The organism is Sphingobium salicis subsp. salicis, assembly GCF_049472635.1.
GTDB lineage: Bacteria > Pseudomonadota > Alphaproteobacteria > Sphingomonadales > Sphingomonadaceae > Sphingobium > Sphingobium yanoikuyae_A.
Map to the genome: position 1 here is coordinate 1,942,411 of NZ_JAYRCS010000001.1, position 111,167 is coordinate 2,053,577.

Here is a 111,167-nt window from a genome sequence, read left to right on the forward strand (position 1 = left end):
CTCGGCCCCTCCAACCACCAGGACGCGGCCGCGACTATTCTTGTCGGCGCCTTGCGCGATCGCCGGCAGCGGATGTCGCTTCAGCCACGCCTCGTCGAGCTGTCGGCAACTCATCCGCGTACACCCGCTATGGCATCGGGCGCGCGGGTCACGGGCGTGTCGTCCTGCTCGACCGGGGCTGTCACATTGTATCGACCAAGCAATAGCCCTCCATCCTTGCCCTTCTCCGCGTTGAATGCATATTCGGTGATGGCGCAGTTGGCGACATCGCCTTCACGGTCGACCTCCAATATCTCGGCCTCGGTCATGCCTTCGATGATGTATCGCAAGCACAGCACCACTACCTGATGGGTGAAGATCATCACATGCCGGTCCGCATGATGAAGCGCGATCGTATCCATGACGGAGCGCAGTCGCAGAATGACATCGCACCAGCTCTCGCCCCCTGGAGGGCGATGATAGAATTTGCCTAGCAGCCTGCGAAATTCTGCTTGCTGCGGCTCGATGCTGCTTACCCCCATAGATGTCAGCCCATCGAGGATGCCGAATTCCTTTTCCCGCAGCCTCTCGTCAAAGCAGATGGGCACATTGCCTGCGCAACCTCCGGCCTGACGAAATAGATCTGCGGTCTCGCAGGCGCGCCGATAGGGAGATGCAAGGAGAACATCCGGACGCTCATGCGGTGCCTCGCCGGCATACCAGCGTCCCAGCGCTCCAGCCTGGTCGCGGCCCAACTCGCTCAGGGGCACGTCAGCATCTCGCTCGGACAAATCTATGCGGTCGACATTGGCCTGCATGGCGGCATCCCGCGCGACATTGCCAGCGCTCTGGCCATGCCGAACGATCGTCAGTTTCCTCGGCCAATGCATCTGCTTCACCGCTTTTCTCCTTTTTGAAAGAAATGGATGGGCTGGCCAAATGATCCCATTTTCGCGTGCGGGAGATGAAGCGCGATCAAGGATATTTCGCTTCTCCGTTGAGTTCACCAATATGAGAGGCCCATATTAGCCGGGAATCACGCATGCGTGATGATGTCGAAGCGCTGACACTCATGGCGGAGGAAATTTCGCTGCTCCGCGACCTTTCCACGCAGGATAAAAGCGATCCAAGCTGGATCCTGGTACGAGCCTGCGCAGACCATATGTGTGAGATTTTGGATCATTTTGCGGGCGACCAGGGGCATTTAAGTGGCGAGATGCCTTGGTGGCGCCTATTTCGGAAAAGGCCCTGACACTGCCCTGACCCAGAGCCGCAGATCAGGGAAGCCTGGTTTGCAAGGTCAGGGATATAATGTCCGAGCCTGGGGTTGTTGCAGGACTGCCGCTTGGCGGCCCCTCCAAGTCCGTGAGGCCCAATGGCTCGCTCGCATCAGACCCATTTTGTGAAGATCCATCCCACCCAATCCATTGCTTTGAACAATGAACATGACAAGGCCTCACGGAGCGAACTTGCCCGCAGGATTGCCCGGCTCGGCGAGACAAGATTTGTCGATCATGACATGCCGGGTGACCAACAGCTATCAAGCGGCAAGCCGGACACACTCTTCATTCCGACCGGCACGGTCGATCTCTCAACGGCAAGAAAACTGGGCATCCAGGCTGAGAGCCAGATCTACGGTGGCGTCGTGCCGTTTCCCTTTGTCGGGAGCAAGGTCATCACGCATCCGGCCTTCGGGGACGACCCTGCAATTCCCGCCGGATGGCGCGCTGAACTGGGCTTAGCTCTTGCTCCTCACGTTCTTTCGGGCTGGTCGGCCTTTACTTTCGATGCGGTTCGCGATGCCGCTCTTGATATGCTCGGGCGTACGGCGACCCGTCTGAAGGAGGTCGAGGCCACTGCCGGACTAGGCCAGTTCGTCGCGACGTCGGTCAAGGATTTGGACGAAGCGATGGCCCAGCTCGACGAGGCTGCCATTTCGAAGCATGGCGTGGTGATCGAGGAGAATCTTGATGACGTTGTCACCTACAGCGTCGGCACGACGCGCCTTTTTGGCGAGGCGATTTCCTATTGGGGCACGCAGCGGCTCACCACCAACAACAGTGGCGCGACTGTCTATGGCGGCTCCACTCTTCATGTCGTGAGGGGCGGTCTGGAACGGCTTGTGAGCCTGGGTCTGGCTGACGAACTGCAGCAGGGGGTCGATAAGGCGATCGCCTATGACGCTATCGTCTCACGATTCTATCCGGATTTGCTGGCGTCTCGCCGCAATTACGATGTCGCCGCAGGCGTCAATTCCTACGGCGAACGCCGCATCGGCGTGCTCGAGCAGAGTTGGCGTGCCGGCGGCGCGAGCGGCGCGGAGATCGCAGCGTTCGAAGCCCTGGCGCGTGATCCCGGCCGATCGGCTGTGACGTGCATGACGATGGAGATTTATGGCGAGGTAGACGCTGCTCCGGACGGCAGCATTATCTATTATAGCGGGGTAGATCCCGTGGCAGGACCGATGACAAAATATGCGATGGAGCTGGAATGACAGGTAGTCAGCTATCCTTTGACGTCGAGGGCGAGAGCCTGGAAGCAACCTTATTGTCGCCCGACAAGCTGGTCCCTGGCATTCTTTTCATCCACGGATGGGGCGGTTCGCGCGAACAAGACATGGTGCGAGCCGAAGAGATCGCGCAATTGGGCTGTATCTGCTTCACCTTCGACCTGCGAGGCCATGCCAAACATGCCGAAGAGCGCAATGTCGTGACCCGGTCGCACGGTCTTGCAGATGTGACGGCGGCTTATGATTATCTCGTCAAGCAGGACCAGGTCGATCCGTCGGCGATTGCGGTCGTTGGCACCAGCTATGGTGGCTATCTTGCGGCATTGCTGACTGCGGCTCGCCCGGTCAACTGGTTGGCGCTTCGTGTTCCTGCGCTCTATCCTGACGAACATTGGAATGTGCCCAAAGCGAAGCTCGACCGCAATCTCATCAATGCCTATCGGGCGCGCTTTCGAACGGGCCGGGAAGACAAGGCTCTGGCCGCTTGCGAGCACTTTGCCGGCGACGTTCTGATCGTTGAATCGGAACATGACGATTATGTGCCGCACGCGACCATCAGCTCCTATATGTCGGCGTTCCACAACAGCAATTCGCTGAGCTATCGTATTCTAAAAGGCGCTGATCATTCGCTGCGGGATGAAGCTGGCCGACGGGCCTACAATCAATTGCTGCTCACCTGGATAGAGGAGATGGTCCGGGGCGGCCGCCGCCCGTCGTCGGACGCCCAGGCAGAGGCTCAACTTCCATCGCAGGCGAGGAAGCTCGCACAAAGCTGATCCTGTCCCAGCGGATGCGTTCTTACAGCGGCGCTTCACTGTGGGGTGGCCGTTATTCCTGTTCGTGCGTTGATGCCGCAACAATAGAAGGAGACGGCCATGTCCATGTCGCTCGAAGATCTGTCGCGCAAGATGAAGGAGATCGATTTCGCGATGCTGGCCATGCATACGGGCGGTGGCGCGATCGGATCGCGTCCGATGAGCAATAATCGTGAGGTCGATTATGACGGTAGCGCCTGGTTTTTCACGGAAGAGACCACGCTCATGGTGTCGGATATCAAGGCCGATCCGGCAGTAAATCTAAGCTATCAGGGCAAATCAGGCTTGTTGGGACAACGCCCCTTCTGTCTGGCGGTGGAAGGGACAGCCATGCTCATCCGCGACAAGGACCAGTTTGAAGCGCATTGGACGAAAGGCCTGGAACGGTGGTGGCCGCAGGGTCCGCAGACGCCTGGCCTCGTCCTGATCCAGGTGATTGGCGAGCGCGCGCATTATTGGGATGGCGAAGAGGAAGGCGAGCTATCGCTGGAGGGCGCTCACTGATGGTATCGGATGAGAAGCCCTCGCCGCGCCGGCTCGCGAAGGCCGGTGCAGTCTTTTGCGGCGTGATCATTGCCCTGTTCATCATCATATTCGTCGCGAGGAATGTCTGGCATGGCGAGGAACTTGAGCGGGATCAGGCCACTGGCAACAACGTCGCGACCGAGCATACCGGCCCATCCTATAACCAGCAGCCTTGAACCGGACAGCTTTCAAAGGAGCCTGGAAGCTGGCCCTGTTCGCTGGAGCCTAGCCTCTGCTAGCCTCCAGCGACATGAGAGCCTGAATAATAGCCAGATGGGTCAGTCCTTGCGGCATGTTGCCCAGATATTGGCCTGACACAGGGTCGATCATTTCAGGATATACGCCAGCTGTGGGCGCCAGTCCCTCAATCGCTTCGGCAAATGCCCTGGACGCCGCTTCAGGCTGGTCGAGTAGAATTTTGGCCTCGACCATCCAGAAGGTGCAGGCGAGGAAGCAGCCTTCTTCTTTCTCTGCTCCCGAATAGCGATAATGATAGGGTCCAAAGCCGAGCTCCCGATCGATCGCCTCGACCGTTCGACGCAGGCGATCCCGTCCATCGAATCCAAAGCGCACAGCAAGGGCGAGGGATGCATCGAGGCGATCCGAGCCTGGATAGAAACTATAGGCGCCCAGGCTCTCGGACCAGCAATGTTCCGTTATCCAGGCCTCGATCCTGTCTCGTTCGCGTGACCAGCGATCGCGGCAAGTCGTCGGCAATTGTCCTGCGTCAGCCAGCTCGACGGCGCGGGCCAGAGCCTGCCAGCAACTGATTTTCGACATGGTATAATGCTGCTCCTGGGCAAGCTCCCAGATGCCGCTATCCTTCTGGCGCCAGATGTCCGCACATTGATCGGCAAGATGGGCCAATATCTCTGCGCTGCGCGCGTCCAGAATATTGCCATGGTCTACGAAGCATGCCGCGGTCTCGAAGATATCGCCATAAATTCCATGCTGCCGCTGATCCGTGGCGCGGTTTCCAGCAACAACCGGCTGTGAACGGCGATAGCCGGGCAGGTCGACTGTCCGGACGTCTGAAGCTGCGCCGCCCCAGATCGAATAGCAGACGCGCGGCCCCACTTCCTCGATTTGCTTGAGCAACCAGGTCAGAGCAGCCTTAGCCTCCGCCTGGGCACCAACGCGCAGGAAGGCGTTGATGGTATAGCCTGCGTCGCGGACCCAGGCGAAGCGATAGTCGTAATTTTTCGGTCCGCCAATCCGTTCAGGAAGAGAGGTGGTCGCCGCTGCTGCGATCGCTCCACTGGGCGAAAAGAGCAGGAGTTTGAGGGCCAGGGCACTTCTGACCAATGCCTCCCGACATGGTCCGTCACATTGGACCGTCTTCGCCCATGTGCGCCATTCGTCATCCGAGCCATCGATCCGGGCATCTATTTCGTCAAGCGAAGGCGCAACCAGCGGCTCGTCTTCGCCCGCCACGATCGCGAGCAGCTCCCTCCGGCCCGCCTCGATCGTCAAACTTGCGGTCGCCCCACTATCGCCCAGATGCTCGATGATCACGCCCGATCCCCGCAGAAAGAGACCCAGCACGCCGCCGACATGGAAAACATCATGGCCACCGACTTTCTGCATATAGGGCGAAGCGGTTCCCGCCCGATGGCCAAGCCTCAACGCGATGTCGAAATGTACCGAGCCTTCCAGCCCCTCGATACGTCGCGCCAATTCGCACCAGGGCAAGCGCCCCGCAGAACCGCTGTTGAGCGTTTCGACCATTCGCGCCTTACCGCCAGCGGTCGTGAATATAGTCTCGAGGACATTACTCTCTGGACGATATGCCCGCTCGACCTCGAACGCTTCACGAGGCGTGATGGCGAAATAACCGCCCTCCTGCGGGTCAACCAACTTGTCGAACAGGGGCGGAGAATCGAGATTGGGGACACACCACCAGTCGAGCGACCCATCGCTACCGCTCAGGGCCACCGTCCGGCCATCGCCCAGGGCCCCATAATGTTCGAGATGGAGGTAGTTTTCCGCGTCGCGCCGGGGGCGAGCGTTGTCGAGCCGGATTATGTTGATAGCGACGATTCCCTTTAACTGATTGCAGGGGAGAACGCACGAGAGGCGGCCTGTTTTCCTGATCCAGATCAGAACTATGAATAAGATTGCCATCCTGCTGAGCCGGTGTGGAACTGGATGGCTCTGCGGCTCGTAGTTTGCCGTGTCGCCTAGAACGGCAAACTGGACTGTCGTCCATCATCCCCATCAGCAAGGAGCGAACATGGCAGAGCGTCTCACCATGCAGGACCCGCGCGCACAATATCCCAAGCCCCCATTTCCCGAGCAGCCGCAACCGGTTCCCGGCATCGCCGCGAACATGGATCCCAAGCCTGATCATGGTGAGGAAAGCTATGCCGGCTCGGGTAAACTCAAGGGCCGCAAGGCACTGGTCACTGGCGGCGACAGCGGCATCGGCAGAGCCGCAGCGATAGCCTATGCGCGCGAGGGCGCCGATGTCGCCATCTCCTATCTTCCAAGCGAAGAGGAAGACGCAAAGACGGTCATCGCCCTGATCGAAGCAGAAGGCCGCAAGGCGGTCGCGCTGCCTGGCGACATTACGGACGAGAATTGGTGCCGCAAGCTCGTCGATGAGGCGGTGAATGGCCTTGGCGGGCTTGACATTCTTGTCATCAACGCTGGCCGCCAGCAATTTCGCGATGACGTGGAGGCCGTGAGCTCGGAAGATTTCGACCGCACGCTCAAGACCAATCTCTACGCCATGCACTGGATCACACAGGCCGCTGTGCCGCATCTTCCCGCAGGTGCGTCGGTGATCACCACCGCCTCCGTCCAGGCCTATGAGCCCTCTGCCATATTGCTCGATTATGCCACGACAAAGGCGGGCATCGTCGCTTACACCAAGGCTCTGGCCAAGCAGCTGATCGAAAAGGGCATCCGGGCAAATGTGGTTGCCCCCGGTCCATTCTGGACGGTCTTGCAATCCAGTGGCGGTCAGCCGCAGGACAAGGTCACCAAGTTCGGTGAGCAGAGCCAGTTCGGCCGCCCTGGTCAGCCGGTCGAGATCGCGCCCGTCTATGTGCTGCTGGCCTCGCAGGAGGGCAGCTATATCACCGGTGAAGTCTATGGCGTGACCGGCGGCGCAGGGATCGCTTGAAGCGAGTATGGCCCCGCGTCACCGCGGGGCCAACGTCCCGACAGATATGGTTCTGAGAGGTTAACGCCGGGCCGCCACCTCAAGAAGGAGCGGCACGGCCAGAGGCCTTAGTCGCGCAGGCTATCGGGAACCACGCCGCCATTTTCAGCGAGTTTCGCCATCACTGCCCTGTGCAGCGCGATATTCTGCTCTGCGCTGCCGTCAGCGCCCTCATGAACAGCCAGCTCGTCGGCCAGTTGCTTGCGCGCTGTAAGGCTGGAATCGAGATCGAGGAGCTTCAGCAGATCGACGATCGAACTTTGGTAATTTCCACCGCCGCCCCTAGCGTCGGCCATGGCCGAAAGGACCACGCCGACATCGACCTGCGGCAGCGAGGCTGCCTCAGGTGAGGCGGTGGCCGTGGCGGGCGACGCAGGGGGCGTAATGGCTGGCGGGGTCGGGCTGGCGGTCTGAACATTCGTGGCCGGTGCAGGAGCGCCATTGCTTGCCTTCTGGTCATCATGACCAAAAATCTTGTCTCTGATCTTACTGAAGATGCCCATGTTCCTGTCCTCCATGTGATGGTTCAATCATCACCAAACGGCGGGTGGCAAAGAAGGCTCCCATGGGAACGAGCTTGGACGCGGAGGGTTGACGTTCCGACAGAGGATGATCCGGGAGACGATCGATGAAAATGCAGTTCGCGACGGTGGCGATATCATTGGCAGCGCTGTTACTTGGCGGATGCGGCAAGAAGGTCGATACGACGCCCAACAACGCCGCGGCAGTGCCGATGAACAGCGTCAACGCCTTCGAACCGGCGCCGGTTGCGGAGAGCACAGGCCAGATGTTCGCCAATGCTGCAGCATCGAACGATACATTCGAAATCGAAAGCTCGAGATTGGCGCAAGCCAACAGCCAGTCGACGTCCGTCAAGAAATTCGCGGAGTCGATGATCAAGGCGCATACCGATTCAACGGCTAAGCTTGGCCAGGCTGCGAGCGCCGCGTCCCCGGCTATCGTGCCCAAACCAATCCTGACTTCCGAGCAGCAACAGTCACTCGATGCGCTCAAGGGCAAGAAAGGTGCCGACTTTGATGCCGCCTATATCGAAGCGCAGACCAGGGGACATCAGGAGACGCTCGACACGCTCAAAGCCTATTCGGCCAATGGTGACGTCCCCTCGTTGAAGGAGTTCGCGACCAAGCTTGTTCCCATCGTCACCGCACATCTCAACATGGCGAAGGGTCTCAAGTCCTGAGCGAAGGTTCCTTTTTCAGAATTTCTGCGTGTACGGACGGGCCATGGCGGTGATCGCCCATGACCCGGCTCCCTGCCCCTTCGATCTTGCATGAGGCAGATCGAAGGGGCTTTTGGCCCTGCCAGCAAATGCCGCGTCGAGGAAATCGCGCGTTCATCCTCATGAAGGCACCCGACACGCAACGCGGCGACGCCTTCATATTCTTACATCAAGAGCGCGGGCCAATCTCAGGCGGCCGCATCGCGGAGGATGCGAGATAATACCGAATACGGTTTATGGAGAAGCGGAAATCCGTGCCCGCTATATTCGGCCAGGGCATGGCCATAGCCGCTGGTGAGCACTATTGTCTTGTCGGGCCAGCGCGCACGGATTTTCTTGCCCAGTTCCACGCCATTCATGCCCGGCATGACGACATCCGAGAATATGATATCGACATCGTCGTGAGCGATTTCCAAAATGGCGATCACCTCGAGCGCATCGGCTGTCCGTTGGGTTACAAACCCCGGATCGCCAAGCAGTTGAGACGCAAATCGGCCGATCTGGTGGTGTCTGGTTATGATTGCCCATGGAGCAGGAATTCACGCGGCGCCTTTACGTCTCCGCGTTTCCCAACCCTTTTTCGCGGCAGCCGACCGGTCGGAAGCGCTCTGGCTGGAACCGCCTTTGCGTCCGCCCTTGCGCGAACTGTCATGATTTTCAGCCTTGCCGCGTCCGGAACCCGATTTGTTTCCGCCGCCCGATTCCTTATTGACCGTTGCCCAGGCGCGGCGCTCGGCCTCCTTGTGGGAAACGCCGCGATCCTCATAGCCCTCTTCGATATGGGCGGCCTTGCGTTTCTGCTTGTCGCTATAGCTCGACTTGTCACCTTTCGGCATCGCATCTCTCCTTATTCGGCATCGGGTAGCTGCGCATTTGACGGCTCATGGAAAGGGCAGCCGTTCAACCGCCCGCGCAGCTCGGACGACGCAGCATAGGCCACTTTGCGCGCTCGCATCACCGCACCGAGCGGACGATGCGCCTTGATCCCATGCCAAGGATTGAACGCTGTCTGATCGTCGAGCACCCGCGCTCTGCCCCAAGTCCAGCTCGGCTGTGGCGCAATGCTGATGACCGCGACCGCAACATAGGGATTGTCCTCGTCAGGCCAGGCAACCGACGCATCCTCGATCGGATTGGCAGCAAGATCACGGGCAAGCTGAACGCGTATTTCCCATTCACCGCCTTGCGCCGCCAGCAGGCTGGCAATCTCTTCGCGCAGCGCATCGTCACGACCGGCGATGTCGATTTCCTGATCTTCGAGCGCCTTGAAATTCTCTGAGAGTCGGTTTCGAAACTCACGCTGACCGAGCCAAACGGCGTAGCATGAGCATGGCGGCGGCGGCGTAGAGGAAGGCTGCGGCGGATTTGAGGGTGGCTTCCACGTCCTTGGCCAGACGGCGGTTTCGATTGACCCAAGCGAAGAACCGCTCGACCACCCAGCGCCGAGGGAGGACGACGAAGCCGGACTGCCCGGCGATCTTGCTGACTATCTCGACGGTGATGCGGGTCGCCTCGGTGACACGGTGATGGTTATAGCCGCCATCGGCCCAGACCTTCTCGATGAACGGGAAGAGGCCGCGCGAGATTTGCAGCAACGCGCCGCCGCCATCACGATCCTGGACATCGGCGGTGTGCGGCTCGACAAGCAGCGGCCTGCCGTCAGTATCGACCAGAGCATGGCGCTTGCGACCTTTGATCTTCTTGCCAGCATCGTAGCCGCGCGGTCCGCCGCTCTCGGTGGTCTTGACGCTCTGACTGTCGATGATGGCTGCGCTTGGCGAGGCGTCCCTTCCGGCTCGCTCGCGATCGAGCGCGACCAGCGCATGGTTGATCCGCTCGAACAGGCATTCGTCACGAAACCGGGCAAACCAGCGGTAGACCGTCTGCCACGGCGGGAAGTCCTTGGGCAGCAACCGCCATGCAATCCCGCCGCGCAGAACGTAGAAGATGGCGTTCACGATTTCGCGCATTGGCCATTGCCGTCGCCGCCCCGTCGTGCGCGCCTCGGGAACAAATGCCGCGATCAGCGCCCACTCGGCATCGCTCAAATCCGTCTGGTAACGCTTCGAAACACGCGTATGCTGCACGCGGGTGGCTGGGGTCCACATCAAGATCTCCGGGTTGTCTGCAAAACCCCCGGAATCACACGAACCTCAGCCGCTCAACCCCTTTCGAAACGGCCTCTGAGAGCGGGACGACGCCAAGTTTGGCGATATAGTCGCCATAACGGATCGGCGCCTGGGTGAAGAAGCTCTCGCCAAGGGGGTGGGTGTGGCGATGGCCGCCAAGCTGTTCGAGCAAGGCACTCTCCCCGCCCAGTGCTTCGACGCCCTTCTCGGCCGTTCGAAAGACGGCAGATACTGCCTTCTTGAGTCCTTCGACCTTGTCGGTGGTCTTGGCGAGCAGCTTCAGGTTCGCGAGGAACTTCTTTGGACCCGGGGTCGGAAAGGCAACACCATTGGCGAACAGGAAGTCCTGTGTACTGTCGCCTTCGCTCCCTGCCAGCCGCTCGCCTTCGACGCCGACGAGCTTGATGGCAAAGCCACGGATCAATGAGACGCTGTCAGGCAATATATCGCCAGCACCAGTGGATATTCTTACCAAAGCATCAAAGCTCTTCGGCTCGGCAAAAACGCCTTGCGCGTAGTGAGGCGGCAATCCTTCAAGCACGCGAACGCGCGCCTGAAGGAGGGCATGGCTCTTGGCATGGACACCGCGAAACCCGTGGCCCAGATCACGATATGTGGTCTCGATGATCTGGCGGAAAGTGTCCGCCAGTTCGGCATTTACGTCCGCCTCATCCTGGTCAATCCGCTCGATGTCGGTCGTATAGGGGATCGGGCTGCTCATCGGGCCTCCGGCGATAGTTTGAAACATCTCAATCCGGGCGCGCGTTGTCGCGATCCTCGGCCGGATAATCCTCGGGTTTTACCGTGCCGACATTGGGCCGGTCCTCCACCTTTTCGGAGGGTTTCCCCTTGGGCCGATCATCCTCAGCCTCATGGTCCGGACGGGCATCGCCGAGCGGTCCTCGCGCTACTCTACTGGTATCCTTGGACATTCTGGCCTCCTATTGCGCACTGCCGGGCTCAGCCATCTTGCGATGCTGCTCAGCCAAAAACGATTGTCGCACTATACCCGCTGCTGCGACCTGCAGCTTGTTCGAAAAGCCCGAAACGATATGGCCCTTTCCCGCCAAGAGCGCGTCCCAGCCATCCTTTGCAACCTTGGCCGGATCGGCCTTGTTGTCGTCGGCACCCACTGAAGTGTCGGTTCCCAGGCCGGCGCGGTCGAAAAATTCCGTATCGGTCACGCCGGGCATCAGCGTCGTCAGCGTGACGCCCTCATGATCCTTGAGTTCATTGCGCAGCGCTTCGGTGAAATTGTCGATGAAAGCCTTGGTGCCGTTGTAGACCGCGTTGAAGCTGCCGGGGATGAATCCAGCGATCGAGCCAGTGACGAGGATCTTTCCCGCATCGCGCGCCACCATCGGACTGAGCACCTTGTGAAGGAGGTAGATGGTCCCGGTGATGTTGGTGTCTATGACATGGCGCCAATCGGATAGCTGCTGGTCGAGAAACGCATGTCCCAGGCCATGCCCGGCATTGGCGCAGAGCAAGTCCACCTGTCGCCCGCCGGCACGATCGAGCAATTGATCGACGCCCTGTACGGTAGAAAGATCGACCTCGAGCGTATCGACCGCGACACCAAAACTTGCGAGTCCAGCCGAGGCATCGGCAAAGGGCGTGTCGGCAACCACGAGGAGATCATAGCCATCTGCGGCCGCCAGTTTTGCCAATTCAGCGCCAATCCCGCTGGACGCGCCGGAGATGATTGCGAATTTACTAGCCATGTCTTTTCTCCTCACGCCGCAACGCGATCAAAGGCGGGCTTCAGCACGATCTTGGTCACTTCATTCTGCTGGTCGTGGAACATCTTGTAGCCCATGGGAGCATCCTCCAGCCCCATCCGATGCGAAATGAGGAAGGTCGTGTCGATCTTCCCTTCGACGATCGCATTCAAAAGTGCGGGCATATAATGCTGGACGCTGGTCTGGCCGGTCTTGAGCGTCAGCCCTTTCTCCATGAAGGCGCCCAGCGGGAATTTATCGACAAAGCCGCCATAGACGGCCGGCATGGAAACGCGGCCGCCCTTGCGGCAGGCATGGATCGCCTGTCGGATCGAATGGGTTCTGTCGGTACCAAGAAACATCGACGCCTTGATCTGATCGACCACATTGTCGAGGAAGAAGCCGTGCGCTTCGAGGCCAACGGCGTCGATGACTGCGTCGGGACCGATGCCGCCAGTCATCTCCATCAGCGCCTCATATGTCTTCGTTTCTTCATAGTTGATGGTTTCCGCGCCGAAGCGCTTCGCTAGCTCAAGGCGATGCGGGAAATGGTCGATCGCGATCACCCGATGCGCGCCCATCAGGAAGGCGGACTGGACCGCGAACAGGCCGACCGGTCCGCAGCCCCAGACCGCGACGGTGTCGCCCGGCTCGATATCGGCATATTCGGCCGCCTGCCAGCCGGTTGGGAGAATATCGGAGAGGAAAAGGACCTGGTCATCATCCAACCCATCGGGAACGACGATCGGCCCGACGTCGGAAAATGGCACACGGACATATTCGGCTTGCCCACCTGCATAGCCGCCGGTCAGATGGCTGTAGCCGAACAGTCCGGACATTGGTTGGCCATACATTTCCCGGCCGATATCCTGATTGTCGGCGGGATTGCCGTTATCGCAGGCGGAATATTGATGCTTGCCGCAATGGTAGCAGTTCCCGCAGGCGATGGTGAAAGGCACCACGACCCGCTGCCCCTTCTTCAACGTCGATTTTGCACCGGTCTCGACCACTTCGCCCATGAACTCATGGCCAAGGATGTCGCCGGCTTTCATGGTCGGGATGTAGCCATCATAAAGATGCAGGTCCGAACCGCATATGGCGGTCGAGGTGATCTTGATGATGGCGTCGCGCGGATTGAGGATTTCAGGGTCGTCGACGGTATCGACGCGGACATCATGCTTGCCGTGCCAGGTTAGCGCGCGCATCAGTTCTTCTCCTCGGCAAATTGCTGTGCTGTGCGGGCGGCAGTGGCGACCTCGCCGGTTTCCATGAGCTGCTTGAACCGCCGCAGATCGCGCCGCGCCTGAATGGCCGGTTCGCGCTGGAACATCTTGGCGACGATCTTGCCGATGAAGCCGGCGGGCGGATCATAGGTGATGGTAGCCGTGACGATCGTGCCGCGCTCGCCCGCGTCGCGAAATTCGATTCGACCGCTATTGGGGACGTCAGCGCCTTCGACAGAAGCCCAGGCGATCAGCTCACCGTCTATCTCTTCGGTGATGACCGCGTCCCATTCTACGGTCTTTCCCGCCGGCGCCTTCACCACCCAGTGGGAGCGTCCAGCGGCGAGGACGTCCACGCGCTCCACATTCTCCATGAAGCTGGGCAGCCGGGTGAAGTCGCGCCAATAGGCAAAAAGTTCGGTGCGAGTGCGATTGATGGTCACGGACTTGCCAATGAGGCTTCCATGATCCGCCCCCTCGATTGCGGTTGAAGCCTCTTTCTTCTGCTCGTTCGACTTTGCAGTGGCCGCAGGGGCATCGTCTGTCGCATGACTCATGGGCATAGCTCCTTGGGCATGGGAAATAGGCTGCGCCAACATGGATGGGCGCAGCAAAAGCGAGCCTTGGTCTCGCCGCTACTCAACGCGACTGCCGCAGCAATAGTCCCATAAACACGGGGATAAATCTTATTGATGGAGATCAGTGTTGGAGCCACAGCGGGCGCCGGGTTGCGCGATAAACGGCCGCACGAGGGTCTTCAGGCGTGAATGCCCTGCTCTCTGGCACTGGAACGGACGGTAGCCTGGACCGTTCGCCTGGGCGTCCCCCACCAGTCGAGGAGTGATCCATGAAAACCGTGATATTCGTCCATGGCATGTTTCAAAATCCTGTCAGCTGGCGCAAATGGACCCACTATTTCAGCGAGAAGGGCTATGAGTGCGTGGCACCGGCCTGGCCGCTTCACGCAGGAAACCCACTCGATCTGCGTGAGAACCCGCCTGAAGGTCTGGGCGACCTTCGCCTTCGCGAGGTGATCGAAGCGGTCGAGGCCCAGGTGCGTCGTTACGACCTGCCGATCATGATCGGTCATTCGGTCGGCGGGCTCATCACCCAGATCCTGCTCAGTCGCGGATTGCTGTCGAGCGGCGTTGCCATCAATTCGGTCGCCCCCAACGCAATTATCGATCTCGATTGGGGCTTCATCAAAAACAGCGCGATCATCGCAAACCCTCTGAAGGGCAATGCGCCTGTGCTCATGGACGAGAAGACCTTCCGTGATGCGTTCGCCAATAGTTTGAGCCCACCGGACGCAGCAGCCGAATTCGAGGCGACGGCGACGCATGACAGCCGCAACATTCTGCGCGATTGCATGGGCGAAGATGGCCGGATCGATCTCGATGCGCCGCACGCGCCCCTGCTGCTGATCGGCGGTGAAGAGGATCAGATCATTCCCGCACATCTTAGCGAGAAAAATTTCAGGGCCTACACGGACGTAGCGAGCCTGACGGAGTTTCTGCCCTTCGCCGGCCGCAGCCACTATATCTGCAATGAACCGGGCTGGCAGGATGTCGCGGAAGCCGCCTACCAGTTTATCGAGCCCAACAGCGCCGCAACCAGCGCCGGCGCGATCATCTGATAGCCCCCGCCGGCCCGAAGGCGAGCGCCGTGCGAACCGGCGCAGACTTGTCCATTCGACCCCGGACCGCTGCACCCGGGGTGTTACGTGGCAATCTTTACCGACGGTCCGCGAGCCAGCAAGCCGTCACCCAAAGGATCATGAGGATTGGAAGATGGTCATGGTGCGGAACAACGGACTGACGCTCGTCCTGCTGTTGTTGTTTGGGGCGAGCATTATCGGACAATGGATCGCGGGCTGGCATGTTCAGGTCGAAGATGCGCACCGTCATGGCGAACAGGCGCTTTCGCTCAGCGCCTACAGCTTCAGCCCCGAATTTCTCTCCAGCGTCTTTGAGAATTGGGAGAGCGAGTTCCTGCAAATGTCAGCCTATGTGGTGCTGACCGCTTTCCTCGTCCAGCGCGGTTCGGCCGAATCCAAGGACCCGGACGGCCCGCCGCGAGACGCAGACCTCGATCTCCAGGCGAGCAAGCCCGGTGCACCGAAAATCCTGCGATGGGGGCCAATCTGGCGCGCTCTCTATGCGCAATCGCTCGGCCTGGCTCTGGCCGCCCTTTTCGTCATCTCTTTTGTCATCCACTGGAGCCAAAGCGCCAGGGTGGCAGCGCAGGATGCAATAGCACATGGAGAACAGCCGCTGACAACGATAGCCTATCTCGGCGATCCTCAGCTTTGGTTTGAATCCTCCCAAAACTGGCAAAGCGAATTTCTCTCGACTGCCGTTCTGGTGCTTCTATCCATTTTTCTGCGCCAACGGGAATCGCCGGAATCCAAGGCTGTAGCAGCCCCTCATAGTCAGACGGGCGAGTAAGCAGATGTGGATGGCTCCATACTCCCGGCCTCCTTCCTTTTTGCGAGTCGTTAGCGAGGAACCATAATTGGTGCCGACTGCTTCATTGGCCATCACCCCATAGGAGAATTAGGATGGCCGAGCCGCAATTCACCGATGCGATCGCCCTGTTAAAGGCCGACCATCGCAAGGTCGAGGATCTGTTCGAGAAGTTCGAGAGTGCCAAATCCGCAGACCGCAAGCAGGCGCTGGCGCACGAGATTTGCGTCGAGCTCAAAATCCACACGCTCATCGAGGAAGAAATCTTCTATCCCGCCTTCCGCGGGTTGATCGAGGACGACACGCTCGACGAAGCCTATGTCGAACATGATGGCGCCAAGGTGCTGATCAACGATTTGGAGGCCGGGTCGCCAGACGACGCTTTCTACGATGCAAAGGTCAAGGTGCTTTCGGAAGAAATCAAGCATCATGTCCATGAGGAGGAAATGCCGTCGGAGGGCATGTTCGCTCAGTGTCGGAAGACGGATGTCGATCTTGTGGCACTCCGCGACGCGATGGCTGCACGCAAGAAGGAATTGCTTGCGCAAGCAAAGGCAGACGGGCTGCCCGCTGCAAAGCCGACAGCTGTGAACCTGCTCGCAGCCTAATCAGCCGGTAAAACGCAATGGGCCGGCGTCTGAAAATGGCGACGGCTCATGTCTTGCAACCGCCATCCGACGCGATCCTTCACAGGAGCGGTCAGCCTCTCCGTGTAGCAAGACTCCGCCTGAAGAGCGCTGGCGACATCTCCCCCGATATACTTGCAGATGGCGCTGGCGAGTTCCAGGCCGTCCCCGGAAATTGGGGGAAGGATATGTTACAGCAGCAATGCCCCTTTCCGCCATGTCGAGGCCGCGATCTGCGCTCACATTCCGGCACAGATATGGGCGGTATCGTAAAGGTCGTGAAGAAACCTCATTTGCTCCGCCTCTCGTCAAACTCCGCCGGTGCCGCGGGCCATTCTCCCTCGGGAAGCGGTGCCAAACGATCGAACCACGCGCGTGAGCGCAGCAGGGTCAGCCGAGCACTGGCAAAGTTCATATCCGTCCAATCCACAGCGCGAAGCTCTTCATCCACGCCCGCCCAACCGCCAGACGCAACCACGACGTAACTTACCCTGCCGCTCTCGCAGGACACGAGGGCTTCGACTGCATGTCCGATTGTCTCGCCTTCAGCATCAACGACCGGCATGCCAGCGACGCTCGTCGCGGTGAAAAGCGTTGGATAGAGGGACCGCTGGCTTGCCAGGGTGGCGGACTTACCGCCATCTTCATAGGCGCGCTGCTTGCCAAGCCAGCGCCAGACGCCAATGAGATTGACCAGAGTTAGAAATCCGTTGGTGGCAAGCAGATTCGTCTGTCCCGAAGAGAAACCGACTATCGACCAGGCGATCGATCCCAAGGTGAAGACCCCGAAACCCCAGCCCGTGACGCGTGCGCCCAGATTGGCTGCGGTCATCATGGCCGCAATCATGGTGGCGGCAGGGGCAATCCAACCGGCGAGATCTTCCAACTCTGGTAGCTCCATGATCAATAGGTGAGAAGCGACCAACGCGAGGCGGTCTAGCTGGTGCCGGATCGAAGGCAGATTTCTGAGATTTCTCTTTGCATATACGGCGGCAGCGGTTTTGCCGAGCAGGGGCCGTACCAGGCCCGCGAGAATAAGCTCCGCTGGTGGAAGGGGCATTTGGCGATGGTCGCGATCAAAAACGCTCCGAACAATTCATAACACGGCGCCCAACGCCTGAGCGCTCCGTGTATGACTCGCGTAATTCCGGTGCCAGTGTCGATCGGCGTTCCTGCGCAAAGGTAACTGAGGGTCATAAAGCAGGAGATGGCGCTAGTCCGCTTCAGTCGATGCTGCGCAATTGGCGATCTGCCTCGTACGCATCAGTCGATAACAGTGGAACCTCACGCGATGTCGCGCGCTCCTCTGATCTCAACAAGGAAGCAGGTTATGATCACGGAAATCATCGGTGCGGTCATAGGGTCCAAGCTGGACCAGCGGGACGGCGACAGCGGCGCGAAGGGAGCCGTTATCGGTTACTTCATGCCGCGCATTGTCGGTACTGTGGTAAAGGTCGGTCTGCTGACCGCCATTGGGTACGGCGTTGTGAAAGCTGTTCAGGGTTTCGAGTCAGAAAATGATGCAAACTGCTGATAGCTTGGCAACAGTGCTGCGCTGAGCCATTCGCCGGAGGCACGCGCTGCCGATGTACGGAGTGTCAAATCTTCGAGGTGGTGGTCATGGAAGAGGATTATGCGCGTGGCCGCCGGGATGGTCTGAGGCTGGCCCTGTCGATCCTGGCGGCAGAAGAGGCGAAATGGGCAGCTCTGCTGGGCGAGAGCCGATCATGGCGAACCAACGTCACGCGTGAGGTTCGGCACAAGACATTGCAGGTTGCACAACAGCGGCTGCGTACTGCGCTAAACCGCCTGACGCCCAAATCCGACCAGGCCCTGGACCCCGAGGTCGCTCGGGCACTCGAGGAGATCGGGCTCTAATCCTGATCCTGTCATGACCCACCACAAGCTGAAGCTTTCCTGGAAAATCTGCACTGGCTGCGGACCCTCGTTCATCTGGCGCACGAGATGGACGCGGTATTGGGCGCGGGTAGATTCTGTTCCGAGCGTTGCTGCCCGCCTGGCACCGCCTCAGGCCGGGCACCATCCTTACCTGACCCGATGACCTCTGACATTGCCCTTGAGCGGATAGAGAATGCGCGAAACAAGGTTTTACATTTGCTCGCCGCCGCACGGGCCAGGCGACAATCTGTCCAAGCGAGGTCGCACGGATGGTTGCCGGTAAAGCGAACGCTGATCCCAAAGGGCCGTCGTGGCGTGAAGAAATGCCGGTCGTCCACGCCGCAATCGATCAGCTAGTAGCCGAAGGGTTGGTCGAACTGAGTTGGAAGGGAAAAGTCATGGCGTCGCGCGATGGTCCCTATCGGATCGGCCGTATGCAACCCATGAGGTGAAATCTGCTCAGCGCATGAGGCCCGCAGCCCGGAGCGCATCGTGGATGACTTTTTCTACGCCTGCCTTCCCTGACATGGTCGGGCATGAAGGTTCGGAGGGCAACGCTTCCAATCGATTTACCTTTGATACCGGCAGACTCGGTGTGCCCTCCCGAGCTTTGCCGACCGATTGCGCGACAGTGCGCTCCGTGCCAGCTATTAACAGGTTCCAGGACGATGCGATCCTGCGAGTGGATGAGATACCCGCTTCGAGCATATGCGGCATTGCCATGCCGCAAGCATCCGGCCCGCTCGTGGAGAGTGGTGTGCCGTGGCCCATCTTGGCAATGCGATAATCCTCGATAAGCGGGCGTCCGACTGCATCGTTCCAGGAGCGCCTGCGGTGGCCCGCTATCTGCTCTGAAACGTCCGGTGCCGGCTCAAGACCGTGGACCGACAACCACTGAGCAAGAATTGCCTCTGCATTGGAACTGCTGACTGTCGCATCGGCGCTGCCGTGCCATATCGAAATGCGTGGCCAGGGGCCGGAATGGGCCGACGCGCGACGGACCCGATCACCCAGATCCTCCGCGTCGAAAGCTCCACATCCGCGCATGGTTTCAAGCGCCTGCGAGATATTCGACGCCAATCCGTACGGCAGGCCGGCGATGATCGCGCCGCCCGCAAACAATTCCGGGTAGCTGGCAAGCATGACAGAGGTCATTGCGCCCCCTGCTGAAAGACCTGTCACGAATATGCGCGACGGGTCGACCCCATGGCTATTCACCATCGCCATGATCATCTGTCGGATGGATAGCGCCTCGCCCAGATCGCGGCCATTGTCTGTGGGAGAGAACCAGTTGAAACAGAGATTGGGGTTGTTTGCGCGTCGCTGCTCTGGAAATAGCAGCAGGAAACCGTGCTCATTTGCTAATTGTGACCAGCCCGCGCCGCGATCATAGCCTTCGGCGGTTTGCGTGCAGCCATGCAATATGACGACCAGCGCCGGTTTCTCAGCAATCTTCTCGGGCACATAGATTTTGGCGTTCAACGCGCCTGGGTTGGTCCCAAAAGCATCGAGGTCCACCAGGCGACTGGGACCAGCGGATAGAGCCTGGAGCGAGTGGCTGGCTCGCATGGCTGCCAATCGGGCGATTGTAGCGGATAATCTAGACATACGAAAATCTCCTATCCTGCAACAGCAGCCGTTCACTCGCGACAATTTGTTTATGCTGCACCGCACAATATGGGGGAGTTCGGCCAGCACGCAAGGCGTGGCGCCCTGATCTTCATAATATCGAGAGCAATATATTTGTCGGCATATTCATGGAGGCGCGTCGTGCGAGCTAAGTTACGAACATGAGATAGGAGCGAGCGGTTGCCCGGCGCGGTCCGCGACTCCGCGCGCCAGGCCATGACGATACGCAATCAGTCTTGCTAGGCAGGAAGATGGCTTCGGCGCCATTCCACCCCAACGTAGGGCAACCGCCAGTCACTTGGGCGAAATGTCAGCCCTCTGTTCGGCATGGTGATAGTTACGGCTTTGTTCTGATGTCCAGTCTGCCGGTTCAACCTTTGAGCCCATCATCTCGGCTCGTGTCGGTGCGCGAAGCTGGACAAGCTTATCTCCTTGGCGCTGCACGATGCCCAGACGCTCAAACGCTTCAAGCCAGCCCTCCATCGGCCAATGCTTCCAGCGCGCATGGAAGCGCCGTGCATTTCGTACAATATCATCGAGATGCTGCAGCGGTGGATCATGACTGTCATGATATTGGTGACAGGCTATGGCCTCACCGACAAATAGCAGCTTCAGGCCAGCTGCCACTGCTCTGAACCCGAAATCCGTGTCTTCAGCGCCGTAGCCGATGAACCCTTCATCGAACCCGCCCAGCGCCTGGAACGTCGAGCGCCGCAGCGCGAAGGCAAGCGACCAGAACAGTCCGGCATTAGCCTCTTCTCTTAAGCCTTTGTCCGGAAATAAGCGCACCGGATGCGCGCGACCGCGCTTTAGCAAGTCTGTCTCGTTCCAGCAGTCGCGGGCATCATCTGGGCCAAGATAACGGATATCCGCACATAGAAGGGCATCATATTCGCTTAGGGTATCAGCCAGGATCCCAATGCACTGTCGCATGGGGATGCAATCGACATCCAGAAACACGAGCCTGTCATGACTGGCCAGCGAAGCTGCTCGATTTCGCGCCGCTGCCAGCGGGAGGCCGTTGGCCTCGAATTGATCAATATGCACGCGAAACTGAGCCGGTGGCAATGTGACCGGTTCATCGCTCATATCGACGACGATCAGTTCATTGGGTTGACGATCACTCCGCTGCAAGCCGGCTACAAGCTGCGCCAGATGCAGGCTACGGTTGCGAACGATGGTGAGGACGGAAACGCCCATTAGCAGCGTTTCCACAGGTCTAGTCGATATGTGTCGTGCCGTTCGGCCAGCTCCACTTCGAAATTCGAACCGAGTTCGGTCCAAAGAGCCTCGACCGCCTCGTCGCCACTATGAGGGTAATCAGTCTCTCCGGTATAATGGACAAGGATTATACGGCCGCCGGCAGCAACCTGATCGCGCAACCATTCACCTGCCCGATCAAGATCTACAAGGTCCCAATAATAAGCGACCTCGGACAAAATGACGAGGTCGTAGCCTTCGCCATCCGGTGTATCGTGCGGAAAGGCCATCTGCGCGAGCGTGACGCCAGGACGGTCGCCCACCCGCTCTCGCGCCTTTGTGAGCGCCTTGGTGCTGATATCGATTGCCAGCAGGCTATCGCACATTGGCGCCAAATGGCTGGTCAGAACACCATGGGCACAGCCGATCTCAAGCGCACGGGCATATCGGCGGTCCGCCAGGACATCATGGGTATGGGCGAATTTGGCGGCTTCATATTTGCTGGATGCAAGATCCCACGGATCATCATTTGAGGCGAATATGTCATCGAAATATTCCGCCTTGAGGCTGGTGACGGTCATTGTCGATCCCTTCTCAATGTCAGTATGTCCCGTGCGGGCATGCGCAGCTTCTCGCGCGGGAGCCTGAAGCCATCGCCCATCATCGGCGACATCTGGCTGCGATGCGCCAAAAGCGCCTGTCGCCTGCGTCCAACAGCCATGGAAGGCGTCGCAATCCGTCGGGCAAAGGGCGGCGGATCGCTCCACACATGATAGGCGAACAATGTGACTGGCCGCTTTGCCCGGCGCGTCGCCGCCTTCGCAAGTCGATAGGCGGCGACATGGTCGCAATGCGTTTCGCTGTAGTCGGACACTGCAATCGCATCGATCCGGCGCCAGCGGATGAACGCTGCCAGTCTATCGGCATCTCGGCTGAAAATCTGGCTATCGACAGGATGGGGTTGGGCATCGCGCCACCCCATCCAGATCGCCGGGGCGGCGGCAGCATTTAATCTCCCAATGGCGTGCCGGGCTTCCTTGCGCCGGGTGATCGCAACGCGCGGCGTACCTTCGGGGTGCGATCCCGCCCCGTCGGTCAGGTAGACGATAGCGCCTAATCGATCTCTGGCGGCGCAATGCGCTATCAGCGCGCCGGCCCCCAGCGTCTCATCGTCAGGATGGGGTGCCAATATGAGCCAGCGCGCCTGCGACCAGCGGCTGCGCGAAAGAAGCTCGGTGTTCACCACAAGCGTTCGCCCTCAACCCAGATATCGTGGTCGAGAAGTGCCTTGGCGGCCTCATCGCGGGCATGATCTGGACCTGCCTGCCGCAGATAGAGAGATAGGTCGCGGACGATCTTGTCAGCACGTTGCCCGTCTAGGGCACTTTGTGTCCCGAGGATCCGCGCGGCGGCCTCCATTACAATGAACCCGGCGTCCTCGACGACACCGCGTGTCATCCGAGCCACGGCGACGGCATCGTCATGACCAGATGCGAAACGCTGTGCAGCTTCCGCCACCCAGAAGCCAGCGGTTCGGACAGCAACGGTGGCATCGGCGAACCGCGCGCGCTGGACAGGATCCTCGCGCGCCGCGTCGCGCATGGAGCGACGAATTTCTGTGACGAGCGCTTCAATTCCACCAAGCTGCGCGGCGCAAAAGCGCCATGCCCCGGCGGTAAAACGGGGATCCTGGTCATAGTCACCTGGCTTGCCCAGCAGCATGTCAGGTTCGACCGTTACGTCGTCCAGCACATAGCGTCCGCTCACGCTCGCGCGCATGCCTCGTACACGCCATCCTGACAGGTCCGCGCGGACTTTCTCATCAGCGCGAACAATGACGAGCCGACGGTGCTCGCCTTCACTCGCGGCCGTTACAAGCGCATAATCAAGCCCCCCAGCCCCGCTGGCAAATATCTTCTCGCCAAGTAGCGAGGGAACAGTCTCTCGCGTCAATCGGACGCCGGGAGATGGCTCGGTCGCCCAAACTCCGAACCATGCTCCGCGATCGAGGGCATTTGCCAGCCAGCGGAACTGATCGGGCACCCCATACCATTCGAACAGGGACAAAGCGTTGACATGGCCTTCGTAGAGCCGAGCAATGCTGAGATCGCCGCGTCCCACTTCGCGCAAGGCCTGCGCCATCGCACGGCAGCGCGCTGCCTCGTCTTCGAAGGGAAGGCCCCCGCATATTTGGGGGGCAAACCAGCGATGGTGCCCGCTTTCGATCAGGGCCGACATGCTCTCGCAGGGGAAGTTGGGTGCCGCATCATAGCGCGCGCCCAATATTGCCAGCCGATCGACAATATCGATCGTTCCGGGGTCCTGACTTTGGATATCGGGGATCACGTAGCACGACTCCTGTCTGCCGGCGATGTGCCGGCAAGGTCATTCAACCAGCGGGCGATGGGTTCGGCTCCACCTGTGTCCATCAGGCAGTCGGGCCAACATCTGGCGCGCTCGATCGCCTGATTGATCATTCCCGGCCAGTCGCCTGCTGGCGGCCATTCAAAGCATGCGATCGCGCCACCTACAGCCGAAAGCTTTTCCGCCTTCGATACCTGTTCGTCAAAGGGACGTGGTTCGGGCACGCAGATGAAGGGACGACGCGCGCTCAATACCGCGCTGACAACGCCGTCTCCCCCACCCCCGATAACGACCGCTGAGGCTGCGATCTGTGCATCGGCATCTTCGACCCATCCCCGTAATTCCAGATTGTCCGGAAAGGATGCAGGCGCCGTGCAGGGGCCAATGATGCGAAACTTACGCTCGGGTGTCGCACGGGCAATTTCGGCCCATCTATTCCCGTCAGAAATGCCGCCCCCTCGCCCAAGGACAATCAATACGTCGCCATCACGTTCAATTGCCTCGCTGCGCGCTGATCGGACAATGCCAGGAGCGTAGATGGTCTTTTTGCGGATCCAGCCGGGGATTTCATCATCGTCCAAAGCTTCATGGAAGGGGGCAAGCAGAGCAGTTGCCCCGCGGAAGGCTTCAAGATGTGCAGCATCAAGTCTTCTGCCGTTCAAACGGACATAAACAGTGGGCACGGATGCGAGACGGGCTAGCATTGCCACCTCGGCCGATACGTCTACCACTATCAGGCGCGGCCGCGCCTGCGCGATCCAGGCTGCTATCAGTGCGGTGCGCTGCCGGATTCCCTCATGGTCCAGCGGAGCATAATGGAGCGACAAAGGCCGCTGGGAGCCGTCGATACCCCAGAACCCATCATCGAGGCGGTCATCAGGCAGTTCAAGACAGGGAAGGCCTTCAGTCCGGGCCATCAGCCCGGTCCCCAGCAGCGTGACGCTCCCCAGCGACCGACAAAGTGCGATCGCGCGTTGACGGTGACCGTCGCCATGATGATGGACGTAATAGCCGATCGGGCGGCTCATGAGATAGCGGCCGGCCTCGGAAGCGGCATGTCACAGGGCAATGCAGGCAGGGTGCGTTCCGCCTCTACAAATGCCGCTGCGCTCATTTCGCGCCTGGCCTGAAACCGCCATCGTGCGCGCGCCTCCCAATGCGATAAAGCGGGGACGAAAGGTGTGTCTCCCCTCTGTGCGCAGCCCAGCCATTGCCGCATATCAGCCGACATGCCGCCATCGGCGCGCCCCACGGTGCGGGATGATGCCCGCGTCCATACGGCATTGGGGTGAACCAGTTTGCCGCCCACTTCGATCGCTGCTTCGACCAAGGCACGGTCCTCTCCTGTGCGAAGGAGTGGCACGCGGCCTGCGCGGATGTAAAGATCTGCCGATAGCGCAAGGCTCGCGCCCGTATGATCGCCATGCCGGGGCGGCATGTCCCAATCAACCGGATCGATCGCATCCTCGATTGCGCGCACCGTCCGCCAATAGGCCTCGAAGCGACGACGCAGCGAAAATATTTCCGGTGCTTGAGCGGCCTCCAACTCATCCAGTTCGATCCGGCCGCCAATGATCCGATCCAGGGCGAAATGCGCAAGGTTGGCATCGACCCAGTCTGCCGGAGGCCGGCAGTCAGCGTCTGTAGAAATCAGCATACCACGCGGGCCCACTAATTCGGCGCCAAGATCCATCGCGGCACGGCGAGCAGACCCGGCGTGCGCAAGGACGGGGTCGAACTCTCGCTGGATCATTTTGAGCGGGAAGCGGGCGTTGAAGCGCTGCGCGGCGTCGAGTGCGACGGCGTATGTCGCATCTTTGCTGTTATTGACGCAGATTGCGACAGCGAAGGGCGCCCCTGTTCCCTGCCGGGCCAAGGCTTTGATCAGGCGGCCGATATGCTCTGCCTCGTTGCGGGCCGGTACACAGATACAGACCTGCGTCATGCGACATCCGCGACAGGTGGGAGCCCAATATCCGGCGCATTCGGGATCGCGATCGGCGCCATCGCAAGATGCCGATACAAAGCCTCATATTCGTCGACCATGCGCCGCGAGCAGCAATAATGCTCGGCATATGCCCTGCAGGCGCTGCGCTCGAGTAGCGAGGCGGCAAGTACGGCCGATGCGAGAGAGGAAATATTGTCCGGTTCAGCGAGAACGCCGCAATCGGGCGTCAGGAGCGCAGGCAAGCCGCCACGCGCGAATGCGGCGACAGGGGTACCGCAGGCAAGCGCTTCAGCCACGACCAGACCGTAAGGTTCTTCCCAGCGCGGCGTGCAAAGGGCGGCGACGGCACCGCCTACAAGCTTGGACAACGCGATGTGAGAAAGATGCCCGACATATTCGACATCCCCTCCCAATCGGGGCGCGATGAGCTTATCGAAATAGCCCTGGTTCGAGATCGGTCCCGCGATCCGCAAGGGCAACCCCGCCAGACGCGAGGCGTCGATCGCATAATCCAGTCCCTTCTCGGGAACAATCCGGCCATACCAAATGAGATAGGGCTTCTGGTTGGCAATGGGCTGGTAGGGAAAATGCCTGAGGTCGATACCATTGGGAATGACGTGGTGGGCATGCGCAACATGGCGCCACATCGCGGCCGTCGCTTCGGAGACCGCCACATAGGTCATTGGTCCGCGATTGAGCCTGATCCCGCTCTCGAGCCAGCAGAAGGGCGGCGTATGGAGGGTGGTGACGACGGGGACCGACAATGTTTCGGACATGCTGACCGGCAGATAATGCAGGGAATTGTTGTGAATGAGGTCAAATGAGCGTGACCGCAACGCAGTCATCAGGTCCAGATAAGCATGGTGTTCACGAAAGAAGGCGACATCGTTCGCCTCGTCAATACCGGTCTCGAGAAGCGACGTTTCCTCGCAGATCGCTTCTAGCCCCAGACTTGGGTCGGATCGCGTCGAAGCGAAAAGGGTGACGTCATGGCCCCGTTCCCGAAGCGACCGGGCAAGGATATGCGTGTGCATTTCCAGACCGCCAGCGAATGGCTCGCCGATAGCATATTTCAGATGGGCTATGATGGCGATACGCACTCCACGCTCTCCCAGCGACGATGCGCGAGGATTGCGATCGGCAAGCGTTCAACACAAATGCCGCGATTAATTTCCTCAGATTCCGAATCTAAATACCAGAAATCTTCATAATCCAGATCAATCTATAACCTAGGTTTATTTTCCAAGGCGAATGCAACCGCGATTTGCCGTGTCCATTTTATGCCTGCGCTGGATCAACTTTTTTAGTGAGCTGTTTTTATATCTGGTGCGTAGCGAAGCACACAGAACAAAGACTTGATATTTCTAGATATGTATCGGAGTTTGTCTTCGGTTCGGCTCAGTCGCCCAAGGCTTGGAGTTTGCATGAAACTTAGCGTCCATGTTCATCTCGATTACGAGCTGGCTGGTCCAACGGACCTGCTCTTGCAGATCGAGGCCGCTGATATTCCTGAGCAGGCGATCGAATGGAAGGACCTCATCCTTCCCCGGGCGGATCATATCGCCCATGTTCCCGCGCAGGACGGTATCGGCGAGCGGATATGGTTGCGGATGTCCGGTAAGATGGTCGTCGACTATCGAGCCAGGATAGTCGTCAACCGTAATTTGGCTGACTGCCGACAGTTGCAAAGGGTGCCGCCGCATCAATTGCCCGGTGAAACCATTCCCTATCTGCTTTCGTCTCGGTACTGCGAATCCGATCGTTTCCAAAGCTTTGTCGAAGAGGAGTTCGGGACGCTTCAGGGGGGCGAGCTTGTCATAGCCATGCGTGACTGGGTTCATCACCATGTGCGCTATGTTCCCGGCTCAAGCGACGTCATGACCACTGCGGCCGACACCTTCATCTCGCGCCGTGGGATTTGTCGCGATTATGCGCATCTTTTGATTACATTGGCCCGGTCTGCCGGTATTCCTGCCAGGATCGCGAGCGTCTATGCCGTTGGCGTTGAGCCTCCCGATTTCCATGCGGTCGCCGAGATTTTCCTTGAGGGAGAATGGCATCTTGTCGATGCTACGGGCATGGCGCGGGAAGCTGGCATGGCAAAGATCGGCGTAGGCCGCGATGCAGCCGACGTCGCGTTTCTCACGACGTTTGGCGGCGCCAGGTTGATCGATCAATATGTCGCGGTGGAGCCCTGCCTGGAGTGACGGCGTCGGGTTCGACCCGGCTGACCGGACTGCCGGCATCGCGGTCGCTAAAGCGTTTTCTAATCAGATGGAATCACCTGATGACTCGGAAAACGCGTCGAATCAGCGGTCTAGAGCAGTCGAGCTGACGAAGTTGGACCGGAATCTGCTATAGTGCATCCGAGCGGAGGTGCGGTCATTCTCCTGAAACGTGGCGAAAAACTCGTTGTTCGACCTTTCGATCGGCGCGGGTCCTTGGAAAAGCCCCCCCTCCTGCAGCACCAGAACAAAGCTTTGTCAGCCGCGCAGCAGAGCATGAAAAGCGCCCGCAGGAAAATCTGCCCAACAGGGTTTGCGCTTGCGCTCAGATCTAGGGAGCGGTTCGGTCGAGGGACATATAATAGGGTTGCTGAGCGAAGAGTTGATGCGCTGGTATTGAGGCGCCCGCTTCCAGATATGTGTTCTGCCACCATTGCGATGACGGCAGGCAACCAGACTCCGTGATAGCGGAGGTCGCGCGGATGAGGACTGCGCAGGTCAGCTGCGTTGTTTCGTTTCGCCGGGTGAAGGCAAGGATGTTTCCGGCTCTCGGCCCCCTGGCCAGTACAGGCTCGTAGCGGGAAGACGCAAAAAGCGAATAATTGTCCCGGCGCAGTGCCAGAAGCCTCTGAACAAGCTTGATCTTGGCATTTTCTGTCATTTCACCGGGGGCAAGCAAAGCCTGACGTCGCGCATAATCGACGGCGCGGCGATTATCGGGGTCAACCAGGCTCAGATCCTCCAATTCGCAGCCCTGGTAAATGTCAGGAATGCCGGGCAGGCAGAATTTCAGAACGGTCTGCACCAGGCTGTGAGCCTGGGCAGCGGGCCCGATACGTCCGATCAGGCGCTCCATATCGTCTCTGAAGTCGGAGGCTCCAACAAGATCACGTACAAGATGGGCAGCCTTTTCTTCATAGTCGATGCATGGTTCCTCCCAGCTGGAGCGAAGCCGGGCCTCCCGGAGCGCCTTTTGTTGCCAGGCAAGGATGCGATCCATATAGGCAAGAGTATCGCTTGAGCCGTCCCAAGTGCCAAACAAGGTCTGGAAAAGCTGATAGCAATCGGCAGGATGAATGTCGCCATGATGCGTCCTGGCGCGTTTAATCCATCCTTGGACATGATGCTCCCAGAGATCTGGCACGCCGCTGAGTACCGCAATGCGGGCGCGGCTATCCTCACCGCGCTTATGATCATGGGTCGCGGTCGCGAGCATGGCCGCCGGGAACTCGCTGGCCCGCTGAAGGACCCGGCGATGAAATTCCGCCGGCGAAATGGAAAATTCCGCCGGCGCCGATCCAACCTCATTGGCTGACAATAGTGGTGCCCGGCGATAAAAGGCGGTGTCTTCCACCCCCTTGGCGGCTATCGGCGCCGAAAGCTGCTGAAATCGGCGTACAGCCTCGGCCGCAAGCTCGGACTGGCCAGGGCCATCACCGGCAAGCCATGCCAGAATCTGCTGTCCTACCGGTCTCTCGCCGGGGGGCAGAGAGGGCTTTGCCGCTTCCCACGCCTCGAGCCTCACTTCCTCGTCGCTTGCAGGAGCCGATTGTCCGTCGCCATAAGTGCGATAGACAGGAAAGGCCTGCAGTAGGCAGCTGATCGATCGGCGCAACATCGGCTCCGTCCACGCCATGATCGCGGCTTGTCCGCTGCTTTGGGCGACGGCGCTGAAAGCGTGAACGCAGGCAGCCAGCTGCGCCTCGAACTGCCATTCGAGCATGTCGCGTTTCGCGCGCCGGACGACATCTTGCGGGTCGGACTGATCAGGATCGAGGGCCTCCCACAGGCTTGCGAGAGGTGTTTCGCCAATGGGGTCGTGCAGCAGGGCCGTGACATCGCGCATGAAATCATAACCGCTGGTCCCCTCGACGCCCCAGTCGGGAGGAAGCATTTCCCCGGGCCCAACTATCTTTTCAACGAGGATGATGGCGCCGGGACGGATCTGGTCCATTCGCGATCGCAGACGGCGGCAATAACGCGCAGGGTCCGACAGGCCATCGACATGGTCGATGCGCAGCCCGTCAATCAATCCCTCCTGATAGAGGTGGAAATAGAGGCCATGCGTCGCCTCGAAGACGGCCGGGTCTTCAACCCTCACGCCAGCCAGATCGTTGATTGAGAAAAATCGGCGCCAGTTCAGCTGATCGCCAGCAGTACGCCAATGAATGAGGGCATAATGCTGTGCTTCCGCGATAGTCGCGATATCGCCCTGCTGGGGTCCGTCTGGACGCAGGGGAAGCTTCTGCTCACCATAGAGCAGTAGATGGGGTGCTCCCGCTGATCCAACGACGAGATCGCCCTGCGCGATGACGGCAGCCAGTGGCCCGCCCAATATGGGAAGCTTCAGGGGACCGTTCCAGTCTATATCGAAATAGCAGGCGAACGGACTGGTCGGGCCCAATCGCAATACATCGTTCCACCAGGGATTTTCGCCGCCAGCTACCCCCATATGATTAGGGACGATGTCGATGATGATGCCCATGCCATGGGCTCGCAGGGCTGCAACCAGTTGGCGGAACCCGTCCTCGCCGCCAAGCTCGGGATTGATCCGGGTTGGGTCGATGACATCATAGCCATGGGTTGAGCCCTGGCGCGCCGTGGTGATGGGAGAAGCATAAAGATGGCTCACGCCCAGATCCGCGAGATAGGGTATGACTGCCCGGGCAGCTGCAAAAGGGAACTGCTTCGTCAGCTGGACCCTGTAGGTCGCGCGCGGTGTCATGGCTGAACCCTTTTTTGCAAAGCGGTCTTCGGACGGATCGTGGAGAGGCAGGCGATACGTTGCTGGACATCGGGGTCGGAAAGCAGCCTTTCGATCGGCGCGGGAAGGCGGCGGCGCCAATTGGGATGTTCGTTCGTGGTGCCCGGGAGGTTGGGCTGCTCGGCAAGGCCAAGGAGATCTTCCATCGGCACCAGCAACAGAGGAGCAGTTGATCCCGCCAGAAAGGCAAGCGCGCGCTCAATGACAGGCGCCGCGTCATCATCAGCGGGCTGCGGCGCGCCCCCACCGATAGCGGTCCATAGCGCTGATCGGGCCTCGGCCCGTTCGGCAGGCGTCTCCCCTCCGCGATCAAGCCTGCGGTTCCAGTCCAGATCGCGACCAGTCCACCAGCCCGTGATTGTAGCGATGTCGTGTGTTCCGCTCATGGCCACGGAACGTTCGGGATAGGCTGATGCTGGCCGAAATCCTTCTTCGCCACGGGTGAAAGGCAGAACGGTCATGCCATAGATATTTGCCTTTTCCAGCGCCTCGCCAAATCCAGGAGGTCGGGTTCCAAGATCCTCGGCAATGACGACGGAGGCTGCGCGCCAGGCCTCAAGCCTGACAAGGCGCAGCATGTCGTTAAAGGGATAGGAGAGATAGGCGCCCTCGGTTGCCGGACGACCTTGGGGAATGATCCAAAGACGCTGCAGTCCAAAGCCATGGTCGATCCGGATGCCTCCGCCGCGGGGCATATTGGTCCGCAGCAAAGCGATGAAGGGGGCAAATCCGCGATCTGCCAGGCCCTGAGGGCTGTAGCTTGTAAGGCCCCAGTCCTGACCCTGAGGTCCCAGCGGGTCGGGCGGCGCGCCTATGTGCAGGCCTTGGAGAAAGGCACCCGGATCTTTGCGTGCTTCCTCTCCCTGCGGATCGACGCCGACAGCAAGGTCTGTGATGACGCCGATCGCCATGCCCGCATTCTTTGCCTCACGCTGGACATCATCAAGCTTGGCACGGGCCTGCGCCTGTGTGAAAGCCTCGAAACTGTCGACTTGAGCGTCAGCGTTGCCCTTTGCCGCAGAACGCCTGAACGCTTCTTCAAGCGCCTTGAGCTTGGCCGGACCAGCGACGTCCCATTCAATCAGCGTGGCTGACGGCGCCACGCCCCGCCTGTGCACTGGTAGCAGCAGCGCGTTGAGTTCAACGCGGCTCGAGGGTGAGTAAGGCGCGAAGCGGCCGGGTGCGAGAAGCGATTGGGCATGGACCGGGCTGAGGGCTACTGCATCCGCGCCGCAGGCGCCCAGCCGTGTGACGGCCTCGATAAGAGTGTCAAAATCACCAAAATCCTTCTCTTCTTCGCGAAGCGAGGGAATCTGAACAGTGACGCCCCACCCTCGAGTCCTGATAGCAGGACAGGTGAGAGGCGCGACCGCCAGCATGACGCTGCCGTCATCCAGATCAGCGCGATAATAGCCAGGAACGGACAAGCCGCATTCGGAATCGATTTTCAGGACGGCATCCGTCTCGTCCCGGAGGGTGAATTTTCCGCCAGGCAGCGGGAGAGGCTCGCCGCAATCAACGGTCACCAATCCGGGGCGGGCAGAGCGTCGCTGGTGGAGCGCGGCGCGTGACACTGTAACAGCAGCGTCATTGTCGGCCGGAAGGCCGAGCGAGGCCAGGATCGCGCGCAGGCTATCATCGCTTACAACCTGCTCCATACCGTCCGCATCGGTCCACAGGCGCGCGATGCCGGCCTCCTGCGCGAGCTGGTGAAGCAGTATCATTGCGGTTGCCCGATCCAGATGGTGCAACTGGCCGGCGCGCCCGGATCCCCTGTCGAGAAGCAGGGCTGCGTGCTTTCAGAAAGGTCGACCGCCACGCCGCCAAGGTTGATGAGGATGGTAAGCAGGCGACCATTGCCAAGCATCCATCTCGCCTTGACAGCGCCGCTGGAGAGCGCAGTTGCGCCAAGCGCCCGTGCGCCAGCAATCCCCGGCATGACCGCCTGGCGGCGGAGGGTTAAAAGCGTGGCATAGAAGGATCGCCAGTCCGCGGCGTCCTGGCCTTGCATAACCCTTGCCATGTTGAAGGTTTCGAGCGCGTTGGGATCGGGAATGCGTTCCCTGGCATCGCTGCTCGAGAAGCTGGCAAAGCCCTTGAACTCAAGACGCCGGCCCTCACGGACGGCATCGGCAAGATCATCGCGAAAATCCGTAAAAAACAGGAAGGGACTTTTGGCGCCCACCTCCTCGCCCATGAACAGCAGGGGGATGTGCGGCATGAGGAGCAGCAGGCTCGTCGCGGCCCTGAGCCGTTCTACAGATACAAGATGGATCAGCCGCTCGCCCAGCGCGCGGTTGCCGGTCTGGTCGTGGTTCTGCAGAAATGCGATGAAGGCGTGAGGGGGCAGGTGCGTACTGGGGCTCCCACGCGGCGCACCTTTGTGATGCAGTGAGGGATCCCCCTGGTAGATGAACCCTTCGCTGAGGCAGCGTGCCAACTTCTGTGCGGGTTGGTCGGCAAAATCCTCGTAATAGGCATCATGTTCCCCCGTCAGAAGAACATGCATGACATTGTGGAAATCGTCATTCCACTGCGCATCATAGGTGTGGGGGGTTAGTCTGGCAGCATCGTTTCGCTCATTTTCGAGCATCAGATATATGCGGCGGCCCGGCGTGGCTGCGCGGATATCGCGCGCCAGACCGTCAAGAAAATCATCGTTGCCGATCGCATGGACCGCGTCGAAGCGAAGTCCGTCAAAGCCATAATCGTTCAACCACATCAACGCATTTTCGCGAAAATAGGCCGCGACCTGCGGTCGGTCGACCGCCACCGCTCCGCCCCATGGTGTATGGCGCTGGGCGTGAAAAAAGGGCGTGGCATAGTTGCCGAGATAGTTTCCATCGGGCCCGAAATGATTGTAGACGACGTCAAGGAAGATCATCATCTCCAGGCGATGAGCAGCGTCGATCAGCGCGCGCAGGTCCGCCGGGCCACCATAGGCTTCGGCCGGCGCGAAGGGGAGCACGCCATCATAGCCCCAGTTGCGAGAGCCGCTGAAAGCATTGATCGGCATGAGCTCGATCGCTGTCACGCCAATTTCTGACAGAGCAGGCAGTCTTGCCGCTACGCCTGCAAATCCTCCACACAGTCCGACATGCAGCTCATAGATGACAGCCTCCTCCCAGGGGCGCCCCTGCCAGCCGCTAGCGGGCGCGGCGATCGGAGTGACGACGCTCCAGCCATGAACGCCGCCACATTGTCGGCGCGATGCAGGGTCCGGGACGGCGAGGTCGGCGGTAAGGCGAAAACGATAGCGGTCTCCCGCTGTCGCTTCAGTCTCGAGATAGAACCAGCCTCCATCAGACGGTGCCATCGGCAGCGCCTGGGCTCCATCAATTTCCAGAGTGACATTGTCCCGGTTCGGCGCCCAAAGCGCAAAGCGCCATCGCCCCTCGCCAAGATCGCTCGGGCCCCATTGCGTCATATGGCTGGCCTTTCGCCAAGCCAGCATATCAACACTGCCGCATGTGCCTCCACCTTGTAGACGTCGCCGATAGCAAAGGGCGCTCGCTCGGGCTGCGCACTGTCGATGAGCACCTGTCGCGGAGCGGAGGGTGAAGGAAGCGTGAAGTCGATTGCATCCTCGCTTGCGTTGAGCAGCAGCGTCAGAGCCTCGACGCGCCCATCCTCCAGCAGGCTTGCCCGTCGCATGACAAGGGCGCGCCCTTCGGGATTGTGCCAGTCGTCGTGCGTCAACTTTTCTCCGCGCTCATCCCACCATTCGATGTCGTTGATGCCGAAGCCTGGCGAGTCCTGACCATAGAGGAAGGTTGGGGCACGCAGCACCGGATGGGCCTTGCGCAACGCGATCAATCTGGCGGTGAAATCGAAAAGCGCCTTCCCTTCCTCGCTTTCCATCATCGACCAGTCGAGCCAGCTGATTGCATTATCCTGGCAATAGGCGTTGTTATTACCGCCCTGCGTACGACCAAATTCATCGCCTGCTACCAGCATCGGAGTGCCAAGAGACGCAAGAAGGGTCGTGAGCATGGCGCGACGAACATTGTGTCGTCGGGCAATGATCCTCGGGTCATCCGTCGATCCCTCCGCGCCCCAGTTGCGCGAGAGATTATTATCGTGGCCGTCGCGATTATCCTCGCCATTGACCTCATTATGTCGCTCCTCATAGGAAACGACGTCGGCAAGCGTGTAGCCGTCATGGCTGGCCAGAAAATTCACGCTGGCCCAGGGGCGCCGCGCGCGGCGATCGAAAATGTCGCCAGAGCCTGACAGCCGCGCCGCCAGATCGGCTCTCTGCAGAGGATCCCCTCGCCAGAACCGACGCGCGGTATCACGATATTTGTCGTTCCATTCGGCAAAGCCGGGCGGAAAATTACCGAGCTGATAGCCGCCCATGCCCACGTCCCATGGTTCGGTGATGAGCTTGAGCCTTCCAAGTACCGGATCCTGTCGCAGGACGTCAAAAAGGCCTGCATTGGGATCGAACCCATATTCTGTACGCCCAAGCGTCAAACCGAGGTCGAACCGAAAGCCATCCACACCAAAACTGTTCGCCCAATAGCGCAGCGAGTCAGCTACCATCTGTATCACCCTGGCATGGGTCAGGTTGAAACTGTTGCCTGTGCCGGTATCGTTGAGACAATAACGCCGATCTTCGGGCAGGAGCCTGTAATAGGTTGCATTGTCGATACCGCGCCAGGAGAGGGTTGGCCCCAGCTCGCTTCCCTCGCAACTATGATTGTAGACGACATCCAGGATGACCTCGATACCGGCCGCGTGAAGCCGCCGCACGGCCACGCGCAACTCGTCATGCGTATCGCTCGCAAAATAGCTTGGCTCGGGCGCGAAGAAGCTCAGGCTGTTATAGCTCCAATAGTTACGCAGGCCCTTTTCCAACAGAAAGCGATCTTGGGTGAAAGCGTGGATGGGCATCAGTTCGAGCGCGGTGACGCCGAGGCGCTTCATATGGTCGATCACTTTGGGATGCGCGAGCGCGGCGAATGTACCACGTTCCTGTGCTGGCGCAGCCTCCAGGAGCTTGGTCAGGCCCTTGCTATGGGCCTCGTAGATGATGGTCTGCGACCAGGGAATATTGGGGCGTATATCGCGGGACCAGTCAAAGCTGTCATGTGTCACTACGGCCTTGGGCATGGCGCGTGCGCTGTCCCGGCGATCAAAACCCAGATCCTCTTGCCTGCCGCGGACCCGATAACCATGCAGCACGTCATTCCATCGAATATTGCCCGACAGGCGGCGGGCATAGGGATCGAGCAGCAACTTGTTGGGATTGAAACGATGGCCCTCCTTTGGCGCGTAGCGACCGTGCACACGATAGCCGTAAAGCAGACCCGGGCGCGCATCTGGCAGGTAGCCATGCCATACTTCATCCGTGCATTCAGGAAGGGTAAGGCGCGCCATTTCCTTTCGCCCGCCAGGATCAAACAGGCATAATTCTATCCGGTCGGCATTGGCGGAGAAAATGGCGAAATTGACGCCAAGGCCATCGAAGCTGGCGCCGAGGGGATAGGGCGACCCGCCCTCGAGACGATCAGCATAAAGGCTCAAGGGCGGTGTTGTCCTGTAGCTAAGTCAGGCAAAGGGTTTCAGCCCCGGGCTTTGGTTGATCTCTTTCCGGTAAGCGCTTGGGCTGCAGCGCCGCTTGCCAGGGGGTTTGGCAGTTGAACTGCCGCTTGTGCCTGGGCAATTTCGGCTTCCGCCTGGCGCCAATGTTCGGTTGCCAGGCCTTCAGGGTGACCCTGCGCTTCCCAGATGGCATGCGCGCGCTGGCGAACTCTCGCTTCATTTTCCTCTGTCATGATGGCTTCCTGGTTCGGGATCTGGAACAAAACCCAAATGCATCAGAGGAAGTTTGGATGCGCCTACTGATGTAGATCAGGCAGTTTGCGAGGCTGTACCGAAATAGGCTCAAGCGGTGGGGAACGCTGGAGCCATGGGGATGCTGGCATGTCGATGAGGTGGGGAGGCGATGACAGGTCAGTGCGGCGGACATGGTCGTGTCGAACAAGGCTCTCGGTTCATGCGGACGATAGGCTTCGCGCGGGCGGCCCGCCCATACGGCCCGGCCGCATCTTCCTCTTGTTTTTCTCACTGCATTTTGCCGCGCTGCCTATTGATTAAGGTAGGCCGCGACAGCCGCGACATCATCGCCTACTGCATCGACAGCCTCTTCCAACTGCACTTGATCAACGCCGAAATGGCTGGTCCAATATTGGATCTGGTCTTCGTTGCCCAAAGCAACATGATCTCGATCCACTGGATAAGCACGGTTGTCGTTCTCAGGCATGCATGACCCTCCATGGAGATGAAGGTCAACGCTGGTCCATGAACAATGTTGCGAGATCAGGGAAGGCTACCGATTTTGGATACAGCATCCAGGAGGGAAGCTTTGGCCTTAGCCCGGATGAAATTCCAAAAGCCGCGTTATCATCCAGGTGAAAAGGTGATGCGTGCATCGCAGTGCCACGAGAAGGTGATTTAATGCGACGCAGAGGCGCATGGTTGCCGCTGCGCGCAAAAAATTAGCCGGACTGGGCAGCCCGCTACATTCAGGCTGCGACTGCACCCGGAAAGGTTTGGAGAAGCATTTCGCGCGCCGCCTTGAGGCAAAGTTCGAATGTGGGGGCACCAATATGTGTTTGCGAGCCATCGAGATGTCGGACGCTTAGTTCCCACAAGCTGTTCGACCGTACCGCGCATCGGCGCATGTCGGCATCAACAAATGAAATCGGTTCCTGGATATGTTCGCGATGCAGCAGGTATCGCTCCACGCTTATGGCGCTTTCCCGGTGCGCATTATGCCAGAGCCGGAAATTTTCGGTGTTCGACGACAGCCATTCCAGTATCCGGCAATCTGACATCCCAGTCTCCACGAAATGCAACTTTTTTACGCCAGTTGCTGCTGGGAGACGCGCTGAAGTCATCAATGTTCCGGAAAAAATCCATAGATTAACCTGGCTCAATAAGAAAGCTCCGGACTTCGTCCGGAATGTGACGGCGGAGGAAAATCGCGGCGAGGTGCTCGACTTTGGACCTGGCTCGATCGAGCCGCAATTGTCAGCCTGAACCAACCATCACGTCTTGAATGTGGGATCGATGCGGTGAAGCCCCGGCCGTCAGGCGCGTGTTGGCGACGGCAACGCGAAAAGCTGGTGCTGTTCGGGCAACCGCGGCCCGTGCTGACCGTTTAGCGGCTGCTTCAATCTCTTGAGGAACCGCCATGTCGCAACGCACCCTGCTTCAATTCTTCCACTGGTATTATCCGGCAGGGGGCGGATTATGGAATGATGTGGCCGAGCAGGCTCGGCATCTTGCCGAGCTCGGCATTACCGATGTCTGGTTGCCTCCTGCATATAAAGGGGCGTCGGGAGGATTGTCTGTAGGCTATGACAGCTATGATCTTTTTGATCTGGGCGAGTTCGATCAAAAAGGAGGCGTCGCGACCAAATATGGAGATCGGGCTGCGCTCGAACGCGCCACCACCATGTTACGAAATGAGGGGCTGCGAATAATCCATGATGTCGTCTTCAATCACAAGATTGGAGCTGACGAGACAGAGTCGGTATCCGTGCGCCGGGCAAATCCAGACGATCGCACCCAATTGGATGACCAGATCATCAAGGCCAGGGCCTGGACGAAATTCACATTCCCCGGACGACGGGGGAAACATTCCCGTTTCATCTGGGATGCCCGCTGCTTCACCGGCATCGACCATATTGAGGATCCAGTGGAAGATGGCGTGTTTCGCATCGCAAATGAATATGGCGAAGGCGAATGGCACGATGAGGTCGATGATGAACTTGGTAACTACGACTATCTCATGGGTGCCGATGTCGAGTTTCGAAATCATGCAGTGTATGAGGAACTGAAATATTGGGGAAGATGGCTGGCAGATCAGGTCGCCTGCGATGGATTCCGCCTCGACGCTGCCAAACATATACCCGCCTGGTTCTTCCGAGACTGGGTTGGTCATATGCGCGATACGGTCAGGCAGGATCTGTTCGTAGTCGCTGAATATTGGCACCCCGATATGGATAACCTGCATCGCTATCTCGACCAGGTCGACAAGCAGCTGATGCTCTTTGATGTTGCACTGTGCCACCGCTTCCATGAGGCTTCCCTAGCCGGTGAGAGTTTCGACTTGCGCACGCTGTTCGACGAGACGCTGGTCGCGCATTCCCCCGATCATGCCGTGACCCTTGTCGGCAACCATGACACTCAGCCTCTACAGGCGCTGGAAGCTCCTGTAGAAGACTGGTTCAAACCGCTGGCCTACGCGCTGATCCTCATCCGCGAGCAGGGCGTTCCATGCATATTCCATCCGGACCTTTACGGGGCTTCATACACCGACACTGGTGGTGATGGTGACGAACATCAGATCGACATTTCCCCGGTAAAATGCCTGCCTCGATTGATCGAAGCGCGTCAGCGCTTTGCTCACGGCGCCCAATCAGATCTGTTTGACGATCCTCATTGCATTGCAGTGGTGCGTCACGGAACGGAAGATCATCCCGGCGCAATCCTTGTGCTTTCAAACGCAACAGCCACAGAAAAGAAGGTGGCTCTGGGAAAGGAACATTCAGGCGCATGTTTTCGCGACTTCCTGGGACATGTCGAAGGTGAAATCTTTGCTGACGAAGAGGGTAATGTTGAGGTTGCTTCACCCGCCGGATCCCTTAGCCTCTGGGTAAGGTCAGACAGTTTGTGAGCCCTGGATCTCGCTGCCGAGAGAGGGCGCAACACGCCGGGCGCGGACATTTGACAAGCGCTTTCCCAGCCAGGACGGGAGATGTTCGAGCATGGTCGTTTTCCCGGTTCCCCCGGCAGAAGCGCTGCATTGCATGAAGCCGTTCGCTCACGGAGAGGGACGTGCGCAAAGAAAAGTCGCGCATAGCTGTTATGGAATGATGCCCTTGTTGCGGGACAAGCGCAGCTGCCTGATCGAGGTCGGACGGGTCTTCAAGGGTAGCCCGGCCGAGGCTTATCTGATCCGCCTGTCCACGCCATGAAGATCGCAACCTACAACGTCAATGGTATCAACGGGCGGCTTGCGGTGCTGTTGCGCTGGCTCGCGCTTGCCGAGCCGGACCTGGTATGTTTGCAGGAGCTCAAGGCACCTGATGAGCGCTTCCCCGAAGCCGCCCTCCGCGACCTTGGCTATGAGGCGATCTGGCTAGGGCAGAAGAGCTGGAATGGGGTGGCGATTTTGAGCCGCGTCGGCGAGATCCACGAGACGCGCCGGGGGCTTCCGGGGGAGCCGGCGGATGTGCAGAGCCGCTACATCGAGGCTGCAGTAAACGGTGTGCTGATCGCCGGCCTCTATCTTCCCAACGGCAACCCGAGACCCGGCCCCAAGTTCGATTACAAGCTGCGATGGTTCGACAGGCTGCATGATCATCTTTCGACGCTTCTGGCTCTCGATGCGCCGGTGGTGATCGCTGGCGACTTCAACGTCATGCCGACCGATCTCGACGTCTATGTCCCTGACCGCTGGCGCGACGATGCGCTGTTCGCGCCGGAAGTTCGCGAGGCTTATGCGCGGCTGCTCGAGCTGGGCTGGACCGATGCCCTGCGGCATCTTCACCCTGACGAGCGCGTCTACACCTTTTGGAAATATTGGCGCAATTCGTTCGAGCGCAACGCGGGCCTGCGGATCGACCATATCCTTTTGAACGACAGGGCCGTAGCGCGGCTGATTTCGGCCGAGGTCGATCGCCGTCCGCGCGGCTGGGACAGGACCAGCGACCATGCCCCGGTTGTCGTGGAATTGGTCGACAAGCTCAAGCGCAAGCGAATGCCCTAGCCCTCCCCTTCAGGAAGGCCGGCATACCATTGTGCATAGGGGCCTGTGCGCGCGAGATGGCGATTAAGGTCGGGTGCGCCATCGCACCACCAGGCCGAGCCACGTTCGCCAAGCGCCACCTTGGCGCGATGGACCGCATCATGCGCGATTGCCTCGGCGGCAGCATCGGCTGCGCGCCGCGCCGCGCCGACGGCACGGCGAGCGTCCATCAGTTCCTTCACCAGGCGTTCACGCTCGTCAGGCTCGAGAGCAGGGTTGCTCATGCGCCAGAGCCGCCCGCGCACCGCGAAATACCGTCCGTCCGGCGTGATGGGATAGGAGCGGCTGCTCACAGCGTTCGGACCTTGTCAGAAATGCTGCGGAAGGTGATCGACCAGCGCGGCACCTCGATAGGGGCAATGCTATGTTCCCAAGCGTGACGTACTTCACCAGACAAATGATAGATGGAGCGCGGTGGCAGCGAGACTTTGGCGCGATCGAACCCGGCGGTCGTTCGACGGCGCAGGCGCAGAACAGCGTCATTGCCAAGCGAAATGCCCACGACATGCTCGAACACCGGCCTGTCCTTGTGCCAGCCGATGCCGGCACCTGGATCGTAGCGGATCAGCAGAGCCTGAGCGAGTTCGTCTGCTGTAAGCCCGGAAAAAGCAGCAGCGCGGCTTCGCACTTCGAGGAGCCAGTCCGGCATTGGTTCGGCTGGCGCGAAGCGGAGATGCTCGAAGTCATAGTTCCAGCCATAGCTATGGGTCAGGCGCTTCCCAGTCCATTGCTGGAACCGAAAGGGGGTGAGATTACTGCCATTGATATTAGCGATGAGCTCAGCTTCCTCCATTTTGGTCAGCAGATCGTCCCGCGCCGCAAGGCCAGGAACCACCGGCATGTCGAATAAATCTGACATCATCGTCATCCAGGCCATCGCGTGGTGGTGCATGAGGCGGTTGGGCTCATTTTGCTGATTGCGATATAGGATCGCTGGTTGCCGATTACAGTGGCGCAGCTATTTGCGACAGGCCACCGGTCCGAACGTGGCGAACACCCCCGCGGTGGGCAGCGTTCATCCCCATGGCGCGCGCCGATTTCCTGATCCAATGCAGTCACTGGCTGTCATTCGTGATCGGTCCCGCTGATTTCGCCTTGATCCTGTCTAATGAACGGAGAGGTTCCGCTCGTTGCTGCGCCCGGCTGGCTGTTCGAATTGCAGATATATGAGGAGAAATGACGATGCACCGTCAAGACGATGCCGCCTATTTTCGCAGGCGTGAGATTCAGGAGCTTGCCACGGCCGAGAAAATCGCAGGCCCTCTCGCCAAGCGGCTCCATTGTGAAATGGCGCAGCAATATGCGATGCGGGCGCGTTTGTCCGAGGACATGCCCCGCGCTCAGGGACCGCTATCGCAAAATGAGTAGGAAAGATCCGCCGATCGCTGCGGGGTTAACTCGACGACAGTTCCTACGGTAATATGGGGCCATGGAGGTCCATGTCGACGTCGCATTCGGGACGTTCGATTATATCATGGCTTTTGACTGTAGGATGGGCCGGTATGCGCGGTGGCGGCATTGTTGCCCGCTGCCTGATCTTCATTCATCTCCTCTGCTTGCCAGAAATTGTGGCACATGAAGATCGATAGTAAGAGAGAAATCACGATTCCCGCTATCAGCAAGACGGCCCTTCCCTTCTTGCGCGGCGACGAGGGGGCGGCCATCCATATCAAATCCTTCGGAAATGGCCTTTCTGCTCAAGCCCGTCCCTTGGTAACAGCCTGAGCTTTGTGCGCAGCACGCTTGCTTGTGTTCGTCTTGACAATGAATTGCGGGTTATCGCGGGAGGCTGCTACCTTGTGACCCTTGATATGGGTTGGGACCGTAACTTTCTTCGCCACAGTGCCATGCGCATCACCGCCAGGGCTTTTCCATGAAACCGCATCTCCAGCCTTCAGGGGCTTTTTCACCACGCCACCCGTGGATGCGATGATGATGAGATGTCCCGCTTGGCCATTGCCTCGATGACGGCCCGCATGAAGGGGGAAGCATTTTCGATCTCCTTCCCGGAGGCCGCCTCCCAAGTGTCGATCAGTTCCTTGTCAGTCATGAGCCCGACATCGTCCTCGTGCGTCTTTCGTACCGTGTCCGTCATGTTCCAATCCTTAGCTTCGCCTGGCTGTCAGCCGTCGTCCATGATGGCCCCGCCATCCTGTTCCTCTTCGAGCAGGATGGCGGAATCGGCATTAGCCGACAGGCGCACCTGATCGTTTTCCACCGCAGCCACCAGGCCGGTCGAGATGAAGTGATGATGGTCACCATGAGAACCGCTATCGGCCTTCACCATTTTGATCCTGTGACCTTCAAGCCGGTGCACGGTCCCGATGTGGACGCCATCAGCGCCGATTATGTTCATACGCTCAACTATGGCGGTCAGATCTGCCATGATCGTCTCCTGCATTTCAGATGTGCAAAGCGGTTTTGCCGGGGGCAACCGCGGCTGCGCGTGCGCTTAAACCTTCGGGTACCAACCTGCTAACGACGCGACTGTTCCGATAAAATCGGTTCAGGTGCCTCCCGCTTAACTTGTGTTGGATGGATTCGCCCTATTTTGCTTTTCGATCATCCTGAATTGGGGGCATCTCAATCGGGGCGCGCACCCATGCAGGCTAACCAGGGGCAATCGATCACCGGCAGAAGCAAGCGCCATTTCTCCGCCCGGGAACGCCTTTGTGCCAGCATGGTTGAGAAGGAAAGATATCAGGAGAGTATGATGGCAACGCACAGCTATTTGTCACCACTCGCCAAAACATCGAAACCCATATGCGGGGCGAGGAGCATGATCTCTTTCCTCGTCTCGAGTTGGCCCTAAAAAAAGGCAGATGGCGATGATCCTATGCGCCAGATGTATCGGGAAAGGCTCAAGCTGGCCTGACCCAGGCGGAGATTCTCTCGCTGGCGCCAGGTCGGTTCTTCAACTGCTATTTCTGCACAGCAAAAGGCGAAACTCGAGGACGTGGCGATGACACAGTGGATTACCGAGCTTGTTGGCCGGCTTGGTTATTTGGCTATCGCTCTATTGATGATGTTGGAAAATATCTTTCCACCGATACCATCCGAGGTGATCATGCCGCTTGCGGGATATTCGGCGGCAGACGGCAAACTCAATATCATTTTCGTCATCCTCTCTGGCACGGTCGGCACAAGCGCCGGCGCTTTCTTTTGGTGGTGGATAGCCAGCAAATTGGGCGAGCGGAGATTGAAAGGCTGGGCCGGCAGTCATGGTCGTTGGCTCACGCTCTCACCGGCAGAAATCGATCATATTGACGGGTGGTTCGAGCGACATCGTATCTGGGCGATCCCGATTGCCCATGTCATTCCGGGTTTTCGCACCCTCATATCCATACCTGCTGGCCTGTTCGGCACAAAATTGCCGCGTTTCCTGATGCTGACGATCATTGGCGCAACCGCGTGGAACAGCGTGCTTGCTGGGATGGGATATTGGCTTGAAGGCAAATCGGGAGCCGTAGATCAGTATCTGGGGACCGCCGGCATGGTAATCATGGGGGGTATCCTCCTCTACTATCTCTACCGCGTCTTCACTTTCCAGGCTCGAACCGACAATGCTTGAAGACGATCTCATGACGACGCTCGCAAGGCTCGGCCTGGCCACTGCACTGGGTCTGGCACTCGGTTTCGAGCATGAGCGCCGCGGCCATGATGCCGGTCTTCGCACGCACGGGCTGGTTTCGCTCAGCTCCAGCATGCTGACCTTGTCGGCGCTCGAACTAGTGGAAAATCACGGTGAAGGTGACCCCGTAAGGGTGATACAGGGGCTTGCTCAGGCGATCGGCTTTATCGCCGGCGGCCTCATATTCGTGCGCGGCGGCGATGTCCGGAACATGACGACAGCCGCGAGTTTGTGGATGGCAGCAGCCATAGGAATCACTGCAGGTGCAGGTCAGTATCTCCTCGTGCTGGCTGGGACGGTTCTGGCCCTTTTGTTGCTCGTAGCAGCAACCCTGGTTGAACGCCTGTTTCCCCATCGCGACCCGGTGCCAGATCACGCTGACGATGACATTCAGATGCCCAACCGTCGTGGCACTGTTTCGCGCGGCAAAGCTCGGGACCCCCGCGACGCACGAGACAAGGCCAACAGCGCGGAGTAATCGGCGCTTCATGCGTCATGCAATTCAGCGGCTGCGTAGCAGGGTCGAGCTTGGCGGCGATGCATCTGGCCGAAAGAAGCTTAAGGCCGATAATGGCGATCGCGTGGATAGGCGCGGCAAACGCGCGATCAGCTATTGTCTCCCCATCCAATTTCTTAGCCCGCCTTATTCACCAAAAGTGTCCTGAAGGGTTGGCGGGAGTGGCGTAAGCCTCTGATCTGAATTAGGAACTGGGTGTCTAAGCCGAACCTGCCGCAGGGCAGAAAATGCCACGGGCCACACCCGCCATGAACGATGATATCGCAAGCTCATTTGGATTCCCAGCAGTCGGCCGCAAGAAAATCACAGCTGCGTTCGACGGTGGCCGGCTTACCTCGGATGGCGGCGTTCTACTGCTTGCACAGGCCGAGCGCGCGATGGGGATTTGCCAGCGCCTGGCGGCTTGTATTGCCGATCCGCGCGATCCAGCGCGGGTGATCCATCGCCTGGATGACATTCTGCGTGCCCGTGTGTTCGCGATTGCGTGCGGCTATGAGGATGCCGATGATCTCGATGCTCTGCGCGACGATCCAGGCTTCCGCCTGGCGCTCGGCAAGCTGCCGGAATCGGGCGCGGGGCTGGCCAGCCAACCGACGATGAGCCGGTGGGAAAATGCACCGACTACGCGCGAACTGGCCAGCATGATGGCCGCGATGATCGACATCTACTGCGCCAGCTATCCCGCCCCTCCGACAGCGGTCACGCTGGATATCGACGACACGTGCGACGTCGTGCATGGCTATCAACAGCTCTCGTTCTGGAACGGGCATCATGGGGAGCGCTGCTTCCTACCGATCCATATCTACGACACCGCGACCGGCAGGCCGGTGGCCATGCTGCTGCGCACAGGCAAGACGCCTTCTGGAAAGGAGGCGGCGGGGCACATCCGACGCCTGGTGCGTCACCTGCGCCGTAATTGGCCCGATACCCACATCACTATCCGCGGCGACGGGCACTATGGTCGACCCGAGGTCATGGCCTACTGCGATGCGGCCCGCGTCGATTACGTGTTCGGCCTGCCCACCAATTCAGCGCTGCGCGCCGATCCCGCCATTGTTGCGGTCGCCGATGCCTGCGCGGTCAAGCGCGCCCAGCGTCAGTGTCCCGTCCTGCGCAACTATGCCGAGACCCGCTATGGGGCAAAGACCTGGAAGTGCCAGCGTCGCGTCGTTGCACGGATCGAGGCCAGCACGCTGGGCATGGACATCCGCTATGTCGTCACCTCGTTGGCAACAGGATCGGCCGAGCACATCTACGACACGCTCTACTGCGCGCGTGGTCAGGCCGAGAACCTGATCAAGCGCCACAAGTCCCAGCTCGCCAGCGACCGAACCTCGTGCCGCTCGGCCAATGCCAATCAGATGCGCCTGATACTGCACACTGCCGCATACTGGCTGCTATGGCGCATCCAGCAGGCGATGCCCAGGACCGCTGCTCTGGCAAGCGCGGAGTTTACCACCTTGCGCCTGCGGCTGCTCAAGGTCGCTGCGCGCGTCGTAGAAAGTGCTAGCCGCATCCGCATTGCCTTCGCTTCCGCCTGTCCGGATGCCGACCTGTTCCGCGCCCTCGTTCTCCGGCTGAAGCCTGCGCCGACGTAGCCCATGCGGCAGCGCCGCAGAACTCCGAGCCCAGCCCTTCAACCCGAAAAGCCCATCAATCCGAATGCGGTGAAACAAACGCCAGCGATGCCGGTCGTCCGCGCAATACAGCCAGCCGCAGCAAATGCCCAGAGCGGGCCCGAAACCGAGCGTCGTGAATAAGAGAGGTTAGTGAAGCAGATCAGTGATGCGCTGCTTCATGGCTTCCATCGAAAAGGGCTTGGTGAGGATGTGCATACCGGGATCAAGATGCCCATGGCTTAATACCGCATTCTCCGCATAACCGGTGATGAAGAGGATTTTAAGGTCCGGCCTTTTCACGCGGGCTGCGTCTGCCACCTGCCTGCCGTTCATTCCACCAGGCAAGCCGACATCCGTGATGAGCAGGTCCACTCGTGCATCGCTCTCCAGAATTTTTAGTCCTGCCGCGCCGTCTACGGCTTCAATCGCACCATAGCCAAGACCTTCCAGAATCTCGACGACCAGCATCCGCACGGTGGGTTCGTCGTCAATCACCAGAACGGTTTCGCCTTCCCGTGCTTGAAGCGCCAGCGCCGGCTCGGCTTCCGGTGTTACAGGGCTGCCCGCTTCCCCCAGATGGCGTGGAAGGTAGAGGCATACCGTCGAGCCGCGACCGAGCTCGGAATAGATCCGGGTTTGCCCACCGGACTGGCGCGTGAATCCATAGATCATCGAGAGGCCGAGCCCCGTTCCCATCCCTATGGGTTTCGTCGTGAAAAATGGATCGAAAGCCTTGGAGATTGTCTCCTTGCTCATCCCTGTGCCGGTTTCCGATACGCAGAGGGATACATTTTGCCCTGGCTCCATGTCCCGCTCGACAGCAGTCCGGCGATCCAGCCATCGGTTTCCTGTTTCGATCGTGATCTTCCCGCCATCGGGCATGGCGTCACGCGCATTGATGCACAGATTGAGAAGAGCATTCTCCAGCTGGCTCGGATCCACAAGGACCGGCCAAAGCCCTACGCCGTTGACCGCCTCCACCTCAATGGAGGGCCCCACGGTGCGCATGACGAGGTCGGCCATGCCATTCACGAGGTCGACAACGCAGGTTGGTTTTGGCGCGAGAGTCTGGCGGCGGGAAAAGGCCAACAGCCTGTGTGTCAGCGCGGCCGCGCGACGCGCGGCACCTTGCGCTGCGTATACATAGCGGTCCACATCCTCATGCCGACCCTGCGCCCGACGCATCTGGATCATCTCGAGCCCGCCCGTGATCCCGGTGAGCAGGTTGTTGAAGTCATGCGCCAGTCCACCCGTCAACTGCCCGACCGCCTCCATTTTTTGCGATGGGCGCAACGCTTCTCCGGCGGCTATCAGGTCTCGCGTTCTCTGCTCGACCTGTTGCTCGAGTGAGGCCGCCAGCTCGCGAAGTTCGATTTCAGCCCGTCGCCGTTCGGTAGCGATTCGGGTTCGTTCCGCGACTTCCCGGACGAAAGCGATCTCGTCGTCGAGCCATTCGCGCGCGGTGGCATGGTTAAGGTAGAGCAACGCGACGAGGCCGCCCTGCTCGGTGAGCGGCATATTGACCACTGCCTGCGCGCTTATGGCCTTGAGTGCATCAGCCCCCTCCACCGACCGCGGATCAAGGTCAGCGTCGGCGATGATGACGTCTTTTCCGCGCTTGAGATCCTCGATGTAGGATCCATAGTCCCGGAACTGCAGCACCCCGGCCAGGGACGATATGCCCTCGGCATTCCAATCGCGCTTGATCGTGATCGTCTCAAGAGCCGGATCAATGACGCCATAGCCTGCCCTGCTGACTTCCAGTGCCTCGCCCAATATCCGGGCTGCCGCAAAGGAGATGTCTGCAGGGTCCTGCACGTCGCGCACGACATCGCTCAGTGCGACCAGCGCGATGCGCATTCGCTCAGCGCGCCTCTGCTCTGTAACATCGGAAGATATGCCTGCAAGCCGCAAGGGTTTGCCGTCGGCGTTGAGAAACGGCTGACCGCGAGACGTCAGCCAGCGAATTTCACCCTCCGGGGTAACGATCCGGTAGGTGACGTCGAAATCCCCTCCCGTACGCCGTGTCAGGTCGATCGCATCGATGTTAGCCGCGCGATCGGCGGAATGAATGGCCGCGAGGCGGTCATCAAATGTAAACGGCTTTTCCGTGTCTACGCCAAACAGCGCCCGGCACGCAGGAGAGGTTGTGAGCTCTCCGGTTTCGAAATTGATACTCCAAGTCCCGAACTTTCCGGCGCGAAGGGCAAAATCGAGCTCGCGTTCCTGCTCGTTCTGGCGTTGGAGCCGGCTGGTGATTTCAGCCATGAGGGCAGCGTTCGAATTTTCGAGCCCCTCAAGGCGTTCGCGCTCCAGCGTCACGTCGACCTGGCTGGCGAAGAAATATGCGAGCGTTCCTGCTTCGTCGAATACGGGGGCAAGAAGGAGCCGGTTCCAAAATGGCTCCCCGGACTTACGATGATTGCGAATGTCGATCTCGATAGGGCGTATCGCCTCCACCGCATCGTGAATGGCCTGGACATCCGCCCGATCCGTCTCTGGTCCCTGTAAAAATCGGCAGTTGCGACCCAGAATTTCTTCGCGCTCGTAACCCGTCAGCCGACAGAAGGAGTCATTGGCGAACACCACCGGATTATCGTGCAGACGCGGATTGGTTATGATCATCGGCATGCGCGTGGCCCGCACCGCAGCTACGAAGGGATCCGTCCCTTTGTCGAGGCCCAGAACTTCAGCTTCAATCCTTTGCGCGTCGGCGGTGCCGTGTCCATTCGTCACTGTCTCGCTCATTCTTATGTCGATCCCGCCTACGCTTTTCGTTTTTGCCAGAAGCGAGGGAAGTAGAGTGCGGTTCCATCTCCATGGCATTGGAAAGCTTGAGGGCGTGACAGATTGAGGCGCTCGTAATCCCTGCAGGCAGCGCCTTTGGCTTTTCCTCTATCGAGATGGGTTGCGGTGGAGTGGCCCTTTTTGGAAGAAACGCTGGCACGCTGATTTCATAGTTAAGCGCATACGGTCGAACATAGGCAAAATTGTCGTTCACCACTGTATAGATCGGCGGTCGCTTATTGCCCGTCAGCTTGGTCAGGAACCCCATGACTGCGTCAATGGGCACACAACTGGAACTTAGCGCGCCGGAGCTCCATTTAGCCCGCCTTATTCACCAAAAGTGTCCTGAAGGGTTGGCGGGAGTGGCGTAAGCCTCTGATCTGAATTAGGAACTGGGTGTCTAAGCCGAACCTGCCGCAGGGCAGAAAATGCCACGGGCCACACCCGCCATGAACGATGATATCGCAAGCTCATTTGGATTCCCAGCAGTCGGCCGCAAGAAAATCACAGCTGCGTTCGACGGTGGCCGGCTTACCTCGGATGGCGGCGTTCTACTGCTTGCACAGGCCGAGCGCGCGATGGGGATTTGCCAGCGCCTGGCGGCTTGTATTGCCGATCCGCGCGATCCAGCGCGGGTGATCCATCGCCTGGATGACATTCTGCGTGCCCGTGTGTTCGCGATTGCGTGCGGCTATGAGGATGCCGATGATCTCGATGCTCTGCGCGACGATCCAGGCTTCCGCCTGGCGCTCGGCAAGCTGCCGGAATCGGGCGCGGGGCTGGCCAGCCAACCGACGATGAGCCGGTGGGAAAATGCACCGACTACGCGCGAACTGGCCAGCATGATGGCCGCGATGATCGACATCTACTGCGCCAGCTATCCCGCCCCTCCGACAGCGGTCACGCTGGATATCGACGACACGTGCGACGTCGTGCATGGCTATCAACAGCTCTCGTTCTGGAACGGGCATCATGGGGAGCGCTGCTTCCTACCGATCCATATCTACGACACCGCGACCGGCAGGCCGGTGGCCATGCTGCTGCGCACAGGCAAGACGCCTTCTGGAAAGGAGGCGGCGGGGCACATCCGACGCCTGGTGCGTCACCTGCGCCGTAATTGGCCCGATACCCACATCACTATCCGCGGCGACGGGCACTATGGTCGACCCGAGGTCATGGCCTACTGCGATGCGGCCCGCGTCGATTACGTGTTCGGCCTGCCCACCAATTCAGCGCTGCGCGCCGATCCCGCCATTGTTGCGGTCGCCGATGCCTGCGCGGTCAAGCGCGCCCAGCGTCAGTGTCCCGTCCTGCGCAACTATGCCGAGACCCGCTATGGGGCAAAGACCTGGAAGTGCCAGCGTCGCGTCGTTGCACGGATCGAGGCCAGCACGCTGGGCATGGACATCCGCTATGTCGTCACCTCGTTGGCAACAGGATCGGCCGAGCACATCTACGACACGCTCTACTGCGCGCGTGGTCAGGCCGAGAACCTGATCAAGCGCCACAAGTCCCAGCTCGCCAGCGACCGAACCTCGTGCCGCTCGGCCAATGCCAATCAGATGCGCCTGATACTGCACACTGCCGCATACTGGCTGCTATGGCGCATCCAGCAGGCGATGCCCAGGACCGCTGCTCTGGCAAGCGCGGAGTTTACCACCTTGCGCCTGCGGCTGCTCAAGGTCGCTGCGCGCGTCGTAGAAAGTGCTAGCCGCATCCGCATTGCCTTCGCTTCCGCCTGTCCGGATGCCGACCTGTTCCGCGCCCTCGTTCTCCGGCTGAAGCCTGCGCCGACGTAGCCCATGCGGCAGCGCCGCAGAACTCCGAGCCCAGCCCTTCAACCCGAAAAGCCCATCAATCCGAATGCGGTGAAACAAACGCCAGCGATGCCGGTCGTCCGCGCAATACAGCCAGCCGCAGCAAATGCCCAGAGCGGGCCCGAAACCGAGCGTCGTGAATAAGAGAGGTTAGGATATGGAGGTCAAGGCGATGGCAAATGGTTGGGCGCCCGATGGCGCAGTGCAAGGCCAGATTGACGATACGATCAAGGACGCGGTGCAGCGTGCGCGGACGATGATGCCTGCCGGCGAGAGCGCGGTATATTGCGATGATTGCGGCGAGGAGATTCCCGAGCGACGCCGGCAGGCCTTACCTGGCACCCGGACCTGTGTTGCGTGCCAGTCCAAACGTGATAGGGCTGCCCGTTCTGTCGGGATCAATCGCCGTGGCAGCAAGGACAGTCAGCTGAAATAATTCACCGCAGACTTTGTCAGCCAGACAGTGGTTCAAGTGCAGATGAGTCGGAACACAGGGGGCACGCCCTGGCACATCATGACTTTGCGGTTCGGCATCGAACCTTCTTGTCGCCAAGCTCGACCCACACCGGCGCATGGTCGCTCGATATCTCCCAACCCCGCATATGAGCATCAACCGGCGCATCAATGCGCTGAGGATCGCGAAGCTCTTCTGGCCATGCCAGATGGAAGGATAGCCAAGATCGCAAAGCGCGCTCTGCAGGAACCTCTCCTCCGGCGCCTTGAGTTCCTGGAGCATGACGATGGCTGGCCCGGCTTCTGCTAGTCAGCGAAGCGGGACCGGCAAACGGCCGTTCACGCCTTTTACATTGCAGGTGGCGATCTTCACAAATCTGGCAGGACCTGGTCGGCACGGCCCCATTGCGCGAGTGCCTTGGACCGTGCTCGCTTCACCATCTCCATGGCATCGCCGATATGCCAGTGGGCCGGACTGTCCAGATCGCGCAACTCCTCCCAGCTGAGCGGCACGGCGATCGGCGCAAAGGGGCGCGAACGCGCGCTGTACGGCATGACGGCCGTGGCGCCGCGCTGGTTGCGAAGATAGTCGATGAAGATGCGTCCGGTACGCTTGGCCTTGGCCAGGGCCGCAGTGAACCGGTCGGGATCGGCCTGCGCAAGGGCCATGGCAAAGCGGTGCGCAAAATCCTTGACCACTGGCCATTGGGCGGTCGGCGTGAGCGGCGCGATGACATGAACTCCCTTGCCGCCGGTCACCATCGGGAAAGTTGCGAGACCCATCTGACCCAGCACGTCCTGAAGATGGGCAGCCGCCGAGACCACATCCTTGAACTCCACCCCCTCGTCGGGGTCGAGATCGAACACCAGTCGGTCGGCCATCTCGACGTCCTCGATCCGAGCGCCCCAGCCATGGAACTCGATCGTGCCCATCTGGACGCAGGTCAGAAGTCCGGCAGGCGTGTCCACGAACAGATAGGGCTCGTCATGCCCATCCTTCTCGCGGATCGCGACATGCCTGACTGCATCGCCGAAGCTGCCTGCATCATGTTTCTGGAAAAAGCATTTCTTGTCTCGGCCTTGCGGGCAGCGCACCAGGCTGAGCGGCCGGCTGCCGCTCCAGGGCAGCATGATCTCCGCAACAGCTTCATAATATTCGGCGAGCTGCCCCTTGGTGAGCTTGCCCTCGGGAAAGATGACGCGGTCGCGATTGCTGATCTTGACGGCACTGGTAGCGCCCGGAGCGGTGAGTTCGCCGACCAGCGCTTCGGTTTCGACCACCACCGCTTCGGGCTTTTTGTCCTCTCGAAGCCCCAAATAACTCGAATGGCGCAGCACGCCTTCGTCGGTGAATTCGATGAAGGCGACCTCGGCGACGAGTTTGGGCTTGATCCAGTGAGCGCCGCGCACGGCTGCTCGCGGTGCCTCCACCGTCGCAGTCTTCTGTTCTAGCGGCGCCATCAACGCCATCAGGCGCTCGATCTCGTCACCGGTGAACCCGGTCCCAACCTTGCCTGCGTATCGCAGCACGCCCTTCTCGTTCACCCCCAGCAGCAAGGCGCGAAAGCCCCGCTGCTTGTCGGAGGGGGTCCATCCGACGACGACAAACTCCTGCCGACGGATGCACTTGGTCTTCACCCAGCCCCCTGAGCGCGAGCCTGAATAGCGTGCGTCGATGCGCTTTGAGATGACCCCCTCCAGCCCCGCGTCGCAGAATCTGTCGAAGAGCTGCTCGCCGCGCCCGACGATATGGTCGGAATAGCGCAAATGCCCCCGACCCTCGCCAATCAACGCGGAGAGAAGCGCCTTGCGCTCCAGCAAGGGCCGTTGCGTCAGATCTTCCCCGTCAAGTTCGAGCAAATCAAATGCGAAATAATCGATCGCGTTTGGGTCGTCCTTGAGCGCTGCCTGCAAAGCCTGGAAACTGGTCCTGCCGTCGGGCAACACCACGACCGCTTCACCGTCGATCAGGGCGCTTTCAGCATCAAGCGTGACGGCGTCGCCGATCAGTCCGGCGAACCGGTCCGACCAGTCCAACCCCGAGCGCGTATAGGCGCGGCCTTCGCCATTTCCGATCGCCAGCAGCGTGCGGTATCCGTCATATTTGAGCTCGTGCAGCCAGCGATCACCCGGCGGCACATGGTCGACAAGAGTCGCCAGCTGCACGGGCTGGAACGGCGGCAGGATACGGGCTGCTTTCCTACGCTTCGTTGCCCTGGCAGGCTTCCTGGCTTGCGCCTCTACTGAGGCTGAGGCCGACGGCGATGCCTTGGACTTCAATCTTGCAATCGGTTTGCCCGCAGCGATCTCCTCCATCGTGCGCCCGCTATCTATGCTGGTCAGGTGGAGCCCGACCAGATCGTCCGAGCCGCCGGCAAAGGCATCCTTTACCTTGCGCAATATCCAATTCTCCCCCTTTCCCCTGCCGCGCGGTTTCATGCGAAAAAGGATCCATTCGCCCTGCATCCGGCGCCCATGAAGGATGAAATGGAGATGGCCTTCGGTCAGGGTCGCGCGCGGATCCTTGCCCGCGATCGGTTCCCACGTTCCGTTGTCCCACAGCATGACGGTTCCGCCACCATATTCACCCTTGGGGATGGTGCCCTCGAACCGGGCATAGTCGAGCGGATGGTCCTCGGTCCGCACAGCCAGCCTCTTGTCATCCGGGTTGGTACTGGGCCCGCGCGTGACGGCCCAGCTGAGAAGAACACCGTCCAGCTCCAGTCTGAAATCATAGTGTAGACGGGACGCGGCATGTTTCTGGACGACAAAGCCATTACCGGCGGCGGGCTGTGTCGCCCCGGAGGGTTCGGCGGTGCGCGCGAAATCACGCTTGGCGCGATAGGTGGCGAGCCTGTCCTCCTTCCTGGTCTGTACGTTCGGCATGTCGATTCCGGATCCCTTCGCTCCCTTAATCCCCGGATGCCATGACTCGTTCCTGCGCGGCTCAGGTCTGACAAGCGCGGCGAAACCGGACAGCGATCATTAGCGGTCGATTGACCGCGCGAACCGGTAGCTGGTCTGCTCGAACTTCAACGTGCGAAAGAAATTGTGGGCATTCCTCACCTCGATGTCGCTCATCGCTTCAAGCCGCGTGCAACCTGCCTTGCGGAGCGACTTCACGGCCTCATCGACCAGAGCGGTGGCAATGCCCTTTCTTCGGTATGCTTGCGCAACGAGGAGCAACGTCAGTCTGCCGACCAGCCCGTGCTGGATCGTGGGTATGACGGCCCAGGCGCAGCAACCGACGACTTCTCCGAATTCAGCGACAGCCATGTCGGCCTCCGCCTTGAGCGCTGCTTTCAGATTCCGGGCGACACCGAGTTCGTCCAGCTTTACTCTGGACAGCTGTCGCACCAACGGGACAAGCGCTTCCGCGTCGGCTGCCTTTGCGGGGCGGATGAGCAGTTTCGGTTGGGGCACCGGCGCAGGGTCGGAGCTGCGGTCGTTTGGACGCGATGCTGACCTGACAGTCGCAGCCGCTTTGGCCTCGTGTTTGCACCGATCTATTGGCGGTCCTTCGGCTTTTTTGCGACCTTGCGAATATCCTCTGTCGGGATTTTTTGGCTGTTTCTTAGACCTGCGTGTCGAGCGCGGCCGAATGGCCGATTCCATATCCTGGCCGTCGTCGTTATTGCTGCCTGCGGGTCGGGCTGTCGATACTGGTCTGGCCGGGGTGCTTTCCGCCGATGCCTTCCAGGTGCTGGCGGCACCGGCCCGCAGATAGGCCTCGATATCTTGCGCCGTCGCTTCCAGCCCTTGTGCGCCAATGCCGAACAACGGATTGCCGGCTGCATCGGTAAGCCCGAACTTGCCATAGTCGCCGACACCCGGTTTGCGCCTGCGTGATTTCACGAGCTTGAGGCCACGATGCTCGGCCATGTCGCGCAGTTTTTGGTCGATCGCCTCTTCTGCCATCTTGAGATAACCCTTGAGCCGGCGCCCGGTTCACGGGGCCCCGCCCCCGTCTGGGCGAGACCATCATCCGGCCTTGTTTCTGATTCGGCTCGTCGGCCGGCAGGGAACGCGACATCGGTAATTTCGCTGATTGCTGATGCGCGCCTGCCGTTTCAAAAACTCTTCGATGATCGAGCGGGTCACGTTCGATGATGAGGAGCACACGCTTTACATCTCGTTCCGTCAGACCGGCAAATATCTCTACTATCACGTGCCTGCCATCATCTTCGACGAGCTGTGCAAGGCCGGCTCGGCGGGAGCCTTTTTCAACGAAAGGATCAAGGGTCACTTCGCGTGCCGTCGCGACCCCGAACGCCGACGTTTCGGGCCGACAGATTAAGGGCGCTCAAGCCTCTCCGAGCACCCGGTAGACCGCCATCAGATGCTGTCCTGCAATGGCGCGCGCGCGAGGCGATCGCACAGTTTCCTCATTGGTTTCGTGGAGCATCGTCAGCATGTCGAGAACCTCCTGGCGCGGCATACCAGTTTCGAGCAAATGCGTGCCGATCAGCGCCAGCAAATTGCTCCAGAGTGTGATGGCACCCTCCGCGAAAGCATCATCACCGTCATCGTCGCTGCCGGATGCGTTTGGGTCTTTACCGGGCATGAGGTCACGCCCGCTTGCGCGTCGTCTTCGCTGGAGCCTTCACTGCTGGCTTCTTATCGGCGCTCTTCGCTGCCGTTTTGGCTGGCGCCTTCTTCCCAGCAGGCTTGGAATCGCCACTGCCCAGCGATTTTTTAAGTGCGGCCATCAAATCGACGACGTTGCTGCCGCGCGGGTCGCCTTCGCTATCGTCCGCATCGATATTGAGGGTCTTTCCTTTCTTCTTGCGTTCGATCAGATCCTTGAGCGCATCGACATAGCGGTCATGAAAATCGCTGGCATCGAACTTGCCGGTTTTCTTGTCGATCAGGGTCGTGGCAAGATCGAGGAGTTCATCATCAGGATCGCCATCGCCGATTTCGCGGAAATAGCTCGCTGCCTTGTTGACCTCATCGGCATAACGCAGGGTTTCCATGACCATTCCGCGACCGCAGGCCTTGATGCTGACGACATATTCCCGCCCGCGCATCGCTAGCTGGCCAAGTCCGATCTTTCGGCTGCGGCGGAGCGCCTCCCGCAGCACGATGAAGGCTTCCTCGGCCAGGTCGTCGGCCGGCACGACATAATAGGGCTTTTCGAAATAGATCGCGTCGATCTCGTGGCTATCGACAAACTGCGTCAGTTCGAGAGTTTTCTTGCTCTCGAGCTTGACGCCCTCGATCTCCTTCTCATCGAGCAGGACATATTCGCCCTTGGCATATTCAAAGCCTTTGACGATCTCATCCAGATCTACCGGGCCGATGCCGGGCACGACTTTCTCATATTTGATGCGCTTTCCCGACGGCTCATGAATTTGATTGAATGCAATGGTCGCGCCGCTCTTGGTCGCCGAATAGATTTCGACAGGGATCGAAACCAAGGCCAGTCTTATCTGGCCTTTCCAATAAGGTCGTGCAGCCATGATCGTCTCCAACTCGTTCTTCCGATAACTTTCTCCGATGGAGAGCGTTCCCACGCTCGAGGGCGACTTCGTTTACCGCCGTCAACGTCGAGTTTTGGTCGATGAAAGTCTTGCGGACTGGGACTGACTGACATTGCAGGAGTTCCTATACCTCGCTCGCCTTCCGCCCTCGTCTAAGCGGCCTGCTCGGCCTTACACTGTCTGGCATCACTCCGGCCCTTTGGCGGGCTTCTCGTCGCTTTTAACATCCCTTGCCGAAATGTCAGTGCAGCATTCGGCGCAAGGTGGGCACTAGCCGCCGAACGAGGTCGGACTTTGAAATCAGGGGCGCGGCAGGATGCGCGTGGACGGCTTGATGATCGAATGCGCCCGCGCAGAAAACATAGGGGATGTCATACAGATCCAGGTCATCCGCCAGTAAACCGGAGTCGCCTTCACCAAGCCGCACATCGAGCACCGCGCCGTCGGGCATCTCATCCGCTACTGCGCTAATGCCATCGGCCAGAGTGGTGTGGGGGCCGTCGACGACATAATGCGCGTCTTCCAGGAGTTCAGCGATCATCGCCGCGACGGCCGGGTCGTCCTCGACCAGTAAGATTTTGCGGTCCTCGGGATATTTCTCGGGCATGTCGCCTTACTCTATTCCAAAATAGGCGCGGTAGCGCTCGAAGCAGCGTGCTCCGCATCGCAATCGGATCAGCGCGCCCTCGGCCATGGCCGTGGCGCGCCGGGGTTCTTCTGCGACCAGAGGCGCGATCGCTTCATCATTCCAATCTCGGCTATGCTTAATGTCGAGTACGGCATGAAGGTCGAAATAGCGCCGCTCACTTCCTGAAAGCCCAATCCTCCGCAGGCCGCGGGCGGTAAGGGCCGAGCGGTCGGGCGCGGTCAGTTCGATAACGCCCAAGGCTCCTACGCTATGCCATGTATAGGCACGTAAAGACGCCATGGCAGTCATGGCGTTCGCCAACGCTAGGCTTTCCCAAACCGTGCTCTCGATGCGCGTATCAAGGTCGAGAATTTCGACCAGTTGGTCAAGCATGGGTCCATGCATGCCCTTGGCATTACCCCGGCCCATCTCATCCCAATAATTACGGGCCAATTCCAGCTTCGCGCGCGCGGGCAATTTCACCTGCGTCATCGCTACGAGGTCGTCGAAACCAGCCTCTCCAGCGGCTTCCTGTGACAGGAACCAACGCAACTGATTCCGATCTGCCTTATCCGCAAGCCAAGGGAAAAGGCGATCCTGCTGCCCGGGCCCGATCGCCTTGAGTTGCTCGAACCACCCGATAAAGCCGTCGGGATCGGTTGGCGCATCCGCGGCTTCATCGATCACCTCAGCCCGCAGTTTTTCCAGAAAGGCTTGCTGCAGCCGTTGCATGGTCATATCGTCGCCAAACGACGCTACAGACACATCCTGTGGAAATGCCGGCGCCAGCCGCCGTCTATTCCAGCGGCTCAGTTCTTCCTGAAAGTCTTGATCGAGAAATTGCGGGACATGATGTTTAAGCTGGGTAGCCACGAGGATGCCTTCCGATAGGATATCCCATAGAAAGCCGAGAACCTGACATCCGTTCCAGAAAATCCCATTGATCAAGATTAAGCCAGGCCCTTGGTATCGGCACTGGCTTCCAGAATTCTTCTGTGGATATCGCCGACCTCAAGTAAGCATCGCCCCTTCTCGGACTCTCAGCTGCAAATTTCCCGTTCCCAGGTGCGGCCCGTCCGCTTTGCCGATCAGGACGCTCGAGACCGGCCGTTAGTGGAATGTCCGCTTCGGTGCCGCGTTGCGGCTATAGCTGAATCTCATCCGGCATGGCGCACCGACCAGATCACGTCGTTCCGAACGTGTATCGGAACGGTCCAGTTAGGCGAGAGCATTTCAATCGCTGCGTTTTTGATTGTCTACACCTTCAACTGCGGTTCGGGATTCTAGCGTCAAAGGCCATCATGGCTATCACGGCCGCAATCGCGGGCTCATCTTCCGTCCCCTAGTAGCCAAGCGGCCTAAGCTCGCGGATCAAATCGACCAGCAGCCGCAGACCCGTCGGCACGTTCCTGCGCGATGAATAATACAGGTGGAACGCTGGCCCGGTCGATGCCCAATCCGGCAGCGCGATCTCAAGTTGCCCCGCCGCGACCAAAGGCCTGACCAGTGGTTCGGAAAGATAGGTAAGGCCCGCGCCGGCCAGGACGGCGGGCAGCGCAGCGTCGGCATTGTTCACGGTGATCATGCCAGGCACGTCGATCGCCACGCTCTCGTCGGCCTTGTCCAGTTCCCACTTGTAGATGCTGTCGTCCCCCAGCCTGATGCGCAGGCAGCGATGTTCGGCGAGGTCGTTGGGATGCTGGGGTCTTCCGAACCGTTCAAAATAGGACGGAGCACCAACGATCACCCAGTCTATTTCGCCTGATAGTCGTTGCGCTATCATGTCCTCAGGAACAGTCCCGCCATACCTGATACCCGCATCAAAGCCGCTGTCGATGACATCGACGATGTGATTGTCGACCGAGATTTCGAGTTCGACGTCCGGGTAGCGCTCCATGAATACCGGCAGGATCGGGCTGACGAGAAGGGCGGCCGCATCCGCCATCATATTGATCCTGATGCGACCTGCCGGGGCGTCACGGAACCGGTTGAGAGTCTCGAAGGCATCGCCGATCACGTTGACCGGATCCGAGATGGCTTGCAGCAGTTGTTCGCCCGCGGCTGTGAGCGTCACCGATCGGTTCGTCCGGTTGAGAAGGCGCAGGCCCAAACGAGTCTCGAAGGCTTTTAGCGCATGGCTCAGCGCCGAGGAACTTACGCCAAGTTCCAAACCCGCCCGCCGGAAACTGCGGTGGCGAGCAATAGCGATGAAATACGCGCAGTCCGCCAGATCGGATCGATTGATTTGCACAGTGGGCTGCCGACCTCCAATTTACCGTCGAAAAGCCCTGCTGTTGTCTCGCCGGACCGACGAGCATCGAAACGTCGGTGTGAGCGGAGCTGCAGGGCACGGCAAACCTTACGCCACGTGCAGCCGCTTTGACGATGAGAATTTCTCACGTTGGCATCGCGAGATCCACCCCTAATCCTTTTTCGGTTCGTGCGTTAAATCCACCATGACGATGCGACGGCCGTGAGAGGCCAAGTCCCATCGCTGGCAACATCGCAGAGACAGGTAGCGCGCCGTGCTTCGTGGGCGCGGGCGGTCGTCTGCGCGCGTCGGGAGACGGTCAATGGACGACACGCAGAACGCAGGTATCGACGGCGCGACAGCGTCGGCGCTCAGCACCCCAAAGCTTACGATTGTGTCGGCAACTTCAGCTTTGCTTTTGACGAGCTTGCTCCTGGCGCTCGCCTCAAGCCTGTCCGCACTAGCGCCCTATCCCTATGCGCTGAACGCGTCCGCCCCGGTCCTGTTTGGCAGCATCTCGCTGGCGCTCCTGATCGGCGCAGGCGTCGCAATCGCACTAAGGAACTCGGTCGGCACCCCGATGATCGCGATTACCAGCGCGGTGTTGAGCGTCATCGCAGTCGTCATCGTCAACGGCAACCCGCAGTGGGGTCTTGCTGGCCTGTTTCTGCTTGTTTTGCTCTCAGGATTGGCATTCCTCTCCGGCGCACTTCGCGCGCTGGAAGCGTCGGCGTTAAACTCACTGATTGGTATGTTCCTCCCGCTGATAATTGCGGCGGCGGCCTTCACGGTCATCGCCCCTATTGCCGCGAAATCGAACGCGCTTGCCCTTTGTAGCGTCGCCACCTCCGCTCTTTCTGTGGTCACGGCTGCATTCACACTGCGTGTCCGTCATCGCGCCGTTCAAGACGGCTGAGGCAAATGTATCAAGAACATCAAGTGCTCGGCGCCGGAGGCGTGTTTGCCGCCAACGCCAGCGAGCAAAACACTAGATGGGGCGCTGTTTACGCGGTCGCTTTGAGTGTCGCCGGCATCATCACGGCTGAGCTTCTGCCAGCCAGCCTGCTCACCCCGATTGCGTCAGACCTCGCAATTAGCGCGGGTATGGCAGGTCAGTCGATCAGTGCAACCGCTGTGGCCGCGTTGTTTGCCAGCCTGTTCACCTCAAGGGTGATAGCGAAGGTCGATCGCCGGGTCGTGTTGTTATCCTTCTCTGTCCTTATGGCCCTGTCGAGCGCGCTGACGGCGATAGCCACCAGCTTTGCTGTGCTGATGATCGCTCGCGTAATATTAGGTGTCGCGCTGGGTGGATTCTGGTCGATGGCCGCAGCCGTCGCAGCACGGCTAGTCCCACCACAGGCGTTGCCGAAAGCGCTGTCGATCATCTTCGGCGGGGTCTCTGTCGCCCTCGTCGCATCAGCGCCGCTTGGTAGCTTTCTTGGCGGTATGCTTGGCTGGAGGGCTATATTCGCTGCTGCCGCAGTTCTTGGCAGCTTGTGCTGGCTCTGGCAGTGGGCGGCACTTCCACAGATGCTGCCAGGTGAGCAGGCTCAGAACAGCAGCATCGTCGCCGTGGCAAAGCGCCCACAGGTCGGCACGGCGCTCCTCGCTATCACGACAGTGTTCGCCGCGCAGTTCGCCTTCTTCACCTACATGCGACCGTTTTTTGAGGGCGTGACCCATCTCAGCCACACGTCGTTGTCCGCGATCCTATTGCTTTTCGGACTGGGCAATCTGGCCGGGACAGCCGCGTCTGGGCCGGCACTTTCCCGTAGCCTCAGGGGAACGCTGCTGTTTGCGCCAATAGCGCTGTCGCTATCCGCGGCGGGCTTGATCCTCCTGGGTGCCGCAGCCGTGGAAGCCAGCATACTCACGGCGATTTGGGGCTTCGCATTCGGCATGGTCCCAGTCGCTTGGTCGACCTGGATTGCGCGCAATCTCCCCGACGCCTCGGAGGCCGCAGGTGGCCTTCAGGTCGCGGTGATCCAACTCGCAAACACGGGCGGCGCTGTCGCGGGAGGGATGCTGCTCGATCGCAGTGGCCCGCTGGCCCCGCTCATCGTCTCCGCCACGCTTTTCGCCCTTACCGCATTGATCGTCGGACTGGGCCTCTACCGGACGCCACGTCCGGCAACCGCCAAAGGAATCTTGTAAGTGTTCTCGTTCAAGGATCAGGTTGCAATCGTCACCGGTGCAGCGTCTGGCATCGGCCTACAAACTGCACGCGCTTTCGCGGAGGCTGGAGCCAGCGTCACTATCGCCGATCTGGACGGTCAGGCGGCTGAACGCGCCGCTGCTGAACTTCGGCAAAACGGCCACAACGCGATCGGCATAGCTTGCGACGTTTCGGACGAGGCCTCCGTCGAGACGATGGTGCAGGCTAACCAACAGGCGTTTGGTCGCTTGGACTTCGCCTTCAATAATGCCGGCATCCACGTCGGGATTGCTGAGACGGCCGATTTGGAGGCCGTGGATTTCGACCGCATCATCGGCGTGAACCTGCGCGGCGTGTTCAACTGCATGAAGCATGAGCTTCGTCAGATGCGCGAACAGGGAAGCGGCGCGATCGTGAATTGCTCTTCGCAGAGCGGCACGGTCGGCATTCCTGGCCTGAGCGCATATACGGCGTCAAAGCATGGTGTGATCGGGCTGACGCGCGCGGCTGCGCTGGAATATGCCCCTAAGGGCATCCGCATCAATGCGATCTGCCCCGGCACCACGGAGACACCTCTGGTGCAGGGCTTGATGGAGCGCGAGCCGGGTCGGCTTGATGCAGTGATCGCGGACATTCCCGTTGGCCGCATGGGCAGCCAGGCCGAGATTTCCTCCGCCGTCCTTTGGCTGTGCAGCCCCGGCGCCGGTTTCATGATCGGCCAGATCGTCGCGCCCGACGGTGGTTACACCGCGCGCTGATCGCTTCCCACAATCTCATCTCAGAAGGAACTCGCCATGAATGATCAGCCTCATCTTCGCCTGAACACAGGCGCCAACATGCCAGCGCTTGGCTTCGGCACGTTCGCGATCAAACCAGAAGATACACGCGCTGCCGTGCGGACCGCTATCGAGACCGGCTACCGGCTGATCGACACCGCTGCCAACTACAAGAACGAGGCCGAGGTCGGCCAAGCCATCGCCGACAGCGGCCTTGATCGTGGCGAGCTTTTTGTGACCACGAAGCTCTGGATTGAGGATTATGGTCACGAACATGCGCTGCGCGGGTTCGAGGCGAGCATGGAGGCGCTGAGCCTCGAATACATCGACCTGTATCTTCTGCACTGGCCGCTTCCGATGGATTTTGAGCGGACGATTGCCGCTTTCAACGCGCTTGAGCCTGCGCTCATCAGTGGGCGCATCCGCGCGCTCGGGGTGAGCAATTTCAACCCTGAGCATCTCGACGAGCTATCGCATCACACGGACGTGGTGCCGGCGGTAAACCAGGTCGAGCTAAGCCCTCTGCTGAGCCAGCGCGTGGTCAAGGCTGCAAATGCTTCGCGCGGCATCATCACGGAGGCCTGGTCGCCTATCGGCGGTCAGAAGCGCGTCGGTGATGTGCTGAGAAACTCATCGATAGCGTCGATCGCCGAGAAGCATGGCAAGACACCCATTCAGGTCGTGCTCCGCTGGCAGGGACTATCAGGAATTTCGTGTGCGGCGAGGCGGTTGACCATCAGGCCGTCATGGCCCTGATGAAACGTTCGCCGAAGAGCACGGCAAATTGCGCCTTCGCCATGTTCCATTCGCGCGGTGGCATTTTCCACTCTTTTTCCGATCGGTTCAAGATCAGATAGAGCAGCTTGGTGGCGGCCTCATCACTGGGGAAATGGCCCCGGGCACGAACAGCGCGGCGAAGCTTGGAGTTCAAGGCTTCTATCGAATTTGTGGTGTAGACGATCCGCCTGACCTCATCAGGAAAGGCGAAAAATGGGATGACCTCGGGCCATGCTCGGCGCCAACTCTGGCCGATGGCGGGATAGCGCTGCCCCCAGAAGCTTGCTTCGAAGGCTGTCAGCGCTTCCTCGGCGGCCACTGCATCAACGGCACGGTAGATGGCTTTCAGAGCCATTCCGAGCGCCTTGCGATCCTTCCACGCGACGAAATCCATCGAGTTTCGCAGCAAGTGTACGATGCATGTCTGGACCATCGCTTCGGGGAAGACCGCATTGATGGCGTCGGGAAAGCCCTTGAGGCCATCGACGACGGCCAGCATGATGTCCTCGACGCCGCGGTTGCGCAGTTCATTCATGACGCGCAGCCAGAATTTGGCGCCTTCATTCTGTTCCAGCCATAGCCCCAAGATTACCTTGGTGCCGTCGGCCATGACGCCCAGGGCGATGTGGATAGCTTTATTGCGGACCATGCCCTCATCGCGGATCTTGACCCGGATCGCATCGAAGAAGACCAGCGGATAGGCCGGGTCCAGCGGGCGTTGCTGCCAGGCCGCGACTTCCTCCAGCACAGCGTCGGTGATCGTGCTGATCAGATCGGGCGAAGCATCAATGCCATATAGTTCGCGCAGATGACCCGTGATCTCCCGGGTGCTCATGCCGCGCGCATACATCGAGATGATCTTGTCGTCGAAGCCGGGGAAGCGCCGCTGGTATTTGGCGATCAGCTGCGGATCGAAACTGCCGGCTCGATCGCGCGGCACCTCGATCTCGATCCGCCCGCTGTCGGTCGTCACCGTCTTGCGACCATAGCCATTGCGGTTGTTGCCGACCTGGTCATTGTGCCCGAGATGATGATCCATCTCCGCGTTGAGGGCCCGTTCGGCAAAAGCCTTCTTCAGGGAATCGAGCAAGCCGCCCTGGCTGAGCGCCGCCGCCGCGTCAGTGCCGGCCAGCAACTGATCGAGAATGTCGTTCGGTATCGAGGGTTCTTTCCGTCGTGACATATTGGGTCTCCTTGTTGCCCATTATGCCTCGCCGCACACGAAATTCCTGATAGTCCCCGCTGGCACATTCAGCAGGGCAACGTCGTCATCCCCCGCTCGATCAATCCCGACCATATCGCCAGCAACTTCGACGTCTTTGGGTTCGCACTCACTGACAGCGAGATGCGCGCGATCGACGGCATGAACATCAACGAGCGTGGCGGCCCTGACCCCGAGACGTTCGACGTGGCAGCCTACCAGAAGATCCTCGCAAGCCGATCGTAAGCGCTGAAGTTCGACCAACCGGTCGCCTCTCCAAACGTAATCAAGAAGCGGAGTTCCCATGACCACGAGACGCAGCTTTTTGGCCGCCGCAACCGCGGCCTCCCTCACTCCCGCTATCTTGTCGGCACAGGCCCGGCATGGCCAGTCTCAGGGTGCGAATGGCACAGTTCCGCTGGTCACGCTCAACAACGGCGTGAAGATGCCGATCCTGGGTTTCGGCACCTTCCACGTAAAGCCGGTAGAGGCGGCGCAGATGGTTCAAACCGCCATGGGTGCGGGCTTTCGGCTGATCGACACGGCAAAAAACTACGGCAACGAGGCTGAGGTTGGCGACGGCATCGCTCGCAGCGGCGTCGCCCGCAACGAACTCTTCATCACCACCAAGCTCTGGATCGAGGACTTTGGCTACGATCAGGCGATGCGGGCATTCGACCTCAGCATAAGCAAGCTGAAGCTCGACTACCTCGATCTTTATCTACTGCATTGGCCCGTGCCGATGGATTTCGGCAAGACGATTGCCGCCTATAAGGCGCTCGAGAAGCTGAATGCGGACGGTTGCATCCGGGCAATCGGCGTGAGCAATTTCAACGAAAACCACCTCGACAACCTGAAGGCGGCGACCTCTGTGGTCCCGGCAGTCAATCAGATCGAAATCAATCCGTCGCTCAGCCAACAGCCTATGCGAGCCGCTAATGCCCGGCGCGGCATCGCGACCGAAAGCTGGTCGCCACTGGGCGGCGAAAAGAATGTCGGTCGGCATATTGCGAACTCGACCATCCGTGAGATCGCAACGAAGCACGGAAAGTCTCCCGTTCAGGTCATCATCCGCTGGCATATCGAACGTGGCCTGATCGTCATCCCACGTTCCACGAATCCTTCTCATATCGCTGAGAATTTCGACGTTCTCGATTTCACGCTCAGCGAGAGCGAGTTGGCGTCCATCGATCGGATCAACGTTAACGAGCGCAGTGGTCCCAATCCCGACACGTTCGACGTGGAAGCCTATCGGAAACTCATCGCAGGTCGCGCGCAACAGGCTCGCTGAACATCAATTTGAAAGCCGGAGATCATCTCATGCCAAAAGCAATAGGCGCGGTGCTCATTTCGTTGGGACTTCTGACGGCTGGTAATGCCGCAGCAAAAGGGCGTTCGGAAATGCAGATCAATCGAAAGTTAGAGATGCAGGCGACGAGCGCGCCTGCTCAGAACTTCACCGGGACGGTGACCATCACGGGACAGTTCAAGCGGGATCAACCCTCTCGCATCACCGGCGCGGTCGTCGAGTTCAAGCCGGGTGCCCGAACCGCGTGGCACTCCCACCCGCTTGGCCAAACCCTGATAGTTACCGAGGGTGTGGGCTGGACGCAGGTTGAAGGTGAGCCAATCGTCGAATTTCAGGCGGGAGACATCCTGCTTTGCCCGGCCGATAAGAAGCACTGGCATGGTGCAACGCCGACGCAAGGGATGACCCATGTCGCTGTTCAGGAAGCGCTCGACGGGAAAAATGTGACCTGGATGGAGAAGGTGACGGACGCTCAGTACCTGATCGGGCCGCCGAACGGCTGAGGCGTAGCCTCTCGGGCCTTCGCTCTTTACGATCTTGGCAGGCATGCTCGACGACATGATACTGCATGATTGATCTCGTAGCGGCGCGACGAGGCATCATCCCATGAGTTTCCGGCTGCAGCTGCGGATTTTCCCGGAAGCTGCCATTTATTGCGATCGACAGATTGCGCCTGCTGGTAGACCTACCCCTGCTGGATGAAGGTGACGACCTCGCTGATCGGCGGGCGCGCCACCGAGAGATCGGCCTCGACTCCCGCAGATTGGCGACGTTCTTCGTTCTAGCAGAAATCTGCGAGAATGTATCGAAGCTACAAGACCTTCAGCCCGCATGCTGCTACTCACCCCCAAAGGGAGGCCGCAAAAAGGTCTGCCAAAGGCTTATGAGGGTTTCCCGTGACGCAACATCTTCCCCGCCTTTCGACCGGGATCTCGGGTTTGGATACCATCTTCGGAGGCGGGTTTGTCGAGGGCTCATCTTATATTGTCCAAGGGCAGCCGGGCGCTGGTAAGACAATCCTGGGCAACCAAATCGCCTTTGCGTGCGCGAAGGAAGGCAAGAAGGTGCTTTACATCACGCTGCTTGCCGAAACGCATGACCGATTGTTCCAATCGCTATCCACGCTGACCTTTTTTGAGAAGGAACAGCTGGGCGGCAATGTCGTCTATCTGAGTGTCTTCCAGACTTTGAAGAATGAAGGGCTGGACGCGGTGGTCGACCTGTTGCGCAAGGAGACCAAGCGTCACGGCGCCTCGCTCATTGTTTTCGACGGCCTCCTCAATGCGCGAGATCGCGCCGAGTCTCAGCTCGACGTCAAGACTTTCGTCGCGGAGGTGCAGAGCCAGGCGGCCTTTGTCGGTTGCACGGTCCTTTTTCTTACGAGCGCGCGAGTTGAGGACGACAGCCCCGAGCATACGATGGTCGATGGCGTTCTTGAGCTGCATGAGGAGCTGGTCGGTGTTCGCACGGTCCGACGTGCCCGCTTGCGCAAAAGCCGTGGTAGTGCCGCGCTAGGTGGCTATCACCAATATGAGATAACCGACATCGGGCTCTCGGTATTCCCGCGGCTCGAGGCGGCGTTCCGCACACCGTCGGTCATAGATAGCCCAAACCCACAGCCGCTGTCATCCGGCGTCGAAGGGCTCGATCCGCTGACCGGGGGTGGCTTACCTCGCGGTTCGACCACCTTGTTGATAGGCCCTTCCGGGTCAGGGAAGACGTCTTTTGGCATCAACTTCCTTGCACAATCGACTGAGGCAGAGCCAGGCCTTCATTTTGGTTTCTATGAGACGCCCGATCGTCTCTTGCTCAAGGCCAAAGCACTAGGGCTTGATCTCAAGGCCAAAACCGAGGCCGGGCAAGTCGAAATCTTGTGGCAACCGCTCACCGAAAATCTGCTCGACAAGCTTGCTTACCGCCTCCTCGACGCCGTCACCGCACGGGGCGTGAAACGCCTTTTCCTCGACTCACTAGGCGGGTTCGAGCGTGCCGCGATCCAACGCGCGCGCTTGGTGGAATTTTTTGCGGCCCTGACGAACGAACTTAGGGCTTTGGGCGTTACAACGATCGGTACGTGGGAATTGCGTGACCTTTTCGCCTCCGAGGTAGCAGCCCCCGGACCCGAGATATCCAGTCTGCTCGATAATCTGATCATGATGCGACAAGTCGAAATCCGGTCCGAGTATAAGCGGGTCCTTTCCGTTCTGAAGATTCGCGACCAGTCCTATGAGGCGGCGCCGCAGGAGGTGATCATCGACGGGCATGGCCTGGCCATTAAAGGCCCGTTCGAGCTTGCTACCGGCATCTCGACCGGCCTCGCACGGCCACTCGAGGTTTGACCCATTTCCTCAATCTGAGCCGATTGGGGCGCAATTCATGAAAATTGTGGTAGCCGAAGACGAATTCCTGATCGCCGACATGCTGGTCGTATGCCTCGAGGACGCGGGTCATGAGGTGCGTGACGCGGCTCATGGAGCAGCCGCTCTGGAGCTCGTGCGACAGCAACGTCCCGATCTTATCATCACCGACTTCATGATGCCGTTGATGACCGGCCTTGAGCTCGCCGAGGTCGTACGCGCCGACGAAGCGCTACGTCGCATTCCCATATTGCTGGTGAGCGGCGCGCAAGGCGCTATCGCGCGTGATCGGACCGACCTGTTCGACCTCGTGCTCGACAAGCCCTATGATATTGAGCGACTGCTAGAAGCGGTGGAACAACTCGGCAGCTGTTAGGCTGGTCGCACTATAGGGACGCCGCTTTATGACGCTGAACGCCAAAATCTCAGAAGACGAGGTTCCATCGGCCGCGGCCAGCAGACTCGTTGCCATCGTAGAATCATCCTCTGACGCGATCATCGGCAAGACCCTCGAGGGCGTGATCACAAACTGGAATGCCGCTGCTGAGCGCATCTTCGGCTATTCGGCGGAGGAGATTATTGGCAAATCCATTCTCACCCTCATTCCGGACGATCGCCGCGCGGAAGAGGACGAGATCATCAGCCGCCTTAAAAGAGGCGAGCGGCTCGAGCATTTCGAAACGGTGCGGCGGCGCAAGGATGGGACTCTTTTCCATATCTCACTCACCGTCTCGCCGATCAAGGACGCCGACGGGACCGTGGTAGGCGCTTCGAAAATCGCCCGGGACATCACCGATCGCAAGGCGGCGGAAGCGCTAATCGCTCGCCAAGCGGAACGCCTCGAGACGCTTAACCGCGTAGCAAATGTCATTGCCCGGGACCTTGATCTCGATCGCATTGTCGAAGAGGTCACCGATATCGCCACTGAACTGACCGGTGCGAAATTCGGAGCCTTCTTCTACAACGTTATTAACGCTGCTGGAGAAGCCTACTATCTCTACACCCTATCCGGGGCGCCCCGCGAAGCTTTCGAAACGTTCGGCATGCCGCGTAATACGGCGGTCTTTGCGCCGACCTTCGCCGGCGAGGGCGTCGTGCGCTCCGATGACATCCGCCAAGATCCACGATACGGCCACAGTGCCCCGCATCACGGCATGCCTGCTGGGCATTTGCCTGTAGTGAGCTATCTGGCAGTGCCGGTCACCTCCGTTTCTGGCGAGGTGCTGGGCGGGCTCTTCTTCGCTCACGATCAGCCGGGCAAGTTTTCGGGCGACGCTGAGACTCTCGTCTCGGCTATAGCGGCCCAGACGGCCGTCGCCATGGACAATGCCCGCCTACACAAGGCCGCGCAACTGGAAATCGAACAGCGCCGACGTGCCGAAGACGCCAAAGAGCTGTTGCTTCATGAGCTCAAGCATCGCGTAAAGAACACGCTCGCCACGATCCAGGCCATCGCTGTGCAAACCTTCCGAGAGGCCCCGCCGGCTGAAGTGCGGGCATTTGTTTCGCGTTTGCTGGCGCTATCGGGCGCACACGATCTGCTCACCCAGCAGAACTGGGAGTTGGTCGATGTAGGGCATGTCGTGCACCGTGCGCTAAGTCCGTTCATCGAGGGCGATCGTCCCCGCATCACAATCGCCGGGCCCGAGGTCGCGGTATCGTCTGACAAGGCTCTGCAACTGGCGATGGTTCTTCACGAACTAGGGACCAACGCAGTCAAATATGGCGCCCTTTCCAACGAGGCTGGCAAGATTGATGTTGCTTGGTCGCGCACGGCCGAAAGTTCAGATAAGGCGATCATATTAGTTTGGTCGGAAGTGGGGGGACCGCCTACCTCAGCACCAGCCCGAAAAGGATTCGGTTCCCGAATGATCGACCGAGCGTTGCGCGGTGAAAGTAGCGGCGCTGACTTCGATTTCAGGCCCGAGGGACTGAAAGTGACGTTGCGTTTGGCGCTAGATGACATATTCGGTGCGAAACAGTGACGCTGAACCGGCTTCGACCCAGCCAAGAGCATCCATGGGAGTACAAGCACTGCGTATTAGGACCGAACGGGTCCCCAACCGTCGGACCCGTTCAACGGACCTGTAGCATGTCAGCGCGGTTAGTTTTTGTCGCTCCGGTTAAAACGACGGTGGGTTCAACGGGTGGCGGCAACACAAGCTTGAAAACGCTCAGCGGGCGTTTGATATTCGAGCGTTTTCCTTGGCCGTTCGTTGAGTTGGCGAGCGACGGCACTCAGCTTGGCCTGGCTGTATAGCGACAGATCGGTTCCTCTGGGGAAATATTGTCGCAGCAGGCGATTGGTGTTTTCGTTGGAGCCTCGCTGCCAGGGCGATTGCGGATCACAGAAATAGATTTCGACATCGGTAGCCAGCGATAGGCGCGGATGATCGGCCAGTTCCTTGCCGCGGTCCCACGTAAGCGACTTGTAGAGTTCGCGCGGCAGGCGCTGCGTCTGCCTGATCAGCGCCGACACGACGCTTCTTGTATCCTTGTTGGCGACCTTGATCAGCATCACATAACGCGAATGCCGTTCGACCAGCGTGGCGATGTAGCTGTTCTTCGTGCCGCCGATCAGATCGCCTTCCCAGTGGCCGGGAATGGCGCGATCCTCGACCGACGCGGGACGCTCGCTGATCGACACGGCATCCTTGATCTGTCCGAGGCCATTGCGCTTGAGGCTGGCGTGCCGCGACCTGCGAATGGTGCGTCGGGCGCGCAGATGCTCCAGCAGTTCCTTCTTCAGAACCCCGCGCGCCTGTATGTACAAACTTCTGTAGATGGTCTCGTGCGACACCTGCCTGTGCGGCTCCTTGGGAAAGCTGCGCCTGAGCCACCCCGCAATCTGTTCCGGTGACCATTTGCGACGCAGCTTGGCCGATACTGCCCGGGCCAGTGGCTGCGAGCAAGCCAGCTTGCAGGGCTTGGGCCGCAAGGCACGATCCCATGCCGCCTGATCGGACGCGGTCGCCCGATACCGTGCAATACCGCCGTTACGCCTAACTTCCCGACTGATCGTCGAGGGCGCGCGGCCCAGCCGACGGGCTATCGCACGCAACGGTTCGCTGACGCTCAGACCCCGCGATATCTCCTCCCGCTCCGCAAGGCTCAGCGCACGGCTGCCGCGCTTGCGATCGGCAGGCCGGATGCCCCCGGTCGGCGCGATCACCGAAAATACCGACGATGACGCTCGATCAAACCTGCGCCCAATCGAACTCATCGACTCCCCGCGCTGCCAACGATCCCATATCTCCGCTCGCTGGCTGGCCGTGTAATATATCCGACGACGCTGCTTCATCGCGACACTCCATCTTCCTCAAAAGATTAAAGTGTTGTCGCCACCCGTTGAACCCACCGTCGATGGGCGACAGACAGCTATCTCCGCCTGCGGTCGTGTCGACTGCCCGAAAGAGGTCCGGCGGCTATCGCCGGTTACCCGCCGGTAAGCCGACATTCCGAAGTCGGCCAGTCTGGTGCGTTTCTAGAGCGATCTTCGAGGCTTAGGGAATGGCGGGTGTTGGGATGGAACCCGCCAGTCCCGGCCAGGACGGCGTGATCTGCCCCCCGCTGAGTGGCCCAGATACTATCATAGTCTGGACCACGAAGGGACATTGAATGCCAAGCCAGAAGCACAAGTCGGAAGAGATTATCGGCAGGCTGCGAGAAGTTGAGATCGTGCTGGCGCAGGAGCCCTCGACGGCCGAGGCATGTCGACGGATCGCGGTCAGCGAGCAGACCTATTATCTCTATGGACGGCTCTCCCTTTGCAAGCGGCATTGAAACGTTCTGCGTGGATCAGTTGCAAACATCTATCCGGCGTCAGCTGGTTGTCCAGAGCGCCCAAATGGGAAATCCGCACACGCGCACCTCTACAGCTGGTAGGCCTCAAGGGCCTCGATAATAGTCAGGCTCGTCGCGCGTCGGCTCGATCAGTGCAGTCCATTTCTCCGTCTACTCGCAAACTGGTTCGGTTCTTCAGGCGGCGGCGCGGTATTGATCGCCCGTTCGAAGCACGGCCCAGATTATCCGTGCATTCTTGTTGGCGATGGCAACCGTTGCGCGGTTGAACCCGCGTCGCTCCCGAAGCTGGTTGGCCCATTGGCTGATGGGATCATTTTTATTGGGTGCCGTTCTCACGACGGCACGCGCGCCGTGAACCAATAGGCTGCGCAAATGCTGGCTTCCTCGTTTAGAGATGCCCATAAGCACCGCCTTATCACCGCTCGAGAACTGGCGCGGTACTAATCCAAGCCAGGCCGCCATGTGGCGCCCATTCCTGAAGTCCGAACCATCGCCGACCGCCGCGACAATCGCTGTTGCCGTTTTGGGCCCAACGCCTTTGATCCTGGCGACACGCTGACAGGGCTCGCTCGATTTGAAGACGGCTTCGATTTTCTTGTCGAAATGCTCGATGCGGCGTTCGAGATCGCAGAAGAAATCCCAGAGCTCGGCAATGGTCTCACGGGCCATAGTCGAGAGGCCGGAGTCGGCGCGTGCGAGTATCTCCGGAATCATGCGTCTCACCCGGGTAATCGACTTGGCAAAGGCAATGCCACGATCAAGCAGCAGCCCGCGCATCTGGCTGACCAGGGCCGTTCGGTGGTTCACAAGACGCTGGCGGGCGCGGTGTAGAGCCTGGATATCCTGTTGCTCAACGCTTTTCTTAGGCACCAGCGGAATGTGGGGTTGACGCACAGCCGTACAGATCGCCTCGGCATCGTTGCCGTCGTTCTTCTGCCTGCGGACAAATGGCTTCACATATTGAGGACTCACGATCTTCACGTTGTGGCCCAACTCTTCAAATTGGCGGGCCCAGCAAAATGCTCCTGTGCAGGCTTCGATCGCGACGGTGCAGGGCTCAATCCCGGCCAGCACCGAAAGTAGTTGGTCGCGCATGACCCGCCGTTTGAAAATCGCATTGCCCTTGCGATCAACGCCATGCAGCTGGAAGACATTCTTCGCCAGATCAATACCAAGTACATCGATGGTCATCATTCCTCTCCTTCGACTGCCGGTTGCACAACGATGCTCCGGGGTGGGAGAGCCGTCCATCCCATTAGCTGGCGGAAGGAATATGGCGGCCTAAAAACCGACCAGGCACGGCGGGTGAAGGATCTGGAGAAGGAGAACCAGCGGTTGCGCCGGGCGATCTCGGACCTGACGCTGGACAAGCTGATCCTGCAGGAGGCAGTCAAGGGAAACTTCTGAGCCCCGCGCGACGGCGACGCTGCATTGATCACGTGCGACGAGAGTTTCCGATATCCGAGCGACGGATATGCCGGGTTCTGGGCCAGCATCGATCGACGCAGCGCAAGGCGCCACGCGGGGGCGGATGACGAACAAGCGCTGACAGAGGATATCATCGCTTTGGCGAAGCAATATGGTCGTTATGGCTATCGCCGGGTGACGGCATTGCTGTGCCAGGCGGGATGGACGGTGAACCATCAACGGGTTGAGCGGATCTGGCGGCGTGAGGGGCTGAAGGTTCCGCTGCGCCAGCCAAAGCGGGGACGCCTGTGGCTCAATGACGGTTCATGCATCCGCTTGCGGCCTGAATATCCGGGGCATGTATGGGCCTACGATTTCGTCGAGGGGCGCACACATGATGGGCGCAAGTTCCGAATCCTGACCATCGCCGATGAGGCCAGCAGGGAGTGCCTGGCGCTCATCGTGGCGAGTCAGCTGAAACACGAGGATGTTCTGGCGGCTTGGCCGATCTGTTCATCTCGCGCGGTCCTCCGGCACATATACGGTCTGATAACGGAAGCGAATTTATCGCGACCGCCGTCCAGAAATGGCTGCGTCAGATCGGCGTGAAGACGCTCTACATCACCCCGGGATCACCATGGGAGAATGGATATAACGAAAGCTTCAACGGGGCGCTTTGCGACGAACTGCTCAATGGTGGATCTTCTACAGCCTCGCCGAAGCCAGCTTGCTGATCGAAGCCTGGCGGCGGCATTACAACACCGTCCGCCCTCATAGCAGCCTGGGATACCGACGACCGGCACCAGAAACGGCGACACCGCCATATCCGGCCTCCGGTTCCGCTTCGCTCCACCTCCGGCCGGATATGGCGGCGATCAGCTTAATGCACTAACAAACCTATCGGTCCACTCGGCGGGGGCAGATCAATTTTACGCGATGAGCATCAAACATCATCTATTTTGCTCACCAGCCGCAACCGTATCCTAAGTCGCAGGTTTGAAGTGGTCGGAGGCACGGCTTGTTTAATAGAGCGCGCGCCACCACCGTTTCACAAAAGGGAGCTTCTCATGGTCAAGAAACCAGCTGCACCTCGGAAAGGCGTTATTCCAGCCGACATCGCTCCCGGTGCACCGCTGTCAGGCGAATCTCCCCAGAAGGCCTCTCTCATTCCCGCTGACGCGACCGTTTCCGAAAGCTTTGCCGAGCCACAGAGTGATGGTGGCGAAACGCACCAGGCAGCGGAAGGCGACATTGCGGTACTCACCACGCAGCAGGGCGTCCCGGTCGCGGACGACCAGAACAGCCTCAAGCAAGGGGCACGCGGGCCAGTGCTGCTGGAGGATCCGCACTTCCGCGAGAAAATCTTCCACTTCGATCATGAGCGCATCCCTGAGCGCGTGGTCCATGCCCGCGGCTATGGCGCGCACGGCTTTTTCGAGCTCACCGACAGCCTAGCCGACGTCACCCGCGCAGACGTCTTCCAGCGTGTCGGTGAACGCACCCCCGCCTTCGTGCGCTTCTCGACGGTCGCCGGATCGAAGGGATCATTCGATCTCGCCCGTGATGTTCGAGGTTTCGCCGTCAAGCTATACACCAATGAGGGCAATTGGGATCTAGTTGGCAACAACATTCCCGTCTTCTTCATTCAGGACGCGATCAAATTCCCGGACCTCATTCACGCAGCCAAGCCCGAGCCCGATCGCGCCTTTCCGCAGGCGCAGACGGCGCATGACAATTTCTGGGACTTTATCACCCTGACCCCGGAAAGCATGCACATGGTCATGTGGATTATGTCGGACCGTACGATCCCCCGTTCCTTTCGCACGATGGAGGGGTTCGGCGTGCACACCTTCCGCCTCGTCGACGTCGAGGGCAACTCAACCTTCGTCAAGTTTCACTGGAAGCCCAAACAGGGACTGCAGTCGGTGCTCTGGAACGAGGCCGTCAAGATCAATGGGGCGGATCCGGACTTCCATCGTCGCGACCTCTGGGATGCCATCAACGGCGGCGATTTCCCTGAGTGGGAGCTTGGCGTACAATTGTTCGATCAGGCGTTCGCGGACAGCTTTCCGTTCGATGTTCTTGATGCGACGAAGATCATCCCAGAAGACATCCTGCCGGTGCGCGTGGTCGGCCGACTCGTTCTCGACCGCGTCGTCGATAATTTCTTCGCGGAGACCGAGCAGGTCGCCTTCTGCACCCAGAACGTCGTGCCCGGGATCGACTTCACAAACGACCCGCTGCTGCAGGGCCGCAACTTCTCGTATCTTGACACCCAGCTCAAGCGGCTAGGTGGACCTAATTTTACGCACATCCCGATCAACGCGCCTAAATGCCCGGTCGCCCACTTCCAGCAGGACGGGCACATGGCGATGACCAATCCACGTGGGCGGGTGAACTACGAGCCCAACAGCTGGGGTGCCACGATCGGTGGCCCACGCGAGGATCCGGTCCGCGGATTCACAAGCTTCGCGGCGACTGAGGATGGCGCCAAACTGCGGATCCGGCCGGAAAGCTTCGCTGACCATTACAGCCAGGCGCGCCTCTTCTATATCAGCCAGCTGCCGATCGAGCAGAAGCATATCGCCGATGCGCTCGTCTTCGAGCTGAGCAAGGTCGAACGACCCGACATCCGCGCCCGGATGGTCTCCCACCTGCTCAACATCGACGATGGCCTTGCCGCCACGGTGGCAGATGGCCTTGGCCTGTCGCAACTTCCTGTGCCGGCTCAGGCGGCCCGGCCAACCCTTACCGATCTGCCGCCCTCCGACGCCCTCTCCATCGTCAAGAACGGGCCGCCCAGTTTCAAAGGCCGTAAGCTGGGCATTCTGCTGAGCGACGGGGCCGATGCGGGCGTGTTCAACGGCCTGGTGAAAGCAATCGATAAGGTCGGCGCGATCTATGAAGTGATTGCTCCAAAGATCGGCGGGGTTACCCTTTCGGACGGCACGAAGGTGGCCGCCAAGCAGAAAATCGACGGCGGGCCCTCCACTCTGTTCGACGCGGTGGCGGTTGTCGTTTCGGGCGAAGGCGCTGCATTGCTCGCGACCGACGCTGCCACGCAGGACTTCGTGCGCGATGCCTTTGGTCACTGCAAATATATCGGCCTGACCAAAGAAGCCCAGCCGATCTTCGACAAGGGTGGCATCGCTGACGATCTTGACGAAGCCTGCCTCGCGCTTGCGACCGCCAAGGACGCGGCTGCCTTCGTGGAGGCGATCGCTGGTTTGCGCTACTGGCCGCGGGAGCTGAGGGTCGATCTCGATGCCAAGTGAGGCAATAGGCGGCCCAGCCAACGACGATCAGGCGCCTCCGTCACTGCCCTCGCCAGAGCGCATCCAGGAGTTGCTGTTCGATGCGGCGCGGCTAGGTCGCGACGACGTGATTGCTGCGCTACTTCAAGCAGGCGCAGACATCACGGCGCTGGACCCGAAGGGTTACACGCCCTTGATTCTGGCAAGCTATCACGGGCGTGAAGCCGCGACCGCGGCGCTTCTAGAGCGGCGCGCCGGTCGATCAACAGGATCGCGTTCGCGGTAACACGGCGCTCATGGGCGTTGCATTTAAGGGATATACGCAGATTGCCAAACTGCTGCTCGACGCCGGTGCCAACCCCCACGTCGCCAATTCGGCACGTCAGACGGCATTGATGATGGCGGCACTCTTCGGCCATAGCGCGATTGTCGACCTGTTAATCGATCGTGGCGGCGATCCTCATGTTCAGGATGCCGCAGGCAACAGCGCGATCTCGATGGCGGAGACACAAAGCAACGAATTGATGGTCGCGCGGCTTAAGGCCAGGCGCCCCGTACTCGCGTGAAGTGAGGCGACCACCAATGTGTAAGCAGCGCGTCACGCATAAGATGATCGACGTGGCGGTCCTCCGTCAGCGCAGTAAGAACCCGTCATGAAAGGCCACGGGTCCGGTGCCGCCAGCGCGGTACCGTTGCCCTGCAAGTCGAACCGAGAAAGGGCTTGCGGCCGATTGCGATGCTGAGCCTTGGCGATCAATCCGTTGATGTCAGAGCCGGTCATGATTTCCTCTGGCCGATAATCCGGCGTAGCAGCGGTCCCGACAGCGGAGGCATTGCCTTACGGCTGGCCCACTGCTGGGGCGGTTGCGCGTGCATCCGCCGGAGCTGCAAGCGATAGGGTGCCCCACTCGCCCTGGGCGTTGGAAGTGCGATCGGATCGCAGCAAGTGGCGCTCACTCCAACCGCGACGCTCTCGAAATGGTGCGCGTTACCAAGGTGCTGACGCCGTCCCAGCCGCTGCTCATTCCGTATCTTCCACGCGACCTCTCTGCATCGGGCACTCGCGACGCTCCACTCCATGCCCGGTCCGCGCCGACCCGCGCCAGCCGATGGTCGTGTCGAGGCCGCGCAGCGCATGCTGTTAACCTGTCGCCACCCCAACGTGCACAGGCATCACCCGCTTCACTCCTGGACAATGCTTACCGCCCGGTCTTGGGTCTAGCTTGGCATCGAACGGAATCTTGTCCAGCCTCGCCATAAGGTCGGCGAACATGTCGTTCCTCGCGATGGGAAAGTGGCGTCGAAACCAGTCCCCCAACTTTACCAAGTCCCGCTCAGTCAGGACCCTATCGGCACAATCCTTTCGGACATTTTGCGCTCTCCTCAATTCACCCAACAGCCGACATTGACGGACGTGCCCAGAATTTTCGTCTGCGATACTATCGGCACCGAGCTCCAGCACACCGATCCATTTTGATGCGCGCTCAGGCCCCCCCTCGCAGACGCCTGGACAAGCTTGATTCTGTTTGAGCTCAGCCAACGGCACCTGCGCTGGCGTCGGACGAGGCACCTGATGGGGACTCCCGGCCCGGCGGACGCGCGATGCGCAAGCTCAAGCCGCAGAGCACCGACGAGCACAGGGTCAGCGATTCCAAGCGTGGCCAACGCGTGTGCGGGAATGCCCCGCGAGACCGCGGCGTTACGTCGACGAAGACCCTGGAGGAAGGTCGACGTCTTCTCCCGCGCCGCCTTTCTTATTTTTAATGTCAGGCAGCGCCCTATGCCCTTTGCCGGCATCGAGTGGCGGACCGCCCCCCCCCTGCACTATCCGCGTCATAGTCTTCGGTGCCGATCGCAGTGCCGCCAGCACCCGCGCCGCTACCGGCAACAGCGCCGGATCCTTCCCGGGCTCTGCGCCCTCTGTCAGGTCCATCAACGTCAATAAGAGGAGTGATCTTCAACTGTTCCCCGGTCGTCTTCTCGTCCCCGTCATATCCCGGAGGCAAGAATGGCTTGCTGTCGTCCTTGGTCATGGCCATGAGTCCTTTGCAGGTCGAAAGGTCAATCTCGAGCCGTCGGACCATGGCGCTCAACTGGCATGCAGGGCGACGGATCGCTGATGGAAATTCCAGATCGCAGTGAGGCTGGAAGTCCCTGCCCGCTGCTTACGAGACTGGTGATCAGGATGCGACCGGGAACGCTCGCTCCCGGCCGCACAGTATCACAGAATGGCAGCCCGTGCCCGCGCAGCATTATGCCCGCCGTTGCGATAAAGAACGTCCCGGACGAGGTCCTGGTCAATCCCTGCATCGTTCACAGTGACCAATACTCTGCCATCCTTGAGGCCGCTGTTATAATAGGCTGCGTCTTCTTCCTCTATGCCATGCTTGGTCAGCACTTCGTTCAGGCTGCCCCCGACAGCTCCAAGAACAGCGCCGAGGCCGATCGCTTCGGGAACAGCCGAAGCGGCGATGGCGCCGGCGGCGGCCAGCGGACCCACACCAGGAATTGCGAGTGCCGCGACCCCCAGACCAGCTCCGAGTGCACCGCCTCCCAGGATGCCGCGAAGGATGTTTCGATGGTGCTCATCGGTGATCTCGCCATCCCCCGAGCGCGTCGTCGTGGTGCCACCATGGTGGGCAATGACCGATAGGTCGGTGTCGGTCACGCCTAGCGCGCGCAGGTCGGAAACCGCGCGTTCGGCTTCAGCATGGGTATCAAAAAGCGCTGATGCTTGAACCATTTCCTCGATCCTCTTCTAAAGTCTGGCCATCAGTGTGGCTGAGACCTAACGGAGCGGGCGCATGAGTGTTCCGCTGGGCACCATGGAGCGTGCAAATCTGCTGTCAAAGGGGAACGCGGCACTGTCAGACCATGCCCTTGAGTGGAAAGGCGAGGTGCGCAGCGCAGACTATGTGACTCTCCCTCCGATACACGCAATCAAACAGACGTTGAGATTGGCCGCATGCCAAATTCCCTACAGGCAGGCCAGTTGCCGACCGGAAGCTGCTGAACGCCCAATGTCGCTAGTCTTGGAAGGGCCGCCACGCCGCCGGGACGTCCCAAAGGGCCCGGGCGGAGGGACGTGGAGTTCCTTGCGACTATGTCTCGAGCGCAGGTCAGCCAGACGGATAGATGCCATGCAGAACGGTATCGAAATCAAATTCGATCGGGGTAGTGCATGCGCAGGCCGTCCGCCACAGCAAATCTTCATCCTTCACCGTGAAAACGCAGCGGGGCGTTGCGATCGTGCCTTCGTCACGAAGCTTCTTGACGACACGAGTTACAAAAGTACGCCCAATACCGAGCATTGGCCGGCTTGCCCTGAGCACGCGGATCCGGCGCGCAATATGTTCAGTCATTGTCCGATCATCCATAGACCCTCATGCGATCATCAGGGGTAGCATGGCTCGCTCAGGCAAGCTTTAATCCTTCCTGGTTCATTCGGCGGGTGCCGATGCTAAATTGTACGACGTGGAGGCGGTCGCTGCGCAGCCTGGGCCTGGACATACCCCAAGCCTTCGCCGAAACGACGCGCCCGCGGCGGATCACCGCGACTGACGCGCTTTCAACATGCTGTTCTTTCAGGATGGCAGTCATGTTCGGGAGAATGGGCCCCGCCTTTGCCGCCGCAGGCGATGCGCCTGCGAGGAAACCCACCATCGCAGTGCGTACATGTACTAGCCATGCCATCTGTGTTGGTTATGCAACACAGCTATCAAGCAAGAGGCGCCGTGGCAAGGTCTGCCATCCAGAACACGCTCGCCGAGCGTTTCAAAGGGTCAATCATTTCCTGATCAACGATGCTGCACTTGCTCTGGAATGCCGGCCGCTGTGCGAATGAGGCGATCGATATAAAGGCTATGGTGACGGTTCTTTGCTCCGCTAGGCGATGGAGCAGCGTCTTAGCGAATAATGTGATTCGGGAGGGCCATGCGGTAAAATCAGACGCTTGGTCGGCAGTCGACCCTTTGCCGCCGTTCAGCAGCCGATTTTTCATTCCCAGGTGCGGCCGGTCCGCTTTGCCGATCGGAACGTTCGAGACTGGCCGATTGCAGAATGACGGCTTTCAGCCCGCCGGTGAGCGATAGCTGCCGGTCGGTATAGGAGAGATAATCCTATGCAGTGGTTTGCGGTTAGGCGAGTGCAAGCTCAGCCTAGATCGGGATGAATCAACCTGTCCATCGCCTTCGCAGCGCGTTAAGCATAAAGTTCAGACATCTCACTATATATTTCGCTGACTGCTACCGATTGCGCGGAACATGCGTTTGAATTGCTCGGGAAAGCGATGCACGAGAATGAGATAAGCGATCATGGGTCGTACTCCATCGGGCGCGCGAGGGGCCAGCCCAACGCAACGCAGGTGTTTCCAGCCTCTGGAAATTCGGTCGAAACTCTCGACCGGCGTTCGATTTTTTGGAGAAGCGGCACCGGACATGCTCGGTACCGCTGATCACCAGTCAATATAGGGATCGCGGCGGCACATTATAAAACACAACGTCGGAGGCGCATCAAAATGGTGCCCATAATCGTTCGGCGTCATCGACCGCTTCAAACATGTCGCTTTCAGCCTGCATCTTATTGAGGTGAAGACGCACGGCGTCCGGGTCGCCATGCCGCGGAAATCCTCGATCCGCCTTGGCCGCCCTTGCTAGATCGCCGATCCAGCCGTCTCGGCCGTGCTGACCGATCAGCCAGGTGCCAAAGGCAATGTCCTCAAATGGGTCCTGTTCGATCGCTTCGCTATCCGTCATGGCCTGACCCGTCCCGCCAGTTGCCAGCCCCGTTTCGAAGGTTTGACCATGGGGCGACCACACAGCAGACATGCCGACATAAGCAAGCCATTTTCCACATGCTCCTCGACCGGATCGGGCCGATGCCGGCGCAGTAGATTGTGAAGGATCATCAAGGGGCTCCTGTCCCGCAATGAAGCGGACTTTGTCTTATTGAGGTTGCCTCCGCCACCCCCTCTGACACGACATGATTGGCTGGTTCTGCAGGCTCGGCCGCATCTTCGATCAGGAATTCTAGCGCGATCGCTGCATCCTCTGCGCTGAGCAAACGGCGCACGCCGGCTTCGATGTCGGCCGCCTCTACCGCCTGACGGCCCCAGGCCGCAGCCGCGCGCAGGGCAACGGCGCGAACATGGGCGAGCGGCGTCTCGGCCGCCCTCTGGCGGTGCAGGGCTTCTTGCTGCCTGCACATCAAAGCACTATTGAGTGCGATGGTCATGGTCGCCCGTCCGAACGCGCGTGGCGCACCCACAAAGGCACCCAGCGCCACGAGTTCATCGAAGAAGGGGGGCCAAGGAGATCGGAACCATCCGCCGCCATTCCTTCGATCCGGGCCTGGACTTTAGCCTGTTCGTCCCGCTTTTGCGCCTGCTCCAAGTCCTCCAGCTCGATCCGATGGCTCTCCAATCCGCTACCTGTTGGAATGTGGAGCGTCGTCGCAATCCACTGATAGACCGTCCCTGTATTGCTTGCAAAAGCCTCTTCGTCGGTATCGAGTGCATAGGTACCTGCAGGCAGGAACCCAAGTCCTGGTAACTGGAAAGGCGCCCTGAATGTCACGGATGTGCTGCTCGTACGCTTCGTCATGGACGTAGCCAGCAGGTTTTATCCAAGGGCGTGCATTGATGTTGCAGAGTCATCACTCTCTCCCGAAAGCAGGCGGGAGCACGATGGTCTCTCTGTCACGAAATGCCTGCGGCATTATATGGGTGATGCGTCATCCTAGCACATCTCCCGATAGTCCTTGCATCAATTCGGCTGTCTGAAGAATGATGTATGTCGCCGATACGGCCAATGTCCTGGAACAGAATAAATGAAGAGCGACAGGCCTGGGACACCCCGGCACCTCGGCTTGTCGGCTCCGTCCCTGGTAACCGGTTCAGCCGCCGATTTTCCATCCAAAAGTGTGACCGGTCCGCCTGCCGATTTTGGATGCGAGATAGTGGCAGATAGCTGTCTGTCCTTTTCCCGAGCTGGGAAAATGGTTGCGGGCGGAAATAGCTGCCAAATGGCTGTCGACCAGAAAGGACCTTGTTTCCTCTCCCGTTTACGGGAGGAGCATGACAGTAATCCATCCATCCCGCTCATTCAGCGCGCCGAATTCATCCACGCCCCTTAAATCAGGGGTTCGGGAGCGATCTTCGAAGCTGCGGAACGTCAATCGGATTGGTTGTGTCGCTGTGACTATGGTATGGCAGCTAATCGCTGCGCAAATCGCAGTGGCTGAGAGACACATGCGCTCCCGAAAATACAGGAGAGACGCATATGTGCCCGTCCACTTCCGCCATCGATCTTGCCGATATGCTTATCCGCGCGAAAGACAGGGTAGGTGGTAATCCGTCCCAATGCCTTGAACGTTTGACCGCGCTTCTCGGTGCAGCACGGGAGAAACTGGCTCGCGGCACGAATCTCTCCAATGCCGACATCCAAAAGCTGAACGAGGCTTTGGATGAATGGCAGAATAAATGGGCGAGCCCGCTTGAACCTCGGAAATGACGCAATACATCCCTCGACGAAAATTCGCGCGATGCAGAGTTTCTCCAAAAATTTACTTACTCTGCCAGATTGCTTTTCAAGAATTAGTTCGGTGCCCGGATTTTGACTTGAATGATGATGGAAGGGATCACCGTCATAATGCGTCAGTAGCGCCGTTCCGAAGGAGCGCAAAAAGCCTTTCCAACGGTTTTCCTGGCTTCATGACCAGCGGCAAGTCGGGATGCTGCGCGTGCAGCTCTGGAGGAAGGCCCGCAGCGCTGTACACTATGAAGGGTATTGCGGTTTCCATCAGGAAAAGTGCGAGAGGCGTGACGTCGCGATCCCGGAGATTTGCGTCTACGATGGCAGCGTCAATCTTCGCCTGAGTCAGGAAAGTTAGAGCCTCACCGACCGTTGAAAACGGCCCGGCGACTGTGCCGCCTACACTCTCCACATTATCACAAATCACCATCGCAATCAGCGGGTCGTCCTCGACGACCAGCACGCACGATCCTGACAGCATATGTCCTCCCTAGAAGCGGGAGCACGAGGTCTCTCAGCCGGTGACGCGCCACACATGTCACCGATAGACTGTAAGCGGATTGATATGGATTAAGTTCCCAAATTCATTTGATATTTTAGCGACTAATCGTGGTGCCCCTATATTGTTGGTCGAGACGCATTGGCTATTTCCCGCCAAATCGCAGTCTCCAAGGCTACACCGTGCGGTATAGCCTTCCTTGCCATGCCTCCAAAAGGCAGGCATGGTTCGGTGTCACCGCGTAATCGACGCCACTTCGGTTTACGGCGCGCTTGATCCAGAACGCGACAGGAATTCCATGAACTATAGCGGAACGCGCATTGCGCGGTCGTCGCCCCCTGCCTGCAATGACGCCTGGAATGGCAAAGACGCATCCCCAGAAAGGAAAGGAGTACAGGAAAACGGGGCAGGATCGGACAAAAGCCTCCCGATAATTACGGTCGATATTGCCGATATTCCGGGCGGTGGCCAGCTTCACCTCCTCCAGTGTGGGACAGAGTTCTCGATCCAGTTTGGCGATGATGAGTTGATGGGCAGTCGAGATCATGAATCCGAGAAGGCTCTCGCAAGGCTGACCCAAGAGCGTCTTGTTCAGCGCGATGGCAATATTTTGATTGGCGGCCTCGGCATGGGCTTCACCCTTGGGGCTGCGCTCGACGCCTGGTCACAAAGCGCGACCATCACGGTTGCCGAGCTCGTGCCCAAAATCATAAGCTGGGCGAACGGACCTTTGATGCACTTGTTCGGTACCAATCTGACAGATCCGCGAGTCAGAATTCAATTGGCCGACGTGTTTGATGTCATTACCCATGAGAAGGATCGCTTCGATGCCATTCTGCTCGACGTCGATAATGGTCCAGACGGTTTCATCAGAAAAAGCAACGACAGGCTTTATTCGACCGACGGCTTGGAAATGGCCTATGCGGCACTGAAACCGGGCGGCCTACTGTCGATATGGTCAGCCTACAGCGATGACGCATTTGCCGAAAGGCTGGAGCAGGCCGGATTCTGTCTGGATGAGATCTTGTTGCCAGCCTTTAGCGGCAGCGCCGAACGCTGGCACAATATCTGGTTCGCAGCCAAGGGCGGGGCCTGACAGTCCGTACCAGCTTTTCAAGCATGAGACTGAGCCTGCCAGGCTTCCATTCGCTACAGCGCGCGACCGGGCTTGGCAGGCATCGTCGTTCTCAGGTCAGTAAACCGGAGACTCCCATTTGATTTGTCGTGATGGCACTTGGCCGGGTTAGTTCAGAATTGCCACTGCTGTAGAGGCGATGAAGCCTCTTCGCGTTGCAACACGGAAATGATCTTCGCATAGGCACGAGCCAAATCCTCGTGTCTGGCTCTGATCGCAGGATTCTCCGCAAGCTCAGCATGCTTCAACTCGGCCAATCTCCGGCGGTTAAGATAGTCGAACCGACCCATGGCCATATTCATCGTGCTGACGGCGGATGGTGGCGGGCCACATGCGACCGGGAGCGTGTGACAGAACCTTCAATCAGCTTACCCTTCATTAAAACGCGAAGTGCATCGGCATCCCGTGGGTCAAGCAGAACGATCCGCACGCCGCCAGAGTCGAGCGCTTCGAGAACCGAAATCCTGAAGCCGTTTTTTTGGCAGACCAGCCGCACGGCGTCGGCTGATTCCATGATGTTCATGGCCCTGCTCATATCCGCTCCCCCCGCTGCTCGTTCAAAGCGAAAGGGGCTGAACCATCGGGACGCTGCGATCGATAGGGGTGCACATGCTCCCGAATGCGCTGCGCATAACCGTTGGCCAAACGCTGATGCGCATGGGAGGCAGCCCGGCAATGCGCGCTTTGGGCACGCAGCAACTCTTCCTGCTCGCGCTTGAGCAAATAATTTAGATCTTCCACGGATGGGCTCCCTCAGCTGGCAAGCGGGAGCACGTTGGTCTCTCTGTCACGGCGAATGCTTGCAGCAAATTTCGCGCAATAATTCTGTTTATCAAATAATATTCTCAATGTCCATAATTCAATTTAGAAATAACACGAAAAACCTTAAAAATTATTGAATCGACATAGCAACGATATTTCATAAAATATAATGCATGATATTTGAGATCAAATATGTATGGCACCATTAATTATTTTGAAAAAATTATATTATACCATATTCACTTTGATATCTATTTAACATCATAACAAGTTTTATAGATTTTCATAATTCATCGATCTTCAGATCGTCCCAGCCATCCAATATGCCGCTCCTCCACTCTGTTCGAGAATTCGGCATAATTGGTTGGCAACCAAGAAATGCGCTCACTCACCTGGCGCTGACAGCAAATGCAGCGCCCGCTCATGACCATGGATGGCCTGGCGGGCTGCCTTCCCCTGCCCATCCACGCCTGTTTTGCCGCCGGCCCAATGGAACTGCCTTCATACCCATCGCCTTGACAGTGGAGATGACGGTGCTGGACTGCATCCCAAGCTTGTTGGCTTATGGTCGGGGTTCCGCATATTCATCAGCGCGACCTTGCGCTGTTCGTGACCCAGCCCTTGGCCATCGGGCAACGATGCGCGGATGCTTAAGCGCAAAAACATCAATGATAAATCTGACAATATCTATCAGAGTTCTTCGAGAATTCGCTTTACCGCCTCAAGCCCCGAAGAGCTTTTTACCGCGATATCTAGTGGTCGGCCGCCGAGGCCGGGCTCTTCGCCGTTCAGAAATGCGATGGCGCCCTGAGAGCCCAATCGGGCTATGGCAAGTTCAAGAATATGCCCTTGGCGCTCGATCTGATCCGAAGATAGATATGGACCGTCGAACCGTCTTCCAGCCCGCTTAATCAAGATGCTCATCCTTTTTTCGCATCTTGTCCAGCGCTTGTCTTTTGCGGTCGATCTGGACCAGCAAAGCGCGATCAGACATGGTCTGCCATGCAGCTTTTGACCGCAGGCAGCGCTCTTTCACATTCGCCAGATTGGTTTCCTGCGCCTCTTTGTCACATTGTGCGACGCGGGCCAGGTAGAAGTCGATCGTGGCGGGCATGTCGATCTCCTGCGAGTTGGATGTCGTTGCGACGGACGTCAATCGATCATTTCAGCGACAGCCCTGCGCAATTCGCGCACGGGCAGAGTGCCCAAAGGGACGTTTTGGTAAAATGAACGCGGCGTTTTGCCAGTCGCGGACGATAATTTGGCATGAGCCATATTCGAACGGATACTGAGATTCATGATATTCCTGAAACACGCATCTTGGCGTGTGATGTAATGAAAAAGTCTCGCTAAACGGCGCCTTGTGTCGGCGCATAAGGCGCACAAGAACAGCCGGAGCATAACCCGCCACAGCTTTGGCGGGGCCAAGTGGTCACATTTCGAGCGCTTGCGCGGTACGGTCTTGCCATCCAATGATCAGGCAAACCGGCGCGACGGGATGCCGCGCCGCTAATGCATTATAGGGGGCGCTTTGCCTCGACGACTATCTTAAGCAGTCTCAAGGTTCACAGCAGACTGTTTGCCCCTCCGATCTGCTTCGACTTCGTAACTCAGGCGCTGATCCTTATGCAGCATTATCATTCCCGCGCGCTCGACAGCAGAAATATGGACGAAGCTGTCCGGTCCGCCATCTTCGGGCGCTAGGAAGCCATAGCCCTTGTCAGCATTGAAGAATTTTACGGTGCCGATAGGCATGAGTGTTTCCTTTCACGAAAACAGAGAATCCACCCGCGAAATTGCAGGCGAAGCTGATAGCGCAAGAAAGGAAGCGGCACCCAAATGGGGGAGAGCTCCGTCGCAGGCGACGTTAAGCATCAACAAAAATACGGTATAATTGAAAAATGTCAATCCTAAAATCAATTTCGCTACAGAAGTGAAATGAAATTTTTACTAAAAATGAAATTGCAACCTCTAATATTATCGATTTTTATATATAGATATGAATTACATGCGTTATTTTATAGCCAAGTGCGAAAGTGTGGTCGACGCGTTTATAATAGTTCGCATCTCCGTTCAATTTGGTGACCATTTTTGCACTCATGCTCAGCGCGGCCGGTTTTGGATGGTCAAAAAGCGGCAGTTGAAGTGCCCGTATGGTTGGCGCCGTGGAAGGCTCGTTTGCGATCTCCGCATGTCCGGAATCAACGATCCGGCCCTCAGGACCGGACGGTCGGGAAAGTCCCAACGCCGGTCAAAAAGCCGCGCGCCGATTGGCCTCAGGCGCTCCCGATATGCCAACCCGATCGCCTCAAAACGTCCTAACCGATGATAAGCTGGGGAACTGCCGATAACGGGTTTCGGTTGTCGTGGTCAGGAGATGACCATGAAAGTCGATTTCGGTGCATTTGATGGCGTCATGGCGGGCAAGGTGCCGCCGGTATTTCTTGAGAGTCATGTTGTAAGCGAGACTGACCGGCTGACCGACGTCATCCTCTGCCCGCCGCTTCATTTGACGCCCGTGCCCTGCTGCGCCGTCACCCGTGAGGCCCTGGCTGCCGGCTTTAAGACCGATGCCGCTGAGGCTCTGCGGCAGCATAACATGCTTGTAGAGGCGCTAGAGCGGCATCGCGTGCGCTGTCATAGCCTCGCCCCACTTCGCGATCTGCCGGACATGTGCTTCACCCGCGACATCGGTGTCGCGACGCCATGGGGCATGACCGCCCTCAATCCAGCCATGCCGCACCGCCGAGGCGAAGTCGATGCGCTGCTGGAAACCTGTGCTGAGTGGAATATACCTGTGCGGCAGATCACGCGTGGCACGATCGAAGGCGGGGACGTCTGCGTTGTGCGAGAGGGTCTCCTCATAGTGGGTATGTCGGGCGAACGCAGTTGCGCCGCGGGGGCGGAAGAGTTCGCGGCGCCGTTTCGGGCTGCGGGTTGGGATGTGCTGCTATGCCCCTTTCATGCCGACCATCTGCACCTCGACACTATTTTCTGCATGGTAGAAAAGGACGAGGCGATCGGCTGCCTGGAGCTGCTGGACCCGACGTTCGTCGAGGCTCTATATGAGCGCGGTATCAAAATCATCCCCATGCCCACGGCGCTCTCGTCCTCGCTCGGCTGTAACATCCTTTCGCTAGGCGGGCGCCGAATCCTCACAAGCGCCACCGATACGGTTGTCACGACCGCGCTGCGCAAGGCGGGCTACGCTGTGGACGAGATCGACATTTCTCAGTTCGCTGCGTGCGGGGGAGGCATACACTGCCTCACTCAGCCGCTGCGCCGCATCCCAGCCTGATGCCTGTTCATTTACAAAAGAGGAGTAACGATGAGCCAGACAATCGAAGCGCGCTTCGCCACCCGCGCCGAAGCTGAAAACGCGGTTGAACTGCTGGTGCAGACTCACGGAATCGAGCGCAGCGACATTTTTGTCGCCGCTGATGGACCCGAAAACAGTGTCGGGGAGGAGATTAGTGGCGGAGACGCAGCCGCACCGCTGGAAGAGGAACGAGACGATGCTGCTTTGCATTCGCCCGTCCTCGTTTCGATTGACGTGAACGACGAAGCGCAGCTGGAGCTGATCAAACAGATTCTGGTAGAGGCAGGAGCTGATTAGGAAGCCCTTCTTCCCAAAACCGGAATGCAGGAACGCTTGATGAACGACATTGGCGGCGAGCCCTATGCCTATTTCCATGGGAGCAAGGCTCTGCTCGGCGAGCTTTTTCGGCCAAGGCTCCAGCCCAATGGCCGCGCCGTACTGGTCATCCACGAAGCGGACGGAATTGGTGGCAATGTCCGGCGCCATTGCCGCAAACTGGCCAATCTCGGATATACTGCTCTCGCAGCCGACATGCACGGAAATGGCGAGCCGTTAGAAGGCGAGGCGATGCGCGATGCGCTGGATGCGTTTCGCAGCAATCCTGATCTTGTGCGCGGACGAGTGAGGGCGGGTTTTGACGCGCTTCTGTCCGCGACCGGGGTCAATCCTGCCGCCAGTGCCGCGATCGGCTTTTGCTTCGGCGGATTTGCCGCTCTGGAATTGGCGCGGTCTGGTGCCGAGATAGCAGCGGTCGCCAGCTTCCACGGCCTGCTGACCACGGCTCGACCGGCGCAAGCTGGTGAGGTGAAGGCGCGCATAGCGGTGTTTACCGGCGCGCGAGATCCGCTCGTACCTCACGAAGATGTTGCGGCGTTCCAGAGGGAGATGATGCAGGCACAGGCGCATTGGCAGATCACGACCTATGGCGACGCCTGGCATAGCTTCACCAACGAGGATGTCGATCGGCTGGGCGACGCGCGCATGGCCTATGACGCTACCGCACATGGGCTGTCCTGGCGCGCGCTGATCGATTTTCTCGACCTCAACCTTGCCTCTCAGAGTGTCGTTTAGGTTCCAGAAGCGCCCCCTTCCATAATTGGCCCCTGCCATGCAATTCCCAGGCGCTGTCGTCCACCGCCGTGCATATCGAATGCCGGGCAAACCCATGATATGAATGCTATTCGCCGCAGCTTCCATCGTCTCGCCTCATTACGACCATCTCGACGGCGCGCCTGAAATGCCGGCAGACCCGCTCCTCGCTCATCCCGAAACGCCGGGCGATCTGCGAGACGCTCATTTTCTGACTGACCACCAGGGCGAGAATGCCGCGTGTGAGGGCATCCATCCGCGCCACCGCCTCGTTGATACCCGGATCCCTCTCGCCCGCCGCTTTACGGGGCGGCTGGCCCTCTTCGAGCGCCGCCGTTGCCAAGTAGCGTTCGATACGCGCGGCGCAGATGTCATCAGCGACGCGGTCACGCATCCGCGTCACGAACCTCGCGAGACAGCTGCTTACATTATGATGTTGGGCCATGGGGGAAGACTCCTTTCAGGATGGCAGCCAGCCAATCTGGCGACCTCCACCCACCACCTCCCCCCTTCCCTTCTGAGGACCTGAGGGATGGCGACCACGGCTGTTCAGGGTCGCCATGTTCCACATGATGCCCCTTCCCGCGCCCCATTTGTTCTTATTAAAGCATCCGTTCTTGCGGCAGCGATCGCAGCTCGAAGGGCCGGGATCGGCGCAGCCGAGGCCGGCCGGTGCGGCGGCACGCCGCTCCGGCAAGAGCGCGGTGTTCGCGCAGCGAGCAGCCGCCCTCCCCCCTTTCTTCTCTTCCAGCCTGCCTGCGCAAAAACGTCACAAAGCGCGCTCTTTGGGGTTGCGTTCACCCTTCATTCCGGCAAATTGGTCGCGCTTCCCGTGAAAGCCGGGAAGCGGGGCGTCGAAACTCCTTGGAAACCAGCTCGGTCACAGTTTCACTGGGGCCGGGTGGCATGCGCGCATGTCCAGCCGGCAACGGTAAAGGCGCATGCGCCTGCGGTTTCCACAGGTTTCGAACATCCGGCTCACGGCCGTCGCCCCGAGATGGACATAGGTGCGACAGATGAGCCATGGCAGAAGCGAGGATCGCGTACGCGGTCCCGTCAGACACACGGATTCCGAAGCCGAACCCTTTCGCTTTCCGGAATTCTACAACAGGGAGAAGCCTCGCCTCATGCGCTTCTTCACGCGCCAGCTCGGTAACCAGGCCGACGCAGATGAACTGGCCCAGGAGGCTTTTACACGCTTCGTGCGCGCAGCGCCCGCCCAGGCGCTGGAAAGCCCTCAAGCCTATCTGACGCGCATCGCAACCAATTTGCTACGCGATTTCATCGCGCGCGGCTCGACGCTTCTATCGCGCCGCTCGACATTGCTCGATGACGATCTCGACCTCATTGCCGCCAGCGATACGCATCGCGAGACGCAGGCACGTCAGGACCTCACCCGCTGGAAGCTGATCCTCGACCAGCTCAAGCCCGACACGCTCGACATCTTCCTGCGGAACCGCGTCGAAGGGCAGACCTATGTCGAGATCGCCAAGGAGCTGGATGTGCCGCTCTGGGTGGTTCAAAAGCATATGCTAAGGGCCATCAAGCATGTGGTTGCCCACCGCGAGGCCAATGATGACTGACACTGGCGCTGCCCGAGCGGCGCGCGACAATCAGGAGGCGATGGAGTGGGCAATGCTCATCCTCGCTGATCACCATGCCGTTCCCGATCCCACCGCCCTCGACAGGCTGGGGGAGCATCAGGCTGACTTTTCAGCCTGGGTGGCGGCAGATCCGTCCCGCGAGGCCCGCTATCTCGACGCCGTTCGCGAAATGCTTGAGGCAGGCGGCGCCGCTGCAGAGCTCCGCATGCGTTCACGCCGGCTGCATGCGCCCAAGAACAAGCGAAGCTTCCGACCGTTTGTGCCCCTTGCCGCATCGCTCGCGCTCGTGCTCGTCGTGGGAAGTATCTGGTGGCGATCGCAAGATGACGCGCCAAGGTTGATCGCGCAAAGCGAAGCCCGCACGCCGATCGAGACCCGGGTGGGAGAAAAGCGTACCGAGCGGCTAAGCGACGGCACATCGGTGCTTCTCGACACCGACACGCTTCTTCTCGTGGAGATTACCGCCACAAATCGCAATGTGGCAATCAAGCGCGGACGGGCGCGGTTCAGCGTCACGCGGGACGCTCAAAGACCATTCGTCGTCAGTGCCGCAGGCACGACCGTGGCGAGCCAGGGCGGCAGTTTCGATATAACTTTGAGAAATGGTGTCCGCGTCAATCCCATCGACACCCCCGTCATGGTAGCCTTTACGCATTCGATCCCGGCCGATCAGGCGACGCCGCTTCAGCTCCAGCCCGGGCAGCTGCTCAAGCTGAAGACTAGACTCGCCACCGAGATTTCTGTCATCCCTGTGCCTCTATCCGAACAACAATGGGTGAGCGGTGTGAAGAGCTTCGACAATGTTCCCATCAGCGAGATCATCGCCGAAGCCAACAGCTATAGCGAGACCAAGATTGAACTGGCGACGCCGGCGCTCGGCAATCGCGAGATATTCGCCGATATCGACATTCGCGACATCGAGCGTGTCGCGCAGGGGCTGGCCAGCTTTCTTGATGCCACCATCGACCGATCGAAACCCAATAAGCTGATTTTGACCGAGAAGAAATAATTCGGCCAATCGGCTTTAGAAAAACAGATTCCCGTCTTCCCTATTGAACCTCAAAAAAGAGGCAGCATGAAATAGGGGCACATAATGGGAATCGTAAAGATTGCGCTGATGACCAGCGCTGCACTTTGCATGGGCGCTATTTGCAGTCAGGCACATGCGCAGGACGCGCAAAAGACTTACAACCTGCCTGAACAGGATCTTGCCACAGCCTTGCGAAGCGTCGCGCGCGGCAGCGATTACCAGCTCGTCGCCGACCCCAAGAGCCTCAAGGGCGCGCGCGCCCCATCGCTAGCCGGCGCCTACACGGTCGAAGAAGCCGTGGCCGCCCTCCTCGCGCCGTCGGGCCTCACTGCCGAGATCAGGGATCGTACGATAACCCTGCGGGGGCGAGAGGCACCGTCGCGCGAGGAGGTAACCGGCGCGACGGATGTGCTGTTTTCAGTTACAGGCACACGCATCAGGGGAGCGAAGCCGACAGCCCCTGTCCTTTCATCCTCGCGCGAGAAGATCGCTGAGCTTGGATATAGCGATCTGGGTTCTTTCGCGCGCAGCATCCCGCAGAATTTTTCCGGCGGTCAGAACCCGGGTGTCATCTCCAGTGTCCAGACCGGTTCGGAAAATGTGAACTCGTCTTCCGCGCTCAATCTGCGCGGCCTTGGCCCTGACACGACCCTGACGCTCTTGAACGGTCACCGGCTCGCCTATGACGCTGCCAGCCAGGGCGTGGATATCTCCGCAATCCCACTTGCAGCCATCGATAGGATCGAAGTTGTCGCTGATGGCTCCTCGGCACTTTACGGCTCAGATGCCGTAGGGGGTGTCGCCAACATCATCCTGCGGCGGGAATATGACGGACTGCTCACCAGCGTTCGCCTCGGGGCCGCGACAGAGGGCGGCAACTTCCAGCAGCAATATAGTGCAGTGTCGGGCGCCCATTGGTCGGGCGGCGGGATGATGTTGGCCGGCGATTTCAGCCAGGCTTCCGATATCACAGCCGCGCAGCGTGATCTGACAGCCAATATGGAACCCGGAACGACGCTGTTGCCATCGCAGCGCCAGATCAGTGCGATCCTGGCCGGGCATCAACGCCTGGGGGACGGGGCAGAGTTTGAAATAGACGCTCATTATAATAATCACCGGTCACGCGCTGCGCTGCCCTTCAGCGCCACCGCGCCAGTCACGACCGGTGGAAATCTGACACGCTCGGCTGTCGAGAGCTATTCCGTCAGCCCCTCGGTCACCTTTCATCTACCAGCCGACTGGGATGTGACAGCGAGAGCTACACGAGCCGTCAGCGATACACAGATTGATGGTTCCATCTTTTCAGGAGGAGTGCGTTTTGCCGAGAACCTCATTCGCTATAAAAATGATCTATGGTCGGCTGAAATCAGCGGCGACGGTCCGCTCTTCGCCTTTCCGGGCGGCGATGTCCGCCTCGCGCTTGGTGCTGGTCTTCGATCCAATGGCCTCGCGGCTTCGGTCCGCAGCGTCCGCGCCGCTGGCACCTTCAATCTGGTAAACTATCTCGATTCCCAAACGGCGATCTATGGTTTTGGGGAAGTCGTCGTGCCGCTGGTGTCAGATCGGAATGCTTTACTGCTCATCCAGAAACTCCAGCTGTCCGGGGCCCTACGCTATGAGCGCTATGACCATCTTGGCGGGCTAGCCACACCAAAAATCGGTATCCTGTACCAGCCAGTCGATGCGCTCATGTTCAAGGGCAGCTGGGGCAAGTCCTTCAAGGCGCCCACGCTCAGCCAGCGCAACACCGTGCAACAGGGCTATACCCTCGCTTCGAGCGAATTCACGCCTAGTCCCGCGACAGCCGGAGCCGTCCTTGTTCTCGCCGGCGGCAGCCGAAACCTCGCCCCCGAGCGGGCGACGACGTTGACCCTTACTGCCGAATTTGCGCCGAGAGCAGTCGAGGGGCTCAGCCTGCAGGCAAGCTATTTCCATGTCCGCTACAAGGGGCGGGTCGTCAGCCCGATCGCCGACGACTATCAATCTTTCCGCAGTGAATATGCAGACCTCGTCCTGCTCAATCCGAGCCTCACCGAGGTTTTGGCCGCCACCACCGACCTGCCGCTTGGCGTCAGCAATCAGACCGATGGCCCGTATGACCCGGCCGGCATTGTCGCAATCGTCCACAACCAGCTACAAAATGCTGCTCGGCAGAAAATCCAGGGCGTTGACGTCACGGCTTCCTACGCCTTCCGCAACGGCGCCAATGCGTTCAGTGTCGAGACGAACGCCAGCTATCTCAAGAGCGACCAACGCTTGTCAGCGAGCCAGCCCAGCATCGAGAGGGCTGGCACAATTTTCAACCCACCGCATTGGCGCGCGCGAACAAGCGCGGGCTGGCAACGGGGCAATATCGGGCTGACAGCGAGCTATAACTATATCGGCGGCACGACCGACGGAAGAACAACGCAGGTCTACAAGGTCGACAGTTTCCAATCGGTCGACCTCAGCGCCAATATCAAGTTCGACGGACCCGGGCTTCTCGGGGGCTGGTCGTTCCTTCTGTCAGCGCAGAATTTGTTCAATGAAATGCCTTCGCTCATCCGAACCTCTGGGGCGAACAGCCCGCCATATGACGCGACCAACTATTCAAGCGTCGGCCGCTTCGTCAGCCTAACGATTTCCAAGGCCTGGTAATGCTCCCGCTCCTTGCCCTAGCGCTGGCAGCAGCGGCGAGCAGTCCGACCCCTGCGTCGGATTGCAAGGCCGCGCTACAAATCAAAAGCCCAGGTCCAAGCCATTCACTTTCGGCCGGCGATCTCATTGAAACCCTGAACATGGGATCCATCCCCGATCTTGATGTAGATCCCATGTTTTCAGTCTCTCCCGATGGACAGGCCATTGCCGTCAGCGTTGCGAGAGCCAACATCGCCAGCAATGATTTTTGTTCGGGCATTTATGTCATCGCGCTGGGGAGCAGTCCGCGCCTTATCGACAGCGGCGCTGGCGCAGCCTTCTGGCGTTTTGACGATTATTACGGGATGACGGGGTTCCCGAGCGGCTTTCCCAAGGTCATCACACCCCGCTGGTCGCCCGATGGTAAACATCTTGCCTATCTCAAATATGTCGATGGCCGCCTCCAACTCTGGAGTTGGGACGGAAGTAGGAGCAAAATGACGGCGACATTCGACGATGATATCGTCGATTTCCGGTTCGACGGCGGTGGGTTATCGGTCATCGCGAAAGTACGGGACGACGCAAGCGCCAGCGATGCGCTCGATCAAGAGAGCTTGTCAGGATATCATTTTGATGAACGCTGGTTTCCTTACGGAAGAAACCGGCCGTTTCCGCGGGGGCCGGCCCATTACAGTTTTGTATCAATCAACATCTTAACTGGTGAACATCGCCTGGCCGCGCCCACACAGGCGCTGATCTTCTCAGCGTCCGACGCTCCATCCCGAGCACATCGAAAAGCGGCGACGCTGGCAGTCGACGTCGATGGCGTCAGCCGCCTCGCCCTTACAGATGGGACAGCGCAAATAATCTGCGCCGACAGTCGCTGCACGGATGTCGAGGGACAACCATGGATGGCCGGCGACGCTATCCGTTATGTCCGGCGTGAAGGCTGGGGCCGAAGCCTGACGGGAATTTATGAATGGCAACCGGCTCGCAAATCCGTTCGCAAAATCATGCAGACATCGAACCTGCTTATGAATTGTGGCGCTCTTGGCACGGACATTATCTGTGCCCGGGAGCAATCGGTAGCACCGAGATATCTCGATCGGATTGATCCCGAAAGCGGTCGGTCGCAGGTGATTTTCAATCCCAATCCCGAATTCGGCTCTCTCGCTCTCGGGCATGCGGAGCGGCTGCAATGGAAAAATGATCGCGATCTCGAATGCTATGGCGACCTCGTTTATCCACCAGATTACCGGGTCGGGCAGCGCTATCCTTTGATAGTCGTCCAATATCAAAGCCGAGGGAGACTGTTGAAAAACGCGTGCTTGCGACGACGAGGAAGGCGTGATTCACTCCTGCCAGGCGGCGGGAGTATGGACATGATGGGTCGGCAGGTGGCGCAAGGCGCGCTGTTCTACGGTTTCCGGCTCGACGATCATGTGCCTGCCGACCACCTTCTCCGGCGCATCGACGGCGTGCTGGACCTCGGCTTCGTGCGTGAGGCGCTGGCAGCGAGCTACAGCGCGAGCGGTCGACCCTCGATCGATCCGGAGCTGATGCTCAGGATGCTGCTTGTCGGCTACCTGTTCGGCATCCGCTCGGAACGGCGCCTGTGCGAGGAAGTGCATCTCAACCTCGCTTATCGCTGGTTCTGCCGGCTCGATCTGGGCGACCGAGTGCCCGACCATTCCACCTTCTCCAAGAACCGGCACGGCCGCTTCCGCGCCTGCGACTTACATCGTCTGCTATTCGAGCAGGTAGTCGCGCGGTGCGCCGCGGCCGGGCTGGTAACGGGGCGTGACTTGGCGGTGGACGGCAGCACGATCATGGCCGACGCCAGCCGCGAGAAGAAGCTGAAGGGGGCCGTCGCCGCAGACGAGCTTCGTGCCGGGGAAAGCATATCGCGACCCGTCGCCGAATATCTGGCGGCGCTCGATGCCGCGTTGCCGCCGGACCCCGACGAACCAGCGCCCGTCGATCCGACCAGCATCTCGCCGACCGACCCGCAGGCGGCGCTGACCTGCAAGCACGGACCGGCGCGCTACGCATACGCCATTAACCCCCTGCTCGACCTCGACACCGACTGCATCCTCGACGTGGAGGCGACGCCCGCCCGCTTCGCAGCCGAGGTGGCGGCGACCCGGACGCTGGTGTCACGCGCCGGCACCAGGCTGGGCATCGAACCCGAGAGCCTCGCGGCTGACAAAGCATATGGCAGCGGCCCGTTGCTCGGCTGGCTAATCGACCGGAAAATCACCCCGTACATCCCGGTCATCGACCGCAGCCGCCAACGCGACGCCTTCTTCACCCGTGATGCTTTTCGCTATGACCGCGAGGCCGATACCTATCGCTGCCCGGCCGATAAGCCGCTCGGCTATTGCGGCACCAAACGCGCCAACCAAGTTCGCGTATACCGAAGCCATGTTGCCGATTGTGCTGGCTGCGAACTGAAGCCCCGATGCACCGTCAGCCGGAAACGCAGCATCACCCGCCTCGTCAGCGAGGATGCCCGCGATGCCGCGCGCGCCCTTGCCGGCACCGACGCCTATGTGCACGCGCGGCGTCGAAGAAAGCGGATCGAGCGCGTGTTCGGCCACCTGAAACGCAACTTGGGGCTACGAACGCTCAAGCTGAGAGGCCTCGCCGGAGCAGCTGAGGAGTTCTCCATGGCTGCCGCGGCATACAACCTCCAGCTGCTGGCCCGGCAGGCCGCGCCGGCCTGATACGCGGCGCATCCTCCGGTGCCCGGCGTCACCTGTCATCCACCACGCTGATCCCACGCGATCCTTTTTCAACAGTCTCGAGGGTTTCTGCGCGGCGGTACGGGAGACGAATATCCTATCCAGTTGCTTGCGAAGGCCGGATATCTGGTTCTCTCGATCCAGCGGCCACCCGCGCCACTGCGCGATCAAAAGATCGACCCACATGAACGAGAGCGGCGCCAGCTCGACGGCTTCATGGAACGGCGCAGCATCCTGTCAGCCATCGAGACGAAGGTTCAGCAGCTCATTAGCGCCGGCCTCGTCGATCCAGCACGCATCGGCATCACAGGCCTGAGTGATGGCGTATCGACCGTGCAATTCGCTGCTCTTCACAGCACGCTTTTCAAAGCGGCTGCGATCAGCAGTTGCTGCTGGGAAGGGTCGCAAACCTGGCTCCTTGGGCCTGCTATTCAGGCGGAATATGAAAAGCTGGGCTGGCCCGCCTCCCCTTCCGACAATCCGTCCCTTTGGGAGGGCCTATCCTGGGCGCGAAATGCAAATCGCATTCCCTTCCCGGTCCTGGCCCAGATGTCGGACGATGAATATCTTTCAGGCCTCGAAGCCCTCACAGCCCTTCGCCGCGCCGGCAAGCCCGTGGATCTTTATGTCTTCCCGGATGAGCATCATGTGAAACGACAACCTGCTCATAGGGTTGCGATCTATCGACGGGCTATCGACTGGTTCAATTTCTGGTTGCTCGACAAGTTGCCTGTTGGGGGAAGCCAAGCAGCCCAAGAGGCTGAGCGGTGGCAACAGATGCGAAGAAGCTGGAATCAGAGAGAGGCAAAACCGGGTGGATGACCCTGACCATTCGGGATTGCTTGCCAGCGCGTAATCCACGCCTCCATGTCGAGAAGCGCCATGAGCCGGACATAGTGACGATCAATGGCCGGCCCATGGACAAGCGCCTCGTCCAAGGCTGACCGACTGACAAGCCGGTGACGAACAAGTTCACCATCCATCAGCCGCTCGCGTATCTCGTCGAGGCGCTGGTTGACCAGGTCTACCGCGAAGCTGCTCGGACTTCCTTTGCGCCGACGGTCGCGGATGAGTGGCGGGAGAAGGTCGGCGTAGGCCCGACGCGCTATGGCCCGATTTCTCCCGCCCTCTATCATCTTCCAGGTCGGGATGGCCAAAGCCAACTCGACAATCGGTTGCGACATGAGCGGATCGATCATGGGCAAACCGAAGCCACGCAGATAGCCTTCGACATGGTTTTGAACGCGCAGGAGGAGCGCGATATGGCCCAGTTTTCCGGGCCGTGTGAGTGGTGCCTTCTCTAGCCAATCGTGCTGCGGCGGGTCTGCTTGCAACGCCTCAGCGGCGTCCGCCTCCATCAAATCAATGTCGAGATGCCATCGATAGGGCCGACGCATAGTGCGAGCGGCTTTGACGATCTGGCGACATACCTCCCATCGAGGGACCTGGGTCACCCTCCCGATATCGGCTATCGACTGAGCGGTTTCACGGTGGAAACCTCTGGCTTTCCACGCGTCGAAAAATGGCCGAACAGAACTACTATTGTAAAAGACGTTATCGCCGCCATTTCCGGTAAAGACGGCGTCTGCGCCAGCCTCGCCAACCGCGCGTAACAAGGCCGAATGATAGGCGAGTTCGTGAACGAATCCGATCGGCTTTGGGAATTGTTCTGCCACTGATCTGGACATATCCACATCCGCCAGATCATAAGTGGCCTCTATAAGGTTCATACCCGATGCCTGCGCCATTACGCGGGCATAGTCCCGCTCATCGCCATCACGGCTCAGGGTCGAAATCGTCACGCTGCTCGCACGCCTGCCTACTCTGGAAAGCGCCGCCGCGACGATCGAGGAATCGAGCCCTCCTGATAATGTGAGGATGGGAGCCAGCGAGGTAGATGCCCAGGACGCAACGCAATGATCAACTGTGCGGCGCAGGCGCTCGGCAACCTCCTCGCTATCCCAGAAAAGCGGCTCGGAAACAAAATCCCAAGGGTTCCAGAACTGCCACGCCCGAGCTTCTCGCTCGACCAGTTCCACCGCAGTACCAGGAAGCAATTCCGTAACGCCATCGAGTGCCGTCCTGGCCTGTGGCAGGTCCTTGGCGCCCAGATAGCGTGGAATTTCCGCCCAACTCACCGACGGTCGAACCAGACCTGCTTCGACGAGAAGCATGATGTCTGACGAGATTGCCCATCCTCTTGGAAGCATCGTGAAATAACTTGGCAGCGCGCCGCCGGGGGAACGCGCGACCAGCATCCTATTCTCAGGCGTGAGCAAGGCAACATAGCCGCCCCAATAGCGCTCAGCTAAAGTCGCGACTGGATCACCATGGAGCATATCATCGGGAAAGATCCTGTCGCTCGGCAATATGCGCGCGGCAGGACCATGGCGCGGAAACACCGGGCCGATCACCGCGCCTCGGTCGGCCGGGAGCGTGAGCAATTGCGCGGCACAGCCGGTCAAAAGCGCGCAGCTTTTTCCGGGTAGAACGCTTTGGAACCCGGAGGCCGCTAGGAATTCGGAGGAGAGCCTCTCAAGCGGCGCACCGCTATAATCAATGATTGCGAGGTAGCGTTCCAGCATCTCAGATCGCCAGGATCGGCTCAAACGCCGAAATATTCTCGAGGCGGTCGTTTAAGACCGTATCACCTGCCTGAACCCAGCAATGGGCGGAAAAGGGCGATGCGCTGACGCCCAGGATCAGTTTGGCTGGCAACCGCGCCGACAAAGCCATGTCCATGAAGGCGATCGAATTGGTCAGACAGTGGGTATTGCGGGGACGCAGCGGCGCGGAGGCCGCAAAGGCGCCCACAATTGGTCCCCACTCGCGCAAATCAGGACAATTCCAACCGACGACACCGAGTCCTCGCGACCGATCGGCAATCCCAGATACGATCCTGTCAAAGCGGCGTAACCGCAGGTCCAGCATCGCCCTGAACTGGGCAAGAATGAACAACAAGCTCCTGCCGCTCAGGCGATGGCCGAACTCAGCCAAGACCTCCCGGCGAGCCGGCGGGATCACAGCCTGCTGACTAAATGGTTCACATTCATCTGCCATGACGAGAATCTGACCACGCAGCAAGGGCTCGATCCCGGGACCGTCCTCCTTGTCTTCAAGATATCTCCTGAAAGCTGCATCCCATTCCGGCCGCAGGCCGAAATAGCGATCAGCCGCGACGTCCAGGAAGATCGTTCTTCCGCCAGTGACGCAGAAGGCCAGGCCATTCCTCAGCTTGTACCGCATGGGTCCGCCCCTCTTTCGAAGACGCGATTACGGCGCGCGCCCTTCAAAAGGACGCGCGCCTCATCGATCAGTCGTCAGCGATGCCCATCTGGTTCAGCTGACCACCGGTGAGGTCGAGGACGCCACGGATGGCGCCCTGGGTTTCGACGGAAGCGGCACCCAGATCGACGATATCTTCGTCATGTTCGATATTGGACATGTTCATCTCCATCATTGCGCCGCAGGAATTTGCGGCAACGCTGATGGTATGAAAGAAAAGCCATATATCCGATCATATATGCTCTCATTTTGAGAGCATATATGATCGCCGTCATAATCGAATGAAATATGGCAACGCCTTGGCAGGCAGCGAAGCGAGGCTTTCAAGGCTTTTCAGGATTTACCTCATTCGTGTCGCCGCTGAAGAAATTTGATCAGCTCGTAACAAACGTCGACGGTGATATTGCCACATAGCGATCCGTGTTGCGTTTCTGTTTCCCGAACGGGTTACATTCCATAGCGTCGCGAGTTCCTCGCCTTGCCTACCGATAGGGCCTTCGTGCAGTCGGAGAATAGCGAGCCGCTCGCCCGCCTGTACGATCGCATCTAAATGTTCGGGGTTAGGGGAGCAGGATGCCAGCAGCGAAAAAAACTCCGCGGTCGCATAAGCCAAAGCCAGGCCGTGCGCTGATCTGTTGACGACGAAAGCAGGTGGCGAACCCATTTCCTCCAGTCGAACCATCACCTTCACGATCGTCCGGACAAGGTCGGCATGGTAGCTGTAGAGATGGTAAACGTTACGCTTGGTGATTTCCGGCAAAGCAAACCCACCGCCGCCCTGCGTTTCAACGAGACGCTCGCCCACCAGCCGATTGAGTGCATCTCGCACAGGAGACGTACTCGTCCCAAATTCGTCGGCGAGCGACTGGACGGTCAGCGGCAAGCCGGGCGTGAATTTGCCGGCCATGATCAGCTTCTTTATCTCGCGGTGAATGCGATCGGCGGTGAAGGCGTCGGGCGACATAAGTCCGCTCTACCTTGCCGAGCCGGCGCCGCCCGGCCCCTTGTGTCCATTACCGGCCTGAAGGAATGTCTTGAGGCTGAGATTTGAGATGAATTCGACCAGCAGCGTTTCCAGCTTCTGCATGTCGTCGAGAAAGAAATGGCGAGGAAAGTGCATGTTATGCTCCAGAAACAGCATTGGAATGATAAGGTGCGCTGAGGAGAGCCCAAGGGCATGAGCGCAAGCGATATGATCATCGACACGGGACTTCGGGTTGCCCGCCTCGATTTCACGAAGCCACCGCACGCCGATCCCGACATCGGCAGCAAGTTGCTTTTGCGTAATGCGATGGCGTTTGCGCCGTTCTTCTATGCGGCGACCTGAGATCGTCTTGACCTCGGCCAGTATCGACGCCCCCTCTTCAAAGGCGCCGCCTTGAGATGAGATCATCAGGGCCTCCCTGATCGCGTCTCAAAGCTCCCATGCACATTCCGACTCGATCAGGGTCGTGTGAAATGTGCCGTGGGTCAAATTTTTTGACTCCCATTTTGAGAGTGAGCGAGATTTACCTATCCTGCGTGATTCAGCAGGAAAATCAGGCGCGCGGCCTCAACTTCAGGTGCAACAGATATTATGACGGAACGACGCCAGGAGACCCAACCAAAATGAGGTCAATATTCACGCGTGCAGGAAGTTTAATGGGCGTACGCGTGGTGAGTGCGGCGCGCGTTTCAGGCGGCGACCTCAGCAACGTGTTGCGTCTCAGCCTTGCGGACGGACGATCGATAATCGCCAAGCGCGGACCGCTGGTGGAAGAGGAAGCCATCATGCTTGCCGCTATTCATGCAACGCAGGCCCCGGTCCCGTCGGTATTGGCAGTCGAGAAGGGACTGATGCTCCTTGAGGATTTGCCTGGCTCGGGCCAGATCGCGCGCTCCTGGGCGCAGCTGGCCGAAGTCCTCGATCATCTTCACCGACCCACTCGGCAGCAATCGGGCTGGGACAGGGATCATGGTTTCGGGCCGGTCGCCATCCCCAACGGCAGAACTGATAATTGGGTCGAATTCTGGGCGGAGAGGCGCCTGTGCTGCCATCTTCCCCATATCGAGCCACATCTGGCGGATAGGGTCAGTCGGCTCGCCGACCGCCTGGCCGACCATATCCCAACTGGGCCTCAGGTTGCGCTGCTCCATGGAGATCTCTGGGGCGGGAATATCCTTATAGAGAAAGATCGGGTCTCGGGGCTGATCGATCCGGCTTGCTATTTTGGTGACCGCGAGGTCGACCTCGCGATGCTCAGCCTGTTCGATCAACCCCCGGCAGCTTTTTACGATGCCTGCGGCCTTGAACAGGGATGGCAAGAGCGACAGCCCGTCTATCGGCTCTGGCCGCTCCTGGTCCATGTTCGCCTCTTTGGTGGGGCCTATCATCAACAGGCCAGCGCCTGCCTGGATATGCTCGGCCTTTAGAAAATCGCGCTTTATTCGGGCTTACCCGCCAGGATTATCCGCGCAGAACGGAGATAATGGGCAAGTTCGGCATCGTTCGCCATGAGCCGATCGGCGAGATCCTTCATGTCGGCGGCATCGGAATCAGGGCGGAACGGACCGTCAGGCTGCTGTTCAATCACAGCGATGCTCAGGCACAGTGCTTTCTTTACCAGGTGAAGATCGCGGTCGGTGATCTGTGCCATTGCCAGTTCCCCCAAAAGGTCCGCGCTGCGCTATGCGCCGGAACGATCGGTGATGCCACCGACTGTCGATGAACAACATCCCGGCTCAACCGGGCGTCTCAGGGCTCGGTGGCGCGAACGCCGTCCCGATGCGGCGATAGGCTCGCTCAATTTCGCTGTCTTCACTTGCGGACATGAGCGCGATGGCGGTCATGAAAAGCCGGGCGGCCGTGACGGAGGGCCCGCCACCCGGTGCAATCTCGATGTGGTCGAGCATCTTTGCCGCTGCTTGGGCGAGACAGGGCGAAGCACCGACAAAATGTTCGATCCGTCCGGCCAGGCGGTTCACTACCGGGGCGCAAAGCTCATCGGACAGTTCCGGACCTTCTAGCGCCTCGAGGAGCAGCGTGGCGACGGTCAGCGTGGTTCCATAAGGAATGAACCGCCTGGCAATGCGTGCCAACCGGGAATGGCATTCGAGAAACGTGTCGGTCCCCTCCTCCGATAGATGCAGCCGGTAGGTCCGAGACTTGGGTGTCACCATCGATAGCCTTTCTGATTCGCAAAATCCGCTTGTCTCCTGACGACCGAATTCGATTTTGAAGCTGTCCATGCGCATAAAAGCGGCACTGAAATGCCGATTTCGGCACCTCAGTGCCGCTTACGGCATCTCAGTGCCCTCCCCATTGCCGAGTGTGCAGCATTGGATGCATCGCTTGTCCCACCCGATCAGAGGTCGAGACGCCGCTCGAAGAGAACGCAACGACTCAGCCCAGACCGGACCGCAAGGCCAGAGCGCGAATGCGCCCGGCAATAGGGAGACCTATCCAATGTCAGCGTCACGCCTGGCTATCATGGCCGGATTGCTCACACTCGTCCTCGCTCCGGGTTCTGCGTCCGCAGCCCGGAAGATACGCCCCATTGGGCCGCCGCTGGCTCCACAAAAACTGGCGATTGCCCAAATCGGCGCCGATTTCTTCATCGGCGAGCCTCGCACTGCGTTGCCTGCAGAGGAAACCATGGATCTGGGAAGCACGGTGAGGATCGATCAGCGCCTCCTCTTGAGGAAAACACGTCCGGACGCAGGGTCACGTCCGTCAATGTGGTGTAATTTCGGTGCTGGCCATCGGGCTGCATTTTCAGGCGGCCTTGGGTGTAATCTGTAGCGGCTGAACCTCCTCGGTTATGGGTGTGGCAAGGGCGGCCATGCCCTCGATCTGCATGTAGCGGTGCTGGAGCTGGTATTCATCGTTCTGCTCGAGCAGGACGGCACCGACGAGGCGGATGATGCTGTCCTCGTTCGGGAAGATGCCGACAACATCGGCGCGGCGCTTCACTTCCTTGTTCAGGCGTTCCAGCGGGTTGGTGCTGTGAAGCTTGACCCGGTGCTGCTCGGGGAAGGTCATGTAGGCGAGCACGTCGTGCTCGGCATCGTCCATGCAGGCGCCGAGCTTGGGCCATCTGGCGCGCAATTGATCGGCGACCTGACGCCAGACCTGAGTTGCGGCCGCATGATCGGGCTGGAGGAAGACTTGGCGGATCGCAGCAGCAACAACCGTGTTTTGGCCCTTGGGCACGTAGGCGAGCGCGTTCCTCATGAAGTGGACGCGGCAGCGCTGCCAGGTGGCGCTGAGCACGCGGGTGATCGCTGCCTTGAGGCCCTCGTGGGCATCGGAGATGACCAGCTTCACGCCGGTCAGGCCGCGGCGGGAGAGGTCCTTGAGGAAGCTCGACCAGAAGGGCTCGGCTTCGGAAGGGCCGATGTGCAGGCCGACGATCTCGCGCTTGCCCTCAGTGTTGACGGCGACGGCGATTATCGCGGCGACACTGACGATCCGTCCCCCCTCGCGCACCTTGAGGTAGGTGGCATCTAGCCAGAGGTAGGGCCAGTCACCGGCGAGCGGGCGCTTGAGGAAGGCATGGACGCGCTCGTCGATGTCTTTGCACAGCTTTGACACGGAGGACTTGGATATCCCGGTCATGCCCATCGCCTGCACCAGCTCATCGACGCGCCGGGTGCTGACCCCGGCAATCCACGCCTCCTGGATTACTGCGACCAGCGCCTTCTCAACAGTCTTGCGCGGCTCCAGGAAGCCGGGGAAGTAGGCGCCGGTCCGCAGCTTGGGGATCTTGAGGTTGAGCGTGCCGAGCCGGGTATCGAGACTGCGGTCGCGGTAGCCATTGCGCCAGGTCGTGCGTTCGCCCGATCGTTCATGGCGGCCAGCGCCGACCAGGCCGTCGACATCGGCCTCCATAATGATCTGCAATACGCTCTCGGCGATCGTACGCAGGAAATCTCCATCTCCGGTCTTCGCCATCAGTTCGGCAAGCGGTAGTCTGTCGTCGGTCATCGGGATCAACTCCTCGGTGGGCGTGTGAAGTGTGGTAACTCCACCTTACCGATGAGCCCGGTGGCCACCGAGTTCGAAATCGCATGGGGTTGGGCATGCCCAACCCCATGCGATCACCTCAATCTACACCGGAAATTACACCACGAGCGCGGACGCTAACGGACGCAGGAAGCGATCAATGACCCGGCATCTCGACAGACCGAGCCTGATTGCAGCGGTTCTGATGCTCGGCATCGCAGCACCAGCGCTCAGTCAGGGGCCAGTCGACCCGGACCTTTCCCAAGTCGCAAAATCTGCAGAGGCCCAGCTGCGCCAAAGCTTCGCCAATCTTCAGTTCGAGGATTTTGCGCCATCTCCCATCCATGGCCCGCTTTTCCAGGCCAGCGCCGGCGGCCGCATCCTCTATTACGCGCCGGAAAGCGATCATCTCCTGTTCGCGACCATCTACGACAAGAATGGCGTCAACCTCACGGCCCTGTCCCAGGATGCCGCGGCTCGAGCCAAACTCAAGACCCTTGATCAAAGCCAGGCGCTCCTGATCGGACCGCCCGGCGCCCCAATGGTGATCGAGTTTACCGACCCCGACTGCCCCTATTGCCGCGCGCTCGATCGCTTCTGGGCTACCAAGGCGGCCGAAGGCAAACCGGTGCGCCGCCAGATCTACTTCGTGTCCGGCATCCATCCAGAGGCAGCCTCGAAGGCCGAGCATATTCTCTGCGCGAAGGACCGCGAGGCAGCGTTCCGCGCGACCTATGCCGGTGAGCCACCAAAGCCCCTCAACCGGTGCACAGATGGCGCCGCCCAGGTTCAGGCCCATCGCCAAGCGGTCAAATCCATGGGCATATCGGGCACGCCGACGCTTATTCTCGATGGGCAACTCATATCCGGCTTCCAACAGGCCGAGATTGAAGCCTGGCTCGCCAAGCAGCGGCCGTCAGCTAAGCCGCCGACCTGACCCTAATTCTGGCGGGCCTCAAGGCTGCATGGCAGCCCAAGGCCTCGAGATGCCGACGACGGCGCCCGATCTTCGAGGAGCCACCCAGCCTGTCGTCGGCCGACAGCGAACACCCAGTCGGTGCCGGCAGGCATGTCTTGGGGCGGCTCCTCTCGTTTCTGGAGACCTAAACAAATGATCAAGCTTGCACATCTGCCGCGCCTGCGCCGCCCGTCTTTTTCGTCGGCCGATGCCGTGGGAACATTCGTCGCTGCCCTCGCCCTCGCATCGGCCGCCCACGCTTTCCAGGCACCGACCGCGGGCGACCTTGGCTACGACATTTACGATATCGTGGTGAACCAGGGCGTGAAGGGACCGCTGGGCTTTGTGGGCGGTGTCGCCGCCTTCCTGTTCGGCGTCTCGCGTCTCTTCTCGAATATCATGATCGGCATTCCCACGATCGTGGCCGCCGTCTGCCTCATCCGCGCGGACTCCATCCTCCAGACCTTCGGCATGATCGTCTGAAGAACCGGCCAAAAGACCAGCGCGGGGCTTCATCGGCCCCGCGCCGGGCGGAGAGCGAACCGCGCTCTTCGTAACCCTCACATCTGTTCAGATGTGGGTGAAGCAAGGGAGAAGGACGTGGACGAGAGACTTCCACAATTTCTGCACAAGCCGGTCCAGATCCTCTGGTTCGACGCGCAGGAGTTCATCCTCGTGGTCTCCACCATCTTCGTCGCCGTCATCGTCGGCGGGCTGGTGGGCTGGTCGCTCCTCGGCGTCCTTCTCCTTTTCATTCCCTGGAAGCGGACGAAGCCCCGCGGTTTCGTGCCCCATCTGGCCTGGCGCTGGGGGTTGCTCCGCCTCCCCCATTATCCCGGGCCAACCCAGACCCGCTTTTGCGAGTGAGGCATATCATGTTTCGTCAGAAATCACCCCAGGAGGCGCCCGACCCGCTGCTCGGCAAACCGGCAAGCTTCGGCATTCACCGCTACCTCCAGGGATCGTCCAATCTGTTCGAGGAGAACAGGCTGCTCAAATTCTCGATTGTCGGCTTGTTCGGCGTGACCGCAGTGCTGGGCATTACGCTCTACTCGACGTCCCAGAACCAACGCACGATCGTCATTCCCTTCGGCGCCGGCGGCGATCTCTACGTGACCGGCGGCAAGCCATCTTCTGCCTATCTGCGCGCCATGACGCGCAATATCGTCGCGCTCTCGGGTACCTATTCTGCTCTGTCTGCCGACCGGCAGTTTCAGGAGCTGCTCAGCATCGTCCACCCGACCGCCTATAATGGCCTGCGGGACAGCCTGAATGGCGTGCTCGATGAGCTCGCCAACAATCCCACGCTCTCGATCGCCACCTATATTCGGCCCGATCAGCCCGTCACCTGGACCGATCGCCAGATCATCGTGCCGGTCGAGAAGGTCCGCGTCATCGGCGGCGTCATCCGCAAATTCCGGGGAAACTTGCGCATCCGATACACGATCGATGCCGGTCGCTTCTGGATCCTGTCTCTCACCGAGGAGAAATTCGATGCCGAGCTTGGGTAACCGAGCGCGCGCGCCTCGCGCCGCCCTGCCACTTTTGCCTCTCATCGCCTTAGCGTCGCCGGGACAGGCGCAATCGATCCAGGCATTGCCCGATCAGACCAGTATGATCCGGCTCTCGAACCGGGACGTCAATCATCTCATCTGTCAGGGCGGGGAGATAGAGGATGTCAAATTCTCCGCCGAGAAGGGCCTCGCGGTCGAGAAAGGCGGCGGTGACGCCTGGGTCAAATTCCTTGTCCGCGAAAGCGACGACAGCGGCCAGATCACCCGTAGCTATGTGACGACGCCGTCCGAGTTCTTCGTCACCTGTAACGGGGCAATCTACCCGCTCTACGCCGAGCCCTCCGAAATCCCGGCGCAGACGATCATACTGGTGCCCGGCGCCCGGCAGCGCGCCCGTGCCAATGAGGATCTGCTCGCCCCGCTTGCGCAGGAAGATCGTGCGGTCTCGATCACCCTGTCCCTTTTACAGGATCGGGTGCCGGCCAGCTTCACCGAGGTGGCGACCGCCAGCCGGCAAATCACCCTCCCCGCCGCACCCGCGCTGCACATCACCGAACACCGCCGCGTCACCGTCGAGGGCGCAGGCCTCAACGCATCGGAATATCGGGTCGACGCCATAAGCGACATGGAGGTCGACGAGCGCCTCTTCCTCGATACAGCGCTTGGCGCCCGCATCTTCAGCGCGACGCTTGATAGGCTCTCTCTCCGCACCGGGGAGACCGCTCGCCTCATAATCCTGCGCCGGGGAGACGGGCTATGAGCGATGAGCGACAGGATATGCCCCAAAGCCCAGACGAACCCGGTTCGCCCGCGCAGGGCAGCGGCGCCAGGGGCCATTCGCGGCCGAACCGCCCGTCGTCGGCAACGAGTGACATGGGCAACAGCGTCCTTCACCTGCGCGGCCCGGCCCTTCTCGATCTGAAGGAACGCTGGGCGACGCTCAGCCCCCACCAGCAATTGCGCGCACGCCAGGCCGCCATCGGTGTGCTGGTCGCCCTCTTTGGCTATGGCCTCTACTCGGCCTCGAACAGCGCGGAGAAGGTCACGCCCCAGGCGCCGGCGGCTTCGAAGCTCGACATGGGCGCGGGCCTTCGTGGCGACAGTCTTGAAACGAAGGTGCGCGGCGACCTCAAGAAAATCCTCGATGGGCAGAACCTGCTTGGCGACAGAGTCACGGCGATCGAGGAGGGCCGGATAGGCACCGCCGGTCCAGCATCGAGCGACGCACCAGACGACGACCTCCCAAACGCCATGCCAAGCGACATCCCGGCCTTTCCGCCCAGCCCTTCCCAAAGCGAACTTGAACGCGCTGACGGGAGCCTGCCTGCACCGCCCATGCCTAGCGCGCCGGCAGCGCCACCTGCCCCGCCGGTCGAGCGCCAGGTCGGCGCGATAGGTGCCGCGACCAGCGCAATCGTCGCGGAAGGATCCGCTGCTCCAAATGGCGCTAAAAAAAAGACCAGGACGATCTATTTGCCGCCTGGTTTCATGAAGGCGCGCCTATTGACCGGGATCGACGCGCTCGCCAGCCGGGACGCGACGAGCAATCCCGAGCCCCTCATCGCCCGCGTCCAGGCGCCCGTCGTGCTGCCCAATGATGTGAAGGCCAACCTTGCTGGATGCTTTGTCATCGGCAATGCCACGGGCAGCCTTGCCAAGGAACGGGTCGAGGTCCAGCTCATCTCGCTCTCCTGCGTGGACTTTGACGAACGCTCGGTCATCGATCAGCCGATCAAGGGCTTCTTCGTCGATACCGACGGCAAGAAGGGACTGTCGGGCAAGGTCGTTACCCGCGCCGGCGCTGCGCTCGCCCGCACCTTCATCGCCGGCACCATCGCCGGGGTCAGCCAGAGCGTCGAGAATACGTTTGGCAACACCTCGACCTCGGCGCTCGGCACCGTCCGATCCCTGGACGCGGGCGATGCGCTCAAGACCGGCATTGCAGGCGGCCTGTCCAAATCTTCCGACAAGCTCACCGACTTCTACCTCGATCTCGCGCGCCAGGCCGGCCCGATCGTGGAGGTCGGCGCCGCCAAGGATGTGGTGGTCGTGATCCAGGAGGGGCTGGCTCTGGAAATCAAACCCACCACGGCCACCAAATTCTGATGCCCACTTGTCGCCCCCAGGGAGAGTATCCCATGCCCACCCAGCACCCTCGCAACGCGGCACGACTGTCCAGCGCCGCTCTGCTCCTCCTGCTTGGCATCTTGCCAGGCTGCGCGGCGATCGGCTCGGCCATGTCGCCCTATCCTGAGAAGTTCAGCTGCAAGAACAGCGATCATGGCCAGTGCATCCATCCTGAGAAGGCCTATGCCGACGCCGTGGCCGGACGGGCATCGAAATCCGATCCCAAGGTCACGAATGGCAGCCGGGCCGACGAAACTCTCGGGCGCACCGGTGCGCAACGGAGCAGCCGAAATGCCGCCGCGGATGGCTATGTCGGCTACCGCAGCAGCGTCTATCGCGAACTTCAGGGCCTCGTCGAGGCGCCGGTCACGCCTATGCTCCGGCCCGGCCGCACGGTCCGCACGCTGATCCTGCCTTATGCCGATCGCGAGCGGCCCGACCGGCTCTACATGCCGCGCTACGTCTATTCGATCCTCGACAAGCCGCAGTGGGTGG

120 protein-coding genes and 2 pseudogenes (2 of these 122 only partly in view) are annotated in these 111,167 nt (G+C 59.7%); 58 read left to right on the plus strand and 64 right to left on the minus strand.

Features of this window, described 5'->3' with window-relative positions:
- Together VHN57_RS09325 and VHN57_RS09330 are read right to left on the minus strand one after the other, a co-directional pair.
- Positions 1–114, minus strand: the start of a protein-coding gene (locus VHN57_RS09325; protein ID WP_017503125.1) for an NAD(P)H-hydrate dehydratase. 804 nt of this gene lie to the left of the window's left edge; only the first 114 of its 918 coding nucleotides appear in the window; its start codon is at positions 112–114; its stop codon lies off the left edge, out of view.
- Positions 111–869, minus strand: coding sequence for a histidine phosphatase family protein (locus tag VHN57_RS09330; RefSeq protein WP_017503126.1), 759 nt, complete (start codon positions 867–869; stop codon positions 111–113). The genes VHN57_RS09325 and VHN57_RS09330 overlap by 4 nt, the downstream gene beginning before the upstream one ends.
- A gap of 152 nt (positions 870–1,021) precedes the next feature.
- On the opposite strand from VHN57_RS09330, the gene VHN57_RS09335 reads away from it, so the two are divergent.
- The 5 genes from VHN57_RS09335 to VHN57_RS09355 all read left to right on the plus strand — a co-directional run bounded on the left by VHN57_RS09335 (position 1,022) and on the right by VHN57_RS09355 (position 4,004).
- Positions 1,022–1,231 (plus strand): hypothetical protein, encoded by a 210-nt coding sequence (locus tag VHN57_RS09335; RefSeq protein ID WP_081600971.1) that lies wholly within the window; start codon positions 1,022–1,024, stop codon positions 1,229–1,231.
- Between the two features lie 123 nt (positions 1,232–1,354).
- Positions 1,355–2,473: a DUF3182 family protein gene (locus VHN57_RS09340; RefSeq protein WP_017503711.1), complete on the plus strand. Its 1,119-nt coding sequence runs from the start codon at positions 1,355–1,357 to the stop codon at positions 2,471–2,473.
- Complete coding sequence (locus tag VHN57_RS09345; RefSeq protein WP_026109732.1) at positions 2,470–3,264, plus strand: alpha/beta hydrolase family protein; 795 nt, start codon at positions 2,470–2,472, stop codon at positions 3,262–3,264. Before VHN57_RS09340 ends, VHN57_RS09345 begins: the two co-directional genes overlap by 4 nt.
- Positions 3,265–3,363: 99 nt before the next feature.
- Positions 3,364–3,807, plus strand: coding sequence for a pyridoxamine 5'-phosphate oxidase family protein (locus tag VHN57_RS09350; protein ID WP_026109733.1), 444 nt, complete (start codon positions 3,364–3,366; stop codon positions 3,805–3,807).
- Positions 3,807–4,004 (plus strand): hypothetical protein, encoded by a 198-nt coding sequence (locus tag VHN57_RS09355; RefSeq protein ID WP_017503714.1) that lies wholly within the window; start codon positions 3,807–3,809, stop codon positions 4,002–4,004. The genes VHN57_RS09350 and VHN57_RS09355 overlap by 1 nt, the downstream gene beginning before the upstream one ends.
- 49 nt (positions 4,005–4,053) lie before the next feature.
- Here the strand turns inward: VHN57_RS09355 and VHN57_RS09360 are convergent, their stop codons facing one another.
- Complete coding sequence (locus VHN57_RS09360) at positions 4,054–5,952, minus strand: glycoside hydrolase family 15 protein (RefSeq protein WP_313326191.1); 1,899 nt, start codon at positions 5,950–5,952, stop codon at positions 4,054–4,056.
- Positions 5,953–6,061: 109 nt separating this feature from the next.
- Here VHN57_RS09360 and VHN57_RS09365 point away from each other — a divergent pair, with 109 nt between their 5' ends.
- Positions 6,062–6,955, plus strand: a complete 894-nt coding sequence (locus tag VHN57_RS09365; RefSeq protein ID WP_026109644.1) for an SDR family oxidoreductase — start codon at positions 6,062–6,064, stop codon at positions 6,953–6,955.
- A gap of 107 nt (positions 6,956–7,062) precedes the next feature.
- On the opposite strand, the gene VHN57_RS09370 is transcribed toward VHN57_RS09365, so the two are convergent.
- Positions 7,063–7,497 (minus strand): DUF3597 domain-containing protein, encoded by a 435-nt coding sequence (locus VHN57_RS09370; protein ID WP_026109643.1) that lies wholly within the window; start codon positions 7,495–7,497, stop codon positions 7,063–7,065.
- Positions 7,498–7,622: 125 nt separating this feature from the next.
- On the opposite strand from VHN57_RS09370, the gene VHN57_RS09375 reads away from it, so the two are divergent.
- Positions 7,623–8,195: a DUF4142 domain-containing protein gene (locus tag VHN57_RS09375; RefSeq protein WP_017503310.1), complete on the plus strand. Its 573-nt coding sequence runs from the start codon at positions 7,623–7,625 to the stop codon at positions 8,193–8,195.
- A 227-nt stretch (positions 8,196–8,422) separates the two neighbouring features.
- Here the strand turns inward: VHN57_RS09375 and VHN57_RS09380 are convergent, their stop codons facing one another.
- Together VHN57_RS09380 and VHN57_RS09385 are read right to left on the minus strand one after the other, a co-directional pair.
- Positions 8,423–8,773, minus strand: a complete 351-nt coding sequence (locus tag VHN57_RS09380) for a response regulator (RefSeq protein WP_375188349.1) — start codon at positions 8,771–8,773, stop codon at positions 8,423–8,425.
- A complete protein-coding gene (locus tag VHN57_RS09385) occupies positions 8,774–9,070 on the minus strand; it encodes a hypothetical protein (RefSeq protein ID WP_017503308.1) in 297 nt (98 codons plus the stop codon).
- 47 nt (positions 9,071–9,117) lie between these two features.
- Here VHN57_RS09385 and VHN57_RS09390 point away from each other — a divergent pair, with 47 nt between their 5' ends.
- Positions 9,118–9,513: a hypothetical protein gene (locus VHN57_RS09390; protein WP_423283686.1), complete on the plus strand. Its 396-nt coding sequence runs from the start codon at positions 9,118–9,120 to the stop codon at positions 9,511–9,513.
- A gap of 16 nt (positions 9,514–9,529) precedes the next feature.
- Here the strand turns inward: VHN57_RS09390 and VHN57_RS09395 are convergent, their stop codons facing one another.
- The 6 genes from VHN57_RS09395 to VHN57_RS09420 are packed head-to-tail and all read right to left on the minus strand — an operon-like array spanning position 9,530 to position 13,864.
- Positions 9,530–10,342 carry an IS5 family transposase gene (locus tag VHN57_RS09395; protein WP_066213739.1) on the minus strand — a complete coding sequence of 271 codons (813 nt, stop codon included), beginning with the start codon at positions 10,340–10,342 and terminating at the stop codon, positions 9,530–9,532.
- A 34-nt stretch (positions 10,343–10,376) separates the two neighbouring features.
- Complete coding sequence (locus tag VHN57_RS09400; protein WP_423283688.1) at positions 10,377–11,084, minus strand: catalase family protein; 708 nt, start codon at positions 11,082–11,084, stop codon at positions 10,377–10,379.
- 28 nt (positions 11,085–11,112) lie between these two features.
- On the minus strand, positions 11,113–11,295 hold the full coding sequence (locus tag VHN57_RS09405; protein ID WP_026109641.1) for a hypothetical protein: 183 nt from the start codon (positions 11,293–11,295) through the stop codon (positions 11,113–11,115).
- Positions 11,296–11,304: 9 nt separating this feature from the next.
- Positions 11,305–12,087, minus strand: coding sequence for an SDR family NAD(P)-dependent oxidoreductase (locus VHN57_RS09410; protein WP_026109640.1), 783 nt, complete (start codon positions 12,085–12,087; stop codon positions 11,305–11,307).
- Positions 12,088–12,098: 11 nt separating this feature from the next.
- Positions 12,099–13,289 carry a zinc-dependent alcohol dehydrogenase gene (locus tag VHN57_RS09415; protein WP_017503305.1) on the minus strand — a complete coding sequence of 397 codons (1,191 nt, stop codon included), beginning with the start codon at positions 13,287–13,289 and terminating at the stop codon, positions 12,099–12,101.
- Positions 13,289–13,864, minus strand: coding sequence for an SRPBCC family protein (locus tag VHN57_RS09420; RefSeq protein ID WP_017503304.1), 576 nt, complete (start codon positions 13,862–13,864; stop codon positions 13,289–13,291). The genes VHN57_RS09415 and VHN57_RS09420 overlap by 1 nt, the downstream gene beginning before the upstream one ends.
- Before the next feature lie 290 nt (positions 13,865–14,154).
- On the opposite strand from VHN57_RS09420, the gene VHN57_RS09425 reads away from it, so the two are divergent.
- The 3 genes from VHN57_RS09425 (at position 14,155) to VHN57_RS09435 (ending at position 16,380) form a co-directional block, all read left to right on the plus strand.
- Entirely contained in the window at positions 14,155–14,943 is a 789-nt protein-coding gene (locus tag VHN57_RS09425) for an alpha/beta hydrolase (protein ID WP_017503303.1), read from the plus strand.
- Between the two features lie 160 nt (positions 14,944–15,103).
- Positions 15,104–15,754: a DUF6766 family protein gene (locus VHN57_RS09430; RefSeq protein ID WP_293922948.1), complete on the plus strand. Its 651-nt coding sequence runs from the start codon at positions 15,104–15,106 to the stop codon at positions 15,752–15,754.
- A gap of 113 nt (positions 15,755–15,867) precedes the next feature.
- Positions 15,868–16,380, plus strand: coding sequence for a hemerythrin domain-containing protein (locus VHN57_RS09435; RefSeq protein ID WP_293922949.1), 513 nt, complete (start codon positions 15,868–15,870; stop codon positions 16,378–16,380).
- 307 nt (positions 16,381–16,687) lie between these two features.
- Here the strand turns inward: VHN57_RS09435 and VHN57_RS09440 are convergent, their stop codons facing one another.
- On the minus strand, positions 16,688–17,245 hold the full coding sequence (locus VHN57_RS09440; protein ID WP_051035826.1) for a PRC-barrel domain-containing protein: 558 nt from the start codon (positions 17,243–17,245) through the stop codon (positions 16,688–16,690).
- 483 nt (positions 17,246–17,728) lie between these two features.
- On the opposite strand from VHN57_RS09440, the gene VHN57_RS09445 reads away from it, so the two are divergent.
- The 4 genes from VHN57_RS09445 (at position 17,729) to VHN57_RS09460 (ending at position 18,749) form a co-directional block, all read left to right on the plus strand.
- Entirely contained in the window at positions 17,729–17,932 is a 204-nt protein-coding gene (locus VHN57_RS09445) for a hypothetical protein (protein WP_017503140.1), read from the plus strand.
- 86 nt (positions 17,933–18,018) lie between these two features.
- Entirely contained in the window at positions 18,019–18,276 is a 258-nt protein-coding gene (locus tag VHN57_RS09450) for a hypothetical protein (RefSeq protein WP_017503139.1), read from the plus strand.
- 13 nt (positions 18,277–18,289) lie between these two features.
- Positions 18,290–18,460, plus strand: a complete 171-nt coding sequence (locus VHN57_RS09455) for a DUF2256 domain-containing protein (protein ID WP_375188345.1) — start codon at positions 18,290–18,292, stop codon at positions 18,458–18,460.
- Positions 18,461–18,542: 82 nt separating this feature from the next.
- Complete coding sequence (locus VHN57_RS09460) at positions 18,543–18,749, plus strand: DUF3253 domain-containing protein (RefSeq protein ID WP_293922950.1); 207 nt, start codon at positions 18,543–18,545, stop codon at positions 18,747–18,749.
- A gap of 7 nt (positions 18,750–18,756) precedes the next feature.
- Here the strand turns inward: VHN57_RS09460 and VHN57_RS09465 are convergent, their stop codons facing one another.
- The 8 genes from VHN57_RS09465 to VHN57_RS09500 all read right to left on the minus strand — a co-directional run bounded on the left by VHN57_RS09465 (position 18,757) and on the right by VHN57_RS09500 (position 26,538).
- Positions 18,757–19,905 (minus strand): extracellular catalytic domain type 1 short-chain-length polyhydroxyalkanoate depolymerase, encoded by a 1,149-nt coding sequence (locus tag VHN57_RS09465; protein WP_026109610.1) that lies wholly within the window; start codon positions 19,903–19,905, stop codon positions 18,757–18,759.
- Positions 19,906–20,220: 315 nt separating this feature from the next.
- Positions 20,221–21,126: a glycosyltransferase family 2 protein gene (locus VHN57_RS09470; protein WP_293919451.1), complete on the minus strand. Its 906-nt coding sequence runs from the start codon at positions 21,124–21,126 to the stop codon at positions 20,221–20,223.
- The gene (locus VHN57_RS09475) at positions 21,126–21,707 is read right to left on the minus strand and encodes an SAM-dependent methyltransferase (RefSeq protein ID WP_017503135.1); all 582 of its coding nucleotides are present in this window, start codon (positions 21,705–21,707) and stop codon (positions 21,126–21,128) included. The genes VHN57_RS09470 and VHN57_RS09475 overlap by 1 nt, the downstream gene beginning before the upstream one ends.
- Positions 21,704–22,369 (minus strand): PIG-L deacetylase family protein, encoded by a 666-nt coding sequence (locus VHN57_RS09480; protein ID WP_051035824.1) that lies wholly within the window; start codon positions 22,367–22,369, stop codon positions 21,704–21,706. The genes VHN57_RS09475 and VHN57_RS09480 overlap by 4 nt, the downstream gene beginning before the upstream one ends.
- Positions 22,366–23,472 carry an acyl-CoA dehydrogenase family protein gene (locus tag VHN57_RS09485; protein ID WP_017503133.1) on the minus strand — a complete coding sequence of 369 codons (1,107 nt, stop codon included), beginning with the start codon at positions 23,470–23,472 and terminating at the stop codon, positions 22,366–22,368. Before VHN57_RS09485 ends, VHN57_RS09480 begins: the two co-directional genes overlap by 4 nt.
- On the minus strand, positions 23,469–24,518 hold the full coding sequence (locus VHN57_RS09490; RefSeq protein ID WP_017503132.1) for a hypothetical protein: 1,050 nt from the start codon (positions 24,516–24,518) through the stop codon (positions 23,469–23,471). Before VHN57_RS09490 ends, VHN57_RS09485 begins: the two co-directional genes overlap by 4 nt.
- Positions 24,515–25,435 carry a glycosyltransferase family 2 protein gene (locus tag VHN57_RS09495; protein WP_017503131.1) on the minus strand — a complete coding sequence of 307 codons (921 nt, stop codon included), beginning with the start codon at positions 25,433–25,435 and terminating at the stop codon, positions 24,515–24,517. The genes VHN57_RS09490 and VHN57_RS09495 overlap by 4 nt, the downstream gene beginning before the upstream one ends.
- Complete coding sequence (locus VHN57_RS09500; RefSeq protein WP_017503130.1) at positions 25,432–26,538, minus strand: glycosyltransferase family 4 protein; 1,107 nt, start codon at positions 26,536–26,538, stop codon at positions 25,432–25,434. Before VHN57_RS09500 ends, VHN57_RS09495 begins: the two co-directional genes overlap by 4 nt.
- A gap of 324 nt (positions 26,539–26,862) precedes the next feature.
- On the opposite strand from VHN57_RS09500, the gene VHN57_RS09505 reads away from it, so the two are divergent.
- Positions 26,863–27,645: a transglutaminase-like domain-containing protein gene (locus tag VHN57_RS09505; protein WP_017503129.1), complete on the plus strand. Its 783-nt coding sequence runs from the start codon at positions 26,863–26,865 to the stop codon at positions 27,643–27,645.
- 349 nt (positions 27,646–27,994) lie between these two features.
- Here the strand turns inward: VHN57_RS09505 and treY are convergent, their stop codons facing one another.
- The 6 genes from treY to VHN57_RS09535 all read right to left on the minus strand — a co-directional run bounded on the left by treY (position 27,995) and on the right by VHN57_RS09535 (position 36,695).
- Complete coding sequence (gene treY / locus VHN57_RS09510) at positions 27,995–30,388, minus strand: malto-oligosyltrehalose synthase (protein WP_293919452.1); 2,394 nt, start codon at positions 30,386–30,388, stop codon at positions 27,995–27,997.
- Complete coding sequence (locus tag VHN57_RS09515) at positions 30,385–32,178, minus strand: 4-alpha-glucanotransferase (RefSeq protein WP_157228591.1); 1,794 nt, start codon at positions 32,176–32,178, stop codon at positions 30,385–30,387. Before VHN57_RS09515 ends, treY begins: the two co-directional genes overlap by 4 nt.
- Positions 32,148–33,854, minus strand: coding sequence for a malto-oligosyltrehalose trehalohydrolase (gene treZ / locus VHN57_RS09520; protein WP_081600988.1), 1,707 nt, complete (start codon positions 33,852–33,854; stop codon positions 32,148–32,150). The genes VHN57_RS09515 and treZ overlap by 31 nt, the downstream gene beginning before the upstream one ends.
- Positions 33,851–35,956, minus strand: a complete 2,106-nt coding sequence (gene glgX, locus VHN57_RS09525; RefSeq protein WP_423283697.1) for a glycogen debranching protein GlgX — start codon at positions 35,954–35,956, stop codon at positions 33,851–33,853. The genes treZ and glgX overlap by 4 nt, the downstream gene beginning before the upstream one ends.
- A gap of 38 nt (positions 35,957–35,994) precedes the next feature.
- The gene (locus VHN57_RS09530; protein WP_081600987.1) at positions 35,995–36,237 is read right to left on the minus strand and encodes a DUF2934 domain-containing protein; all 243 of its coding nucleotides are present in this window, start codon (positions 36,235–36,237) and stop codon (positions 35,995–35,997) included.
- Between the two features lie 281 nt (positions 36,238–36,518).
- Positions 36,519–36,695, minus strand: a complete 177-nt coding sequence (locus VHN57_RS09535) for a DUF3606 domain-containing protein (RefSeq protein ID WP_081600986.1) — start codon at positions 36,693–36,695, stop codon at positions 36,519–36,521.
- A gap of 533 nt (positions 36,696–37,228) precedes the next feature.
- On the opposite strand from VHN57_RS09535, the gene VHN57_RS09540 reads away from it, so the two are divergent.
- The 3 genes from VHN57_RS09540 (at position 37,229) to xth (ending at position 40,211) form a co-directional block, all read left to right on the plus strand.
- Positions 37,229–37,474 carry a hypothetical protein gene (locus tag VHN57_RS09540; protein WP_313326182.1) on the plus strand — a complete coding sequence of 82 codons (246 nt, stop codon included), beginning with the start codon at positions 37,229–37,231 and terminating at the stop codon, positions 37,472–37,474.
- Positions 37,475–37,628: 154 nt separating this feature from the next.
- Entirely contained in the window at positions 37,629–39,116 is a 1,488-nt protein-coding gene (amyA, locus tag VHN57_RS09545) for an alpha-amylase (RefSeq protein WP_038292947.1), read from the plus strand.
- A gap of 297 nt (positions 39,117–39,413) precedes the next feature.
- On the plus strand, positions 39,414–40,211 hold the full coding sequence (gene xth, locus VHN57_RS09550; RefSeq protein ID WP_017502211.1) for an exodeoxyribonuclease III: 798 nt from the start codon (positions 39,414–39,416) through the stop codon (positions 40,209–40,211).
- Here xth and VHN57_RS09555 read toward each other — a convergent pair.
- The gene (locus tag VHN57_RS09555) at positions 40,208–40,543 is read right to left on the minus strand and encodes a hypothetical protein (protein ID WP_017502212.1); all 336 of its coding nucleotides are present in this window, start codon (positions 40,541–40,543) and stop codon (positions 40,208–40,210) included. The two genes, xth and VHN57_RS09555, sit on opposite strands and share 4 nt — an antisense overlap.
- A complete protein-coding gene (locus tag VHN57_RS09560; protein WP_375188346.1) occupies positions 40,540–41,142 on the minus strand; it encodes an alpha-ketoglutarate-dependent dioxygenase AlkB in 603 nt (200 codons plus the stop codon). The genes VHN57_RS09555 and VHN57_RS09560 overlap by 4 nt, the downstream gene beginning before the upstream one ends.
- Positions 41,143–41,426: 284 nt before the next feature.
- On the opposite strand from VHN57_RS09560, the gene VHN57_RS09565 reads away from it, so the two are divergent.
- The gene (locus VHN57_RS09565) at positions 41,427–41,618 is read left to right on the plus strand and encodes a hypothetical protein (protein WP_017502214.1); all 192 of its coding nucleotides are present in this window, start codon (positions 41,427–41,429) and stop codon (positions 41,616–41,618) included.
- A 104-nt stretch (positions 41,619–41,722) separates the two neighbouring features.
- Here the strand turns inward: VHN57_RS09565 and VHN57_RS09570 are convergent, their stop codons facing one another.
- The 4 genes from VHN57_RS09570 to VHN57_RS09585 are packed head-to-tail and all read right to left on the minus strand — an operon-like array spanning position 41,723 to position 42,636.
- Entirely contained in the window at positions 41,723–41,914 is a 192-nt protein-coding gene (locus VHN57_RS09570) for a hypothetical protein (protein ID WP_017502215.1), read from the minus strand.
- Between the two features lie 33 nt (positions 41,915–41,947).
- Complete coding sequence (locus VHN57_RS09575; protein WP_313737347.1) at positions 41,948–42,163, minus strand: hypervirulence associated TUDOR domain-containing protein; 216 nt, start codon at positions 42,161–42,163, stop codon at positions 41,948–41,950.
- The gene (locus tag VHN57_RS09580; protein ID WP_017502216.1) at positions 42,157–42,345 is read right to left on the minus strand and encodes a hypothetical protein; all 189 of its coding nucleotides are present in this window, start codon (positions 42,343–42,345) and stop codon (positions 42,157–42,159) included. Before VHN57_RS09580 ends, VHN57_RS09575 begins: the two co-directional genes overlap by 7 nt.
- Positions 42,346–42,372: 27 nt before the next feature.
- Entirely contained in the window at positions 42,373–42,636 is a 264-nt protein-coding gene (locus VHN57_RS09585; RefSeq protein WP_026109392.1) for a DUF2171 domain-containing protein, read from the minus strand.
- Between the two features lie 576 nt (positions 42,637–43,212).
- On the opposite strand from VHN57_RS09585, the gene VHN57_RS09590 reads away from it, so the two are divergent.
- The 3 genes from VHN57_RS09590 (at position 43,213) to VHN57_RS09600 (ending at position 45,996) form a co-directional block, all read left to right on the plus strand.
- Positions 43,213–43,821, plus strand: a complete 609-nt coding sequence (locus tag VHN57_RS09590) for a DedA family protein (protein ID WP_017502219.1) — start codon at positions 43,213–43,215, stop codon at positions 43,819–43,821.
- Complete coding sequence (locus VHN57_RS09595) at positions 43,814–44,359, plus strand: MgtC/SapB family protein (RefSeq protein ID WP_423283703.1); 546 nt, start codon at positions 43,814–43,816, stop codon at positions 44,357–44,359. The genes VHN57_RS09590 and VHN57_RS09595 overlap by 8 nt, the downstream gene beginning before the upstream one ends.
- A gap of 287 nt (positions 44,360–44,646) precedes the next feature.
- Complete coding sequence (locus tag VHN57_RS09600; protein WP_013039775.1) at positions 44,647–45,996, plus strand: IS1380-like element ISSp1 family transposase; 1,350 nt, start codon at positions 44,647–44,649, stop codon at positions 45,994–45,996.
- Between the two features lie 168 nt (positions 45,997–46,164).
- Here the strand turns inward: VHN57_RS09600 and VHN57_RS09605 are convergent, their stop codons facing one another.
- Positions 46,165–48,765 carry a PAS domain-containing protein gene (locus VHN57_RS09605; RefSeq protein WP_017502221.1) on the minus strand — a complete coding sequence of 867 codons (2,601 nt, stop codon included), beginning with the start codon at positions 48,763–48,765 and terminating at the stop codon, positions 46,165–46,167.
- A 488-nt stretch (positions 48,766–49,253) separates the two neighbouring features.
- On the opposite strand from VHN57_RS09605, the gene VHN57_RS09610 reads away from it, so the two are divergent.
- Positions 49,254–50,603, plus strand: a complete 1,350-nt coding sequence (locus VHN57_RS09610; RefSeq protein WP_013039775.1) for an IS1380-like element ISSp1 family transposase — start codon at positions 49,254–49,256, stop codon at positions 50,601–50,603.
- Positions 50,604–50,793: 190 nt separating this feature from the next.
- Complete coding sequence (locus VHN57_RS09615; protein ID WP_026109393.1) at positions 50,794–51,057, plus strand: DksA/TraR family C4-type zinc finger protein; 264 nt, start codon at positions 50,794–50,796, stop codon at positions 51,055–51,057.
- Positions 51,058–51,443: 386 nt separating this feature from the next.
- Here the strand turns inward: VHN57_RS09615 and ligD are convergent, their stop codons facing one another.
- Together ligD and VHN57_RS09625 are read right to left on the minus strand one after the other, a co-directional pair.
- Positions 51,444–53,960 (minus strand): DNA ligase D, encoded by a 2,517-nt coding sequence (ligD, locus tag VHN57_RS09620; protein ID WP_017502223.1) that lies wholly within the window; start codon positions 53,958–53,960, stop codon positions 51,444–51,446.
- 99 nt (positions 53,961–54,059) lie between these two features.
- Positions 54,060–54,992 (minus strand): GNAT family N-acetyltransferase, encoded by a 933-nt coding sequence (locus VHN57_RS09625; RefSeq protein WP_017502224.1) that lies wholly within the window; start codon positions 54,990–54,992, stop codon positions 54,060–54,062.
- A gap of 166 nt (positions 54,993–55,158) precedes the next feature.
- Here VHN57_RS09625 and VHN57_RS09630 point away from each other — a divergent pair, with 166 nt between their 5' ends.
- Positions 55,159–55,371 carry a KTSC domain-containing protein gene (locus VHN57_RS09630; RefSeq protein WP_017502225.1) on the plus strand — a complete coding sequence of 71 codons (213 nt, stop codon included), beginning with the start codon at positions 55,159–55,161 and terminating at the stop codon, positions 55,369–55,371.
- A 6-nt stretch (positions 55,372–55,377) separates the two neighbouring features.
- Here the strand turns inward: VHN57_RS09630 and VHN57_RS09635 are convergent, their stop codons facing one another.
- The 5 genes from VHN57_RS09635 to VHN57_RS09655 form a co-directional block, all read right to left on the minus strand.
- Positions 55,378–55,638: a hypothetical protein gene (locus VHN57_RS09635; protein ID WP_375188348.1), complete on the minus strand. Its 261-nt coding sequence runs from the start codon at positions 55,636–55,638 to the stop codon at positions 55,378–55,380.
- A gap of 4 nt (positions 55,639–55,642) precedes the next feature.
- A complete protein-coding gene (gene ku, locus VHN57_RS09640) occupies positions 55,643–56,536 on the minus strand; it encodes a non-homologous end joining protein Ku (RefSeq protein WP_026109394.1) in 894 nt (297 codons plus the stop codon).
- A 262-nt stretch (positions 56,537–56,798) separates the two neighbouring features.
- A complete protein-coding gene (locus tag VHN57_RS09645; protein ID WP_017502228.1) occupies positions 56,799–57,164 on the minus strand; it encodes a response regulator in 366 nt (121 codons plus the stop codon).
- Positions 57,165–57,170: 6 nt separating this feature from the next.
- Positions 57,171–58,058 (minus strand): iron-containing redox enzyme family protein, encoded by an 888-nt coding sequence (locus VHN57_RS09650; RefSeq protein WP_293919458.1) that lies wholly within the window; start codon positions 58,056–58,058, stop codon positions 57,171–57,173.
- A 469-nt stretch (positions 58,059–58,527) separates the two neighbouring features.
- A complete protein-coding gene (locus VHN57_RS09655) occupies positions 58,528–59,436 on the minus strand; it encodes a LysR family transcriptional regulator (protein WP_026109396.1) in 909 nt (302 codons plus the stop codon).
- Between the two features lie 322 nt (positions 59,437–59,758).
- Here VHN57_RS09655 and VHN57_RS09660 point away from each other — a divergent pair, with 322 nt between their 5' ends.
- Genes VHN57_RS09660 through VHN57_RS09675 form a run of 4 tightly spaced genes read left to right on the plus strand, consistent with a single transcriptional unit; the run spans position 59,759 to position 63,123 of the window.
- Positions 59,759–60,352: a hypothetical protein gene (locus VHN57_RS09660; RefSeq protein ID WP_017502231.1), complete on the plus strand. Its 594-nt coding sequence runs from the start codon at positions 59,759–59,761 to the stop codon at positions 60,350–60,352.
- A gap of 5 nt (positions 60,353–60,357) precedes the next feature.
- On the plus strand, positions 60,358–61,590 hold the full coding sequence (locus VHN57_RS09665) for an MFS transporter (RefSeq protein ID WP_017502232.1): 1,233 nt from the start codon (positions 60,358–60,360) through the stop codon (positions 61,588–61,590).
- Positions 61,591–62,349 (plus strand): SDR family NAD(P)-dependent oxidoreductase, encoded by a 759-nt coding sequence (locus tag VHN57_RS09670; protein ID WP_017502233.1) that lies wholly within the window; start codon positions 61,591–61,593, stop codon positions 62,347–62,349.
- A gap of 36 nt (positions 62,350–62,385) precedes the next feature.
- Complete coding sequence (locus VHN57_RS09675) at positions 62,386–63,123, plus strand: aldo/keto reductase (RefSeq protein WP_423283710.1); 738 nt, start codon at positions 62,386–62,388, stop codon at positions 63,121–63,123.
- Here VHN57_RS09675 and VHN57_RS09680 read toward each other — a convergent pair.
- Positions 63,104–64,327 (minus strand): IS256 family transposase, encoded by a 1,224-nt coding sequence (locus VHN57_RS09680; RefSeq protein WP_423282641.1) that lies wholly within the window; start codon positions 64,325–64,327, stop codon positions 63,104–63,106. The genes VHN57_RS09675 and VHN57_RS09680 overlap by 20 nt on opposite strands.
- 322 nt (positions 64,328–64,649) lie before the next feature.
- On the opposite strand from VHN57_RS09680, the gene VHN57_RS09685 reads away from it, so the two are divergent.
- From VHN57_RS09685 to VHN57_RS09705, 5 genes are all read left to right on the plus strand, one after another.
- The gene (locus VHN57_RS09685; RefSeq protein ID WP_081600938.1) at positions 64,650–65,636 is read left to right on the plus strand and encodes an aldo/keto reductase; all 987 of its coding nucleotides are present in this window, start codon (positions 64,650–64,652) and stop codon (positions 65,634–65,636) included.
- Positions 65,637–65,665: 29 nt separating this feature from the next.
- Positions 65,666–66,157, plus strand: a complete 492-nt coding sequence (locus tag VHN57_RS09690) for a (R)-mandelonitrile lyase (RefSeq protein ID WP_293919453.1) — start codon at positions 65,666–65,668, stop codon at positions 66,155–66,157.
- Positions 66,158–66,550: 393 nt separating this feature from the next.
- Positions 66,551–67,993 carry an ATPase domain-containing protein gene (locus tag VHN57_RS09695; RefSeq protein WP_293919454.1) on the plus strand — a complete coding sequence of 481 codons (1,443 nt, stop codon included), beginning with the start codon at positions 66,551–66,553 and terminating at the stop codon, positions 67,991–67,993.
- A 37-nt stretch (positions 67,994–68,030) separates the two neighbouring features.
- Positions 68,031–68,387, plus strand: a complete 357-nt coding sequence (locus tag VHN57_RS09700) for a response regulator (protein ID WP_017502238.1) — start codon at positions 68,031–68,033, stop codon at positions 68,385–68,387.
- A 28-nt stretch (positions 68,388–68,415) separates the two neighbouring features.
- Positions 68,416–69,996 carry a sensor histidine kinase gene (locus VHN57_RS09705; RefSeq protein ID WP_017502239.1) on the plus strand — a complete coding sequence of 527 codons (1,581 nt, stop codon included), beginning with the start codon at positions 68,416–68,418 and terminating at the stop codon, positions 69,994–69,996.
- Positions 69,997–70,151: 155 nt separating this feature from the next.
- Here the strand turns inward: VHN57_RS09705 and VHN57_RS09710 are convergent, their stop codons facing one another.
- Positions 70,152–71,312 (minus strand): IS30 family transposase, encoded by a 1,161-nt coding sequence (locus VHN57_RS09710; protein WP_026109398.1) that lies wholly within the window; start codon positions 71,310–71,312, stop codon positions 70,152–70,154.
- A 317-nt stretch (positions 71,313–71,629) separates the two neighbouring features.
- On the opposite strand from VHN57_RS09710, the pseudogene VHN57_RS09715 reads away from it, so the two are divergent.
- A pseudogene (locus VHN57_RS09715) lies at positions 71,630–71,758 on the plus strand (IS3 family transposase); the annotation flags it as partial.
- A gap of 231 nt (positions 71,759–71,989) precedes the next feature.
- Here VHN57_RS09715 and VHN57_RS09720 read toward each other — a convergent pair.
- The gene (locus tag VHN57_RS09720; protein ID WP_026109761.1) at positions 71,990–73,006 is read right to left on the minus strand and encodes an IS110 family RNA-guided transposase; all 1,017 of its coding nucleotides are present in this window, start codon (positions 73,004–73,006) and stop codon (positions 71,990–71,992) included.
- A 69-nt stretch (positions 73,007–73,075) separates the two neighbouring features.
- On the opposite strand from VHN57_RS09720, the pseudogene VHN57_RS09725 reads away from it, so the two are divergent.
- The 4 genes and pseudogenes from VHN57_RS09725 to VHN57_RS09740 form a co-directional block, all read left to right on the plus strand.
- Positions 73,076–74,114, plus strand: a pseudogene (locus tag VHN57_RS09725) (IS3 family transposase); the annotation flags it as partial.
- 175 nt (positions 74,115–74,289) lie between these two features.
- Positions 74,290–76,497, plus strand: a complete 2,208-nt coding sequence (locus tag VHN57_RS09730) for a catalase (protein ID WP_026109702.1) — start codon at positions 74,290–74,292, stop codon at positions 76,495–76,497.
- Complete coding sequence (locus VHN57_RS09735; protein WP_313326164.1) at positions 76,487–76,762, plus strand: ankyrin repeat domain-containing protein; 276 nt, start codon at positions 76,487–76,489, stop codon at positions 76,760–76,762. Before VHN57_RS09730 ends, VHN57_RS09735 begins: the two co-directional genes overlap by 11 nt.
- A gap of 10 nt (positions 76,763–76,772) precedes the next feature.
- Positions 76,773–77,042 (plus strand): ankyrin repeat domain-containing protein, encoded by a 270-nt coding sequence (locus VHN57_RS09740; protein ID WP_017503561.1) that lies wholly within the window; start codon positions 76,773–76,775, stop codon positions 77,040–77,042.
- A gap of 1,655 nt (positions 77,043–78,697) precedes the next feature.
- Here the strand turns inward: VHN57_RS09740 and VHN57_RS09745 are convergent.
- From VHN57_RS09745 to VHN57_RS09765, 5 genes are all read right to left on the minus strand, one after another.
- A complete protein-coding gene (locus VHN57_RS09745) occupies positions 78,698–79,219 on the minus strand; it encodes a hypothetical protein (RefSeq protein ID WP_157228602.1) in 522 nt (173 codons plus the stop codon).
- A 376-nt stretch (positions 79,220–79,595) separates the two neighbouring features.
- On the minus strand, positions 79,596–79,838 hold the full coding sequence (locus tag VHN57_RS09750) for a hypothetical protein (protein ID WP_293919436.1): 243 nt from the start codon (positions 79,836–79,838) through the stop codon (positions 79,596–79,598).
- A gap of 1,149 nt (positions 79,839–80,987) precedes the next feature.
- Entirely contained in the window at positions 80,988–81,230 is a 243-nt protein-coding gene (locus VHN57_RS09755) for a hypothetical protein (RefSeq protein WP_010339352.1), read from the minus strand.
- Between the two features lie 151 nt (positions 81,231–81,381).
- Positions 81,382–81,708: a hypothetical protein gene (locus VHN57_RS09760; RefSeq protein ID WP_234831478.1), complete on the minus strand. Its 327-nt coding sequence runs from the start codon at positions 81,706–81,708 to the stop codon at positions 81,382–81,384.
- Positions 81,705–82,076: a hypothetical protein gene (locus tag VHN57_RS09765; protein ID WP_037523030.1), complete on the minus strand. Its 372-nt coding sequence runs from the start codon at positions 82,074–82,076 to the stop codon at positions 81,705–81,707. Before VHN57_RS09765 ends, VHN57_RS09760 begins: the two co-directional genes overlap by 4 nt.
- 678 nt (positions 82,077–82,754) lie before the next feature.
- Between VHN57_RS09765 and VHN57_RS09770 the strand changes: the two genes are divergently transcribed.
- The gene (locus VHN57_RS09770) at positions 82,755–82,985 is read left to right on the plus strand and encodes a hypothetical protein (protein ID WP_125999339.1); all 231 of its coding nucleotides are present in this window, start codon (positions 82,755–82,757) and stop codon (positions 82,983–82,985) included.
- 133 nt (positions 82,986–83,118) lie between these two features.
- Here the strand turns inward: VHN57_RS09770 and VHN57_RS09775 are convergent, their stop codons facing one another.
- Entirely contained in the window at positions 83,119–83,469 is a 351-nt protein-coding gene (locus VHN57_RS09775) for a response regulator (protein ID WP_037523031.1), read from the minus strand.
- Between the two features lie 334 nt (positions 83,470–83,803).
- Between VHN57_RS09775 and VHN57_RS09780 the strand changes: the two genes are divergently transcribed.
- Positions 83,804–84,601, plus strand: coding sequence for a spermine/spermidine synthase domain-containing protein (locus tag VHN57_RS09780; RefSeq protein ID WP_125999340.1), 798 nt, complete (start codon positions 83,804–83,806; stop codon positions 84,599–84,601).
- A gap of 337 nt (positions 84,602–84,938) precedes the next feature.
- Here VHN57_RS09780 and VHN57_RS09785 read toward each other — a convergent pair whose 3' ends face one another.
- The 5 genes from VHN57_RS09785 to VHN57_RS09805 all read right to left on the minus strand — a co-directional run bounded on the left by VHN57_RS09785 (position 84,939) and on the right by VHN57_RS09805 (position 87,157).
- Positions 84,939–85,163, minus strand: coding sequence for a hypothetical protein (locus VHN57_RS09785; protein ID WP_234831964.1), 225 nt, complete (start codon positions 85,161–85,163; stop codon positions 84,939–84,941).
- A gap of 8 nt (positions 85,164–85,171) precedes the next feature.
- A complete protein-coding gene (locus VHN57_RS09790; RefSeq protein WP_080572788.1) occupies positions 85,172–85,381 on the minus strand; it encodes a hypothetical protein in 210 nt (69 codons plus the stop codon).
- Between the two features lie 711 nt (positions 85,382–86,092).
- On the minus strand, positions 86,093–86,326 hold the full coding sequence (locus VHN57_RS09795; protein ID WP_072893435.1) for a hypothetical protein: 234 nt from the start codon (positions 86,324–86,326) through the stop codon (positions 86,093–86,095).
- A complete protein-coding gene (locus tag VHN57_RS09800; protein ID WP_010335982.1) occupies positions 86,310–86,516 on the minus strand; it encodes a hypothetical protein in 207 nt (68 codons plus the stop codon). The genes VHN57_RS09795 and VHN57_RS09800 overlap by 17 nt, the downstream gene beginning before the upstream one ends.
- Positions 86,517–86,950: 434 nt before the next feature.
- A complete protein-coding gene (locus tag VHN57_RS09805) occupies positions 86,951–87,157 on the minus strand; it encodes a cold-shock protein (RefSeq protein WP_375188801.1) in 207 nt (68 codons plus the stop codon).
- 628 nt (positions 87,158–87,785) lie between these two features.
- Here VHN57_RS09805 and VHN57_RS09810 point away from each other — a divergent pair.
- From VHN57_RS09810 to VHN57_RS09820, 3 genes are read left to right on the plus strand one after another with little or no spacing between them, the layout of a single operon-like run.
- Positions 87,786–88,700: a dimethylarginine dimethylaminohydrolase family protein gene (locus tag VHN57_RS09810; protein ID WP_375188800.1), complete on the plus strand. Its 915-nt coding sequence runs from the start codon at positions 87,786–87,788 to the stop codon at positions 88,698–88,700.
- Between the two features lie 30 nt (positions 88,701–88,730).
- Positions 88,731–89,018, plus strand: coding sequence for a hypothetical protein (locus VHN57_RS09815; protein ID WP_017500758.1), 288 nt, complete (start codon positions 88,731–88,733; stop codon positions 89,016–89,018).
- A 39-nt stretch (positions 89,019–89,057) separates the two neighbouring features.
- On the plus strand, positions 89,058–89,792 hold the full coding sequence (locus VHN57_RS09820; protein ID WP_157228480.1) for a dienelactone hydrolase family protein: 735 nt from the start codon (positions 89,058–89,060) through the stop codon (positions 89,790–89,792).
- Between the two features lie 106 nt (positions 89,793–89,898).
- Here VHN57_RS09820 and VHN57_RS09825 read toward each other — a convergent pair whose 3' ends face one another.
- Positions 89,899–90,255, minus strand: coding sequence for a sigma factor-like helix-turn-helix DNA-binding protein (locus VHN57_RS09825; RefSeq protein ID WP_017500756.1), 357 nt, complete (start codon positions 90,253–90,255; stop codon positions 89,899–89,901).
- 571 nt (positions 90,256–90,826) lie between these two features.
- Here VHN57_RS09825 and VHN57_RS09830 point away from each other — a divergent pair.
- The 5 genes from VHN57_RS09830 (at position 90,827) to VHN57_RS09850 (ending at position 98,626) form a co-directional block, all read left to right on the plus strand.
- Positions 90,827–91,393 (plus strand): RNA polymerase sigma factor, encoded by a 567-nt coding sequence (locus VHN57_RS09830; RefSeq protein ID WP_026109097.1) that lies wholly within the window; start codon positions 90,827–90,829, stop codon positions 91,391–91,393.
- Positions 91,394–91,445: 52 nt separating this feature from the next.
- Positions 91,446–92,423 (plus strand): FecR family protein, encoded by a 978-nt coding sequence (locus tag VHN57_RS09835; RefSeq protein ID WP_026109096.1) that lies wholly within the window; start codon positions 91,446–91,448, stop codon positions 92,421–92,423.
- Between the two features lie 108 nt (positions 92,424–92,531).
- Positions 92,532–95,081: a TonB-dependent receptor domain-containing protein gene (locus VHN57_RS09840; RefSeq protein WP_293919432.1), complete on the plus strand. Its 2,550-nt coding sequence runs from the start codon at positions 92,532–92,534 to the stop codon at positions 95,079–95,081.
- Between the two features lie 1,361 nt (positions 95,082–96,442).
- A complete protein-coding gene (locus VHN57_RS09845; RefSeq protein ID WP_031440800.1) occupies positions 96,443–97,786 on the plus strand; it encodes an IS1182 family transposase in 1,344 nt (447 codons plus the stop codon).
- A 123-nt stretch (positions 97,787–97,909) separates the two neighbouring features.
- Complete coding sequence (locus tag VHN57_RS09850) at positions 97,910–98,626, plus strand: prolyl oligopeptidase family serine peptidase (protein WP_423283721.1); 717 nt, start codon at positions 97,910–97,912, stop codon at positions 98,624–98,626.
- Here VHN57_RS09850 and VHN57_RS09855 read toward each other — a convergent pair.
- From VHN57_RS09855 to VHN57_RS09875, 5 genes are all read right to left on the minus strand, one after another.
- Entirely contained in the window at positions 98,599–100,389 is a 1,791-nt protein-coding gene (locus VHN57_RS09855; RefSeq protein WP_017500750.1) for an asparagine synthase-related protein, read from the minus strand. The two genes, VHN57_RS09850 and VHN57_RS09855, sit on opposite strands and share 28 nt — an antisense overlap.
- 1 nt (position 100,390) lies before the next feature.
- Positions 100,391–101,050 (minus strand): lasso peptide biosynthesis B2 protein, encoded by a 660-nt coding sequence (locus VHN57_RS09860; protein ID WP_017500749.1) that lies wholly within the window; start codon positions 101,048–101,050, stop codon positions 100,391–100,393.
- A 67-nt stretch (positions 101,051–101,117) separates the two neighbouring features.
- Entirely contained in the window at positions 101,118–101,249 is a 132-nt protein-coding gene (locus tag VHN57_RS09865) for a benenodin family lasso peptide (RefSeq protein ID WP_232015888.1), read from the minus strand.
- A gap of 180 nt (positions 101,250–101,429) precedes the next feature.
- Positions 101,430–102,053, minus strand: coding sequence for a GntR family transcriptional regulator (locus tag VHN57_RS09870; RefSeq protein WP_017500747.1), 624 nt, complete (start codon positions 102,051–102,053; stop codon positions 101,430–101,432).
- A 9-nt stretch (positions 102,054–102,062) separates the two neighbouring features.
- Positions 102,063–102,482, minus strand: a complete 420-nt coding sequence (locus tag VHN57_RS09875; protein WP_026109094.1) for a helix-turn-helix domain-containing protein — start codon at positions 102,480–102,482, stop codon at positions 102,063–102,065.
- A 248-nt stretch (positions 102,483–102,730) separates the two neighbouring features.
- On the opposite strand from VHN57_RS09875, the gene VHN57_RS09880 reads away from it, so the two are divergent.
- The gene (locus VHN57_RS09880) at positions 102,731–103,501 is read left to right on the plus strand and encodes a fructosamine kinase family protein (protein WP_293919438.1); all 771 of its coding nucleotides are present in this window, start codon (positions 102,731–102,733) and stop codon (positions 103,499–103,501) included.
- Between the two features lie 11 nt (positions 103,502–103,512).
- Here the strand turns inward: VHN57_RS09880 and VHN57_RS09885 are convergent, their stop codons facing one another.
- The 3 genes from VHN57_RS09885 to VHN57_RS09895 all read right to left on the minus strand — a co-directional run bounded on the left by VHN57_RS09885 (position 103,513) and on the right by VHN57_RS09895 (position 106,055).
- Entirely contained in the window at positions 103,513–103,725 is a 213-nt protein-coding gene (locus tag VHN57_RS09885; protein ID WP_081600906.1) for a hypothetical protein, read from the minus strand.
- Positions 103,726–103,810: 85 nt separating this feature from the next.
- Positions 103,811–104,323 (minus strand): hypothetical protein, encoded by a 513-nt coding sequence (locus VHN57_RS09890; RefSeq protein WP_017500742.1) that lies wholly within the window; start codon positions 104,321–104,323, stop codon positions 103,811–103,813.
- A 520-nt stretch (positions 104,324–104,843) separates the two neighbouring features.
- Positions 104,844–106,055 carry an IS256 family transposase gene (locus VHN57_RS09895; RefSeq protein ID WP_099231114.1) on the minus strand — a complete coding sequence of 404 codons (1,212 nt, stop codon included), beginning with the start codon at positions 106,053–106,055 and terminating at the stop codon, positions 104,844–104,846.
- A 178-nt stretch (positions 106,056–106,233) separates the two neighbouring features.
- Between VHN57_RS09895 and VHN57_RS09900 the strand changes: the two genes are divergently transcribed.
- The 7 genes from VHN57_RS09900 to VHN57_RS09930 all read left to right on the plus strand — a co-directional run.
- Positions 106,234–107,010, plus strand: coding sequence for a DsbC family protein (locus tag VHN57_RS09900; protein ID WP_017500740.1), 777 nt, complete (start codon positions 106,234–106,236; stop codon positions 107,008–107,010).
- Positions 107,011–107,184: 174 nt separating this feature from the next.
- Complete coding sequence (locus tag VHN57_RS09905; RefSeq protein ID WP_017500739.1) at positions 107,185–107,514, plus strand: hypothetical protein; 330 nt, start codon at positions 107,185–107,187, stop codon at positions 107,512–107,514.
- 117 nt (positions 107,515–107,631) lie between these two features.
- Positions 107,632–107,898, plus strand: coding sequence for a type IV conjugative transfer system protein TraL (locus VHN57_RS09910; RefSeq protein WP_026109091.1), 267 nt, complete (start codon positions 107,632–107,634; stop codon positions 107,896–107,898).
- An 8-nt stretch (positions 107,899–107,906) separates the two neighbouring features.
- Positions 107,907–108,542 carry a TraE/TraK family type IV conjugative transfer system protein gene (locus VHN57_RS09915; protein ID WP_017500737.1) on the plus strand — a complete coding sequence of 212 codons (636 nt, stop codon included), beginning with the start codon at positions 107,907–107,909 and terminating at the stop codon, positions 108,540–108,542.
- Entirely contained in the window at positions 108,526–109,305 is a 780-nt protein-coding gene (locus VHN57_RS09920) for a type-F conjugative transfer system secretin TraK (protein ID WP_026109090.1), read from the plus strand. Before VHN57_RS09915 ends, VHN57_RS09920 begins: the two co-directional genes overlap by 17 nt.
- Positions 109,306–109,418: 113 nt before the next feature.
- On the plus strand, positions 109,419–110,651 hold the full coding sequence (locus VHN57_RS09925; RefSeq protein ID WP_017500735.1) for a TraB/VirB10 family protein: 1,233 nt from the start codon (positions 109,419–109,421) through the stop codon (positions 110,649–110,651).
- A 32-nt stretch (positions 110,652–110,683) separates the two neighbouring features.
- Positions 110,684–111,167: the 5' portion of a TraV family lipoprotein gene (locus VHN57_RS09930; RefSeq protein WP_017500734.1), read on the plus strand. 125 nt of this gene lie beyond the right edge of the window; 484 of the gene's 609 nt are visible here — the first part of the coding sequence; the start codon lies at positions 110,684–110,686; the stop codon falls past the right edge of the window.

Bases quoted from the DNA above. Each gene is read 5' to 3' on its own strand.
- VHN57_RS09330 (WP_017503126.1), bottom strand. From the start codon at position 869: ATGCATTGGCCGAGGAAACTGACGATCGTTCGGCATGGCCAGAGCGCT.
- VHN57_RS09335 (WP_081600971.1), top strand. From the start codon at position 1,022: ATGCGTGATGATGTCGAAGCGCTGACACTCATGGCGGAGGAAATTTCG.
- VHN57_RS09340 (WP_017503711.1), top strand. From the start codon at position 1,355: ATGGCTCGCTCGCATCAGACCCATTTTGTGAAGATCCATCCCACCCAA.
- VHN57_RS09345 (WP_026109732.1), top strand. From the start codon at position 2,470: ATGACAGGTAGTCAGCTATCCTTTGACGTCGAGGGCGAGAGCCTGGAA.
- VHN57_RS09350 (WP_026109733.1), top strand. From the start codon at position 3,364: ATGTCCATGTCGCTCGAAGATCTGTCGCGCAAGATGAAGGAGATCGAT.
- VHN57_RS09355 (WP_017503714.1), top strand. From the start codon at position 3,807: ATGGTATCGGATGAGAAGCCCTCGCCGCGCCGGCTCGCGAAGGCCGGT.
- VHN57_RS09360 (WP_313326191.1), bottom strand. From the start codon at position 5,952: ATGGCAATCTTATTCATAGTTCTGATCTGGATCAGGAAAACAGGCCGC.
- VHN57_RS09365 (WP_026109644.1), top strand. From the start codon at position 6,062: ATGGCAGAGCGTCTCACCATGCAGGACCCGCGCGCACAATATCCCAAG.
- VHN57_RS09370 (WP_026109643.1), bottom strand. From the start codon at position 7,497: ATGGGCATCTTCAGTAAGATCAGAGACAAGATTTTTGGTCATGATGAC.
- VHN57_RS09375 (WP_017503310.1), top strand. From the start codon at position 7,623: ATGAAAATGCAGTTCGCGACGGTGGCGATATCATTGGCAGCGCTGTTA.
- VHN57_RS09385 (WP_017503308.1), bottom strand. From the start codon at position 9,070: ATGCCGAAAGGTGACAAGTCGAGCTATAGCGACAAGCAGAAACGCAAG.
- VHN57_RS09390 (WP_423283686.1), top strand. From the start codon at position 9,118: ATGGAAAGGGCAGCCGTTCAACCGCCCGCGCAGCTCGGACGACGCAGC.
- VHN57_RS09395 (WP_066213739.1), bottom strand. From the start codon at position 10,342: ATGTGGACCCCAGCCACCCGCGTGCAGCATACGCGTGTTTCGAAGCGT.
- VHN57_RS09400 (WP_423283688.1), bottom strand. From the start codon at position 11,084: ATGAGCAGCCCGATCCCCTATACGACCGACATCGAGCGGATTGACCAG.
- VHN57_RS09405 (WP_026109641.1), bottom strand. From the start codon at position 11,295: ATGTCCAAGGATACCAGTAGAGTAGCGCGAGGACCGCTCGGCGATGCC.
- VHN57_RS09410 (WP_026109640.1), bottom strand. From the start codon at position 12,087: ATGGCTAGTAAATTCGCAATCATCTCCGGCGCGTCCAGCGGGATTGGC.
- VHN57_RS09415 (WP_017503305.1), bottom strand. From the start codon at position 13,289: ATGCGCGCGCTAACCTGGCACGGCAAGCATGATGTCCGCGTCGATACC.
- VHN57_RS09420 (WP_017503304.1), bottom strand. From the start codon at position 13,864: ATGAGTCATGCGACAGACGATGCCCCTGCGGCCACTGCAAAGTCGAAC.
- VHN57_RS09425 (WP_017503303.1), top strand. From the start codon at position 14,155: ATGAAAACCGTGATATTCGTCCATGGCATGTTTCAAAATCCTGTCAGC.
- VHN57_RS09430 (WP_293922948.1), top strand. From the start codon at position 15,104: ATGGTGCGGAACAACGGACTGACGCTCGTCCTGCTGTTGTTGTTTGGG.
- VHN57_RS09435 (WP_293922949.1), top strand. From the start codon at position 15,868: ATGGCCGAGCCGCAATTCACCGATGCGATCGCCCTGTTAAAGGCCGAC.
- VHN57_RS09440 (WP_051035826.1), bottom strand. From the start codon at position 17,245: ATGATTGCGGCCATGATGACCGCAGCCAATCTGGGCGCACGCGTCACG.
- VHN57_RS09445 (WP_017503140.1), top strand. From the start codon at position 17,729: ATGATCACGGAAATCATCGGTGCGGTCATAGGGTCCAAGCTGGACCAG.
- VHN57_RS09450 (WP_017503139.1), top strand. From the start codon at position 18,019: ATGGAAGAGGATTATGCGCGTGGCCGCCGGGATGGTCTGAGGCTGGCC.
- VHN57_RS09455 (WP_375188345.1), top strand. From the start codon at position 18,290: ATGACCCACCACAAGCTGAAGCTTTCCTGGAAAATCTGCACTGGCTGC.
- VHN57_RS09465 (WP_026109610.1), bottom strand. From the start codon at position 19,905: ATGTCTAGATTATCCGCTACAATCGCCCGATTGGCAGCCATGCGAGCC.
- VHN57_RS09470 (WP_293919451.1), bottom strand. From the start codon at position 21,126: ATGGGCGTTTCCGTCCTCACCATCGTTCGCAACCGTAGCCTGCATCTG.
- VHN57_RS09475 (WP_017503135.1), bottom strand. From the start codon at position 21,707: ATGACCGTCACCAGCCTCAAGGCGGAATATTTCGATGACATATTCGCC.
- VHN57_RS09490 (WP_017503132.1), bottom strand. From the start codon at position 24,518: ATGAGCCGCCCGATCGGCTATTACGTCCATCATCATGGCGACGGTCAC.
- VHN57_RS09495 (WP_017503131.1), bottom strand. From the start codon at position 25,435: ATGACGCAGGTCTGTATCTGTGTACCGGCCCGCAACGAGGCAGAGCAT.
- VHN57_RS09505 (WP_017503129.1), top strand. From the start codon at position 26,863: ATGAAACTTAGCGTCCATGTTCATCTCGATTACGAGCTGGCTGGTCCA.
- treY (WP_293919452.1), bottom strand. From the start codon at position 30,388: ATGACACCGCGCGCGACCTACAGGGTCCAGCTGACGAAGCAGTTCCCT.
- treZ (WP_081600988.1), bottom strand. From the start codon at position 33,854: ATGACGCAATGGGGCCCGAGCGATCTTGGCGAGGGGCGATGGCGCTTT.
- VHN57_RS09535 (WP_081600986.1), bottom strand. From the start codon at position 36,695: ATGCCTGAGAACGACAACCGTGCTTATCCAGTGGATCGAGATCATGTT.
- amyA (WP_038292947.1), top strand. From the start codon at position 37,629: ATGTCGCAACGCACCCTGCTTCAATTCTTCCACTGGTATTATCCGGCA.
- xth (WP_017502211.1), top strand. From the start codon at position 39,414: ATGAAGATCGCAACCTACAACGTCAATGGTATCAACGGGCGGCTTGCG.
- VHN57_RS09560 (WP_375188346.1), bottom strand. From the start codon at position 41,142: ATGCACCACCACGCGATGGCCTGGATGACGATGATGTCAGATTTATTC.
- VHN57_RS09565 (WP_017502214.1), top strand. From the start codon at position 41,427: ATGACGATGCACCGTCAAGACGATGCCGCCTATTTTCGCAGGCGTGAG.
- VHN57_RS09570 (WP_017502215.1), bottom strand. From the start codon at position 41,914: ATGGCCGCCCCCTCGTCGCCGCGCAAGAAGGGAAGGGCCGTCTTGCTG.
- VHN57_RS09580 (WP_017502216.1), bottom strand. From the start codon at position 42,345: ATGACGGACACGGTACGAAAGACGCACGAGGACGATGTCGGGCTCATG.
- VHN57_RS09585 (WP_026109392.1), bottom strand. From the start codon at position 42,636: ATGGCAGATCTGACCGCCATAGTTGAGCGTATGAACATAATCGGCGCT.
- VHN57_RS09590 (WP_017502219.1), top strand. From the start codon at position 43,213: ATGACACAGTGGATTACCGAGCTTGTTGGCCGGCTTGGTTATTTGGCT.
- VHN57_RS09595 (WP_423283703.1), top strand. From the start codon at position 43,814: ATGCTTGAAGACGATCTCATGACGACGCTCGCAAGGCTCGGCCTGGCC.
- VHN57_RS09600 (WP_013039775.1), top strand. From the start codon at position 44,647: ATGAACGATGATATCGCAAGCTCATTTGGATTCCCAGCAGTCGGCCGC.
- VHN57_RS09605 (WP_017502221.1), bottom strand. From the start codon at position 48,765: ATGAGCGAGACAGTGACGAATGGACACGGCACCGCCGACGCGCAAAGG.
- VHN57_RS09610 (WP_013039775.1), top strand. From the start codon at position 49,254: ATGAACGATGATATCGCAAGCTCATTTGGATTCCCAGCAGTCGGCCGC.
- VHN57_RS09615 (WP_026109393.1), top strand. From the start codon at position 50,794: ATGGCAAATGGTTGGGCGCCCGATGGCGCAGTGCAAGGCCAGATTGAC.
- ligD (WP_017502223.1), bottom strand. From the start codon at position 53,960: ATGCCGAACGTACAGACCAGGAAGGAGGACAGGCTCGCCACCTATCGC.
- VHN57_RS09625 (WP_017502224.1), bottom strand. From the start codon at position 54,992: ATGGCAGAAGAGGCGATCGACCAAAAACTGCGCGACATGGCCGAGCAT.
- VHN57_RS09630 (WP_017502225.1), top strand. From the start codon at position 55,159: ATGATCGAGCGGGTCACGTTCGATGATGAGGAGCACACGCTTTACATC.
- VHN57_RS09635 (WP_375188348.1), bottom strand. From the start codon at position 55,638: ATGCCCGGTAAAGACCCAAACGCATCCGGCAGCGACGATGACGGTGAT.
- ku (WP_026109394.1), bottom strand. From the start codon at position 56,536: ATGGCTGCACGACCTTATTGGAAAGGCCAGATAAGACTGGCCTTGGTT.
- VHN57_RS09645 (WP_017502228.1), bottom strand. From the start codon at position 57,164: ATGCCCGAGAAATATCCCGAGGACCGCAAAATCTTACTGGTCGAGGAC.
- VHN57_RS09660 (WP_017502231.1), top strand. From the start codon at position 59,759: ATGGACGACACGCAGAACGCAGGTATCGACGGCGCGACAGCGTCGGCG.
- VHN57_RS09665 (WP_017502232.1), top strand. From the start codon at position 60,358: ATGTATCAAGAACATCAAGTGCTCGGCGCCGGAGGCGTGTTTGCCGCC.
- VHN57_RS09675 (WP_423283710.1), top strand. From the start codon at position 62,386: ATGAATGATCAGCCTCATCTTCGCCTGAACACAGGCGCCAACATGCCA.
- VHN57_RS09680 (WP_423282641.1), bottom strand. From the start codon at position 64,327: ATGTCACGACGGAAAGAACCCTCGATACCGAACGACATTCTCGATCAG.
- VHN57_RS09685 (WP_081600938.1), top strand. From the start codon at position 64,650: ATGACCACGAGACGCAGCTTTTTGGCCGCCGCAACCGCGGCCTCCCTC.
- VHN57_RS09690 (WP_293919453.1), top strand. From the start codon at position 65,666: ATGCCAAAAGCAATAGGCGCGGTGCTCATTTCGTTGGGACTTCTGACG.
- VHN57_RS09700 (WP_017502238.1), top strand. From the start codon at position 68,031: ATGAAAATTGTGGTAGCCGAAGACGAATTCCTGATCGCCGACATGCTG.
- VHN57_RS09705 (WP_017502239.1), top strand. From the start codon at position 68,416: ATGACGCTGAACGCCAAAATCTCAGAAGACGAGGTTCCATCGGCCGCG.
- VHN57_RS09710 (WP_026109398.1), bottom strand. From the start codon at position 71,312: ATGAAGCAGCGTCGTCGGATATATTACACGGCCAGCCAGCGAGCGGAG.
- VHN57_RS09720 (WP_026109761.1), bottom strand. From the start codon at position 73,006: ATGACCATCGATGTACTTGGTATTGATCTGGCGAAGAATGTCTTCCAG.
- VHN57_RS09730 (WP_026109702.1), top strand. From the start codon at position 74,290: ATGGTCAAGAAACCAGCTGCACCTCGGAAAGGCGTTATTCCAGCCGAC.
- VHN57_RS09735 (WP_313326164.1), top strand. From the start codon at position 76,487: ATGCCAAGTGAGGCAATAGGCGGCCCAGCCAACGACGATCAGGCGCCT.
- VHN57_RS09740 (WP_017503561.1), top strand. From the start codon at position 76,773: ATGGGCGTTGCATTTAAGGGATATACGCAGATTGCCAAACTGCTGCTC.
- VHN57_RS09745 (WP_157228602.1), bottom strand. From the start codon at position 79,219: ATGGTTCAAGCATCAGCGCTTTTTGATACCCATGCTGAAGCCGAACGC.
- VHN57_RS09750 (WP_293919436.1), bottom strand. From the start codon at position 79,838: ATGACTGAACATATTGCGCGCCGGATCCGCGTGCTCAGGGCAAGCCGG.
- VHN57_RS09755 (WP_010339352.1), bottom strand. From the start codon at position 81,230: ATGACGGATAGCGAAGCGATCGAACAGGACCCATTTGAGGACATTGCC.
- VHN57_RS09760 (WP_234831478.1), bottom strand. From the start codon at position 81,708: ATGACCATCGCACTCAATAGTGCTTTGATGTGCAGGCAGCAAGAAGCC.
- VHN57_RS09765 (WP_037523030.1), bottom strand. From the start codon at position 82,076: ATGACGAAGCGTACGAGCAGCACATCCGTGACATTCAGGGCGCCTTTC.
- VHN57_RS09770 (WP_125999339.1), top strand. From the start codon at position 82,755: ATGTGCCCGTCCACTTCCGCCATCGATCTTGCCGATATGCTTATCCGC.
- VHN57_RS09780 (WP_125999340.1), top strand. From the start codon at position 83,804: ATGAACTATAGCGGAACGCGCATTGCGCGGTCGTCGCCCCCTGCCTGC.
- VHN57_RS09785 (WP_234831964.1), bottom strand. From the start codon at position 85,163: ATGAACATCATGGAATCAGCCGACGCCGTGCGGCTGGTCTGCCAAAAA.
- VHN57_RS09795 (WP_072893435.1), bottom strand. From the start codon at position 86,326: ATGAGCATCTTGATTAAGCGGGCTGGAAGACGGTTCGACGGTCCATAT.
- VHN57_RS09800 (WP_010335982.1), bottom strand. From the start codon at position 86,516: ATGCCCGCCACGATCGACTTCTACCTGGCCCGCGTCGCACAATGTGAC.
- VHN57_RS09805 (WP_375188801.1), bottom strand. From the start codon at position 87,157: ATGCCTATCGGCACCGTAAAATTCTTCAATGCTGACAAGGGCTATGGC.
- VHN57_RS09810 (WP_375188800.1), top strand. From the start codon at position 87,786: ATGAAAGTCGATTTCGGTGCATTTGATGGCGTCATGGCGGGCAAGGTG.
- VHN57_RS09815 (WP_017500758.1), top strand. From the start codon at position 88,731: ATGAGCCAGACAATCGAAGCGCGCTTCGCCACCCGCGCCGAAGCTGAA.
- VHN57_RS09820 (WP_157228480.1), top strand. From the start codon at position 89,058: ATGAACGACATTGGCGGCGAGCCCTATGCCTATTTCCATGGGAGCAAG.
- VHN57_RS09825 (WP_017500756.1), bottom strand. From the start codon at position 90,255: ATGGCCCAACATCATAATGTAAGCAGCTGTCTCGCGAGGTTCGTGACG.
- VHN57_RS09830 (WP_026109097.1), top strand. From the start codon at position 90,827: ATGAGCCATGGCAGAAGCGAGGATCGCGTACGCGGTCCCGTCAGACAC.
- VHN57_RS09835 (WP_026109096.1), top strand. From the start codon at position 91,446: ATGCTCATCCTCGCTGATCACCATGCCGTTCCCGATCCCACCGCCCTC.
- VHN57_RS09840 (WP_293919432.1), top strand. From the start codon at position 92,532: ATGACCAGCGCTGCACTTTGCATGGGCGCTATTTGCAGTCAGGCACAT.
- VHN57_RS09845 (WP_031440800.1), top strand. From the start codon at position 96,443: ATGATGGGTCGGCAGGTGGCGCAAGGCGCGCTGTTCTACGGTTTCCGG.
- VHN57_RS09855 (WP_017500750.1), bottom strand. From the start codon at position 100,389: ATGCTGGAACGCTACCTCGCAATCATTGATTATAGCGGTGCGCCGCTT.
- VHN57_RS09860 (WP_017500749.1), bottom strand. From the start codon at position 101,050: ATGCGGTACAAGCTGAGGAATGGCCTGGCCTTCTGCGTCACTGGCGGA.
- VHN57_RS09865 (WP_232015888.1), bottom strand. From the start codon at position 101,249: ATGTCCAATATCGAACATGACGAAGATATCGTCGATCTGGGTGCCGCT.
- VHN57_RS09870 (WP_017500747.1), bottom strand. From the start codon at position 102,053: ATGTCGCCCGACGCCTTCACCGCCGATCGCATTCACCGCGAGATAAAG.
- VHN57_RS09875 (WP_026109094.1), bottom strand. From the start codon at position 102,482: ATGATCTCATCTCAAGGCGGCGCCTTTGAAGAGGGGGCGTCGATACTG.
- VHN57_RS09880 (WP_293919438.1), top strand. From the start codon at position 102,731: ATGGGCGTACGCGTGGTGAGTGCGGCGCGCGTTTCAGGCGGCGACCTC.
- VHN57_RS09885 (WP_081600906.1), bottom strand. From the start codon at position 103,725: ATGGCACAGATCACCGACCGCGATCTTCACCTGGTAAAGAAAGCACTG.
- VHN57_RS09890 (WP_017500742.1), bottom strand. From the start codon at position 104,323: ATGCGCATGGACAGCTTCAAAATCGAATTCGGTCGTCAGGAGACAAGC.
- VHN57_RS09895 (WP_099231114.1), bottom strand. From the start codon at position 106,055: ATGACCGACGACAGACTACCGCTTGCCGAACTGATGGCGAAGACCGGA.
- VHN57_RS09900 (WP_017500740.1), top strand. From the start codon at position 106,234: ATGACCCGGCATCTCGACAGACCGAGCCTGATTGCAGCGGTTCTGATG.
- VHN57_RS09905 (WP_017500739.1), top strand. From the start codon at position 107,185: ATGATCAAGCTTGCACATCTGCCGCGCCTGCGCCGCCCGTCTTTTTCG.
- VHN57_RS09915 (WP_017500737.1), top strand. From the start codon at position 107,907: ATGTTTCGTCAGAAATCACCCCAGGAGGCGCCCGACCCGCTGCTCGGC.
- VHN57_RS09920 (WP_026109090.1), top strand. From the start codon at position 108,526: ATGCCGAGCTTGGGTAACCGAGCGCGCGCGCCTCGCGCCGCCCTGCCA.
- VHN57_RS09925 (WP_017500735.1), top strand. From the start codon at position 109,419: ATGGGCAACAGCGTCCTTCACCTGCGCGGCCCGGCCCTTCTCGATCTG.